The organism is Curtobacterium sp. MCBA15_004 (genome assembly GCF_001865055.2).
Taxonomy (GTDB): domain Bacteria; phylum Actinomycetota; class Actinomycetes; order Actinomycetales; family Microbacteriaceae; genus Curtobacterium.
Genome location: NZ_CP126266.1, coordinates 1482321 through 1597368, shown reverse-complemented (window position 1 = coordinate 1597368; position 115048 = coordinate 1482321). Strand labels below are relative to the sequence as shown.

The window sequence follows — 115048 nt, the reverse complement described above, 5'->3', positions numbered from 1 at the left end:
ACAGCGTGACGCGAGACGTCGCTCGGCCTCCGCGCGGGGCCGGAAAGCGCAGCCGGACCGGACCCGCGACACGCCGGACGGTGCGGCCCCGGCACCACGCATCCCCGGCCGGCCGCGAGGCGCAGCGGCACGCCGACCTCCCTCGTCCGGGTGCCCCCCGAACACGGACTGGCGCACCGGGGCCGGAGGGGACAAGATCCTCCAGCCCCCCACCCACACCCGCCGGAGCACCCGTCCGGTCCAGCACAGGGACCACCCCATGCCCCAGCACCACGACGCGCTCGACCGCCGTCGCTTCCTGACCCTCGGCCTCGCCGGCGGTGCCACCGCGGCCGTGGCCGGCTCCGCGTTCCTCGCGACCGACAGCGCGTCCGCCGCGACCCGTCGGACCACGAGCACGACGCCGACGGCCGGCACCACCACCGCGCTCCTCGCCGCCGACGAGTTCAACGGCCCCGCCGGGACCGCCCCGAACCCCGGCATCTGGCGCTTCGACACCGGCGCCGGCGGCTGGGGCAACGCGGAGCTCGAGACCTACACGGACTCCCGCCGGAACGCCGCCCTCGACGGCAACGGCAACCTCGTCATCACGGCGATCCGGGAGGCCGACGGGTCGTACACCTCCGCCCGGCTGAAGACCGAGAGCACCTTCACCGCCCAGTACGGCCGGGTCGAGGCCCGCATCCGCATCCCGCGCGGGCAGGGCATCTGGCCGGCGTTCTGGATGCTCGGCGCCGACATCGGCCAGGTCGGCTGGCCGGCCTGCGGTGAGATCGACGTGATGGAGAACGTCGGGTACGAGCCGACGGTCGTCCACGCGACCGTGCACGGCCCCGGCTACTCCGGCGCCTCCGGCCTGTCGGCCGCGTACACGAACCCGACCGGCGCGGCCTTCGCCGACGACTTCCACGTCTTCGGTGTCGACTGGCGCCCGGGTTCGATCACGTGGCTCGTGGACGGGGTCGCGCAGCGGACGGTCACCCGGGCCGACGTCGGCGCGAACCCGTGGGTGTTCGACAAGCCGTTCTTCGTGCTCCTCAACGTCGCCGTCGGCGGCACGTGGCCGGGGTCGCCCGACGCGACGACCCGGTTCCCGCAGCAGATGCTCGTCGACTGGGTGCGCGTCTCGCAGCTCGCCTAGCAGGACGGCCCGGCCCGGCACGGGACGGACGGGAGGCCCGTGGCGACGCCGCCACGGGCCTCCCGTCCGTCCCGCGGTCGCGTGGACCACACGACCGGACCCGCCCACAGGACGGCCGACGGCGGCTGACAGCCGCCGCTGCGGCGGGATCCGCGCGGCCGCCTCCGCGGCGGGACCCGGACGGCCACCTCAGCGGCGCGACCGCGCCAGCAGCCAGAGGTACGTCGCGTGCCCAACCAGGGCCAGGCCGAAGAACACCGCGGCGACGGCGTACACGCGGTCGAGCTTGCCCTGGCCGATCACGAGCATCACGACGCAGAAGACGACGGCCGCGGCGAGCACGCCGACCTGGATCGTCGACCAGACGCGACGGAAACGGGGCATGCCGGAGTCGTCCACGGGTCCATCCTGCCCGATCGCGGCCCGGGCACGGTGCCCGGCCCGGCCCGGCCCGGTCGGTCGGTCGTGCTCACTTCTCGGGTTCGTGGCCCCAGTTCATGAGCGAGTAGCGCCACTTCGAGTCGTGCGCGTCGCCCTTCGGCTCCTGCTTGCTGTGCCGGGCCACGTACCCGACGACCTTGCGCATGTGCGCGTAGTCGTCGTCGGTGTAGTCACCCTGCTGCTTCTCGAGGATCCGGACGATGTGGCGCCCGCTCTCGTGCCCGGTGGACTCGCCGCCGCTCGACGGCTTCTGCCCGACCTCCTTCGACTCGTCGGAGTCCAGCCACCGCTGCAGCTCCGACGCGGTCATGTTGACGGCGTCGGCGAAGTCGTCGCGGGTCTGCTGCTCGTCGTGCTGGTCGTCGCTCATGGCGGTCACGCTGCCCGTGCAGCCTGGGCGGCCGCGCAGGAGCCCGTGTCCCCCGGAACGGTGCGCACAACGGACGCCACTGCAGGTGCTTCCAGGGGTGGACGGGTTGTGTGTCCCCCGGAACACCCACCGTCGAAGGAGCCACACGAGCATGACCGAGCAGGACGGGCACGCGCCCGACGACCAGGCAGCACCCGTCGACCAGTTCGTGTTCGGCGACCCGCGGACCCGCTACCCGAACGTCTCCCCCGATCCGCAGACCCAGGACGAGCCTGGCCTGCAGTCGCAGATGACCCCGGTCCCCGACCTCGGCGAGGACTCCTACCGCGGCACCGGGCGCCTGCAGGGCCGACGTGCGGTCATCACCGGGGCTGACTCGGGCATCGGCGCGGCCGTCGCGATCGCCTTCGCCCGCGAGGGTGCCGACGTCGTCCTCGCGTACCTGCCCGAGGAGCAGTCCGACGCCGACCACGTGGTCGAGCAGGTCGAGGCCGCCGGTCGCCGCGCGGTGACCGTGCCGGGAGACCTGCGCGACAAGGCGTACGCGGGCGAGTTGATCGAGCGCGCCGTGGCGGAGCTCGGCGGGATCGACACGGTCGTGAGCGTCGCCGGCAAGCAGCGCTGGCAGCCCGACCTGCTCGACATCACCGACGACCAGTTCGAGGCGACGTTCGACGTCAACGTGTTCGGGCTGTTCCGGCTCGTGAAGGCCGCGCTCCCCCACCTCGAGCCCGGGTCGACCATCACGACGACCGCGTCGATGGAGGCGTACCAGCCGGCACCCGACCGGCTCGACTACGCCGCGTCGAAGGGCGCGATCAACAACTTCTCGAAGGGGCTGTCGCAGCTCCTCGTGGAGCGCGGGATCCGGGTGAACGTCGTCGCTCCGGGGCCCACCTGGACCGTCCTGCAGCCGAGCGGCGGTGTCGACCCCGAGTCGCTCCCCGAGTTCGGCAGCAGCGAGTCTCCGATGGGCCGCGCCGCGCAGCCCGCCGAGCTCGCGCCGGCCTACGTGTTCCTCGCCTCGCAGGAGTCGAGCTTCGTCGTCGGCGAGACCCTGAACGTCAACGGCGGCATGGTCACGCCGTGATCGGGAATGCCGGAGCCGCCCCCGGCGTCGAACCATCCACAGACCTGCGAAGGAGCACATCATGAGCCTGGACCTCCACGAGGGGCACGGCGCCGACACCGAGCGACGCTGGAACCCCACCACCACGACGCTGCGCGTGCTGCACGACGAACACGAGGCGACCTTCGGTCGCTGGCTCGGCCAGATCAACGGTCAGCACTGATCAACGGTCAGCACTGATCAACGGTCAGCACTGATCGACGGACGGCACTGATCGCGGATCGGCGCTGACCGTCGGTCAGATCCGGTCGGTGGTCAGCACCGATCGACGGACGGGAGGCGCGGTGCCGGCTGGCACCGCGCCTCCCGTCCGTCCGTGGTCCCGCGGACCGCGACCCGGCCCGCTCAGGCCGGGACGCCGCTGACGTTCACGAGCCAGGTGACCCCGAAGCGGTCGGTGAGCATGCCGAACGTGTCGCCCCACGGCGCCTTCGTCAGCGGCTCGATGACCGTCGCGCCGTCGGCGAGGCCCTCCCAGTAGCCGGTGAGCCGTGCCTCGTCGTCGCCGCTGAGGGACACCGAGATGTTGCTCTCGGTCGGCGTCGGCATGCTCGCCGGGGCGTCCGAGGCCATCAGCGTCAGGTCCTCGGCGACGATCTGGCCGTGCATGACCTTGTCGGCGTCGGCCGGGTCCTGGACCATGCCGCCCTCGGCGAAGGTCATCGTCTTGAGCTCCCCGCCGAAGACGCGGTGGTAGAAGTCGAGGGCCTCGCGGGCCTGGTCGCGGAAGCCGATGTACGGGTTGAGCGTGACGGACACGGCGGGGTCCCTTCGGGTCTGACGGACGTCGTCGTCCGGTGGGGACCATGCTGGCAGGTCGTCGCCGCCGGCGGAAGTCCGGCGGGTGCGCGGCGGGTGCCCGACGGACGCCCGGCGGGGCCCTGTGGACGCCCGGCGGGTGCTCGCTCGTGACCGGATCCACAGCGCCGAGCGGCCGGTCTCACGTGCTCCTCCCAGTCACGGAGCGAAGCGCGCCCTGGCCCCGCAGAAGGACTGGGCCGTCAATTGCCGGACCGTCCCCGTCGTCGAGGCCCTGCGTGGCGTGCAGGCGGACTTCGCCCGCACCTCCGGCGGCCGGCAGGTCTCGCTCGCCGACCTCGTCGTGCTCGCCGGGTGCGTCGGCGTCGAGCAGGCGGCACGGGCCGCCGGCACCGAGACCACCGTGCCGTTCACACCGGGTCGGGTCGACACCACGCAGGACCGCACCGACGTCGAGATGTTCGAGTGGCTCCGCCCGGTCGCCGACGGCTTCCGGAACTTCGTCTCCCCGCGGTACGACGACTTCGCGGCGGGCGTCGCGCCCGAGGCGGTCTTCCTCGACCGGGCGAACCTGCTCACGCTGACGGCACCCGAGTGGACCGTCCTGACCGGCGGACTGCGCGTGCTCGGCGCGAACTGGGACGGCTCGGACACGGGCGTGCTCACCGACCGGGTGGGCGTGCTCACGACGGACTTCTTCGTCGACCTGACCGACACGGCGCTGGTGTGGACGAAGGACGACGACGCGGCCACGACCTTCACCGGCCGGGACCAGGCGTCCGGCGAGGCACGGTGGACGGCCTCGCGCGCCGACCTGGTGTTCGGGTCGAACGCGCAGCTGCGGGCCGTCGCCGACGTCGACGCCGGCAGCGACGGCTAGGAGCGGTTCGTCCGCGACTTCGTCGCGGTCTGGCACAAGGTGATGATGCTCGACCGCTTCGACGTCCGCGGGCACCGCCGCTCCGGTCCGATGGCGGCCTGACCGGGCGACCGTCGGTCTGACCGTGGTCGGCTGACGGACGGGAGGCGCGGTGCCGGTCCGGTGCCGTGCCTCCCGTCCGTCACCGCTTGCGGTCGGCTCACCGGTCCAGGTCCGCGTCCGCGGACGCGGAGGCGGACGCGGCTCAGTCGTCGTAGCGGTAGAACCCCCGACCGGTCTTCACGCCGAGGTGTCCGGCGTCGACGTACTCGTGCAGCAGCCGACGCGGCCCCTCCGGCAGGTGCGGGTCCTCGGCGGCGTAGTGGTCCTCGATGTCGAGCACGACGTCGAGACCGACCTGGTCCATCATCCGGAACGGCCCGGCCGGGGCACCCGAGTTGATCCGGAACATGGCGTCGACGTCCTCGGGTGTCGAGACGCCGTCGGCCACGACCGCCAGCGACTCGCGCTTGATGGCCGCCCAGATCCGGTTGAAGATGAACCCGGTCGACTCCCGGCGCGCGACGAACGGGAAGACGCCGTAGCGGGGCAGGTGCTCCTGCAGGAACGTCATGATCCCCGGGTTGGTCTCACCGTCGCTCATCAGGTCGACGGCGTTCTGCTGGGGCGGCATGGAGAAGTGCACGTTGAGGACCCGCTCGCGGTGCTCGACCTCGTCGACCACGAGCCGCGACGGGTACGACGACGAGTTCGTGGCGAGGATCGTGTCGGCGGCGACGAGCCGGTCGAGCTGTCCGAACAGCGGCGTCTTCAGGTCGAGGCGCTCGGGGATCGCCTCGACGACGAGCCAGGCGCCCTCGACGGCCGAGGCGAGGTCGCCGTCACCGCGGACCGAACCGGCGACCGCGCCGTCCCGCGCCGCGACGACCTCGGGCAGCGTGGCCTCGACGTAGGCGACCGCGTCGTCCCGGACCTGCTCGGAGCGGTCGTGGACGCGGACCTCGGCACCCCCGCTCGCGAACATGAGCGCGATGCGGCGGCCGAGCGTGCCGCCTCCGATCACGGCGACGGGGCGGGACCGGTGGTCTGCGGGCAGCTGGTACGCCATCTGGGCTTCCTCTCGGGTGCGGGGTCCCTCGTGGGGACGGATGGGGCCCGGGACTTGTCACTCCGGACCTCTCGATACAGACTGTACTCGATACGATCTGTACTGCAATCGGAAGGACGACCCATGGATCCCCTCGACGCGCTGCGCCGGGGCACCACCCCGCTCACCGCCCCCGTGTACCCGATGCGCGCCACGCGCTTCCGGGACCGCGAGTACCTCAACGTCGTCTACCGCACCGACCCCGAGGCGCTCCGCGCGGTCGTGCCCGAGCCCCTGGTCGTCGAGGAGCCACTCGTCCGGTTCGAGGTCATGAAGATGGGGGAGGTCGACGGCTACGGCCCCTACGTCGAGTCCGGACAGGCGATCCAGGTCACCCACGACGGCGAGCACGGCGAGTACCTGCACGCCATGTACCTCGACAACTTCGCCGCCACGGTCTCCGGCCGCGAGCTCATCGCGTACCCGAAGGTGCTCGGCACCCCGCGGCTGCGCGTCGACGAGGGCGCCCTGGTCGGGACGCTCGACCGCGGCACCGAGCGTGTGGCGACCGCGACGATGGCGTACGAGTGGGAACCGCTCGACCTCGACGAGGCGCGGGCGCAGATCGCGGTGCCGACGTTCATGGTGAAGTTCGTGCCCGACGTCTTCACCCAGGGCCTGCGGGCCGCACACCTCGTGCGCACCGAGATCACCGACGTCACGGTCAAGGAGGCCTGGACCGGACCGGCGCGACTGCAGCTCTTCGAGCACGTCATGGCACCGATGGCCGACCTGCCCGTCCTCGAGGTCGTGAGCGCGTCGCACGTCCTGACCGACCTGACCCTGGCCCCGGTCCGGCCCGTCCACGACTACCTCGCCGCGGTGCCGCCGACGGCTCAGTAGCGTGGACGCATGAGCACTCCCCCTCCGGCAGCCGCGCGACCGGTCCGACGGCGCAGCAGCACCCGGGCGCAGCTCGTCGCGGCCGCCGAGGCGGTGTTCGACGAGACCGGCACCACGGCGGTGAGCGTCGAGGCGGTCGTCAGCCGCGCGGGGTTCACCCGCGGCGCGTTCTACTCGAACTTCAGCAGTGTCGACGAGCTCTTCTTCGCCGTGTACGAGCAGCAGGCGGCCCTGGTGTTCGAGCTGCTCAGCGGCGTGCTCGAGCGCGCCGAGACCGCCGACGACCCGACCATCGACGACGTCGTCCGCGGCGTCGTGTCGGGGCTCCCGCCGGAGGAGAAGTGGTACGCGATCCGCTCGGTGCTGATCACCCGCGCGCGGCACGACGAGGCGCTGAACCGGCTGCTGCGCGAGCACACCGACCACTTCCACGACACCCTGCAGCCGCTGCTCGTCGGCAGCCTCGCGCGGATCGGGCGACGACCGACCGTCGACCCGGCACTGTTCACCCGCGCCGTCGTCGCCGCGCACGTCGGCGCGGTCAGCCAGAGCGTCCTGCACGACGACACCGAGCGCGTCCGCATCGCGGCGGTGGAGGGCTGCATCCTCGGCCTCACGGAACCGGTCCCGCAGCGCTGACGGCGCCGCCTGCGCGCCGCCGCGATGACGGCTTCGGTCGGTGACCGGAGGACGGACGGGAGGCGCGGTGCGGGCCCGCACCGCGCCTCCCGTCCGTCCCGGCGTCCGTCCCGCTCACGGGTGTCGGCCCCGACGACCGGTCACCCGTCACCGGTCCGGCCCCGGCGTCGCCGGGTCAGCGTCCGGAGGACGCCAGTCCGACCATCGCGGCGCTCCGCTCCCAGAGTCCTGCGGCGAGGGCAGGGTCGGCTGCCTGCGGGTTGGTCCGCGCCACGACGCCCTTCTCGTAGTACTCGCCGGAGGTCCAGTCGACGCCGGGCTCCCCCTCGGCGAACTGCGAGATCGGCGCCGCGCCGGCCTCGGGGCCGATGAAGCCGAACACGCGGGCGAGCGGGGTGCGGTACACGAAGCGCATGAGGCTCGTCGTGTCGGCGGCGAAGTTGGTGCGGACCACCCCGGGGTGGAACGCGGCGGCGGACAGCCCGTCGGCGTGGAAGCGCCGGTGCAGTTCCTTGGTGAACAGGACGTTCGCCAGCTTCGCGTCGCCGTAGGCCTTGTTCGACGAGTACCGCCGCTCGTTGCCGAGGTCGTCGAGGTCGATCCGGCCGAACAGCCGTGCCGCGATGCTCGACGTGTTGACCACGGTCGCGTGGCTGTCGAGGAGGGTGTCGAGCAGCAGGTTCGTCAGCAGGAACGGGGCGAGGTGGTTGACCTGGAGCGTCTTCTCGAACCCGTCCGCGGTGCGGGCCCGGTCACCGAAGATCCCGCCGGCGTTGTTCACCAGCACGTCGATGCGGGCGTGCTCGGACCGGAGCGCCGCGGCGAGGGTGCGGACCTGCTCCAGCTCGGCGAAGTCGGCCAGGTGGAACGGCACGTGCAGTTCCTCCGCGAGAGCGCGCGTCTTGTCGGCTGAACGGCCGACGACCACGACGTCGTGCCCGTCCGCGACGAGCTGACGTGCGCCGGCGGCACCGATGCCGTCACTGGCCCCGGTGATGACGATGGTCTTGCGGGACATGGGTCTCCTCGTGCGTGACGACGTGCGGTGGCGGTCGGCTCCGGTCGGCGTCGACCACCCGGAGCCGCGCGCTCGACGGACAGGTCAACCCTGCCACGCGTCCCGGCTGCGGGCCGTCCTGGCGGCGCGGACGGCCGGCGGCTGGTCGGGTTCTCAGGGCTCGCGATGCAGGGTTCGCCATACGATCGTCTCGCGAGGCGGTGCGGCCTGCACTGCTCGTTCGGATCCGTTCCTGTCCGATCCGACCGTCCGCCCATCCGACCGTCCGTCCGTCCGTCCGTCCGTCCGGAGGAGAACCTGATGACGACCTCGACCTCGACCCCGTCCCTCTCGTCCCTGGGGGCGCTCGTGCCCCGGATCGGCCTCGTCGCCGCGGCGGTGGCCGTCGCGGCGACGGCCGCACTCGGCGGGCCCGCGACCCCGACGACCGCCCACGCCGAGTCGGCGCACGGGGGCTCGACCAACAACTCGATCGGGTGGCACGTGCACTGGTGACGCGTTGCACGTCGGCCGGGGCGGGGGGCGTGTCGCCGCCGCCCCGGCCGTCGCGCGTCGCGGGTCCTACCGCGCCGCGAGGTGGGACCTCCAGGACCCCGCGTCGGTGATGTCCGGTGCGTCGACGGTCGCGAGCGGTTCGCAGAGGAAGCCGAGGACCGTGTCGCCGGACCCGAGCTCGACGACGCCCACGGTCATCGGCGCGACGAGCTGCGTCAGGAAGGTGCCGACGCGTGCGGCGGGGATCGACCACCGCTCCCCCGTGATCGCGGCGCCGCCGTCGTGCACGCGGACCAGGCCGGGCTTCGGCGGCGTCGTCGGGAGGGCGTGGAGGCGGTAGCGCGGCGCGGTGACCGCGGGTCCGGCGTGGACGGCACCCAGGTCGGTGAGCTGCCGGTTCAGGGGTTGTCCGCTCATGTGGGCTCCGAACACGGCGATGTCGATCGTCGGCGGGCGCCACGGCGCAGATCGCCCCGTCTCGTGCAGGAGGAACCGGTCGGCCAGGTCGGCGAGGGCTGCGTCGGAGAAGGCCGGACCGATGAGCGTGACGCCGAAGGGTCGGCCGTCGGCCTCGGCTCCGGGGACCGCGATCGCCGCGAGGTCGAGCAGGTTGACGAAGTTGGTGAAGGTCCCGACCCACGAGTTCACGCCGATCGGGTCGGCCTGCACGTCGGCGATGCTCGGGTGGCCGGGCGCGGTGGGCAGCAGGAGCGCGTCGACCTCGCCGAGGAGTGTCCGAGCGGTCAGGGCCGCGCGCCGGAGGGTCTGCTGGTCGGCCACCAGGTCGACGGCACTCGGACCGTGCCCGCCCCGGATGATCGCGGTCACGCTCGGGTCCCCCGATCCGTGGTCGGGGTCGAGGTGGTGGCCGACGGCGTACGTGCGCTCGGCGACGAGCGCACCGTCGTAGAGCAGCTTCGCAGCGTCCAGCAGCGGGGTGATGTCCGTCTCGACCAGTTCCGCGCCGGCGGCGCGCAACACCTCGAGCGTCTGGTCGTAGCTGGCGCGCCACGCGGGGCTGAGCGGCGCGAGGTCCGGTTCCCGCGCGATCGCCAGCCGCGGCGTGGGCGGCGCGGCGGCGGGAGCAGCCGGGTCCCACGCACGGCTGGTGGGGTCGAGCGGATCGACCCCGGTGATGACGGCGGCGACGTGCTCGGCGACGGCGAGGGTGGGAGCGAACACCGTGACGGTGTCGTAGGACGGAGCCGCAGGGGCCATGCCGCGAGCGGGCACCAGTCCGAGGGTCGGCTTGATGCCGACGAGCCGGTTGTACGCGGCCGGGACTCGACCGGACCCTGCCGTGTCGGTGCCGAGGGCGGCGTCGACGATGCCGAGCGCGGTGGCGACCGCCGACCCGGAACTGGACCCGCCGGACACGAGTCCCGGGTCGAACGCGTTCCGGACGACGCCGTGGGGGCTGCGGGTACCGACGAGACCGGTGGCGAACTGGTCGAGGTTGGTCTTGCCGATCACGACCGCACCGGCGTCCTCGAGACGGGCGACGGCCGTCGCGCTCTCGTCGGGGACGAACCCGGTCCACGGTGCTGCGCACGTCGTGGGCAGTCCCGCGACGTCGATGTTGTCCTTGACGGCGATCACCGTGCCGGCCAGCGGGAGGCGTTCGGCACCGACCGTGTCCAGGCGTTCCTGCACGGTGCGTGCCCGGGCCAGCGCGTCGTCCCGGTCCCGGAGGGTGATCCAGACCTCCGGTCGGTCGACGGACGCGATCCGCTCGTAGGCCGCGGTGACGCGGGCGACCGGGTCCGGCGTGGGAGCGGCGGCCGTGGGACGGAAGGTGGGAGTGGTGGTGCTCATGGTGCGGGTCGTCTCCGTTTCGGGGCGCTGGCCGGTGGTCAGACGTCGGCGTGGACGTCGGCTGCGGTGACGACGGCGAGGGGCTGGCCCGCCGCCACGGTGTCCCCGGGGGCGACGAGCAGTTCCAGCACGGTGAGGTGGTGCGGCGCCCGGACCGGTGTCTCCATCTTCATCGCCTCGAGCACCAGCAGGTCCGCGCCGTCGTCGAGGACGTCGTCCGCGGCGGCGTCGACCCGCCAGACGGCCCCGGCCATCGGTGCCTCGACGACGGTCGCTCCGTCGGGCAGGCGGCTGTACACGTCGTCCGTGGTCGTCGCAGCGGCCGCTCCGTCGTCGCGCGGTGCGAACTCGCCGGCGGCTTCCCACGCGAGGCGCTCGGTCTCGAACGCGGCGGCCTGGCGGGCGCGGAACGCCTCGATGTCCGCGGCGTGTCGGGTGAGGAACTCCTGGTGCTGCCGGAGGGAGAACTCGCCGGGGCGGATGTCGAGCTGCAGCCGGTCCGCTGCCATCTCGGCGCGCAGGTCGGTGAGTTCGTCGGGGCTGACGAGGTGGAACCTGATGCGGTCGAAGAACCGCAGCAGCCAGGGGTGTCCGTCGGTGAAGGACGTCCGTCGCGCTCGGAGGCCGGCCCAGATGGGGACGGTGCGCCCGACGAGCTGGTAGCCGCCGGGGCTGTCCATGCCGTAGATGCACATGTACGTGCCGCCGATGCCGACGGTTCCCTCTGCCGTCCAGGTCCGGGCCGGGTTGTACTTGGTGGTCAGGAGTCGGTGCCGGGGGTCCAGCGGCGCGGCGGCGGGGGCGCCGAGGTACACGTCGCCGAGTCCGAGGACCATGTACTCGGCCTCGGTGACGATGCGTTGCACGTCGTCGGTGGTCTCCAGCCCGTTGGCGCGGCGGATGAACTCGATGTTCGAGGGGTTCCACGGGGCGTCGTCGCGGATGAGGGAGCCGTAGCGGGCGATCGCCTCGGCGACGGTCGGGTCGTCCCACGAGAGCGGCAGGTGCACTTCCCTGCTCGGGACGACGAGGTCGTCCGTGGCGGGCAGGTGCTGCTCGATCTCGACCAGCAGGTCGACGAGGCGTCGGATCGGCAGCACCGCGGGGTCGACGTGCAGGTGCAGTGACCGGACGCCGGGGGTCTGGTCGACGAGCCCGGCCGGCGCCGCCTCGCGGAGGCCCTGCATCAGGGCGTGGACCCGCATGCGCAGGCCGAGGTCCAACGTCATCGGCCCGTACTCGACGAGCACGTTGTCGTCGCCGCCGCGCCGGTACACCACCGCCGGGGTCGTCCCGGTGGCGGGCAGGGCGGCCAGGACGCCGTCGTCGTCGTCGCGACGGCTCAGGGTCGGCGTGAAGACGGTGTTCGTGCGGTTCGCCTCGGCGATCGCGGGCAGCTGGGTGCTGTCGACGGGGACGAACCGGAGGGTGTCGCCGGGGCGGAGCTGGCCGAGCTTCCAGCGGTCCGCGCTCACCACGGTGACCGGACACGCGAACCCGCCGAGACTCGGCCCGTCCGGGCCGAGGACGGAGGGGGTGTCGCCGGTGAAGTTGACGACGCCGACGGAGTACGCGTTGTCGTGCAGGTTCGAGGGGTGCAGGCCGGCCTCCCCACCGTCGCTGCGCGCCCACGTCGGTCTCGGGCCGATCAGGCGCACCCCCGTGCGGGCGGCGTGGAAGTGCACGGTCCACGTGGCGTCGTAGAGCTGCTGCACGTCCTCCCGGGTGAAGTACTCCGGGGCGGGCTGGGGGCCCTCGGTGACGTGCAGCTCCCAGCTGCTGCTCGTGCTGATCCGGGCGGCGGGATCGATGACGGTCGGCGTGGCCAGCGACGTGGTGGTGGTGGCACGGAGGACGTCCCCGGTGGCGATCGGGCGGCCGCCGTGCCCGCCGAAGCGGCCCTGCTCGAAGGTGGCTGCGCTGCCGAGGTAGCTGGGCACGTCGAGGCCGCCGCGGACGGCGAGGTAGGTGCGCACCCCGGTCCCGCGGACGGTGCCGACGTCGAGCGTGCCGCCCGCGGGGACGGTGATCGGCTCCCACTGCGGGACGGCGACCCCGTCGACCGTGACGGGTGCGGGTGCGCCGGTGACGGCGACGACGGTCTCCTCCGTGAACCGCAGCGCCGGTCCGGAGACGGTGCACTCCAGGGCCGGGGCGCCCTCCGGGTTGCCGACGGCGGTGTTCGCCGCCCGGAAGGAGCGGTCGTCCATGGGGCCGCCGGGGCTGATGCCGACCTGCCAGAGACCGATCCGGCCGGGCCAGTCCTGGATGGTCGTCGATGCGCCGCCCCGGAGCACGTCGATGCGTGGCCGGGGATCGGAGACGTCCTCGAGGAGGTTCGTGGTCACGGCCGCGTCGAGCACCGCGTCGGTGGTGCAGATCGCCCCCAGCAGGCCGAGGTTCGACTCGATGCCGGCGACCTCGGTGTCCGACAGGGCGCGCTGCAGGGCGGCGAAGGCGGTGCGACGGTCGTCGGCGGTGACGATCACCTTCGCGAGCATGGGGTCGTAGACCGGAGAGACCTCGTCGCCCGTCTCGACGCCCGTCTCGATCCGCACGTCGCCGCGCTCCGCACCGTCGGTGTCGGGGAACCGGACCCGGGTGAGCAGCCCCGTGGAGGGCTGGTAGTGCTTCACCGGGTCCTCGGCGTAGACACGCGCTTCGATCGCGTGACGACCGTTCGGGACGGGTGTGGTGCCGGCGAGGAAGCCGGACGGGCCGGTGTCGCCGAGTCCGACGCGGAGCATCCACTCGACGAGGTCGACGTCGAAGACCTGCTCGGTGACGGGGTGTTCGACCTGGAGGCGGGTGTTGAGCTCGAGGAAGTACACCTGTTGCGTGTCGGTGTCGTAGACGAACTCGACCGTCCCCGCGGACCGGTAGCCGACGTGCTCGGCCAGTGCGGTCGCGCTGGCGTGCATCAGCGTGCGGACGTGTCCGGGCAGGTCCGGGGCGGGGGCTTCCTCGACGACCTTCTGGTGTCGGCGCTGGAGGCTGCAGTCCCGGTCGCCGAGGATCCGGACGGTCCCGTCGCCGTCGCCGAAGACCTGCACCTCGAGGTGGCGCGCACGGGCGATGAACTTCTCGACGAAGACCCCCGGTGTGGCGAAGTTCGCAGCCGCCAGTCGGGTCACGGACCCGAACGCTGCCCGCAGGTCGGCCTCGTTCCAGCAGGTGGAGATCCCCACGCCGCCACCCCCGCCGGAGGCCTTGACCATCACCGGGTAGCCGATCCGCTCCGCGGCCGTCGCCGCCTCGTCGACGGTGTCGACCAGTCCTGACCCGGGCACGCAGGGCACACCGCACTCCGTCGCGATCGCGATGGCGGTGTGCTTCGGTCCGAACGCCTCGATCTGCTGCCACGTCGGGCCGATGAACACCAGCCCGGCGGCTTCGACCACTCGGGCGAACCCGGGGTTCTCGGACAGGAACCCGTAGCCCGGGTGGACGGCGCCGGCCCCGGACGCCCGTGCGGCGGCGAGGATGCGGTCGACGTCGAGGTAGCTCTGCTCCGGGGCGGCCGGGCCGAGGCGGTGCGCTTCGTCGGCCTCGCGCACGTGGGCGCTGGCACGGTCCGCGTCGGAGTACACCGCGATGGTGCGCAGGCCCATCCGCTTCGCGGTGCGGATGACGCGGCGGGCGATCTCCCCGCGGTTGGCGATCAGGACGCTCTCGAACGCAGGCTGCTGCTCAGGCATGGTGGGTGGTTGCCTTCCCGGGTGGTGGCGAGACGGAGGAGGGGCACCGCCCGCGCCGACCGACGGCGGCGCGGGCGGCGGTCGGGGTGGGGTCAGAGGACGCCGCGGGTGACCATGTTGGTGATCGCGCGCGTCGCGCGCGCCATCACCGTGTCCATGGACTCGCCGATGTGTTCCCCGAGCGCGGTCTTGGCCTGCTCGAGGTGTCCGGCGACCACCAGGTCACCGATCGCGAGGTGTTCGTCGATGGTGGCGGTGATGCGGTCTTCGGTCACGTAGTCGTACATGCGGACCGCGCGGATGCGGTGGTTGACGCTCTCCAGCGCCTCGACGAGGGCTTCGTTCCCGGCGGCGCGGCACAGCGTGACGTGGAAGCGTTCGTCGTCCATCACGAACTGGGGCGTGGGCGACGGGGGCGATCGGCGCAGCTCCCGCCACCGGTCCAGCTCCGCGCCGAGGAGCGCGAAGTCGTAGCCGGCGAGCTCCCGTTCGACGGTGCGCTGCACGCCGCGCATCTCGATCGTGACGCGGAGCTCGTACAGCTCGGCCAGGTGGTGCAGGTCCGGCAGCACCACCCGGTACCCGTACTCGTCGTTGTCGATCAGCCCGTCGGCACGGAGCATGAACAGCGCCGTCCGGACCGGCGTGCGGGACACCTGCAGTTCGTGCGCGATCGCGTCCTCGCGGAGTCGGCTGCGCGGCGCGTACCGGCCGTTCATCAGCTGTTCCCGGAGGTGCTCGTAGACGACGTCGGTGCGGGAACGCCCCCGCCGACCCGTCGCGGGGGCCCGGTCGTCCGCGGCGGTCATCGCTGCTCCGGCAGGACGTACCGGCCCGTCTTGTCCGTCGCCAACGCCAGGGACGAGATGTACTGCGCCGACCCGTCCGGAGCGCGTTCTGCCGAGAGCAGCATGTCCGGGCGTTCGAACTCGAGGCCCGTGACGTGGCAGCGCAGCAGCTCCCCGCTGGGGTTCCCGTCGGCGTCGAGCATCGGCAGGTCGATGCCGTCGTCGGTGCGGCGCAGGTAGAACCGCCCGCGGGTCAGCACCGCCGTCAGGGGCGTCACCACGATCGGGATCGCGACGGCGAAGATCGCCGAGAACGGAGCGACGCCGGGACCGAACGCACCGAAGAAGACCGCGATCGAGACGCCGGCGGCGAGCAGGAGCGACACCACCCCGACCGGGTTCCAGGCGTACAGCATGCCGCGGCGGAACTCCGGGTGCTTCGGCGACAAGCCCAGCAGGTACTTGTTGACGGCGATGTCCACGGCGACCGTCACGATCCAGGCCATCCCGCAGTTGGCGTAGAAGCCGAGGATGGTGTTGAGGAAGTCGAACATCTTCAGCTCCATCAGCGCCAACGCGATCGCGAGGTTGACGACGACGAACACGAGCCGGCCCGGGTACGTGCGGGTGACCCGGGTGAAGGCGTTCGTCCACGCCAGCGAGCCGGAGTAGGCGTTGGTGACGTTGATCTTGATCTGCGACAGCACCACCAGGACCACGGCGAGCGTCATGGCCAGCCACCCCGGCATCATCCGCTCGTACACGCCGAGGAACTGGTGCACCGGCTCGTTCGCCGTCGCCGACGCTGCCGGGTCGAGCGTCGCGATCAGGTAGACGGCGATGAAGAGGCCGATCGCCTGCTTCAACGCGCCGAACACCACCCAACCCGGGCCCGCGATGATCACCGCACGCCACCACGAGCGACGGTTCGCGTCGGTGCGGGGCGGCATGAACCGGAGGTAGTCGATCTGCTCGGCGATCTGCGCGATCAGCGACAGGCACACACCCGCAGCGAGCATGACCGATGCGGGACTGACCCCGGTCCCGGAGCCGTCCTTGCCCGCGTAGGCGAAGAAGGTCGACAGCGACGACGGGTCGGAGACGAGCAGGTAGGCCAGCGGCACCACCATGAGCACCAACCAGAACGGGGTGGTCCACACCTGCAGCTTCGAGAGCGCCTTCATCCCGTACACGACCAGCGGGATGACGATCAGCGTGGACACGGCGTACCCGAGCGGCCGCGGCACGTGCAGCCCGAGCTCCAGGCCCTGCGCCATGATCGACCCCTCGAGGGCGAAGAAGATGAACGTGAAGGTGGCGAAGACCACGTTCGTGATCACCGAGCCGTAGTACCCGAAACCCGACCCCCGGGTGATGAGGTCCAGGTCGATGTTGTACCGGGCGGCGTAGTACGCCAGCGGGATCCCCGTGACGAAGATGACCACCGCGGCGACGAGGATGCCCAGCAGCGCGTTCGTCGTCCCGTAGGCGATGCCGGCGTTCGCGCCGATCGAGAAGTCGGCGAGGTACGCGATCCCGCCCAGTGCGCTCGTCGCGACGACTCCTGCGCCCCACTTCCGGTAGGAGCGAGGAGCGAAGCGCAGCGTGTAGTCCTCCAGGCTCTCCCGCGTCGCAGCGCGGGTGTCGGACGATGCGGAGGAGCCAGGAACAGTGATGGTGCCGTCGTGAGGTGCCTCGACGTCAGTGGACACGGCGAACCCTTTCGATCGGTGGTGCACGGCTGAGGTGAAGACCCGGAACGACACACACCACGTCATCGGAGTGGACCGGGCGACGCCACCGGGACACGACCGGGGGCGTGGCAACGAGCCTGGCGACGGGATGTTTCCGGCATGTTCCCCGGAACGAACTTTCCTGTGTCGACAGCGCTGGACACACTGTTGTACACAACTTCGCGGGCCCGGTCGTGCGACGCTCGGTGCACCTCACCCGTCCAGGAACAGACCCGGAGGCCTACCGTGACCACGACCAGCACCACCACCACGCCGCACGTCCTCGGCGATCTCGTCGCCCGCGGAACCACTGCGAACGTCGCCACCGTCGTCGCCGGGACCGGTCTCTTCGCAGCGGCAGCGCAGCTGACCGTCCCGCTGTGGCCCGTACCGATCACCGGTCAGACGTTCGCGGTCCTCGTCCTCGGCGCCGCGCTCGGCACCCGCCGGGCAGCCGCCGCCACCAGCCTCTACCTCGTCGCCGGCACCGTCGGTCTGCCGGTCTTCACCGGCGGCGCCTCCGGCAACCCGTTCGCGATGCCCTCCGGCGGCTACCTCGTCGGTTTCGTCGTCGCCGCCGCCCTCGTCGGCTTCCTCGCCGAGCGAGGCTGGGACCGCACACCGCTGCGCTCCCTCGCCGCGTTCGGGCTCGGTTCCGCCGCGATGTACGCCGTCGCGCTGCCCTGGCTCGCGATCAGCCTCACGCACCTCGGCGCTCCGCACTCCCCCGCAGCCGTCCTCGGCGCAGGACTCGTGCCGTTCCTCGTCGGTGACGCGCTCAAGGCCCTGCTCGCCGCCGGACTCCTCCCGCTGACCTGGCGACTCGTCCCCCGCCGTCCGCGCCGGGCACACCAGGGTCGACGGACCAGCGGACCTTCCGCCTGAGTCCTTCCGCGGCGCCCGCGTCCGGTCCGGGCCCTGTCCGGGGCGTCAGCCGAACTTCCTGCCCACCGCGACCCGCGGCGACCGACCCTCCGGAGCACCGGTGGGCGGCGCACCGGAGCACGCCGCCCACGCTCGCGTCGGACCTCAGCCGCAGTGCGACTTCCAGACCTGCGGGAAGTCGAACCAGTACCCGCGACCGCATCCACCGCTCTTGATGAACTCCGCCGCACCGGCGACGAGGACCCCGAGGGCGGTGCACGAGGTCTTCGACAGGTCGAGGCTGATGCAGACGGCGGCGAGGTAGACGCCCGCACCGACGGTGACGATCGTGCGGACCACCTGGCCGGAGAGGAAGTACTCGTGGTTGCTCCACCAGTGCTTGCTCTCCCCGATCTCGGCGGCCGGGTCCCCGGCCGCGGTGCGCGGCGCGGCGACGGCACCACCGTCACCGGAGGTGCCGAGCAGCTGCTGCGGCGTCATCCGCGATGCCGTCGCACGCGCCTCCGCGTCCTCCTGCGTGGTCAGGTCGGTCCAGTGGCGCATCGTCTGTCCACCGACGCTGAAGCCAGTCGTCGCGACCTGGTCGAGCATCGTCGACGAGAGCGCCCCGGACCGGATGTCCACCAGGACGGTGCCGCGCTCGATCGAGCGGACCACTGCCGCTCGTGCATCCGACGGAGTGGTCGTCGACGCGGACGCCGGCCCGGGCGCGACGAGCACCGCGAGCAGGACCGCCAGGGTCGACACGGTGAGCGCGAGGAGCGTGGTGCGCCGGCGCTCGGTGGCACGAGTCGGAACGAGGGTTCCCATGACTGTTCTCCTTGCTGACGAGGGGTGACCATCACCCGTCGGGATCGTCGGTGCCGGAACCGACGTACGGCCGAAGGACGACCCCTCCGCCGACCAACTCGGGGTGACGGTCAGACGAACGTCTGGTGAGTGCGCGTTCAGCGGCGCGACCCGACGCGATCCTGGTCGTGCAGGTCAGCAGGCCGCACCGCCCGATGGCACGGCCGCCGCCGGCTCGCTGAACGACCTCTCCGTCTGCGCCGACAGCCCGCGTGCACGCTGGGAATCAGCAGCGGTGGCCCCATCGTTCGCCATACGATCGTCTGACGAAGACCGATGATCTGTCAGGGACGAGGCCGGGCCGATGACCACAGCAGTGCGATGGAGTGACGACGTGCAGGCAGCGGCAGCGCAGCGCCTCGTGGCCCCGGGTGGCATGATCGTCGCCCCCACCAAGGTCGGCTACATCGTGATGACGACCGATCGACGTGGCCTGGAGCGGAAGTTCGACGCCAAGCAGCGGCCCCTGTCGAAGCCCGGGGTGGTCCTCGTCAGCTCGCTCGAGATGGTGCATCGACTGGCCGAGACGACGCCGGAGATCGACGCACTCTACGAACGCTGCTGGAACGAGGACGTCCTGCTCGGCTGCATCCTCCCCTGGCGCCCGGACGGACTGCGACACATCCCCGACGACGGCTCCCGCGAACTCGTGATGGACAGCCGGGCGACGTCGTGCTTCGTCATCCGCTTCGGAGTGCCGGCCGAATCGATCGCGCGAGACCTCTGGGAGCAGCACGAACTGCTCTCGTTCGCGAGTTCGGCGAACCCGTCCGGGCAGGGGAACCGCGGTGTCCTCGCCGGGATCGGCGATCGGATCGCTGGCGCAGCGGACCTCCTCGTCGAGGCCGACGACTACGTCGCCTCCGTCCAGCCCGACCGCGACGCTGACACCCGCTGGGAACAGGGCGTCATGGTGTCGATGGTCGACCAGGGCGGGCACCTCGTGCCCGAGCAACACGGAGCCCGCTCGGTCGCTCCGGTTCCGACGCTCATCCGGAAGGGACTCGACCTCGACCGCATCATGCGGTTCCTGTCCGACCAGTTCCCGAGCTGGGACCACCGCCACGGGCAGTACCACTAGGCAGGCGTCCGACCGAGTGAGGACCGGGAGCACGCCGTCCGAACTCGTCGATCGCGTCGGGACGCGTCCGTCCGAAGTCCCCGATCGCGACCGCCCGCAGGAGCGGGTGCACCGACTGTCCTCACGAGCACGAGCACGAGCACGAGCACGAGCACGAGCACGAGTCGCGGGACGGGTTCCGCAGCGCGGGATCACCCGCGACCACCCAGCCACCCGTCGGATCAGGAGTCACCATGACGAACACACCGTCCCCATCCCGCCACGTCGAGACGTTCACCGGCATCGCGACCGGTGAGCAGATCCTCGTCTGGTGCGACTGCCCCGTGGGGCACGACCACCGCTCCGGACCAGGCGACACCACTGGCGCCCGGTAGTCGATCGGCACCGGACACCGGATCGGGCCCACGAGTCGGCGGGGAGCTCGGGCTGGCACGGGACGGCTCGGTCCTCGACCGTGCACGTGGAGTCGAGCGCGCCGCCCGATGTGGAGCGCCGTCGAACGGTCCCGAACGCCCTAGAGTTCGAATCGAGGACGCGCGGCGTCCCTGACGGAAGAGAGACGCATGCGGGTTGCGATCACGGGCGGGACCGGCTTCGTCGGACGGCACCTCGCGGAGCGGTACGACCCCGAGGACGTGGTGATCGTCTCCCGTCGGACCGGGATCGAGATCGACGACGTCGACGCGCTCACCGAGGCGTTCGCGGGCGTCGACACCGTGGCGCACTGCGCGGGCATCAACCGCGAGATCGGTGACCAGTCGTTCGAGCGGGTGCACATCCGCGGGACGGCCGCCGTGCTCGAAGCAGCGCACCGGGCAGGGGTGCAGCGAGTCGTCCTCCTGAGCTTCCTGCGGGCGCGACCGGGCACGGGGTCTCCGTACCACGAGACGAAGTGGGCAGCGGAGGAGATGGTCCGCGCCTCTGGGCTCGACTACACCGTGCTCAAGGCCGGCATGATCTACGGCCACGGTGACCACCTCGTCGACCATCTCAGCCACACCGTGCAGACCGTGCCGCTGTTCGCTTCCGTCGGTCTGCGCGAGAAGACGATCAGCCCGATCCCGGTCGCTGAACTCGTGGACGTGCTGGTCGGCGCACTGGAGGGACGACTGTCACGCAGGACCGTCGCGGTCCGCGGCGGCGAGGCGCTGCTGCTCAGCGAGGCCGTCCGCCGTGTCGCCGGCGTGGTCGGTCGGCCGGTGTGGGTGTTCCCGGCACCGGTCTGGGCGCACCGGGTGCTCGCGCAGGTCACCGAGTGGACGATGCGGGTGCCACTCGTCGCCAAGGCGCAGGTGCGGATGCTCGCCGAGGGTGTCACGGAGGCGACACAGCCCGCCGGGGATCTGCCCGACGACCTGGCACCGAAGGCCCGCTTCGACAGTGATCACATCCTGGCCGCACTCCCACCCCGAGGCGGCTTCACGTGGCGGGACCTCCGGCTGCCGGGACGTCCCTGACCCGTTCGGAGGGCCGCTCTCTCCTGAGCCGCTCCCGCGCTCGACGCTCAGTACGCTTGCTCGCGGGCGCCGGCCGTCGGCTGTCGGTCAGTGTGGAAGGGAATCATGTTGCCGCTGCCGTCGAATCCGGACGAGTGGGTCCTCCACCCCGCTCCGGCGTGGGGCGACAAGGTCGACTTCGTTGCGAACACGACGTTCGATGACAGCGGCCCAGGGTCGCTCCGGTTCGAACAGTTGCTCTTCGAGAAGCTCCGTGACCAGCGCTACCGGCTGTGCTGCATCCCGTTCTTCACCTACGGCTTCTGCCTCGGTGATGTCGTCGCGCTCGCGGACGACGCCGAGATCGGCCTGACCCCTGGGGACGTCCTGGAGCGGAGCGATCACTGGTCGCTTCGCGTCCTCCTCGCACCCGACGGAGACGTCGCCGCGTTGCGGGACCTGCTCACGACCCACTGCGCAGCGGTCGAGACGCGCGGGCGCCTCGTGGCTTGCTCCGTCGTCGGTCGTGGACGGCTGGAGTCCCTCCGTCGGGGCCTCGACGAACTGGAGCGCGGCGAGCACCTCTCGTACGAGACCGCTTGGATCTGACGGAGCCAGCACCATCGGGTCCCGGTGGCCGCTCGGGTCGCGATGTGACCAGCCGAGAGTGGTGGGCTCATCCTGCCCGCAGCGCCACGCGCGGAGGACGCCGGCTGCGGGACGACGGAGCGGCGACCCCGGGGATGCCGACGCTCTACACCGGTGTCACTCGGTGCGCCGACGCCGGCGACGCAGCACCAGCGTTGCGGTACCGGCGAGGAGGAGCAGCGTTGCGAGCGACGCCGGCCCGAGGGGCGACGGTGCTCCGGTCGCGGCCAGCGTGCCCGTCGCCGGGACCACCGGCGTGCCGGCGCCCTGAGCCGCTGATGTCGTGGTCACGGCCGGCATCGGGGAGGGCGACGAGGCGGGCGTCCCCGCCGGTCCCGGCGTGGCAGCAGCGATCAGCGGGCTCTCGGACATCGCCGCGCCGGTGAGGCAGCGCTTGAGCTCGGTTTCCTTGACCCAGTTCGACCCGGCGGCGACCGCACGGCACCCGGCGGCGAACGCGATCTCACGCTCGTTGTAGAGCATGCGCACCAGCGGCGTGTAGGCCGCGCCGGTGGCGGGGTCGATGCCCGTTCGCGCCACGACGTCCCACTGCACGTTCGCGGCCATGGGTGTCACCTGGGACCCTCGCCACGGGTTGGTGGCGGAGTCGTAGACGTCGGCATCCGACGCCGGAGCAGGATCGTCGGGTGCGGCGACCGTGGATCCCGGAAGACGCAGCAGCGCAGCGAACGGGATGATCGTCTCGGCGTGCGCGAAGCGGAAGGTCGCGACCACGTCGCCGCCGGCGACGCGGTCGTCGATGGTCGCGAAGAAGTCGTCGAGCAGGGGCTCGGCGATCGAGTACGTCTCGTCGTGCCCGGCGAGGCTCGGGCCCTTCTCGTAGAAGTCCTCGGCGTCGAGCAGGTACGCGAACCACTCGGCATCCGCCGATCGGCCTGCGAAGTACTGGGTGAAGTCGAACTCGTGCGGAGCGACGTCCTCGTCGTGCATGTCCGCCGCGATGATGTCCAGGTTGTACAACGCCATCGCCGCATCGACCGGGGTCTTGATCGACTTCTTCGGATCGCCGCAGGCGTCGGGGTCCGCCGTCCTGTCGGCGCCGGGCGCGCACGTCACCCCGCCGCCCTTGGTGCCGTCGGCGGTGTCGTACCAGACGTGCGCCGCGTCCGTGCCGATCGCAGCGATGAACCGGGGCGTGAAGATGCCGGAGAGCAGGTCGTCGGCCGCCGTGACCGAACGCGGCCGGCTCTCGATGTACTGCAGCGCCGCCGCGATCGTGCCGCCGGCACCGGTCTGTCGGGCGATGTAGTCCTCGTACGCCTGGGCACGCGCACGCTCGGGCGAGCCCACGGCCTTGTCGGTGCCGTCCGGGTTCTGGACCTCGTGGAAGTAGAGCAGATCCGGACGCGGCTCGAGCGCGACACCCGGCATCCCGAAGCCCGCCAGGAAGTTCTCGCCCGACTCGGTGGCGCGTGGCTCACCCGAGGTCTCGGCGACGACACGCCCACCCGTCTTCGCCGCGTCCGCGAACAGCTGCGCGTTGCGCTGTGCGGCCCGCGCGCCGATGCCACGGTGCTGGGCGGCGCCCTGACCGGTGAGCATGCCGTAGCCGTTCTCGACGTTCGCCGCCGTGATGGCGTCCAGGTTCGCGGAGAACTCCCTCCCGATCTCCGGCGTCAGGAACCCGTTCTCGGCCTGCGCCGTCGCGGCGACACGGTGCAGGAGCGCGTCGTACTTGTAGGAGGAGAGCCCCCGGGAGCCGTGTCGGGCGACCGACTCCGTGGCGACGGGTGCGTAGCCGTCCGGAGCGGGCGAGTAGGCACCGATGTCCGACGGGCTGGGGGCGACGTAGGGCTGCTTGCTGCTGAGGGAGGGGGTGTCGTCGGCGTGTGCCGGTACCGCGAGCGCCAGCGACGCGAGGGCGGTGACGGCGATGCAGGACAGTGCGGTGCGCGCGTTCATGGGTTCTCCGATGTCGGGAGCCTCGGACGAGGTTCCGACGAGCAGAGGTAGTGGCAGCCGGTGAACAGCGCTTGACCCGGAGGTGGCCGGTCGGTGCTCCCGGCACGGCCCGCGGCGTCCGTGCGCGGCGCCGTCCGGCTCCTGCTCGGGGGTTTCTCCAGTGGGCCCTGCCGGGATCGAACCGACGACATCCACGGTGTAAACGTGGCGCTCTACCAGCTGAGCTAAAGGCCCTCCCGGCCGATCCTACCGGCCGAAGCGCTCGACCAACTCGCGCTTGAGCACCTTGCCGCTCGGGCCGAGCGGGAGCGCGTCGACGACGTGGACCGTGCGCGGGTACTTGTACGCGGCGATCTCGTCGGCGACGAACCGGACGAGCTCCTCCGGGGTGACGGTCGCTCCACCGCGCAGGACGACGGCGGCGGCGACCTCCTGGCCGTGCACCTCGTGCGGCACGCCGAACACCGCGGCCATGGTCACGTCGGGGTGGGTCGCGAGGACCTCCTCGACCTGCCGCGGGTACACGTTGTAGCCGTTGCGGATGATCATGTCCTTCGTCCGGTCGACGATGGTGAGGTACCCGTCCTCGCTCTTCGTCCCGAGGTCTCCGGTGCGGAACCACCCCTCCACCATGACCGCGGCGGTGTCCTCCGGGCGGTTCAGGTACCCGTTCATGAGGTTGTGCCCGCGGATGACGAGCTCGCCGATCTCGCCACGGGGCAGGAAGTGCACGGCGTCCTGGACCTCGGGGTCGGCGATCTCGATGTCGACGCCCCAGACGGGCGTGCCGATGGTCCCGGGCCGCGGTGCGGTGCCGACGTGGTTGAACGACGCGACGGGCGAGGTCTCGGTCAGGCCGTAGCCCTCGTGGATCGGAGCGTCGTACACCTGCTGGAAGCGCTCGAGCACGGCGAGCGGCAGGGAGGCTCCCCCGGAGATGGCGTAGCGCAGGGCCGGGCGCGCGTCGCTCCGGCTCGCGGCGTCGAGGAGCGCCATGTACATCGTCGGCACCCCCATGAAGATCACGCACTCGTGCTCGACCATCGCCGCGAGGGCCGCGTCGCCGTCGAACCTCGGCAGCATGACGATGGTGGCGCCGGCGCGGAAGCCGGTGTTCATCGTGCAGGTCTGCCCGAACGTGTGGAAGAGCGGGAGCGCGCCGAGCAGGACGTCACCGCGGCGCATGTCGAACGTGCTCATCAGGTTCGTGTCGACCTGGGCGAGGAGCGCGAAGTGCGACCCCTCGGCACCCTTGGGCCGCCCCGTCGTGCCGCTCGTGTACAGGATCGTCGCGGTGTCGAAGGGATCGCGGGGCGTGTACGTGGTGAGGGGCGTGGCGGCGGCGGCCAGCGCCTCCAGGCCGTCGTGCCCCGTGTCGGCGTCGGCCGGCGCGAGCACGGTGACCACGTCGACACCGGCGAGGGCCGCACCCGCGGCCCCCTCGGCGAGCAGCGGCGCCGCGCAGACGAGGACGGCTGCGCCGCTGTCCTGCAGGACGTACTCGATCTCGCGGCGCTTGAGGAGTGCGTGCACGGGCACGACGACCGCGCCGAGCGCGAGGGTCGCGTAGTAGACGCGGGCGAAGTCCGCGACGTTCGGGACGAGCATGGCGACCCGGTCGCCCTCGCCGATGCCGCGCGCACGGAGCGCACCGGCGTACGCGAGCGTCTGCGCCCACAGCTCCGAATAGGTCGTGCGCTCGTCCCCCACGACGACGGCGACGTCGTCGGGCAACCGGGCGGCGGACTCCGCGAGGATCGCGGCGACCGACGCGGTCGCCTGGGTACGGCGGACGGGGGTCGCCGTGGTGTCGGGGGTGGGTGCGGTGCTGGTCATGCCGACCTTCCGTCTCGTGTGACGAGTGCTCACCCCGGAGCATACGGTCCGTGCCGCTCCGGCGGACGGGTGCCCCGCCGACGGGTGGGGCGCGCCTCGGCGACGGGTCAGGCGTGCCGCGCCGACGGGTGGGGCGCGCCGCGGCGACGGGTCAGGCGTGCCGCGCCGACGGGTCGGGGGTGTCCCGACGGTGGGACGACCGTGGATCTGTACCCCGACCTGCGAGCGGACCCCGGTACCGTCTGGGCCACTGCGGGAGGTGGTGCGGGGTGAGCGAGGACGACACGTACGGCGCGACGGGGTACTGGTACCCGGGCCGTCCCGGTCGGAGCGGTGTCGAGCTGCTGACGATGATGCGGCGCTACCGCGCCTCGGAGGTCGCGATGCGGGAACGCACGCGCCGGTCGATGGGCATGAACGCCACCGACATGGAGGCCGTGCGGTTCCTGCTCCGCGCCGGTGAACGCGGCCAGCAGGTGCGCCCGGGTGACCTGACGGCACACCTCGGGATCACCTCGGCGTCGACCACCGCGGTGCTCAAGCGACTCGTCGCCTCGGGGCACGTCGAGCGGCGCGCCGACCCGAACGACGGCCGCGGGGTGCTCCTGGTCGCGACCGGCCACACCGACGACGAGGTGCGGACCGAACTGACCGACGTGCACGCCCGGATGATCGCCGCGGCGGAGCGGCTGTCCCCGCAGACGATCGACGAGATGCGCGCGTTCTTCGCGGACGTGATCGATGCGATGGACGCCGACGGGTCGGAGGTGGGCGACCCGATGTCCCATATGCGTACGCATCCAAGTCGGTAGTTAGACAAACTAGGGAAACAGGCGCAGTCTGGTCCCAGCACCGCAGCAGCGGGTGCGACGACACAGGGAGGGCCCGGCCATGAGCACCATCGACGCGACACACTCGCAGTTCTCCGAGGTCCGGGAAGCGGCACACGGGCGCCTGCTCGCCGCGGTCGCGACCTCCGTCGGCATCGTGGCCGTGACGGTCACCGCCGCCGCCGTCAGCATCGTCACCCTGGGAGCGTGAGCCGCGTGGTCCACACCAGCGACCTCGGCGCCCTGCAGCGCGACCCGCACGAGTGGCACCGCCGCGGCATGCGGCACCCCGACGAGATCGAGGCGCTCGTGCACCACCGCACGCTCGGCGACGTGCCGCGCGACCCGTCCTACGGCGACTTCTTCCGGGCCGCCTGACCGACCCGTCCGTGCGGGCCGGCTGATCGGACCAGCGCGATCAGCCCGACACGGCTGCCGACGCCCCGGGCGAACGCCAGGTCAGTCCGAGCTCAGGACGAGGATCCGTCGACCCCGGACCCGTCCGCCCCAGCAGCGCCGTGCCGGCCGTCCGCGCGCCGACCCATCGCACGCAGCTCGGGGAACTGGTCGTCGCGCCACTCCCCCGTCACCGCCGTCCCCGACGCCGCGGCACGCTCCTCGCGCTCCCGCAGCTCGACGCGACGGATCTTGCCCGAGATGGTCTTCGGCAGCTCGCCGAACTCCACCCGACGCACCCGTGCGTAGGCGGGCAGCGCGGTCCGGGCGTGCTCGAGCACACGCCGAGCGGTCTCCTCGGAGGGTTCCCACCCCGCGGCGAGCGTCACGTAGGCCTTCACCACGTTGAGGCGCGCCGTGTCGGGTGCGGGCACGACCGCGCTCTCGGCCACGGCTGCGTGCTGGAGCAGGGCGCTCTCGACCTCGAAGGGCGACACCTTGTAGTCGGACGACTTGAACACGTCGTCGGTCCGGCCGATGAACGTCAGCTGGCCGTCGGCGTCCCGCGAGGCGACGTCGCCGGTGTGGAAGAACCCGTCGCGCATCGCGTCCGCGGTGCGGTCGGGGTCGCCGAGGTACCCGGCCATCAGGTTGGTCGGCCGCTCGGCCAGGTCGAGGCAGACCTCGCCCTCGTCGACGGGCGCACCGGTCAGCGGGTCGAGCAGGGTGACGGTGACGCCGGGCAGCGGTCGGCCCATCGCACCGGGTGTGACCGGTGCGCCGGGGGCGTTCGCGATGATCGCGGTCGTCTCGGTCTGGCCGTAGCCGTCGCGGATGGTCAGGCCCCAGGCGCCCTGCACGCGGGCGATGACCTCCGGGTTGAGCGGTTCGCCGGCCGAGACGACCTCGCGGAGCGCCCGCGGCCTCGGGCCGAGGTCGGCCTGCAGCAGCATGCGCCACGCGGTCGGCGGCGCGCAGAAGGTGTCGACGCCGGCCTGGTCGAGCTGGTCGAGGAGCCCGGCCGGGTCGAACCGCGGGGTGTCGTACACGAACACGGTCGCCTCGGCGATCCACGGCGCGAAGAAGCAGCTCCAGGCGTGCTTGCCCCAGCCGGGCGAGCTGATCGCCAGGTGCACGTCGCCGGGCCGGATGCCGAGCCAGTGCATCGTGCTGAGGTGGCCGATCGGGTACGAGGCCTGCGTGTGCACGACCATCTTCGGCTTCGACGTCGTGCCCGAGGTGAAGTACACCAGGCAGGGGTCGGTCGTCAGGGTCGTGACGACGGGGCGCGCGGCGGTGTCGGTCGGGGTGCCGAGGTCGTCGGGGTAGGTCGTCCAGCCGTCGGCCGCGCCGCCGATCACGATGCGCGACGGCGCTCCCGTGACACCGTCGAACTTCGGGGTCTCGCCGTGGTTCGTCACGACGTGTGCGACGCCACCGCGGTCGATGCGGTCCTGCAGGTCGGCGGTGTCGAGCATCGTGGAGGTCGGCAGGATCACGGCGCCGAGCTTCATCACGGCGAGCATCGTCTCCCACAGCTCGAGCTGGTTGCCGAGCATGACGAGCACGTGGTCACCCTTGCGGACCCCGAGGCGGTCGAGGTGCACCGCGAGGCGGTCCGAGCGTGCGGCCATCTCGGCGTAGGTCGTGCGCGACCCGCCCTCGCCGTCGACGATCCAGAGAGCGACGCGGTCGTTCCCCCGGGCGACGACGTCGAACCAGTCGGTCGCCCAGTTGAACGTCTCGCCGACGTCGGGCCACCGGAAGGCACGGCGCGCTGCTTCGGCACGGCCGGCGTCGTGCTCGTCGAGGACGGCGAGGAGCTCGTCGCGCGCCGCGCGGTAGGCCGTGGTCGGGTTCGAGGAGGGCACCGGTCGATCATGCCGCACCCCGGCCGTGCGCGCAGCGTCCCGCGCACCACGGCCCACCCACACCGCCCGCGCGCCCCGGCCGTGCGCGCAGCGTCCCTCCCGCCGAGCCGGGTACGGTCGTCCCCGTGGACGGTGTCGGAGTGCTCGACGAGGCCGGGCGGCTCCGCCTGCTCGGTACCGCGGTCGCGGGCGCGGCCTTCGGCGCGGTCCTGGTCGTCCTCGTCGCCTCGTCCTGGGCGGAACCCACCACGGGTCTCCTGGTCGCGGTCGGGGTCCCGGCCGGACTGCTCGGTGCCGCGCTCGGCGTCTGGACCCAGCTGCGCAGCTGGCGCTCCGGCGGTGGCTACGAGCAGTCGGTGCGCGCCCAGCGCTGGGTCGCCGACGGCGCGGTCCCGCCCGACGTCACCGCCGACGTCTGGATCCCCCTCCTGCAGGCACAGGCCGACCGCGAGGGCGCCGGCTGGAGCAAGATCGTCCTCTGCGTGCTGTGGACGGCGATGACCTGGTCGGCCCTCGACCAGCACGGACTGCTCCTCACGCTGCTGCTCAGCGGCCTGTGGGTCGGCATGGGCGTGTGGTCGGCCTGCTGGGTGATCCCCCGTGCCCGCGCTGCGCGCGCGGTGCTGCGCCGCGGGGTCACCACCGCGTCCTGACGGCGCAGCCGTCGGTCTGGAGGCCCGGCTCGGCTCCGACACGGCGGGTCCGGTCGTCCGCGACCGGCCGGGAGGCGCGACCCGCCTCCTCGGGGCCCCGCCACGACCGGTCCGCGGCGAGCGCGGCGCGCCCCACGGGGGGCCGCACGGGTCGTGCGAGCCTTCCGCAGGTGGGGTCGACACGCGGGACGGGACCGGATCGGGACGGAGTGGAACCGATCGGCACCGAGCGGACACTCCTGGGCATGGGGAACGAGCAGCCCGGCAGACCGGGCACGAGCACCGACGAGGACCGCGTCGACTGGGGCCGGGCCCTCGGTGGTGACGGCGAGGCGTTCGGCCGCGTGTTCGACCGGCACCGGCACCGTGTGCTGCGGCACGCGCAGCGACTGCTGCCCGTCGAGGCCGACGCCGCCGACGCGGTCGCGGTCGTGTTCCTCGAGGCGTGGCGGCTCCGGGCCCGTGTGCGGCTCGTCGACGGGTCCGTGCTCCCGTGGCTGCTCGTCACGGCGACGAACACGGCGCGGAACCAGGGCCGCGCGACCCGCCGGTACCGGGCGGCGCTCGACCGGCTGCCCCCACCGGAGCCGTCGCCGGACCACGCCGACCGCGAGACCGACGGGGAGGCCGTGCGTGCCCTCCGCACGCTTGCTCCCAGGGACCAGGAGGTCCTGACCCTCGTCGTCCTGGAGGGCTACGCCGAGCGGGAGGTCGCCGAGGCGCTCGGGATCCCGCAGGGCACCGTCAAGTCCCGACTCTCCCGTGCGCGTGCCCGGTTGGCGGCACGGGTCGCGCGGTCGTCGGATGCGGAGCCACACGACCACCAGCACCAGCACCAGCACCAGCCCGCACGCCGGACCCGACCGAACGGAGCACGCCCGTGACCCACCACGACCAGCCCCGAGCCGACGACCGCGGCGCTCCGGCAGGCGCCGTCGACGAGCGGACCCTGGCACTGCGGTCCCTGCTCGTCACGACCGTCGAGCAGACCGCCCGGCGACGGCGGTGGCGGTCCGCGAGCGTCGGCGGTGCGCTGCTCTGCGTGCTCGCCGGTGCGACCATGGGCGGGGCGATCACCGCCGCCGCGACGCCTGACGCCGACGCCACGGCCGCCCGTGCCGGAGCCCGGGCCGCGGTGCAGGGCACGACGATGCCGTACACCCCGATCGTCGGGGATCCCGAGGCCGTGCTCGGGTCGGGGGACGACGAGGTCTCGGTCGGTGCACCACCGCCCGGCGCCGAGCAGCTCGCCTGGTCACTCCGCTGCCTGTCCGACGCCGGGGCGACGCGGGTCGGCTTCGCGGCATCGGAGGCAGGCGGGTCCTCGGTGCCCTCGTGCGACCCGGGTCGGACCGTGACGGGCACGATCGCGGTCGGAGCGCTGCCGTCGCGCACCGTCGTCGTCCGCACCACGCCCGGTGCGCGCTGGACGCTGTCGACGGGGTGGCTCGGGGCTCCGCCGCTGCCCGGACCCAGCGCCGCGCAGCAGGAGGCGGTCCGGGACGGCGTCGTCACCCGGAGCGAGTACCTCGCGGCGTTCCACCGGTTCCAGGGGTGCATGACGGCCAGGGGCGAGTCCCTCGGCATCGTGCCGGAGTCCTCGCTGTTCGTGGTCTTCGGCGTCTCGGACCTGTCCGCGGGCGACTGGTGCGGCGCGTCCGAGTTCGACGACGTGAGCAGCACCTGGCAGTCGGAGCACCCGGCCCCACCCGGTGACGACGGGACCTGGGGCGACCAGCGGTACGACCCGTCGACGGACCCCCGCTCCGCGGACTGACGACGGGGACCGAGCGCGGCGCGACCCCGGTGATCGGCCGGGCTCCCCTGGCGTCCGGCGCACCCGCGAGCGTCAGTCGCCCGGCGGCGGACTCGGGCGCCGTGGAGCGGAACGGCGCAGCCGCACCCACCGCAGCGCGAGTCCGACCGCCAGCACCACGGTGCCCGCCACCACGGATGACGGTGGCAGGGCGGCGACGAGCACCACGCACCCGACCACCCCGGCGAGCGCCAGCGCCCGGGGCCAGCGGCGGTGCGCGCGGTCCTGCGTCCACGCCGCGGCGTTCGCGACCGCGTAGTAGAGCAGGACACCGAACGCCGAGGCGCCGATCGCCGCGCGCAGGTCGACGGTCGTCACGAGGACGCAGACGACGACGGCGAGGAGCGCCTCGGCGCGGTGGGGCACCCGGCGGCGGGGGTGCACGGCGGCGAGCGCCGCGGGCAGGTCGCCGCCGCGGGCCATGGCGAGGGCGGTCCGACCGATGCCGGCGACGATCGCGAGCAGCGCCCCGAGGGAGGCCGCGGCGGCCCCGACGCGGACGACGACCGGCCACGGCCCGCCGGGGAGCGCGGCGACGGCGGCGAGGGGTGTCGGCGTGCCCGCCGTGCCCGCCGGGCCGAGGGCGTGCAGCATGGCGAGCGCGACCGCGGCGTAGACGACGAGGGCGAGCCCGAGCGCGAGGACGACCGCGCGCGGGATCGTCCGGGCGGGGTCGACGACCTCCTCGCCAATGGTGGCGATGCGGGCGTACCCGGCGAACGCGAAGAACAGGAAGCCCGCGGCCTGCAGCACCCCGAGCGGTGACGGGCCCCCGGCTGGTCCGTCCGCGGCGGGGGCGGTGGTCGTCGCGCCGATCACGACGACGGTGACGAGCGCGACGAGGGCGACCGCGACGAGCACGCGGGTGAGCCGCGCGGTCCGGGTGATCCCGAGCAGGTTCACCCCGGTGGTCGCGAGCACCGCGAGGACGGCGACCGGTCTCGTCCAGGGCCCCGGGGCGACGTGGGACGCGAAGGTGAGCGCCATGGCCGCGGCACTCGCGGTCTTCCCGACGACGAAGCACCACCCGGCGGCGTACCCGGCCCACGGTCCCAGCCGCTCCCGTCCGTACACGTAGGTGCCGCCCGAGGTCGGGTACTGCGCCGCGAGCTGGGCGGACGAGGTGGCGTTGCAGAACGCGACGGCACCGGCGAGCGCCAGGGCGAGGAGCAGCCACGCGCCCGCGGCTGCGGCCGCGGGTGCGAACGCCGAGAACACGCCCGCCCCGATCATCGACCCGAGCCCGATGAGCACGGCGTCGGGCAGGGTCAGACGGCGGGCGAGCGACGGCTGGGGCGGTGCGGCGGCGGGACGGTCCACGTCGCCGATCCTGCCGCACGACGACGGTGCCCGGACCGGACGGTCCGGGCACCGCCCGCACCGGCCGTGACTACGCTCGACGGCATGCAGAGTCGCACCCTCGGCCGTACCGGCCGCTCCGTGTCCGTGGTCGGTCTCGGCACCTGGCAGTTCGGCGGTGACTGGGGTCCCGTCAGCGAGCAGGACGCCGCCGCCGTGATGGACGCCTCGGTCGAGTCCGGCGTCACCCTGTTCGACACCGCCGACGTGTACGGCGACGGCCGGAGCGAGCAGCTCATCGGAGCCTGGCGACGGGCCAACCCCGACGTCCCGCTCACCGTGACGACCAAGATGGGCCGTCGCGCCGACCAGGTGCCGGAGAACTACGTCGCCGCGAACTTCCGCGCGTGGGTGGACCGCTCGCGGCGGAACCTGCAGCAGGACACGCTCGACCTCGTCCAGCTGCACTGCCCGCCGACCGCGGTCTTCGAGGACGACCGTGTCTACGACGCCCTCGACGCCCTCGTCGCCGACGGGTCGGTCGCCGCGTACGGCGTGTCCGTCGAGACCGCGGACCAGGCACTGACGGCGATCGCCCGGCCGGGTGTCGCGAGCGTGCAGGTCATCCTCAACGCGTTCCGGTTGAAGCCCCTGGACCGCGTGCTGCCCGCCGCGCGTGAGGCGGGAGTGGGCATCCTCGCCCGGGTGCCGCTGGCCTCGGGGCTGCTGTCCGGCGGGTACACGACCGAGACGACGTTCCCGGAACAGGACCACCGCAACTACAACCGGCACGGCGAGGCGTTCGACCAGGGCGAGACCTTCAGCGGGGTCGACTTCGCGGACGGCGTGCAGGCGGCGCAGGCGTTCGCCGCCGCCCTGCCCGAGGGCGTCTCGGTCCCGCAGGCGGCGCTCGCGTGGATCGTCGCCCAGGACGGCGTGACGGCCGCGATCCCCGGTGCGCGCAACCCCGAGCAGGCCCGCTCGAACGCGGGCGCCGCGGACCTCGGCGAGGTGCCCGGCCTCGACGCCACGGTGCACGAGCTCTACGACCGGTGGTTCCGTGCCGCCGTGCACGACCGGTGGTGAGCACGACCGCGGCCGGGCCGCGTCGCCGAACGGGCGGTGCGGGCGCCCGCCCCGCGCCGCGCGCGGTGGTGGTCGTGGCGGCGGTCGCCGTCCTGCTGCTGGCCGTCTGCTCGACGCCGGCCGCGGGCACGACCCGGTCCGCGCCTCCGTGGCCGGCCCCGACCGACCTGCAGACGCGGGCCGACGCGGCGGGCCTGCGCAACGTGTGGGGTGAGCCGCTCGCGGAGCACGTGCACACCCACCTGACGATCCTGGACGGGGACGTGCCGGTCACGGTGCCCGGGAACGTCGGACACTCGTCGCGCGAGCGGTTCGCCGCGGAGCTGCACACGCACGACACGTCGGGCATCCTGCACGTCGAGTCGCCGGAGCGCCGCACGTTCACCCTCGGGCAGTTCTTCGACGAGTGGGGCGTCTCGCTCGGCGCCGGGCACGTCGGCGGGCTGCGGGGGGAACTGACCGTGTGGGTCGACGGCCACCGCTTCCTCGGCAACCCCCGGACCATCGCGCTCGAGGACCGTCGGCAGGTCGTCCTCGCGGTCACGACGATCGGCGAGGTCGCCCACCGGCCGGCGCCGTTCGACTGGCCGCCGCAGTACCGCTGACGTCCGGCACGTCGGTCGTCAGTGCAGGGCGCGACCGGGTCGCGCCCGGCGAGCCCGGCGGGTGCGGTCAGGCGAGCCCGAGCAATGCGGGTCAGCCGGATCCGAACGGTGCGGGTCAGGCGAGCCCGAGCAGCGCGGCGACGGCGTCCGGGTGCTCGACGTGCGCGAAGTGGCCGCAGTCCTCGAGCACCGCGGTCCGGACCCCGGGCAGCAGCGCCCGCAGGTCGTCCAGGTCGGTCGTCCGGGCGAACACGTCCTGCCTGCCGACGACCGCCGTCGCCGGGCTCGTCACCGCGCGCCAGCGTCCGACGTCGTACCCGGCCGCCGAGCGGGCCGCCGTGGAGAACAGCTCCGGCCGGAACTCGGCGACGAACGCGTCGAGCACGCTCGGGTCGAGTCGGCGGACGTGTGCGAAGACCGGTGCGGCGAGCAGCGGGAGCACCCCGACCCGGGCCAGCCCCCGCAGCAGCGACCGGGCGGTACGACCGGTGACCGCGAGCCCGGCGCGCAGGAGCGTGAACGCCGGCAGCGTGGCGAGGGCACGGACCGGGTGCCGTGCCGCCCGGACCGTCGCCGTGGTGGTGCCCGAGACGAGACCGAGCGAGCGCACGCGCGTCGGCGCCGCGACGGCGGTCTCGAGGCCCACGAACGCGCCCATCGAGTGCCCGACCACGTCCACGGGCCCGGTGCCGAGGGCGTCGAGCACCGTGACGACGGCCCGGACGACCGCGTCGAGGTCGGCTGGTCCGGCACCGACGGCCGTCGACGCACCCCACCCCGGCAGGTCGACGAGCACCAGCCCGCGGCCGGGCAGCCCGTCGACGGCGGTCAGGAGCGGCGTCCAGGTCGTCCACGAACCCGCGACGCCGTGCAGGAACAGCACCGGGCGCGGTCCGGGCCGGTGGTGCACGACCACGGGGCCGGCGTCCGTCGCGACGGTGGTGCGCACGAGCGACCACACCGCGGGGTCGGCAGTGACCGGGTGCGGCGCGTACGAGCCTGGCGACGGGGTGGCGGTGACCACCCGTGCACCGGCGGGGTCGTCGACGGCGTGCACCGCGCCTCCCGTCCGGTCACCGGGACGCGGTCGCGCCCCACCGGTCCTTCGGAGCGGCGGCGTCAGCCGACGGGGACGGGTGCCGTGCAGGCGGCGAGGCGGTCGAGCGCTGCGCGGTACTCCGCGACGTCGCGCTGCAGGCCGGGCTCGGTGATGATCGAGGCCTTGATGCGGCCCTGCACGTCGATCACGAAGGTGGCCCGCGTCGCGAACCCCTTCTTGTCGAGGAACACGCCGTACTCCTTGGACACCGCGCCGTGCGGCCAGAAGTCGGCGAGCAGCTCGAAGTCGTAGCCGTTCTGCTCGGCGAACGAGCGCAGCGTGGCCTTCGAGTCGACCGAGATGCCGATCAGCTCGACGCGCTGGTCCTGGAACATCGCGATGTTGTGTTGCAGGGTGCACAGCTCGTTCGTGCAGCCCGACGAGAACGCGAGCGGGAAGAAGACGAGCGCGACCGGGCGGACGCCCCGGAAGTCGCTGAGCCGGACGTGCTCACCGAACTGGTTCGGGAGCTCGAAGTCCGGCGCGAGGGAGCCGATCTCCAGTGCCATCGGTGCGCTGCTGCTTCCTGGGCGTGGGGTCTGCCCGTCGACGTCGTACGGGCACGGGTCGCGCACGCACGATCGGCAATCGTACGCCGACGACACGCAGATGCAAGCACCTGTCCACCCGCACGGCACCGTCAGCCGGACGGTCGGCGGTGGGGCCTAGAGTGGTGTGGGTCTCCCTGCTCGGTCGCGACCCGACCGTCCCGGGAGCCACCATGTCCACCACCACGAGAACGAACGAGGTCAACGGTGACGGTGAACGACCAGGACCCGCGCAGCACGGCAGCGACCGACCAGGACCCGGAGGAGACCGCCGAGTGGCGTGAGTCGCTCGACGGACTCGTCGCGACGCACGGCCACCAGCGGGCCCGCGAGATCATGCAGAGCCTGCTGAAGCGCTCGAACGAGCTGCACCTCGGCGTGCCCATGGTCCCGACGACCGACTACGTGAACACCATCGCGCCCGAGGACGAGCCCGAGTTCCCCGGTGACGAGGAACTCGAGCGTCGCTACCGCCGGTGGATCCGGTGGAACGCCGCGATCACCGTGCACCGCGCGCAGCGCCCCGGCATCGCCGTCGGCGGCCACATCTCGACGTACGCGTCGAGCGCCGCGATGTACGAGGTCGGCTACAACCACTTCTTCCGCGCGCAGGACCACCCGTCCGGCGGCGACCAGGTCTTCTTCCAGGGCCACGCCTCCCCCGGCATGTACGCCCGCGCCTACATGGAGGGCCGCCTCAGCGAGGACCAGCTCGACGGCTTCCGCCAGGAGCACTCGCACGCCGGCGGCGGGCTGTCGTCGTACCCGCACCCGCGCCTCATGCCGCACTTCTGGCAGTTCCCGACCGTGTCGATGGGCATCGGCCCGATCAACGCGATCTACCAGGCGCAGCAGGCCAAGTACCTGTCCAACCGCGGCATCAAGGACGCGTCCGACCAGCAGGTCTGGGCGTTCCTCGGCGACGGCGAGATGGACGAGGTCGAGTCGCGCGGTCAGCTGCAGGTCGCGGCGAACGACGGGCTCGACAACCTGAACTTCGTCATCAACTGCAACCTCCAGCGCCTCGACGGCCCGGTGCGCGGCAACGGCAAGATCATCCAGGAGCTCGAGGCGTTCTTCCGCGGTGCCGGCTGGAACGTCATCAAGGTCGTCTGGGGCCGCGAGTGGGACGACCTGCTCGCCCGTGACACCGACGGCGCGCTGCTGAACCTCATGAACGCCACGCCGGACGGCGACTACCAGACCTACAAGGCCGAGAACGGTGCCTACGTCCGCGAGAACTTCTTCGGGCGCGACCCGAAGGCGCTCCAGCTGGTCGAGGGCTACTCGGACGACCAGATCTGGAACCTCAAGCGCGGCGGGCACGACTACCGCAAGGTCTACGCTGCGTTCAAGGCCGCGACCGAGCACAAGGGCCAGCCGACCGTCATCCTGGCGAAGACGGTCAAGGGCTACGGCCTCGGCCCGAGCTTCGAGGGCCGCAACGCGACCCACCAGATGAAGAAGCTCACGCTCGACAACCTCAAGCAGTTCCGCGACGAGATGCGCATCCCGATCTCCGACGCGCAGCTCGAGGAGAACCCCTACACGCCGCCGTACTACCACCCGGGTCACGACGACGAGGCGATCCAGTACATGCACGAGCGTCGCCGCGAACTCGGCGGCTACGTGCCGGAGCGTCGGACGAAGTACACGCAGTTCACGCTGCCCGACGAGTCGAAGTACCAGGTCGTCAAGAAGGGCTCCGGCAAGCAGGAGGTCGCCACGACGATGGCGTTCGCCCGCCTGCTCAAGGACCTGCTGCGCTCCCCCGACTTCGGCAACCGCGTCGTCCCGATCATCCCGGACGAGGCACGCACGTTCGGCATGGACGCGTACTTCCCGACGGCGAAGATCTACAACCCGAACGGTCAGCACTACACCTCGGTCGACCGTGAGCTCCTCCTGGCCTACAAGGAGAGCCCGCAGGGCCAGATCATCCACGTCGGCATCAACGAGGCGGGCGCCCTCGCGGCCTTCACCGCGGTCGGTACCTCGTACTCCACGCAGGGCGAGCCGCTCATCCCGGTCTACGTCTTCTACTCGCAGTTCGGGTTCCAGCGCACCGGCGACGCGATCTGGGCAGCCGGCGACCAGATGGTCCGCGGGTTCATGATCGGCGCGACCGCCGGACGCACCACCCTGACCGGTGAGGGCCTGCAGCACGCCGACGGCCACTCGCCGCTCCTCGCCGCGACGAACCCCGCCGTCGTGTCCTACGACCCGGCCTACGGCTACGAGATCGGGCACATCGTCCGGTCCGGCCTCGAGCGGATGTACGGCACGAACGAGGACGGCTCGCCGAAGCACGCCGACCCGAACGTCATGTACTACCTCACGGTCTACAACGAGCCGCTCGTGCAGCCGGCCGAGCCCGAGGGCGTCGACGTCGAGGGCATCGTCAAGGGCATGTACCTGCTCAAGCCGAGCGAGCACGACGGCCCCAAGGCCCAGCTGCTCGCGTCCGGTGTCGCGGTGCCGTGGATCCTCGAGGCGCAGCAGCTCCTCGCCGAGGACTGGGGCGTGTCCGCCGACGTCTGGAGCGTCACGAGCTGGGGTGAGCTGTACCGCGACGGTCTCGACGCGGAGCAGCACGCGTTCCTCAACCCGAACGAGGCACCGCGCACCCCGTACGTGACCGAGCGCCTGCTCGGCACCGAGGGCCCGGTCGTCGCGGTGAGCGACTTCATGCACGCCGTGCAGGAGCAGATCCGCCCGTTCGTGCCGACCGACTACGCGACCCTCGGCGCCGACGGCTTCGGCTTCTCGGACACCCGTCCGGCCGCCCGCCGCTACTTCCACATCGACGGCCCCTCGGTCGTCGTGCGGACGCTGCAGCAGCTCGCCCGCCAGGGCAAGGTCGACCAGGCACTCGTCCAGCAGGCGATCGACAAGTACCGCCTGCACGACGTGACCGCCGGCACGACCGGCAGCGCGGGCGGCGAGAGCTGACCTGCGCGTGAGCACCCCCCGCACCGTCCCTGCCGTGGGCCAGCAGAGCGACCGCGACCGCGCGCTCTCCTGGCTCCGGCAGGTGTCGGGCGAACTCTCGACCGCGACCATCAAGCGGCTCGAGGACACCCTCCCCTGGTACAGCGAGATGCCCCCGGGTCGGCGGTCCGCCGTCGGCATGGTGGCGCAGGCCGGCATCACGTCGTTCATCTCGTGGCTCGAGGGCACCGCGTCGACCCCGTGGATCGCCGCGGCCGACGTCTTCGGCTCCGCGCCGCGCGAACTCCTCCGCTCGGTGAGCCTGCAGCAGACGCTGCAGCTCATCCGCGTGGTGGTCACCGTCGTCGAGGAGCGTGCGAAGGACGACGAGATGCTGCAGGAGGCGATCCTCAAGTACTCGCGGGACATCGCCTTCGCCGCGGCCGACGTCTACGCCCGCGCGGCCGAGGCCCGCGGGCTCTGGGACGCGCGGCTCGAGGCGCTCGTGGTCGACTCGATCCTGTCGGGTGAGTACGACGACGAACTCCCGTCGCGCATCGCGGCCCTCGGCTGGCACGGCCACGGCGAGGTCGCGGTCCTCGTCGGCAACGCCCCGAAGCAGCTCGAGGTCGACCAGGTCCGCCGCACCGCGCGGCACATGGACGCCGACGTGCTCATCGGTGTGCAGGGCTCCCGGCTCGTCGTGGTCATCGGCCGCGCCACCCCGCGCGACGACGTGCCCGAGGGCGAGGAACCCGTCTCGTTCACCGCGATCGCTCAGGCCCTCGAGCCGTCCTTCGGCGAGGGGCACCTCGTGCTCGGCAACGAGGTCCCCGGGGTCGTCGACGCGTCGACGAGCGCGAAGGGCGCCCTCGCCGGGTTCGCCGTCGCGCGGGCGTGGCGCGGCGCACCCCGTCCCGCACTGGCCGACGACCTCCTGCCGGAGCGGGCGCTGGCCGGCGACCCCCTCGCCCGGTCGGCCCTGGTCCAGCGCATCTACGTCCCGCTCAAGGACCAGTCCACCGAACTGCTCCAGACGCTCTGGTGCTACCTCGACACCGGGCGCTCGCTCGAGGCCACCGCACGGGAGCTCTTCGTGCACCCGAACACCGTCCGCTACCGCCTCCGCCGGGTCGCCGACGTGATCGGCTGGGACGCCACGCACGCCCGCGACGCCCTCATCGTGCAGTCGGCGCTCATCCTCGGCGCGATGTCCGAGTCGAGCACCGGACGCCGCCGGGTCCCGTCCCGGCGCTAGGGATCGCACAACGTCTGGGCGTGTTTCGTGTGGCAACCCCACACGAACAGCAGCGGGCGCTCCCGGGAGGATTGTCCGGTGATCGTCGTCGTCGCGCCCGGACAGGGCTCCCAGACCCCCGGCTTCCTCGCCCCCTGGCTCGAGGACGCCTCCGTCCGTGACCGCGTCGGGGCGTGGTCCGAGGCCATCGGCATCGACCTGGTCCGCCACGGCACCGAGTCCGACGCCGACACCATCAAGGACACCGCACTCGCGCAGCCGCTGATCGTGGCCGCCGGGCTCGTCACCGCGGACGCCCTGCTCGCCGAGGGCCGCCGCACCCTCGTCGGCGGCGTCGCGGGCCACTCTGTCGGCGAGTTCACCGCCGCCGCGGTCGCCGGGGTCCTCGAGCCGACCGACGCGCTCGCGCTCGTCGCCGAGCGTGGCCGGGCGATGGCCGACGCCGCCGCGCTCGAGCCGACCTCGATGGCCGCCGTCCTCGGCGGCGACCCGGACGCCGTCGCCGCCGCGCTCGCGCAGCACGGCCTCGTGCCCGCCAACCACAACGGCGGCGGCCAGACCGTGGTCGCGGGTCCCGCGGACGGCATCGCGGCCCTGGCCGCCGAACCCCCCGCGAAGGCGCGCGTGATCCCGCTCGCGGTCGCCGGCGCCTTCCACACCGCGTTCATGGCCCCCGCGGTCGCCCGTGTCGCACCGGTCGCAGCCGCCGCGACCGCGCAGGACCCCACGCTCCCGATCTGGACGAACGCCGACGGCTCGCGCGTCGACGACGGCCGCCGCTTCGTCGACCTCATGGTGCGGCAGATCGAGAACCCCGTGCACTGGGACGCCGTCATGGAGTCGTTCTCCGCCGCGGGTGTCACCGGCATCATCGAACTGGCCCCGGCCGGTGCCCTGGTCGGCCTCGCCAAGCGCGGACTCCGCGGCACCCCGACCGTGGCGATCAAGACCCCCGACGACCTGCCCGCGGCGATCGAGCTCCTCGAGCGCGACGCCGACCGCGACGGTTCCGCAGGCCAGGAAGCAGACGCACCCGCATGACCGACGCCACCACCCCGACCACCGCAGCCGACGAGACGGCGCCGACCAGCGCCTCCCGTCCGCTGCTGCAGCAGCGTCGCGGCCACGAGTTCACCCGCATCCTGGCGTTCGGCGCCGCCCGCGGTGAGCACGTCGTGCCGAACGACGACCTCGTCGGCCCGATCGACTCGTCCGACGAGTGGATCCGCCAGCGCACCGGGATCGTCACCCGCAAGCGCGCCGGTGCCGACGTCGAGGCCGTCGACCTCGCCGAGGCCGCCGCCCGCGAGGCGATCGCCAAGGCCGGCATCGAGCCGTCCCAGATCGGCGTCGTGCTCGTCAGCACCGTCACGCACACCGTCGCGACCCCGTCGATGGCGTCCCTGCTCGCCGAGCGCATCGGCGCCACGCCCGCGGCCGCCTACGACGTCAGCGCCGCGTGCGCCGGCTACGCGTACGGCATCGCCCAGGCCGACTCGTTCATCAAGTCGGGCCTGGCAGACCACGTGCTCGTGATCGGCGCCGAGAAGCTCAGCGACGTCGTCGACCCGACCGACCGGTCGATCTCGTTCCTGCTCGGCGACGGCGCGGGTGCCGCGGTCGTCGGCCCGAGCGACTTCCCCGGCATCGCCCCGACGATCTGGGGCTCGGACGGCTCGAAGTGGGACGCCATCGGCATGACGGCGACCTACAACGAGTGGGCCGCCGGCGCTCCCCGCCCCACCATGCGCCAGGCCGGGCAGACGGTCTTCCGCTGGGCCGTGTGGGAGATGGTCAAGGTCGCCCGTGAGGCGCTCGAGGTCGCCGGGGTCCGCCCCGAGGACCTCGCCGCGTTCGTGCCGCACCAGGCGAACATCCGGATCATCGACGAGTTCGCCAAGCAGCTCGGCCTGCCCGACACGGTGACGATCGCGCGCGACATCACCACGACCGGCAACACCTCCGCCGCGAGCATCCCGCTCGCCACGCACCGCCTGCTCGAGGAGCACCCGGACCTGTCGGGCGGCCTCGCCCTGCAGATCGGCTTCGGCGCCGGACTCGTGTTCGGCGCGCAGGTGGTCGTCCTCCCCTAGTCCCCCGCGCCTCCGCGCACGGAACACACCCGTGCCCTAGGCTGTCCCACGGTCAAACGACACCCCCCTCAAGGAGAACACCCATGGCCCTGTCCAACGAAGAAGTCCTCGCCGGCCTGGCCGAGCTGATCAACGACGAGACCGGCATCGCGACCGACACCGTCGCCGCCGACAAGTCGTTCACCGACGACCTCGACATCGACTCCATCTCGATGATGACGATCGTCGTGAACGCCGAGGAGAAGTTCGACGTGAAGATCCCGGACGAAGAGGTCAAGAACCTCAAGACCGTGGGCAACGCCGTCGACTACATCGTCAAGGCGCAGGCCTGACGCGAGCTTCCTGAGCGCCGCGGCCCCGGCGGACCAGCCGCGGGCCGCGGCGCTCACCTCGTCCACCCCCGGCTCCTGCGAGCCAGCTCGTCCACACGAAAGAACGCGTCGTTCCATGACCAACAAGACCGTCGTCGTCACCGGGATCGGTGCCATCACGCCCCTCGCCGCGACCGCCCCGGAGACGTGGGAGGCGCTGCTCGCCGGGAAGTCCGGCATCTCCCGCATCGAGGACGAGCGCTACGCCGACCTCGAGATCCCCGTCGAGTTCGCCGGCCAGGCGCGACGCTTCCTCACCGACCAGCTGACGCGCCCCGAGGCCAAGCGCCTCGACCCGTCGTCGCAGCTCTCCCTCGTCGCCGCGCGTGAGGCCTGGGCCGACGCCGGCATCGACGCCGAGTCCGTCGTGCCCGAGCGCCTCATCGTCGACTGGGCCACCGGCATCGGCGGCGTCAACACGCTGCTCGACGCCTGGGACACCCTCCGCGAGAAGGGCCCCCGCCGCGTCCTGCCGATGACCGTCCCGATGCTCATGGCGAACGGCCCCGCCGCCGCCATCGAGATGGAGTTCGGCGCCCGCGGCGGTGCCCGCACCTACCTGTCCGCGTGCGCGTCCTCGACCGAGTCGCTGGCCGAGGCGTACCGCCACGTCGCGAACGGCGAGGCCGACATCGTCATCGCCGGTGGCGCCGAGGCCGCGCTCCACCCGCTGCCCCTCGCCGCGTTCGCGTCGATGCAGGCGCTCTCGCGTCGCAACGACTCCCCCGAGACCGCGTCGCGTCCGTACGACGTCACGCGCGACGGCTTCGTCCTGGGTGACGGCGCCGCGGCGCTCATCCTCGAGTCGAAGGAGCACGCCGAGGCCCGCGGCGCGAAGATCTACGCCGAGGTCGCCGGCTCCGGCATCACCTCGGACGCGTTCCACATCACCGCGCCGGACCCCGAGGGCAGCGCCGCCGCCCGTGCCGTCATCACCGCGCTCGAGCACGCCGGTGCCGCCCGCGAGGACGTCGTGCACGTCAACGCGCACGCCACGTCGACCCCGGTCGGCGACGTCGCCGAGTACCACGCGATGCGCCGCGTCTTCGGTGACCACCTCGACTCGATCGTCGTCTCCGCCACGAAGGCGTCGACCGGGCACCTGCTCGGTGGCGCCGGCGCGATCGAGGCCGTCTTCACCGTCCTCGCCCTGCACGAGCGCGTCGCCCCGCCGACGATCAACCTCACGCAGCAGGACCCGGAGATCGTGATGGACGTCGCGACCGCCCCGCGCGAGCTCCCCACCGGCGGCCTGGTCGCGGTGAGCAACTCGTTCGGCTTCGGCGGACACAACGCCGTGGTCGCGTTCCGCACGGCCTGATCGCGTCCGGCGGGACCCCCGTCGGTCTGGAGGCCCGTCCTGCGTCCGCAGGGCGGGCCTCCTGCCGTCCGTGGCGGGTTCGGAGCGCGAGTGGGCAGGACGTGCCGCTCACGTCCCCGGCGCGTGCACGGGACGTCGGGTGGAGGCGCCGAGCGGGCCGGATGTGGCCCGCTCGAGGATGCTGCCCCGTGACGACGGACGCCGTCCGCTCCGGAGGGAGCGGACGGCGTCCGTGGTGGGGCGGAGGAACGGGAGGGGGTCAGCCGACGCGGTGCAGCCAGACGACGGGGTTGCCCTCGGCGGCGTGGCGGAACGGCTCGAGCTCGTCGTCCCAGGCCTGCCCGAGCGCGAGCCGGAGCTCCCGGTGCAGCTCGAGTGCGTTGCTGCCCGCGACCTCCATGGCGTAGCGGACACGGTCCTCGGGGACGACCATGTTGCCGGACACGTCGGTCTGCGCGAAGAACACCCCGAGGTCGGGCGTGTGCATCCACCGGCCGCCGTCGGAGTCGGTCGTCGGCTCCTCGGTCACCTCGTAGCGCAGGTGCTCCCACCCACGGAGGGCAGAGGCGATCGACGCGCCGGTGCCGACCGGGCCCGTCCAGGTGAACTCGGTCCGACGGGATCCGTCGAGCGCGGGCTGGTCGAGCCACGAGAAGTTCACGGCGCGGCTCATCGCGCGACCTGCCGCCCATTCGACGTGCGGGCAGAGCGCGCGTGGTGAGGAGTGCACGTAGAGCACCCCTGTCGTCGTTCCGTTCACGATTCCTCCGCTTCGTCAGGTGCGACTTCCCCATCGACCTGTGGTGCGGAGTCCCGGTTCCGGAACCATCGATATCCGATTGTGATGTCCTGTCGGACACGCCCATTATGCAGCGTCAGCGCTGGGAACGCCACACCCGGGTCACCGCACGGTCGTCGCCGAGCGGATCGGCGCCACCGTCGCCGAGCGGATCGGCGCGTCCGGCAGCGCCGGGAGCCCTCAGTGCAGGACCGCGCCCGACGCGTCGACCGGGTGCCGCTCCCCCGCCCGGATCGGCACGGTCAGGCGGTTCTGCTCGGGCGGGATCGGGCAGGCGTACTGGTACGAGAAGGCGCACGGCGGCAGCACGAGCCGGTCCCAGTCGAGCGCGACCTCGGCCTCGGTGCCGGGGTCGTCGAGGAACAGGAAGCGGCCCATCGAGTACGAGCTGCCCGGATCGTCCTCGGGCAGGGCACTCGTCGCGTCCTGCACGATGAGCTGGAGTCGGGGTGTCCCGCGGTGGACGGCGGCCTGCACCGCGAGCAGGTGCGCTGCGACGCCGCCGATGACGGCCGAGACGGTGCCGGCGACCAGCAGCGGGTCGCCGGCGGCGTCGCGGACGCTGCCCCGTGCCTCCAGACCGTCGACCGGCGTGTACCTGCCGGTCGTGACGTGGGTCGGGTCGGCGGGGAACCGGGCGATGTGGTCGAAGCGGGCGACCGCGTCGGAGGCGGGGTCCCACACCCGCAGGGTGGTCCCGTGCACCGAGCCGGCCAGCCCGCCGGGGAAGGCGACCAGGGACGGCACGACGGCGGTGTCCCCCGCGACCAGCTCCGTGCCGTCCACCGGGACGCCGTCCACGACGACCCCGTCGGTCGCCTCGGCCGTGACGGACAGGCCGCCGGGCGCGGGAGCCCAGCGCCCCGGCACCGGCCACACGGGCTGCGGCTGCTCGACCGCCTGCGCCGTGACGAGCGCGAGCGGGCCGCGCGGACCCCGCGCCCAGCGGTCGCGGTCGGCGACGTGCTCCTCGAGGGAGGTCACCGGCGCCCGCTCACGAGAGCTCCTGGCGGGGGTAGATGACCTTCTGCACGATGATGATCGCCGACGCGGCGAACGGTACCGCGACGAGGGCGCCGAGCACGCCGCCGATCGTGCCGCCCGCGACGGCAGCGATGACGACGAACGCCCCGGGCACCTGCACGGCACGCGACATGATGCGCGGCGAGATGATGTACGCCTCGACCTGCATGTACACGAGGTAGTAGATCGCTGCGGCGAGGGCCGTCGCGGGTGAGGCGAACAGGCACAGCAGCGAGATGACGACCGCGGCCGCCAGCGTGCCCACGAGCGGGATGAGCGACCCGAGGAACGCGAACGTCGCGAGCAGCACGGGCAGCGGTGCACCGATGATGAGCAGGAACACCAGGCTGAGGATGCCGTTGATGAGCGCCTGGCTGATCTGCCCGACGACGTAGCGGCCCACCGCCTGCGTGATCTGCTCGCTCACGTCGATGAAGTTCTGGCGACGGGACGCCGGCACGAAGCGGTACGCCATCGACTTCAGCCCACGCATCGAGGCGAGGAAGTACAGCATCAGGATGATGACGATGACCGCGCCGGTGAGCCCGGAGAGGATGCCGCTGCCGACCGCCAGGATGCCGCCGCCGAGGCTGAGCAGGTTGCCCGGGTCCTCGACGAAGGACTGCAGGGACTGCAGGGAGTGGCCGATGTCGAAGGACCCGGCGAACTGCTTCGAGAGGTCCTGCACCCACTCCTGCCGCGCGATGTCCTCGACGATCTCGGGGAAGTTCTGGATGAGGTTCGTGGCCTGCTGGATGAGGATCGGCACGACCGCGAAGACGACCCCGGCGAACCCGCCCAGGACCCCGACGACCACGATCGTGATCGCCGTCCACCGTGGGATGTACCGCTCGAGGAACGACACGAGCGGGTCGACGCCGAGGGCCAGGAACAGCGCGACCCCGATGTAGACGAGCACGGTGCTCAGCTCGCTGACCACGGCCCCGACGACGAGGGCGATCAGGACGCCGAGCGCCCCGGTGAAGCCGAGCCGGAAGGCGTTGATGCGGACTCCGGTGCCGCCACGGGTCGTCTCGAGGGTCACGTTCGGCGTGGGTCCGCGGTCGTCGGCCTCGTCGTGCTTGCGCTTGAACTGCATCGTGGAACGGGAACCTTCTCTGGGCCGATCGTCAGCCCGCAGGCCGTGTACCAGTGGGGCGGGCGGGACTTGAACCCGCGGATCGTTCGGTTATGAGCCGACTGCCTTGACCAGCTTGGCTACCGCCCCGCGGCGACCGTCAGGCCACCGGTTCCCCACGATACAGCGACTCGAACGTCGAGAGCGTGCGGTTGATGTCGTGCGCCTCGATCATCGCGAGGCTCCGGGCCCGCATCGCCGCGTAGTCCTCGTCGGACGCCGTCAGGACGCTCGTCAGCTTGGCCGCGAGGTCGTGGACGTCGCCGGGCGCGAACAGGTACCCGTTGCCGTCGATGAGGTGCGGCAGGGCCATCGAGTCGGCGGCCACGACCGGCAGGCCGGACGCCATCGCCTCGAGCGAGGAGATGCTCTGCAGCTCGGCGGTCGACGGCATCGCGAACACGGTGCCGTTCGTCAGGGCCTCGCGCTTCGCCTGGTCGGTCACGAACCCGGCGAACCGGACGCGGTCGCCGAGGCCCAGCTCCTGCACGAGCGCGGTCAGCTTCGGGATCATCTCGCCGCCACCGACGATCGTCAGGTGCGCGTCGAGCTCGGCCGGCAGCAGCGGCAGCGCCCGGACGAGGAGGTCGAGGTTCTTCTCCGGGGCGACGCGGCCGACGAACACGATGTCGTTCGTCGCCGGCCGACCGGGGCGGGCCACGTACCGGGTCGCGTCGATGCCGCACGAGATCGCCAGGACCTGCTGCCCGGCGATCGCCTTCCGCAGGTAGTCCGCGGCGAGGACCGTCGGGGTCGTGATGGCGTCGGCCAGCCGGTAGGTCTTCGCGGCGTCGTTCCACGCGATCTTCAGCGCGATCGGCAGGGTGCGTCGGCCGAACGGCACGTACTCGAGCAGGTTCTCGGGCATGAAGTGGTTCGTGCCGATCACCCGGATGCCGCGCTCGTGTGCCTCCTGCACGATGCCGCGGCCGATCACGAGGTGCGACTGGATGTGCACGACGTCGGGCTGCACGGCGTCGAGGATCGGGCCGGTCCACCTCCGGACGCTCCAGGGCCAGACGAAGCGGAGCCAGGCGTGCCACGGCCACTTGTACGACTTGAGCCGGTGCACCACGAGGGTGACGCCGCGGTGCTCCTCGTCGAAGGTGCCGTGGTGGGCGCTGGCCGCCGGGGCGACGACGTGCACCTCGTGGCCGCGCTCGGCGAGCCCGACGGCGAGCTGTTCGGCGAAGGTGGCCGCGCCGTTCACGTCCGGTGGGAACGTGTCCGCGGCGATCAGCACGCGCAGGGGTCGGGACCCGCCCGTCGCACCCGTCGTCGTGGCGGTGGCGGTGGTGGCGTCATCGGTCACGGCTGGCGTCGTCCTCTCGTGGGCGTTGCTGGTCGGGCCTCGACGGTACCGCACCGGTCCGGGCGGAGTCGTCCGCCTCGCGGTGGACCCGGGGACGCGTCGGCGCGGCCGCCGTGCGGTGGGCGCCAGGGCGCAGCGGCACGGCCGCCGTGCGGTGGGCGCCGGGGCGCGGCGGCACGGCCGCGTGCGGTGGGCGCCGGCCCCCGGAGGCAGGCCTGGGGACGTCCGCCGTCAGGACCGGCCCTGCGGGTGGTGCTTCGCGAGCAGGAAGACGCCGGTGATCGCGATCGCCGCCGCCACCAGGAACCCGAGCACCGCGAACCACGGCGCCCCGTCGGCCTCGCCGAGCACCACGACACCGATGCCGACGGCGATGATCGGGTCGATGACCGTGAGGCCGGCGATCACGAGGTCTGCGGACCCGCTCGAGTACGCGTTCTGCACGAAGTACCCGCCGAGCGCCGCCGCGACGAGCACCCCGACGATCGCGAGCACCGTGAGCCAGTCGAAGGTGCCGTTCACGAAACGGTTCAGCACGACCTTCGCGAGCGTCGCGACGAAGCCGTAGAGGACCCCCGCGCCGACGATGTAGTACAGCGCGTTCTGGTGCTTCGCCACGAACCGGAACGACGTCAGCACGATCGCGAGCACGACCGCCAGGATCACCAGCACCGTGACGAGCTGCGGCCGGTCGATCGCACTCTCGTGCCCGACGAACGCGGCGATGCCGACGAAGATCGCGACACCGATGATGCACGTCCAGACCGCCCGTCGGGCGCGGTCGCCGAGCGGCACCCCCGAGGACCGTGACGAGAACCACGTGGTGATCACGAGCGCGACGGCGCCGAGCGGCTGCACGACGATGAGCGGCGCGTACGTGATGCTCACGAGCTGCAGCACGACCGCGAGCCCGAGCATGAGGGTGCCGAGCACCCACCACCCGCTGCCGAGCAGCGCGAGCACGTGCCGCACGGACAGGCCCTTCGACTGTCGGCCGAGCTTCGCCTCGACGCGCTGCACGCCGCGGCTCTGGAACTGCGCCCCGAGCGACAGGAACACGGCCCCGACGAGGGCGACGGGGATCATCAGTGCCTGGAACGGTGTCAGGTTCACCGCGCCCGGGATCTGGAGGTCCGTCGTCACGCGATGAGGCTACCGGTCCCGTCCGGATAACCTGGGTGAATGGCCGTCCTCCCGATCCGCATCACCGGCGAACCCGTCCTGCACGAACGCGCAGCCGAGGTCACCGTCTTCGACGACGACCTGCGCGCACTGGTGGCGGACATGTTCGAGACCATGGACCTGGCACCCGGCGTCGGGCTCGCCGGTCCCCAGGTCGGGGTCGGGAAGCGGCTGTTCGTCTACGCATGGACCGATGATGACGACGTCCTGCACCGCGGTGTGGCGATCAACCCGGTCCTGTGGACGAGCCCGCTCGTCCCCGAGGCTGTGGAGGAGCTCGACGAGGACGACGAGGCCGAGGGCTGCCTGTCCATCCCGGGCGAGCGCTTCCCCCTCCGTCGGGCCGATGCCGCGCTGCTCCGTGCCGTCGACGCCGAGGGCACCCCGTTCGAGGTCGAGGCCCACGGCTGGCTCGCCCGGATCTTCCAGCACGAGTACGACCACCTGGACGGCTACCTGTACGCCGACCGCCTCGTGCACCCGTACGCCAAGCAGGCCGCGAAGGCCGTCCGCAAGAGCAGCTGGGGCGGCCCCGGCAAGTCCTGGCTGCCCGGCCGCGACCACCCCGAGGGCTGACGCAGCGACGACCCCGAGGGCTGACGCAGCGACGACCCCGAGCGCTGACGCCGCCACGACCCCGCCACGACCCCGCGGGCTGACGCCGCCACCGGCGACGGCCGGGAGGCGCGGCTCAGCCCCGGTAGGCGCGCAACGCGTCCTGCAGGCGGTCGCGTTCCGGGTGACCGGGGCAGTACTCCAGGAGGCCCGCGGCCAGGCCCGCCTCGGCCGGTGAGGAGACCGGCGCGGTCCACGGCGCCACACCGCGCTCCGCGCAGGTCGCGGCGAGCTCCTGGAGCGTCGCCCCCTCGTCCGCTGCGCTGACGGCGGCCTCCTGCTGCGCGGACGGCTCGGTGCCGGTGACCGGCTTCGCGCTGCAGTCGGTGCGCTCGGCCTCCCACGCCGCGGCGTAGGTCGAGTAGGTCTCGGTCGCGTCACCGTCGCCCGTGCCGCACACGAACGCGAACACGATCGGCGCGCTGCCCGACGCGGCCACTCCGGTCCGGGAGCCGGTGTCCGCGGAGTCGGCAGCCTCGGGCTCCCCCGACGGTGTGCACCCGGCGAGCCCGAGCGCACCGACGACGACGAGCATCGTCACGAGGGCACGGCGGGAGGAGAGCACCTGTGAACGCTAACAGCTTCAGACCGGACGCCGCCTGCGAACACGACGGCGCCGGAGCACGGCGACCCCGGGACGCGAGAAGGCCCCGGAACACGAGGACTCCGGACGCGAGAAGGCCCCCACCGCGAACGATGAGGGCCTGCCTGCTCCCCGAGTTGGACTCGAACCAACAACCTGCCGGTTAACAGCCGGCTGCTCTGCCAATTGAGCTATCGAGGATCACTGCCCGCCGAGGTGAACCCCCCGCGAACAACGGGTACCAGCATAGCAGGACCCGGAGCCCGGTCCGCGCATCCATCGCGCATCCCGGGCGCGCCGTGCTCCCGGAGGCGGATCAGTAGCCCGCGGCCGGGTCCACGACGCCGACGAACCCGGTCCCGTCCCCACCGAGGAACGCGGTCGTGTTCGCCCACACGCGCTCGGCGAGCAGCGGCGCCACCATGTCCGGCGTGTCCGCCTGGTGCGGCGTGACGACGACACCGGGGGTGGTCCACAGTGGGTGGCCGTCGGGCAGCGGCTCGGGGTCGGTGACGTCGAGTCCGGCGCCGGCGATCTCGCCGTCGCGGAGCGCGGCGACGAGGGCGTCGGTGTCGACGAGTCCCCCGCGGGCGATGTTGACGAGCCGCGCGGAGGGCTGCATCAGCGCGAACTGCTCGGCACCGAACAGCTTCGCCGTGCCGCTGGTCATCGCCGCGGCGACCACCACGACGTCGGCGTCGGGCAGCACCGCGTCGAGCTCGTCGGTCGTCACGGTGCGGTCGGCACCGTCGACGGGGTCGGAGGACCGTCGCACCACCGTGACCGAGGTCTCGAACGGCGCGATCAACCGGATGTACTCGAGCGCGATGCCCCCGGCACCGACGACGACGACGTTCCGGCCGTACAGCGACACGCCCTCGGGCTCGGTCGCCCACGAGGTCGCCCGCGCTCGCGCCGGCAGCACCCGCAGCGTCGCGAGCGTCAGGGCGAGGGCGTGCTCGGCGACGGGTTCCGCGTACGCGCCCTTCGCCGACGTGAACAGCACCCGGTCGCCGTGTTCCTCGATGAGGTGTGCGAACGCGTCGACACCGGCGAACGGGAGCTGGACCCAGCCGACGGCGGGTGCGTCGTCGAGTGCCGTGGCCAGACCGTCCGGGTCGCGTGCGTCGAGCCAGACGATCCCGCGGGTGTCGGCACCGAGGGGCGCGACCGTCCCGCCGGCGTCACGGACAGCGGCTTCGTGCAGGTCGGCGGCCTCGGGCAGGATCGCGACCGGACCCGGCGTCGGTGCCTCGACCGGCAGCGGTGCCCCGGCGTCGGTGACGACGGCGCGGTGTCCGCGGGCGCTCGACGTGGTCGGTGCGTCCCGGGTCATGCGTTCTCCTGCCGTCCGGCGCGGGGACCGGTCCCGGCGGCGGCGGGCTGTCGCGGCGCCGCAGACCGGCGTGCCACGGTGGGCGAGCTGCCCGCGGGACGACGTTTGACCGGCCGGGCCGCCGTCGCCGCGAGGGTCCGGACGTAGGGGTCGACGGGGTTGTCGAGGACCTCGTCGAAGGTGCCGAGACCGACGACGCGGCCCTCGGACATGATCGCGACACGGTCGGCCAGCGCCCGTGCCTCGCGCAGGTCGCTCGACACCACGATCGCCGAGAACTGACGGCCGCGCTGCAGGTTGGTGAGGGCCTCGAGGACCGACTGCCGGACGAGGACGTCGACGCCGCGTGCCGGTTCGTCGGCGACGAGCAGCTGCGGCTCGAGGACGAGCGCCCGGGCGAGCGCGACGCGCTGCCGCTGGCCGCTCGACAGCTCCCACGTGTTCAGGCGCATGACGCCGAGCGGCAGGTGCACCGCGTCGACCAGGCGGGCGACGATCAGGCCGGCCTCCTTGCGGTCGAAGCGGCGGTCGCGCATGTAGATGGGCTCGGCGATCGCCTCGCCGACGGTCAGGTCGGGGCTGAGCCGGTCCGCCCCGTCCTGGGGCAGGTAGCCGATGCGCCCGGTGAGCCGGGCGGCCTTCCGCGACGACGGCCGGAGCCCGCGCACGTGCTCGCCGAGGACCGTGAGCTCGCCGCCGGTGATGTGCCGACGGTGCGCCCCCTCGCCCTCGCCGGTGGCACCGAGCTGGCCGGCGACCGCGGCGGCGAAGGTGGACTTGCCCGAGCCCGATTCGCCGAGCACCGCGAGGATCTCGCCCTGCCGGACGGTCAGGCTGACGCCGTCCACCGCCCGGATCGGAGCCGAGCCACGTCCGCCCCGGTACTCGATCGAGACGTCGTCTGCGACGACCGCCGGGCCGTTCACCGCGATCATGGGTCCCCTTCCACGCCGCCCCTGGCGACGGTCCACACGCGGCCCGTGTCCCGGGCGCGGTGCGTGCCGTGACGGCGCGCGAACGCGGCCACGGCGGTGTGCCGCCTCGACGACGTGAGTTGTCGTCGGGACGGTTCGGTGCCCTGGAGGTGCCGGCCTGGAGGCGCGACCCGCGTCGTCGACGCGGGTCGCGCCTCCAGGCTGGTGGCGTCGGGTCAGGACCCGGCGCGCTCCAGTGCCTCCAGCGTACGCCGTCGCTCGGCCTGCTCCGCCGGGTCCGGGACCGGCAGCGACGCGAGGAGCCGCTGCGTGTACGGGTGCTGCGGCGCGCCGAGCACCTGCGCGGTCGTGCCGGTCTCCACCATGTCGCCCCGGTACAGGACCGCGATGCGGTCCGACAGGGCGCCGACGACCGCGAGGTCGTGGCTGATGAAGAGCGACGCGAACCCGAGGTCCTGCTGCAGGTCGAGGAACAGCTCGAGCACGCGCGCCTGCACGGACACGTCGAGCGCGCTCGTCGGCTCGTCGGCGATGAGCAGCTTCGGCCGGAGCGCGAGCGACCGGGCGAGCGAGGCGCGCTGGCGCTGCCCGCCGGACAGCTCGTGCGGGTAGCGGTCGCCGTACGCGGCGGGGAGCTGCACGGCCTCGAGCAGCTCGTCGACGCGCTTGCGGGCGGCGCGCGGGTTGCGCTCGGCGCCGTGCACGACGAGCGGCTCGGCGACGCACTCGGCGATCGTCAGGAGCGGGTTGAACGAGGTCGCCGGGTCCTGGAACACGAACCCGATGTCCTTGCGGTGCCGCTTGAAGTCGCGCTCGCGGTACCCGAGCATCTCGGTGCCGAGCACGTCGAGCGAGCCGCCCGTGATCCGGGTGAGTCCCGCGATCGCCCGGCCGATGGTGGTCTTGCCGGAGCCGGACTCCCCCACCAGGCCGAGGACCTCGCCGGGGCGGATGTCGAGGTCGACGCCCTTGACGGCCCGGAACACGGGCGACCCGAGCCGTCCGGGGTACTCGATCTCGAGCCCGCGGGCCGACACGAGCGGCGTCACGTCCTCGGCGATCGCGGCGCGGCGGGCGGTGCCGGTCGAGGCCTCGAGGCGGGGCACGGCGGCGAGCAGGCGCTTCGTGTAGTCGGCCTGGGGGGCGGCGAAGAGCTGCGCCGCCGGGGCCTCCTCGACGACCTCGCCCTGGTACATCACGGCCACGCGGTCGGCCAGGTCGGCGACGACGCCCATGTTGTGCGTGATGATGACGATCGCCGCGCCGAACTCGTCGCGGCACCGTCGGAGCAGGTCGAGGATCTCGGCCTGCACCGTGACGTCGAGCGCCGTGGTCGGCTCGTCGGCGATGATGACACTCGGCTCGAGCGCCAGCGCCGACGCGATGACGACGCGCTGCTTCTGACCGCCCGAGAACTGGTGCGGGTAGTGGTCGACGCGCTCCTCCGGGTCGGGGATGCCGACGCGGCGGAGGTAGTCGATCGCCGTGGCGCGCGCCTCCTTCTTCGAGACGCCGCCGTGCGCCCGGAGGCCCTCGGCGATCTGCCACCCGACCGTGAACACCGGGTTCAGCGCGGTCGACGGCTCCTGGAACACCATCGCCCCGGCGGTCCCCCGCAGTTCGCGGAGCTTCTGCGCGCCCACGCTGATGACGTCGGTGCCGTCGAGGTAGACCGCGCCGCCCAGGGTCGCCGTCTCCGGCATCAGGCGGAGCATGCTGCGCGCCGTGACCGACTTGCCGGAGCCGGACTCGCCGACGAGGGCGAGGACCTCGCCCGGGCGGACGTCGAGGCTGACGCCGCGGACCGCGTCGACGGCGCCGCCGTCGGTCGCGAAGGTGACGGTGAGGTCGTCGACGACGGCGACGGGTGCGCCGTCGGCGCTGCGTCGGCCGGTGCTGCTGCGGCTGGCGCGGTCGTCGCTGCTGCCGCCGGTGCCGTCGTCGCCGTCGGCCTGGAGGCGCTGGGTTGCGTCCGTCATGCGGCCGCCCCTTCCGTGCTGGTCGCCCCGCGGCGCGACACCAGCTGCTTCAGCCGGCGACGGGCACGCAGACGCGGGTCGGAGATGTCGTTGAGGCTCTCGCCGATGAAGGTCACGCCGAGCACGAGCACGACGATCGCGACGCCGGGGAAGACGCCGGTCCACCAGACGCCGGAGGCCACGTCGGACAGCGCACGGCTGAGGTCGTAGCCCCACTCGGCGCCCGCGGTCGGACCGATGCCGAACCCGAGGAAGCCGAGCCCGGCGAGCGTGAGGATCGCGTCGCTCGCGTTGAGGGTCAGGATGAGCGGCAGCGAGCGGGTCGAGTTCCGCAGCACGTGGCGGGTCATGATGCGCCACGGGTTCGTCCCGAGCACACGAGCCGACTCGACGAACGCCTCGTTGCGGAGGCGGACGGCCTCGGCACGGACGACGCGGAAGTACTGCGGCACGTAGACCACGGTGATCGAGATCGCCGCCGCGACGATGCCGCCCGAGTAGCTCGAGTTCCCGCCGGAGATCACGATCGAGACGACGATCGCGAGCAGCAGGGAGGGGAAGGCGTAGATCGCGTCGGCGACCACGACGAGGATCCGGTCGAGCCAGCCGCCGAGGTAGCCGGACACCATGCCGAGGATCACGCCGATGGTGATCGAGACCACCACGGCGACGACCACGACGAGGACCGCGGTGCGGGCGCCGAACACGACGCGGCTGAACACGTCGAACCCGCCGACCGTCGTGCCCCAGATGTGCTCGGGGCTCGGGGAGCCGGTGCGCGGGAAGCTCTGGCCGTCGGCGCCCTGCAGCTGGCCGAAGCCGTACGGGGCGATGAGCGGCGCCGCGAGCGCGACCACGAGGTACAGCGCGCAGATGACGACGCCGGTGACGAGCATGCCGCGCTGCCAGCCGGTGCTCTTGCGGAGCTGGACCACCACGGGGAGGCGCTTCCAGAGCGGCTCGTGGCGGTCGACGAGCGAGGTGTCGGCCATCGCTAGAACCTCACTCTCGGGTCGATGAAGGCCGCGACGACGTCGACGACGAAGTTCGTCACGGCGACGATCACGGCGAGCATCGCGACGATGCCCTGGACCGCGACGAAGTCACGGGCGGACAGGTACTGGTTGAGCTCGAAGCCGAGCCCCCGCCAGCCGAAGGTGGTCTCGGTGAGGACCGAGCCACCGAGCAGCATGGCGATCTGCAGGCCCATCACGGTGATGATCGGGACGAGCGCCGGACGGAACGCGTGGGTCCGGACCAGCCGGGACTCCCGGACGCCGCGCGAGCGGGCGGCGTCGACGTACTCGGAGCCGAGCGAGCCGATCATGTTCGCGCGCACCAGGCGCAGGAAGATGCCCGCCGTCAGCAGACCGAGCGTGAGCGCCGGCAGCACGGCGTGCAGGAGCACGTCGCCGATCACCTGCGCGTTGCCGGTCCGCAGCGCGTCGATGATGTAGATGCCCGTCGCGCCGGGGATGTTGTCGAGGATGAGCGACACCCGTGTCGACGCGCGGTCCCCGAGGGGCAGCCAGCCGAGCCAGACCGAGAACACGAGCTTGAGCAGCAGACCGCCGAAGAACACCGGCGTCGCGTAGGTCAGGATCGCGAGGGCGCGGAACAGCACGTCCGGCCACTTGTCGCGCACGTAGGCGGCGACCATGCCGAGCGGGATGCCGAGCAGCAGCGCGACGATGAGCGCGTAGAACACGAGCTCCGCGGTGGCGCCGCCGTACGTGACGATGATCTCGGTGATCGGCCGGTTGTCGGTCGAGGTCGTGCCGAAGTCGCCGCGCACGATGTTGCCGAGGTACTCGAGGTACTGCACGAACACGGGGCGGTCGTAGCCGGCCGCGTGCAGGCGTTCCTGCAGCTGCGACGGCGTCAGTCGACCGCCGACCGAGGCGGTGATCGGGTTCCCGATGACGCGCATCAGGAAGAACACGAGCGTCACCAGGATGAAGACGGTCGGGAAGATGAGCAGGAACCTGACGAGGACGTACCGGCCGAGCCCGCCGCCGCCCTTGGCACTGCGCTGTGCCTGCGGCTTCGTGGGCTCCGACTCGATCGCCTCGGGTGGGATGACGGTCACGGTTGGGGGTGCCTTTCGGGACGTGACCAGGGGGCGTTCCTCGTGGGAACGCCCCCTGGTGTCCGGTGGGTGTTACTTGCTGAGCGTTGCGTAGCGGAACTTGTACGAGGAGTCGAGGACCAGGCCCTTGACGTCCTTCGCGGCGACCGCGACCGACTTGCCCTGCAGGAGCGGCAGCGTCGAGATCTGGGTGGCCTCGCGCTCCTGTGCCTGCTCGATGAGCGTGGCGCGCTTGTCCTTGTCGGACTCCTGCTGCTCGTCGGCGATCAGCTTCTGGATCTCGGCGTCGTCGTAGTGGTTCTGCACGAAGTTGTCCTTCGAGAAGAACGGCGACAGGTAGTTGTCGGCGTCCGAGAAGTCCGGGAACCAACCGAGCTGGTACACCGGGTAGGCGTCCTTCACGCGCTCCTGCGAGTAGGTCGTCCACACGGTCGACTGCAGGTTGACGGTGAACAGGCCCGAGTTCTCGAGCTGGGTCTTGATCGCCGCGTACTCGTCGTCCGAGGTCGAGCCGTAGTGGTCGGGCGAGTACTGCAGGTCGATCTGCACCTTGCCGCTGACCCCGGCCTTCGACAGGGTCTCCTTCGCCTTGTCGACGTCGGGGCCACCGTCACCGTTGCCGTAGAGCTTCTCGAACGGCTTCGCGGCACCCGTCAGGCCGTCCGGCACCATCGAGTACAGCGGCGAGTAGGTGTCGTTGTAGACCTCCTTCGCGATCGACGCGCGGTCGACCACGTCGGCGACGGCCTGGCGCACCGCGAGGGCCTTGGCCTCGTCGGCGTCGGACTGGCTCGCACCGAACGGCTGCGTGTTGAGGTTGAAGACCATGTAGCGGATCTCGCCGCCGGGGCCGTCGGTGACCTCGAGCTTGTCGTCCTTGCGGAGGTCGGCGATGTCCGTCGGCGTCAGGGAGCGGTACGCCACGTCGACGTCGCCCTTCTGCACGGCGAGCTTGAGGTCGGTCTCCTTGGTGTAGTAGCTGGCGGTGACCGAGTCGGACTTGGCCTTGCCGAGGAGCCCGTCGTAGTTCGGGTTCGCCTTGTACTGGATCGTGTCGTTCTCCTTGTACGAGGTGATCTCGTACTGCCCGGCGAACGCCTTGCCCTTGACGATGTCCGCCGCGGGGGTGACCTTGTCCGCCGAGAACACCTGCTCGTCGACGATCGGACCGGCGGGGCTGGAGAGCACCTGCGGCCAGGTCTGGTCGGCGTGGTCCAGGTTGAACACCACGGTCGTGGCGTTCGGGGTGTCGATGCTCTTGAGGTTCGCCAGCAGCGACTGCGGGCCGTTCTCGTTGTTGATCTTCAGCTCACGGTCGAACGAGAACTTCACGTCGCTGGACGTGAGGTCGTGGCCGTTCGCGAACTTCAGGCCCTTCTTGAGGGTGACCTCGTACGTCGTGTCGTTCGTGAACTCCGCCTTCTCGGCGATGTCCGGCTTCACGTCGGGGCTGCCGACGGGGGTGTTCATCAGGAACGGGAAGACCTGGTTCTGCACGGCGAACGAGCCGTTGTCGTAGGAACCGGCGGGGTCGAGGGACGTGATCTTGTCCGTCGTGCCGATGCTCATGCCGTTCAGGTCGGTGTCGGAGACGCTGCTGCTCGCGCACCCGGTCAGCACCAGCGCCGTCGCTGCTGCCCCGGCGCCGAGCGCGATGCCGCGCTTGCCCCACTTGCTCACGGATGCCATGTCCGCTGCCTCTCTCGGTGGTGTTCGAAGGGGTCCCCGGACCGGAGGTGGATCGACTGTGTGCCCGGTCAGGGACGCTCATTGCTACCACCCTGACACGGAATTCCACGAGCTGAGGGAGATTTGTTTACACCCTTGTAATGCACGAGACCGCCGCATGGCGCATGATGCGCGCGTGCAGGCACGGCGTGTCACGCAGGAAAGTTGCGTCGTGCAACGGTCGGCTCCGAGGGGCGGGTGGGGTGGGCGCGCCCGGCCGCGGTCGGCGAACGAGCGGTCTCCGTCGGTCGCGGCGGTCGAGCGGCCCGGACACGGCTCCCGCGGCGAAGGGCGCACGGCGCGTCCTGCCCGCTCGCGCGACCGACCGGAAGGCGCGGGTCGACCCCGGCACGCGGGCGCGCCGACGCGCCCGGCCGCGATCGGCGAACGAGCGACGCCCGTCGGTCGCGGCGGCCGAGCGGCCCGGATACGGCTCCCACGGCGAAGGGCGCACGGCGTGTCCTGCCCGCTCGCGCGACGGCCGGGAGGCGCGGGTCGACCCCGGCACGGGGCGCCCCGACGCGCGTGCCCCGACCGGGAGGCGCGGGTCGACCCCGGCGCGCCGACGCGCCCGGCCGCGATCGGCGAACGAGCGACGCCCGTCGATCGCGGTGGCCGAGCGGCCCGGATACGGCTCCCGCGGCGAAGGGCCCACGGCGCGTCCTGCCCGCTCGCGGGACCGACCGGGAGGCGCGGATCGGCCCCGGCACACGGCACACGGCACACGGCACGCGGCACCGGCCTGCGAAGTCCGAGGACCGTACAGCGCCGGTCAGCGCTGCGCGTCGGCCTCGCCGTCGGCGCGGAGCCGCATCCGCTGCTGGTCGATGTCGACGAGCTGCCGCTGGATCTCGGCGCGTCGGTCACCCTGTTCGTGCGGGTCGGCACGCTGCAGCTGCCCGAGGAGCGACGCCTTGCGGGCGAGCAGGTCACGCTCCACCAGGGCGACGACGATGCTCCGCGCGTACAGCGCGAGGTCCTCGTCGGTCCTGGCCGGGATCGGCGCGAGCGCGAGCTCCTGCACGAGGCCCCGGAACGGCGTCGGGACGTCCTGCAGCAGACGGTCGAGCCAGTTCGGCGCACCGATCACGTCGACGTTGGCGACGACGGCGTCCCGCACGACCGAGAGCATCGGCGCCGAGAACGTGGCCTGTGCCGCGAGCCCGAGCAACGGCGCACCGACGTACCCCGGTTGCTGCACCATCGCCATCACGGCGTCGCGCTCCATCCGGGTGATCGGGTCGTTCGGCAGCAGGCGCAGCCCGGCCACGGGCTCCTCTGCCGGGGTGACCAGTTCGCCACCGGGACCCGCCTGCCCGACCGGCACCGGGCCTCCCGGCTGGTCAGCGCGGGACGCGCGCTGGCGAGCCGACTCGACGGCGCGGCGGACGTCCGGGATGTCCATCCCGAGCCATCCGGCGAGCTCGCGGACGTACCCCTGGGTGAGCGACCGGTCTCGGATACCGGCGAGGACGGGAGCCGCCGCACGGAGGGCGCTGACCCGGCCCTCGACGGTCTCGAGGTCGTGTCCGTCGAGGGTGCGCCGGATCATGAACTCGAACATCGGTCGCTTCGCGGAGACGAGCCGGCGGATCGCGTCGTCACCGCGCTGCAGGCGCAGGTCGCACGGGTCGAGCCCGCCCGGGGCGACCGCGACGAAGGTCTGCGCAGCGAAGCGCTGCTCCTCGGCGAAGGCGCGCGACGCGGCCCGCTGGCCGGCCTCGTCCGGGTCGAAGGTGAACACGACCTCGCCGTTGGCGTTCGGGTCGGCGCCGCTGACGTCGCCGAGCATCGGGCGGAGCACCTTGATGTGGTCGACGCCGAACGAGGTGCCGCAGGTCGCGACCGCGGTCGTGATCCCGGCGAGGTGGCACGCCATGACGTCGGTGTAGCCCTCGACGATGACGACCTGCTTGCCCTTCGAGATGTCGCGGCGGGCGAGGTCGAGCCCGTAGAGCACCTGGCTCTTGTGGTAGATCGGCGTCTCGGGGGTGTTCAGGTACTTCGGGCCCTTGTCCTCGTCGAGCAGCCGGCGCGCGCCGAAGCCGATCGTCGACCCGGTGACGTCACGGATCGGCCAGACGAGGCGCCCGCGGAACCGGTCGTACGGGGACCGGTCGCCCTGCCCGGCGAGCCCGGCGGCGAGGATCTCGTCCATCGTGAAGCCACGCCCGCGCAGGTGTTCCCGCGTCGCGTCGTACGACTGCGGCGCGAAGCCGACACCGAAGTGCTGCGCCGCCGCCGGGTCGAAGCCGCGCTCCCCGAGGAACCGGCGGGCCGGCTCGGCAGCGGGGGTCGTGAGCTGCGCCTGGTAGAAGGCGAGCGCCGCCTCGTTCGCGGCGATCAGCCGGGCGCGCTGGTTGTAGTCGGTGCGAGGGCCGTCGCCCTCCTCGTAGTGGAGGGTGAAGCCGATCTTCGCGGCCATCCGCTCGACGGCTTCCTGGAACGTCGTGTGGTCCATCTTGATGATGAACTCGAAGACGTCGCCGTCCTCACCACACCCGAAGCAGTGGTACCGGCCCACCTGGGGGCGCACGTGGAAGGACGGGGACCGCTCGTCGTGGAAGGGGCAGAGGCCCTTGAGCGATCCGACGCCCGCCGACTTCAGCGTGACGTGGTCACCGACGACGTCCGCGATGTTGACACGCGAGCGGACCTCGTCGATGTCGTTCCTCGCGATCCGGCCTGCCACCCCTCGATCCTAGTTCGTGCCGACGACGCCGACCGACCGGAGGGGCTGCCCTGTGGACGGACGCCGGCGCCGGGTCAGACCGGGATGTGCGTCGTCTCGCGCTCCCCGACGACCAGCCGCTTGTGCCAGGCCAGTGCACCCTGGTCGGTCAGGCTCGCGACCTGGTCGACCACGGCCCGGAGCCGCCCGGCGTCGTCGGGGGCGTCGCGCCAGTCGGCGGCGAACCCCGGGTCGAGGTCGGCGCTGCCCGAGGCCGCCAGGGCGTCGAGGAGCTCGGTGAGCACCCGCCGCTGGTCCTCGTACACGGGCTGCCGGTCGCCCTGGGTCATCACGAACGCCGCGACGATGCCCTTGAGGACCGCGATCTCGCCGATGATCTCGGGCGGCGTGACGACCGAGGCGGCGAACCGCACGAGCGAGCCGGACGCGTAGGCCTCCCGCGTCGCCGCGGTGGCCGTGCGGGCGAAGCGACCGATGAGCTGCGAGGTCAGGTTCTTCAGGCGCGCGAGGTCGCGCCGGGAGCCGTCGTACGACGTCATCCAGAGCGGCAGTGAGCGGAGCCGGTCGAACGCCTCGAGCAGTTCGTCGCGGCTGAGGTCCGAGCCCACCCACGCGTGCATCGCACTCACGATGTCGTTCTCGCCCACGCGGTCGCCGAGCGCGGCCACGTCGATGAAGCCCGCGACGACGGCGTCCTCGAAGTCGTGCACCGAGTACGCGATGTCGTCGGACAGGTCCATGACCTGCGCCTCGATGCAGCGCTGGCGCCGGGGTGCACCCGCGCGCAGCCACTCGAAGGCGTCGTGGTCGTCGTCGTAGAAGCCGAACTTCGTGCGACCGGAGGACGCCTCGGCGACCCCCTGCGCGGCGGGCCACGGGTACTTGCAGCTGGCGTCGAGGGACGCGCGCGTCAGGTTGAGCCCGTACGGCCGGTCGTCGTCACCGGTGCCGTAGACCTTGGGCTCGAGCCGAGTGAGGAGCCGGAGCGTCTGCGCGTTGCCCTCGAACCCGCCGATGCCGGCGGCCCACGCGTTCACCGCGGTCTCGCCGTTGTGACCGAAGGGCGGGTGTCCGATGTCGTGCGCGAGGCAGGCGGTGTCGACGACGTCGGGGTCGAGCCCGAGGGAGTCGGCGAGCTCCCGGCCGACCTGCGCGACCTCGAGCGAGTGCGTCAGGCGGTTGCGGGCGAAGTCGAGCCCGGTGGTCGGGCTGAGCACCTGCGTCTTCGCCGCGAGCCGGCGCAGGGCGCTCGAGTGCAGCAGCCGGGCGCGGTCGCGGGCGAAGTCGGAGCGGCGGTTGCCGTGGGTCTCGGGCAGCCAGCGCTCGGCGTCGGCGGGCCCGTAGGAGGCGGTGGCGCTCATCCGCCGCTGTGGTGCAGCTCGGCGGCGGCGAGCACCTTGCGGAACTCGGCGTCGACGTCGCGGGACTCGAGCCAGCGGTCGGGCAGCGCGGTGCGCTTCGGGTGCCCAGAACGGCCACGCGGGCCCTCGACGTCGGCGCCCGGGTACGGGGCCGACCAGTCGAGCTTGCCGAGCAGGTCGTCGATCTCCTGCAGGCTCGACGCCATCGCGAGCGCGCTGCGGACCTCGCTGCCGATCGGGTACCCCTTGAAGTACCACGCCACGTGCTTGCGGACGTCGCGGCAGCCGTGGTCCTCGGAGCCGAAGAACTCGACGAGCAGTTCGGCGTGCCGGCGGAAGGCCACGGCCACGTCGCCCATCGACGGCATCGCACGGACGTCCTCGCCGCGGAACGCCGCCGCGAGGTCCCCGAACAGCCAGGGACGCCCGAGGCACCCGCGGCCGACGACGACCCCGTCGCAGCCGGTCTCGTCGACCATGCGCAGCGCGTCGGCCGCCGACCAGATGTCCCCGTTGCCGAGGACCGGGATGTCGGTGATCGTCTCCTTGAGGGTCGCGATCGCGCTCCAGTCGGCGTGCCCGGAGTAGTGCTCGTTCGCGGTGCGGGCGTGCAGCGACACCGCGGCGACGCCGGCGTCCCGCGCGATGCGCGCCGCGTCGAGGTAGGTGAGGTGGTCGGCGTCGATGCCCTTGCGCATCTTCACCGTGACCGGGACGTCACCGGCGGCGCGGACGGTCTTCTCGACGAGGTCCTTGAACAGGTCGAGCTTCCAGGGCAGCGCCGCTCCCCCGCCCTTGCGCGTGACCTTCGGCACCGGGCACCCGAAGTTGAGGTCGATGTGGTCGGCACGGTCCTCGGCCACCAGGATCGTCGCGGCCTCGGCCACGGTGTTCGGCTCGACGCCGTACAGCTGGATCGACCGCGGGGTCTCGGACTCGTGGTGCTGGATGAGCTGCATCGACACCGGGGTCCGCTCGACCAACGCGCGTGACGTGATCATCTCGCACACGTAGAGCCCGGCGCCGTACTCGCGGCAGAGCCGCCGGTAGGCCATGTTCGTGATGCCCGCCATCGGCGCCAGCACGACCGGCGCCTCGACCTCGATCGGGCCGATGCGCAGGGGCTTCGCCGGGCGGGTGCCCGTGCGGGGTGCGTCAGTGATCGTCATACCTCGTCCATCCTCCCATGCCCGTTCCCCGCCGGTAGCGTTCTCCACATGTCCGACACCGCCATCGCCCGCTTCGACGCCGACGCAGCAGCCCGCGGGCTCGACGTCGAGGTCGTCGAACGCCCCGCTGCCGACTCGCTCGAGCAGGCCGCAGCCCTGCTCGGGATCACGCCGGGCGACATCGTCAAGACGCTCGTCGTGAAGCGCCACGACGGCGGGTTCCTGCTCGCGCTCGTCCCCGGCGGCCGCAGCATCGCCTGGAAGAAGCTCCGCACGGTCGTCGGCGTGAACAAGCTCTCGATGCCCGACGCCGCCACCGCGCTCGAGGCGTCCGGCTACGAACGGGGCACCATCACGCCGATCGGTGCGACCGGGGACCTGCCGGTGTACGCCGACGAACGCGTGCTCGGCCGCCGGGTCGCGCTCGGCGCCGGTCGGCACGGCGCGAGCGCCTTCGTCGACGCCGACGCCCTGGTCGCGGCCTACGGTGCGACGGTCGCCGACATCACCGACGAGGAGCCGGTCCGCCAGGGCTGAGCGCGCCCGGCCGACCCGGCAGCACGACCGACCGCGGCCGTCGCTCGGACGGCCGGGCCGGACGCGGTGTCAGTCCGGGACCTCGGCCCAGTCGCCCTCGGCGCCGGGCACGAAGCAGCTGTCGCCCTCGCACACCGGCGCACCGCCGGACGGTACGAGCGTGAGCAGCGCGGGTCGCGCCTCCGCCCCGTCGCCGGCCTGGAGGCGCGCCCCGGCCCCGCCGGCCGCCGTCACGGCCGTCACCGGGTCACCGCCGCGTCCGCTGCCGCGTCGTCCGCGGCACGCTGCTGCTGCTCGGCGATCTCCTCGGGCGTGGTCTCGCGGAGTGCCACGACCTGCCGGAGCACCTGCTCGAACGCCTGCGGGTCCTGCGCCCCGGAGACGCCGTACTTGCCGTCGACGACGAAGAACGGCACCCCGTTGATGCCGTAGGCGCGGGCCTGTTCCTGGTCCGCGCGCACCGCGGCGAGCTGGGCGTCGTCGCGCAGGGTCGCCAGGACCTCGTCGCGGTCCAACCCGATCGACGCGCCGAGGTCGGCCAGCGACTCGTCCTGCCCGACGTGCTCGCCGCGCTCGAAGTAGGCGGTGAACAGGCGCTCGACCATCTCGAGCTGCTTGCCGTGCTGCTTCGCGAGGTGGATGACCTGGTGCGCCTTCACGGTGTTCGTGTGGTGCATCCGCTCGAAGTCGTACGACAGCCCGACCGAAGCGGCGATGCCGGCGACGTGGTCGAGCATCTGCTGGGCCTGCTCGACGGGCATGCCCTTGTGGCCGGACAGGAACTCGGCCTCGGTGCCCTCGAAGTCGACGGGGGTGTCCGGGCTCAGCTCGAAGGAGTGGTACTCGACCTCGACCGCGGGGGTGTCGTCGGACGCATCGAACGCGGCGACGCCGGCCTCGAACTTCCGCTTGCCGATGTAGCACCAGGGGCAGGCGATGTCAGACCAGACGTCCACCTTCACAGGAGTGTTCACGCCGACGACAACGCGGCCGCGCCCCGGGCATTCCCGGGGGCACGGCCGCGTGTGTCGGTCGGTGCTGGGCGCCGAGCGGACGCTCCGGTTCGGTGCTGGGCGCCGAGCGGACGCTCCGGTTCGGTGCTACGCGCCGAGCAGACGCTGCGCCAGGTAGCCCTGCAGCTGGTCGAGCGCCACGCGCTCCTGCGCCATGGTGTCTCGCTCGCGCACGGTCACGGCCTTGTCGTCGAGCGTGTCGAAGTCGACCGTGATGCAGAACGGCGTGCCGATCTCGTCGTGGCGACGGTAGCGACGACCGATCGCACCGGCGTCGTCGAAGTCGACGTTCCAGTGCTTGCGGAGGTCGTCGGCCAGGCCGCGCGCGACCGGGGAGAGCTGCTCGTTGCGGGACAGCGGCAGGACCGCGGCCTTGACCGGCGCGAGGCGCGGGTCAAGGCGCAGGACGGTGCGCTTGTCGACGCCGCCCTTCGCGTTCGGGGCCTCGTCCTCGTGGTAGGCGTCGAGCAGGAACGCCATGAGCGCTCGCGTCAGGCCGAACGACGGCTCGATGACGTACGGCACGTACTTCTCGTTCGCGGCCTGGTCGAAGAACCGCAGGTCCTTGCCGGAGGCCTCGATGTGGTTGTTCAGGTCGAAGTCGGTGCGGTTCGCGACGCCCATGAGCTCGCCCCACTCGGAGCCGGCGAACCCGAAGCGGTACTCGATGTCGGCGGTCGCGTCGGAGTAGTGCGCCCGCTCGCCGTCCGGGACGTCGAAGCGTCGCAGGTTCTCCGGGTCGATGCCGAGGTCGGTGAAGAACGCGACCGAGTCGGCGATCCACTGCTCGTAGTGCTCCCCGACCGAGGCCGGCGGGACGAAGTACTCGATCTCCATCTGCTCGAACTCACGCGTGCGGAAGATGAAGTTGCCGGGCGTGATCTCGTTGCGGAACGCCTTGCCGACCTGGCCGATGCCGAACGGGGGCTTCATGCGGCTGGTCGTCACGACCTGCGCGAAGTCCACGAAGATGCCCTGCGCGGTCTCCGGGCGGAGGAAGTTCAGGCCCTCCTCGGACTCGACCGGGCCGAGGTAGGTCTTGAGCATCCCGGAGAACTCACGGGGCTCGGTCCACTCGCCGCGGGTGCCGCAGTTCGGGCAGGCGATCTCGGCCATGCCTCCCTCGGGCTGGCGGTCCTTCTTCGCGACGAAGGCCTCGACGAGGTGGTCCTCGCGGAAGCGGTGGTGGCAGTGCAGGCACTCGACGAGCGGGTCGGTGAAGGTCGCGACGTGGCCGGAGGCCTCCCACACCTTGCGGGGCAGGATCACGGCGGAGTCGAGGCCGACCATGTCACCACGGCCGCGGACGAACCGCTGCCACCACTGGCGCTTGATGTTCTCCTTGAGCTCGACACCGAGGGGCCCGTAGTCCCACGCGGAGCGGGATCCACCGTAGATCTCCCCCGACTGGAACACGAAGCCGCGGCCCTTGGCCAGGGCGATGACGCTGTCGAGACGGGAGGACGGTGCCAAGAGGGACTCCTGTGGTCGCCGGACTGGGTGCCCGGTGCGGGAACGGTACCGGGCAAGCGTAGCGGCCCCGCAGGGCGGCGCGGTCGCCGGCACCGCCGGTCGGGACGGGAGGCGCGGCGCGGCTCCGGCATCCACCGCACGGTGACCACGGGGCGGACGGGAGGCGCGGCGCGGGCCCGGCACGCACCGCACGGTGACCACGGGGCGGACGGGAGGCGCGGTGCGGGGCCGCCACGGGCCTCCCGTCCGGTGTCAGCCCGCCGGTCGGACGGCCGCGATCACCTCGGCCACCTCGTCGGCGTCGCGCTCGTCGTTCCAGTGGTGGAACGCGAGCCGGACGCGGCCGGCGCGGCCGGACGCCGTGATGCCGGCGGCACCGAGGGCCGCGAGCTGCGCACCGTCGGCGTCGGGGAACGTCGCGATCGCCCGGCCCTGGCGGGGAGCACCGAGGGCGTCGCAGAGCCGGTCCGTCAGGGACGTCGCGTGCCGCCAGGCCGCGACCGGGTCGAGCGAGGCGACGTGCCGGAGCGCGGCGACCGCGCCGGGCCAGGCCTGCCAGGCCGGCGAGACGTCGAAGCGACGGGCGTCCTCGGCGAGGCGCATGGTCGGGCCGTAGCAGGACGACCACACGTCGGCGCCGGCGTACCAGCCGGCCTGCACCGGTCGGAGCTCGTCGAGCGCGCGGTCCGAGACGGTCATGAAGGCCACGCCCCGCGGCGCGCAGAGCCACTTGTAGGCGTGCGTCACGGTGACGTCGTACGGCGAGGCGTCGACCGGCAGGACACCCGCGGCCTGGGTGAGGTCGCAGAGCGTGCGGGCGCCGACCGCGCGGGCGGCCTCGACGATCGCCGCCGAGGGGGCGAGCGCACCGGTGGCGGACTGCACGTGCGACCACGCGACGAGCGCCGTGCGCTCGTCGACCGCCTCGGGCAGGGTGTCGAGCGGGACGCTGCGGACCCGGACGCCCCGGTGCTCCTGCTGCAGGAAGGGGAAGACGATCGAGCTGAAGTCGCCGTCGGGGACGAGCACCTCGGCGCCGTCGGGCACCGAGGCCGCGACCACGGCGGTCATCGCCGAGGCCTGGGAGCCCGTCGCGACCCGGTCGGCCCCGACGCCGACGAGTCCGGCGAAGAGCGCGCGCCCCTCCTCGACGAGGTCGCCGTACGCCGCGGGACCGGTCTCGGCCCGGGACCATGCGTCGAGGTCGGCGCGCATCGCCCGGAGCGTCCCGTGGGTCGGGAGGCCGGCCGTGCAGGCGGCGAGGTACCGGCGACCGTCGACGAAGGAGTCCATGCTCCGAGGATCGGTCCGCCGACGTCATCACACCAGACCAGGTTCCTTGTCGGTCCCATACGATGACGTGATGACCGTCGACCCTCATCTGCTCCGCGTCCTGCACGCCGTCGGTCGCACCGGGTCGATCACCGGGGCCGCGGCCGAACTCGGGTACAGCCAACCGGCGCTCAGCCAGCTGCTCGGCCGTGCGGAGCGGCGGCTCGGGCAGACCCTCGTGCTGCGCGCCGGCGGACGCGCAGCCGTGCTCACCGAGGCCGGGCGGATCCTCGCCGCGCACGCCCTGCACGTCGACGCCGCCCTCGCCGCGGCGCAGGAGGACCTCGACGCCGTGGACGGACTCGCACGCGGACGGGTTCGGCTCGCGGGCTTCCCGAGCGCCTCGTCCACGCTCGTGCCGGCCGTGCTCGCGCGGATGGCCGCAGAGACCCCGGGGATCGCCACCTCGTACGTCGAAGCGGAGCCGCCCGAGGCACTCGACCTGCTGCGGGCGGGGCACGTCGACGTGGCGCTGACCTTCACGCACGACGGGGACGCCGTCGTGCCGGACCCCGCGCTGCAGGTGCACGGGCTCGGGCAGGACCCGCTCGTGCTCGTGCGCTACCGGGCCGCCGGGGACGGGGACGGGGACGGGGACGGGGACGGGGACGGTGCCGGTGCCGGTGCCGGTGCCGGTGACGGTGACAGTGCCGCCGGTGCCGGTGCCGGTGCCGGTGACGGTGCCGCCGGTGCCGGTGCCGGTGCCGGCCTCGTCGACCTGGCGGGTCTGCGCGAGGAACGCTGGATCGGCGGCTGCCCACGCTGCCGCGGGCACCTGCTCGCCTCGTGCGCCGCCGCGGGGTTCTCGCCGGACATCGTCCTCGAGACCGACAACGCCGCGGCCGTCGTCGGCATGGTCGCCGCCGGGCTGGGCGTCGCGCTCCTGCCCCGGCTCGCCCTCGCGACGACCGTCGTCCCCGCGACCGTCGAGGTCCGCGCGGTCGACCCGGACCTGGCCCGGCGGGTCGAGGTCGTCGTCGCCCGCGGTGCGGAGCGGGTGCCGAGCACCGCGGTCGCGATCGCCGCTGCCCGGGCCGCCGCCGGCGTGCTCGGCTGACGCGGGGGACGTCCGGGTCCCCGGACGGTCAGGCGGTCGGGGTGTCCACCGCGCCGCCGTAGCGCCGGTCGCGGCTCGCGTACTCCTCGATCGCTCCCCACAGGTCGGTGCGCCGGAAGTCCGGCCAGAGCCGGTCGAGGAACACCATCTCGGCGTACGCCGACTGCCACAGCATGAAGTTCGACGTCCGCTGCTCCCCCGAGCTCCGGAGGAACAGGTCCACGTCGGGCAGCTCGGGCACGTAGAGCCGCTTCGCCAGGGTCTTCTCGGTCACCTGGTTCGGCTTCAGCCGACCGGCGGCGACGTCCTCGGCCATGCCCCGGACCGCGTCGACGATCTCGTTCCGACCGCCGTAGTTGACGCACATCGTCAGGGTGCACACGTCGTTGTCGGCGGTCAACCGCTCGGCGGTCTGCAGTTCGTCGATGACCGACCGCCACAGCCGGGGCCGTCGGCCGGCCCACCGCACGCGGACGCCCCACGCGTGCAGCTGGTCGCGGCGACGGTGGATCACGTCGCGGTTGAAGCCCATCAGGAAGCGGACCTCCTCGGGTGAGCGCTTCCAGTTCTCGGTCGAGAAGGCGTAGGCCGACACGTGCTTGACACCGATCTGGATCGCCCCGGCGACGACGTCGAGCAGCGACGCCTCGCCCGCCTTGTGCCCCTCGACGCGTGTGAGTCCGCGCTGGTTCGCCCACCGGCCGTTACCGTCCATCACGATCGCGACGTGCTCGGGCACGAACTGTGCCGGGATCGCGGGCGGCTGCTCCCCCGTCCAGTCGACGGGCTTCATCACCACGGGCTCGGCGGACCGGCGAGGGCTCATGCAGGGGCTCCTTCGGGATCGGACTGGAGGGGCACGGCGGGCGCCGGGGTCGCGGCCACCGCTGCCGGGACACCTCCGGGCGTCGGGGCGAGCGGCGCGGGGTGCTCCGTCCGGTCGACGTGCGGCAACGACCGCAGCGATCGTTCCAGGTGCCACTGGGCGTACGCCGCCACCACGCCGGAGGCACGGGAGCGCGTCCGCTCGTCCGAGGCGTCCACCGTCGCCCAGTCCCCCGCGAGCAGGGCGCCGAGCAGGCCGAGCGTGTCGGTGTCGAGCCGCGGGGTCCCGGGCGGTGCCGCACGGTCGGCGACGACCCCGCCGAGCTGTACGACGAACGCCGTGTGCGGACCGGGCTCGCCCGTGACCGCGCAGTCCCCGAAGGACGGTGCCCAGCCCGCGATGCTCATCGCGCGGAGCAGGTAGGAGTCGAGGGTGGCGCTCGTCACGTGCTCCCGACGGGACAGCGAGCGCAGCGCACCGACGAGCAGGAGGTACTGCTGCAGCCCGGCGTCCGCCTCGCTCAACCGGTCGGCGGTCTCGACCATGGCGCTCGCGGCCGTGTACGCGCCGTAGTCCGCGACGATCTGCGCGCCGTACGACCCGAGCGACTCCGCCTGCGTGACGATGTCGAGCGACCGTCCCTCGTAGAACTGCGCGTCGACGACCATGAAGGGTTCGAGGCGGGAGCCGAACTTCGAGGCGGTCCGGCGGACGCCCTTCGCCACGGCACGGATCTTGCCGTGCTGGCGGGACAGCATCGTCACGATGCGGTCGGCCTCGCCGAGCTTGTGGGTGCGCAGCACGACGCACTCGTCCCGGTACAGCGGCATCGCACCAGTATCCCCCGGGCCGCCGACACCGCCGACTGCCGCAGGGTCGTCAGTGCCGGTGCCGGTGCCGGTGCCGATGGGCGGTGCCGGTGCCGGTGGGCGGTGCCGGTGCCGGCGCCGGCGCCAGTGCCAGTGCCAGTGCCAGTGCCAGTGCCAGTGCCAGTGCTGGGATCCGCGCCGACGGTCCGAGCCGAGCGGGCAGGACACGCCGTGCGCGTCCCACCCAACGAGCGGAACACGTCGCCGGAAGGCACCGAACGTGCCACATCTCGCCCGCTCGACGCCGATCCGCGCCCGGCGCCGTCGGTCCGCTCCCCGCGCCGTCCGCCGGCCCGAGCGGGCAGGACTCGCCGTACGCGGCCCACCCAACGTGCGGAACACGTCGCCGGAAGACACCGAACGTGACACATCTCGCCCACTCGACACCGATCCGCGCCCGGCGCCGTCGGTCCGCTCCCCGCGCCGTCGGCCGGCCCGAGCGGGCAGGACACGCCGTACGCGTCCCACCCCACGAGCGGAACACGTCGCCGGAAGGCACCGAACGTGCCACATCTCGGCCGCTCGACGCCGATCCGTGCCCGGCGCCCGGCGGCGGGCCGGGCGGGCAGGACACGCCGTACGCGGCCCACCCAACGTGCGGAACGCGTCGCCGGAAGGCACCGAACGTGCCACATCTCGCCCGCTCGACCGCGATCCGGGCCGGTGCCGAGCCGCCACCGAACTCGGCGGGGAAGCGGGACAGACGGGAGGCGCGGTGCGGGACGGACCCGCACCGCGCCTCCCGTCCGGTGGTCGCGACCGCGACTAGGCGGAGACGAGCTCCGGAGTGGGCGAGCCGGTCGCCGCCCCCGCGCGCACCGCGCGGTTCACCGCGGACACGATCGCCTTGAGCGACGCCGTCGCGATGTCGGCGTCGATCCCGACACCCCAGAGCCGCGTGCCGTCGACGTCGAGCTCGACGTAGGCCGCGGCCTTCGCGTCGCCCGAGGCGCTCATCGTGTGCTCCGAGTAGTCGTAGAGGGTCACGTCGACGCCCTGGCCGCGCATCACCGTCAGGAACGCGTCGACCGGACCGGTGCCGACGGCGTCCGACGTCACGGAGCCCTCGTCGACGCGCATCGCGACCGAGAGCTTCGTCGTGCCGTCGAAGTCGCTCGACGTGGCGGTCTTCGTGATCTCGTAGCGACCCCACTTGTCCGACTCGTCGTCGGCGGGCAGGTACTCGTCGCGGAACAGGTCCCAGATGCGCTCGGACGAGAACTCGCCACCCTCGGTGTCGGTGCGCTGCTGCACGACGCCCGAGAACTCGATCTGCAGCTTGCGGGGCAGGTCGATCGCGTGGTCGGTCTTGAGCAGGTACGCGACGCCACCCTTGCCGGACTGCGAGTTGACGCGGATGACGGCCTCGTACGACCGCCCGATGTCCTTCGGGTCGACCGGCAGGTACGGGACCGCCCAGGCGATCTCGTCGACGGTCGTGCCGGCAGCCGCGGCCTTCGCCTGCATCGCGTCGAAGCCCTTCTTGATGGCGTCCTGGTGCGAGCCGCTGAACGCCGTGTAGACCAGGTCGCCGGCCCAGGGCTGGCGCTCGGGGACGGGCAGCTGGTTGCAGTACTCGACCGTGCGCTTGACCTGGTCGATGTCGCTGAAGTCGACCTCGGGGTCGATGCCCTGGGTGAACAGGTTCATGCCGAGGGCGACGAGGTCGACGTTGCCGGTCCGCTCCCCGTTGCCGAACAGGCAGCCCTCGATGCGGTCGGCACCGGCCATGTAGCCGAGCTCCGCTGCGGCCACCGCGGTGCCACGGTCGTTGTGCGGGTGCAGCGAGAGGATGACGTCCTCGCGGTGCGCCAGGTTCCGGGACATCCACTCGATCGAGTCGGCGTAGACGTTCGGCGTCGCCATCTCGACCGTGGCGGGCAGGTTGATGATGACCTTGCGCTCCGGGGTCGGCTCGAACACCTCGAGCACGGCGTTGCAGATCTGCACGGCGACCTCGAGTTCGGTGCCCGTGTAGGACTCCGGCGAGTACTCGTAGTAGATCGTGGTGTCGTGCTGCAACCGCGCCTCGGCCGCCTTGCACATGTGCGCCCCGGCCACCGCGATGTCCACCACACCCTGGACGTCGGTGCGGAAGACGACCTCGCGCTGCACGACCGAGGTCGAGTTGTACAGGTGCACGATGGCCTGCTTCGCGCCGTCGATCGCCTCGTACGTGCGGTCGATGAGGTGCTCACGCGCCTGGGTCAGGACCTGGATCGTCACGTCGTCCGGGATGGCGCCGTCGTCGATCAGGCTGCGGACGAAGTCGAAGTCGGTCTGCGAGGCACTCGGGAACCCGACCTCGATCTCCTTGTAGCCCATGCGGACGAGCAGGTCGAACATCGCCCGCTTGCGCTCGGCGTCCATCGGGTCGATCAGGGCCTGGTTGCCGTCGCGCAGGTCGACCGCGCACCACCGAGGTGCCCGGTCGATGCGCTTCGTCGGCCAGGTGCGGTCGGGCAGGTCGACACGGATCTGATCGTGGAACGGGACGTACTTGTGGATCGGCATCCCGGAGGGGCGCTGCGTGTTCTGCATCGTCTGGTCGCTTTCGTCGTCACGCCACGGTGGGCGCTGCACCTGGTCGGTGCTGGTGGGTGGCCACGACGGACTCCGCGACGAGGTGGGCCGAGTGTCAGGCCTCGTCGCGGCAGCGAAGGAGGAGGAGCGCCGAGTACATCGCTGCCACCGTAGCACTGGTACACCAGCACGGTGCAAGTGCGTGACGGTGAGCGGCGGACGCCGCCCGCCCAGCCCTCCGGTGTCCGTCGGGACCGGCGGCGGTCCGCGAGCGGCGTCCGGCGCGACGGCGCGGGTCAGTCGACGGCGAGCGCCTGCGTCGGCGACACGCGGACGGCACGCCGCACCGGCGCCACGGTCGCGACGACCGCGAGGACCAGTGCACCGAGGACGACCGCCCCGACGGTACCGAGCGGCAGGACCGGGGTGACGACGCGACCGATCGACCCGAGCATCGTCTGCCCGCCGACCCATCCGTAGCAGGTGCCGAGCACGAGGCCCGTGACCACCGCAGCCGTGACCATCTGCACGGCCTCGGTCACGATCATCCGGCGGACCTGGGCACCCGTCAGACCGAGCACCCGCAGCAGTCCGAGCTCTCGTCGCCGCTGCATCACGCTCAACGCCAGGGCGTTCACGACACCGACGGCTGCGATCACCGCGGAGAACCCGACGACCACGTCGACCACGGCGTTCACCTGGGCGAAGAAGCCCCGCTGCGCGTCGAGCATCGCGGGCGTCATCGATCCGTCGTCCATCGCGACGAGCTGCTGGGTCAGCACCTGCTCCATGATCCCGAACGCGACGGCGAACGTCACCAGCAGCGTGACGCCGATGACGAGGCCGATCGTGGCGCGCGACGACCGTGCGGGCGCACGCATCGCGTTCCGTCCGGCGAGGAGCACGACCGGGTCCGACGACCCGATCCGACCGATGAGCTGCAGGACGGGCGGCATCACGACGGCAGCGCCGACGCTGATGCCGGCGAAGGACACGAACCCACCGAGCGCCGCCGGGAGGACGGCGGACGGCGACACCGGGCTGAACGCCAAGCCGACCAGCATGAGCAGGACCCCGGCGGCGACCAGCACGATCGCCCACACGGTGCGGGCCTTGCCGGAGCGGACGTCCTCATGGGTGGGTTCGACGTCCTCCGACAGCGCCTGCAGCGGGGTCACGCGGAGCACCCGGCGGGAGCCGGCAGCGAAGGCGCCCCAGGTCGCGAGCACGACGGCGACCGCCGGCAGGACGAGCTCGACCGGGACGAGCGTGTACGTCGTGTCCGGCAGGAAGCCGTTCCCCCGCAGGGCGACGACGAAGAGCGCGGAGAGGCCGGTCCCCACGACGACACCGATCGCCGCGCCGACGACACCGACGAGCAACCCGGTCCGGGTGATCCGTGCCCGGAGCGACGCGCCGGTCGCACCGATGAGCCGTTGCAGCGCCAGGATCCGGGTCTGCCCGGCGATGATCGTGGCGCAGGTGTTGGCCGTGACGACGGCGCCGACGTACAGCGCGATCGCGAGGAACAGCCACCCGAGGACGGACAGGATCGCGCGGATCGCCCCGAGGTCGCCGAACCCGGTCGTGGCGAGCGCCTCGGTGACGATGCCCGGGGCGATCACGAGCGCCGACCCGAAGGTCGTGCCGAGGGCGGCGACGAGGATCGTCGGCGCGAAGGAGCGGAGCCCGCTCACGCTGCGGCCTCCATCCCGAGCATCGTGGCGGAGATCTCGGTGGCCGTCATCGCAGGACGGTCGTCGACGATCCGGCCGTCGGCCAGGAAGAGGATCCGGTCGGCGTTGGCCGCAGCGGTCGGGTCGTGCGTCACCATGACGACGCTCTGCCCCCACTCCTGCACCGCTCCACGCAGGATCGCGAGCACGTCGCGACCGGTGCGCGAGTCGAGTGCGCCCGTCGGTTCGTCGGCGACGACCACCGCGGGACGCGAGGCGAGCGCGCGCGCGATCGCCACGCGCTGCTGCTGTCCGCCGGAGAGCTGGTGGGGGCGGTGCGTCAGCCGGTCGCTCAGTCCCAGCCTGTCGACGAGCCGGTCGATCCAGGCGCGTTCGTCGGCACTGGGAGCCCCGCCGCCGAGCAGGAACGGGAGCCGGATGTTCTCGCCGACGTCGAGCGTCGGCACGAGGTTGAAGGACTGGAACACGAAACCGAGTCGTCGACGCCGGAGTTCGGTGAGCTCGCGGTCGGCGAGCCCGGTGATCTCGACACCGTCGATCTGGATGCGTCCCGACGACACCGCGTCGAGGCCCGCGGCGACGTGCATGAGGGTCGACTTGCCCGAACCGGACGGCCCCATGACCGCCGTGAACTCACCGGCCCCGATGTCCACGCTGACGTCGTCGAGCGCCGTCACGCGCCGGGACGTGTCCCCGTAGTGCTTCGAGACGTGGTCCAGTCTGATGATCGGTTTCTGCGTCGTGGTCATGCACCCAGGATCGCGACCGGGAGGCCCGTCCCGCGTCGGCCCGACGGCTCCTGTGGATGGTCCGCTCGGCTCGGTCTGGTGTGCAGGAGTCATCCGATCGGAGGACCGACCGTCCGTCAGCCGGGCAGCCGGGCAGCCGGGCAGCCGGGCAGCCGGGCAGCCGGCAGCCGGCAGCCGATCTGCGCGGGGACACCTCGGACCGTCGGCCCGCCGTCCGTCCGGCCCGTCGCCCGGTCAGTCGGCCTTCGGCACCAGACCGTGCTCGTGGGCGAACACGACGAGCCGGACGCGGTCCCGCAGGTCGAGCTTCGTGAGCACCCGCGAGATGTGCGTCTTGACCGTCGCCTCGCTCACGTACTCGTGCTGGGCGATCTCGCTGTTGCTGAACCCCCGTGCCGCGAGGTCGAAGATCTCCCGCTCGCGCGGCGTCAGCTCCGCGAAGGCAGCCGGGACCGGGACCGCGTGGGCGGTGGGGTCCTCGTACCGTCGCAGGAGCTCCCGGGTCGCCGACGCGGCGAACACCGCGGTACCGGCGTGCACGGTCCGGACGGCCGCGAGGAGGAACTCCGGGTCCGCGTCCTTGAGCACGAAGCCACTCGCGCCGGCCCGGATCGCCTTCGCGGCCGCCTCGTCGAAGTCGAAGGTGGTGAGCACGAGCACCTTGGTCGCGTCGGCGCCGCCCTGTTCGACGATCTGCGCGGTCGCGGTGATGCCGTCCATGACCGGCATGCGCACGTCCATGAGCACGACGTCCGCGCGGGAGCGCCGGACGAGTTCGACACCCTCCGCGCCGTCACCGGCCTCGCCGACGAACTGCAGGTCGGGCTGCGAGTCGATGAGCATGCGGATCCCGGTGCGGAACAACGCCTGGTCGTCGACGAGTGCGACCCGGATGCGGGCGGTCGGCGGGGTGGAGGTCATCGGCGGGTGTGCTCCTGCTCGGTCGGGGTGATGCGTCCGCGCGGCACCTGGCCGCTCGCGGGGACCGTCGGCATCCGGACGGCCACGGTGAAGTCGTCGCCACGGGGGCCGGCGGTCATCGAGCCGCCGGTCATCACGGCGCGCTCGCGCATGCCGACGAGTCCGTGCCCGGTGCCCGGGCCGCTCGCGCCGTCCTGCGCGCGGCGGTTGACGACGGTGATCTCGACGGTGTCCGGACGGTAGGTCAGGGCGGCGTGCACGGGCGCGCCCGGCTCGCCGTGCTTCCACGCGTTCGTCAGGCTCTCCTGGATGATCCGGTACACCGCGAGCTGGGTCGTGGTGGGCAACCCGGCCGGGTCACCCTCACGGTCGACGCGCACGTCGAGTCCGACGTCGCGCATGCTCGTGACCAGCTGGTCGAGGTCGTCGATCGCCGGCATCGGCGCGGTCCCCTGCTCGTGCCGCAGGGCGCCGAGCAGCTCGCGGACGTCGCCCAGTGCACTCCGTGCGGTGCTCGAGATCGTGCTGAGGGCCTGGTCGGCGATCGCGGGGTCGGCCTTCAGGGCGTACCGGGCACCGTCTGCCTGGGCGATGACGACCGCGAGCGAGTGGGCCACGATGTCGTGCATGTCGCGGGCGATGCGGACGCGTTCCTGCTCGACGGCGACGGCACGGTCGGCGCGAGCGGCATCGCGCTCGGCGAGGAGGAGCGCCTCGCGGCTCATGCTGGCTGCCTGTCGCGCGCGCCGGACGAGCCCCGCGAGCCACGGCAGGAGCAGCACGAGCAGGACCGCCGCGAACACGCCGAGGACCAGCTGGAGCTCCTGCCCGGGGAGCCGCGCGTCGCGACCCGAGTCCTCCAACGTCCGCAGGTCCTGGAGCGCGGTGTAGCCCGCTGCGATGAACGAACCGCTGATCGCCGAGACCAGGCCCGCGAGGCGGACACGTCGGCTCCCGTAGGCGCTCGTCGTGTACGTGACGCCCCCGATCAGGGCGTTGAGCGGGTCGGGCGGTTGCCAGGTCACGAGTTGCAGGACCGCGACCGCCCAGGCGACGGCCAGCGCGAGGCCCGGCGCGAGTCGCCGGAGCGCCAGGGCACTGCTCAGCCCGACGATGACCAGGGTCGAGACGGCGTCGGGCCACCCGTCGCTCCTGGTCACCAGGAAGAACGCACCGATGACCGCCGCCACCACCACGTCGGTGGCGATCTGCGCGCGGAGCATGGGGCGGAACACCACCCCACGGTACGTCCCGGACGGTCGCGACGCGTCCATCCCGCGGATGACCCGTCGCGGTCGACCGGCACCGTCACGACCGCCGGCCGGTGCGCCCTCCGGTGTCGAGCCGACGGTGGTCGACCCGCGGGCCGTCAGAACCCGAGGCGACCGAGCTGCTTCGGGTCGCGCTGCCACTCCTTGGCGACCTTGACCCGGATGTTCAGGTACACGTGGCGGCCGCCGAGCAGCGCCTCGATCTCGGTCCGGGCACGCGACCCGACGTCCTTCAGCCGCTCGCCGCCACGACCGATGACGATCGCCTTCTGGCTGTCGCGCTCGACGAACAGGTTGGCGAAGATGCGGAGCGGTCCGTCCGGGTCGTCGTCCTCGTCCGGTTCGACGACGTCCTCGATGACGACCGCGAGCGAGTGCGGGAGTTCGTCGCGGACGCCCTCGAGCGCGGCCTCGCGGATCAGCTCGCCGATGCGTTCCTCGTCGGTCTCCTCGGTCACCGTGGTCGAGTCGTACAGCTGGGGCGACTCCGGCAGCAGTGACGTGATCTCGCCGAGCAGGGCCTCGAGCTGCAGGCCCTCGGTACCCGACGTCGGCACGATGGCGTCCCACTCGCGCAGCCGGGACACCGCGAGCAGCTGTTCGCCGACGCGGTCCTTCGGGGTGCGGTCGATCTTCGTGACGATCGCGACCTTCTTCGCGCGCGGGTACTGGTCGAGCGACTCGTTGATCCAGCGGTCCCCGGGGCCGATCGGCTCGTTCGCGGGGACGCAGAACCCGATGACGTCGACGTCGCCGAGGGTCGACTGCACGAGGTCGTTCAGCCGTTCGCCGAGCAGCGTCCGGGGACGGTGCACACCCGGGGTGTCGACGATGATGACCTGGCCGTCGGGCCGGTGCACGATGCCGCGGATCGCGCGGCGGGTCGTCTGCGGCTTCGAGGACGTGATGGCGACCTTCTCGCCGACCAGGGCGTTCGTCAGCGTGGACTTGCCCACGTTCGGTCGGCCGACGAAGGACACGAACCCGGCGCGGTACGGCCGCTCGGGTGCGTTCGGTTCGGTGTCGGTCATGCGTTCGTTCCCGTCGTGGTCGGAGTCGTGACGTCGAGAGCGTCCTCGGCGTCGTGCAGTGCGGCGGTGCGTTCGGCGAGGACCGTGAGCAGGTGTCGCCGTTTGCCCTCGACCCGGTCGGCGGTCAGCACGATGCCGGACACGGTGACCTGTTCGCCGCGCACCGGGAGCCGACCGAGTTCCTTGGTGAGCAGTCCACCGGCGGTGTCGACGTCGTCGTCGTCGAGCTCGACGCCGAACAGGTCGCCGAGTTCGTCGATCGGGAGTCGGGCCGAGACCCGCCAGGTGCCGGGGGTGAGCTCGGTGCGGTCGACCACGGCGCGGTCGTACTCGTCCGAGATGTCCCCGACGAGCTCCTCGATGAGGTCCTCCATCGTGACCAGGCCCGCGACGCCGCCGTACTCGTCGACCACGAGCACCAGGTGGTTCTTGGCGACCTGCATGTGGCGCAACGTGTCGTCGGCGTGCTTCGAGTCGGGCACGAACTCGGCCGGCCGCAGGAGACCGGTCACCGGCTCCTGACCGGCACCCGGACGCTCGTAGAGGGCACGGGACACGTCGCGCAGGTAGAGCACGCCGAGCACGTCGTCGCTGTCCTTGCCCGTGACGGGCATGCGGGAGACCCCCGCGACCAGGAACTGCTCCATGCCCGCGGCGAGCGTGTCGTCGCCGTCCACGGTGAGCATGTCGGTACGGGGCACCATGACCTCGCGCACCAGGGTGTCGCTGAACTCGAACACCGAGTGGATGAGCTCGCGGTCGTCCTGTTCGAGGACGTTGCTCTCGGTGGCCTCGTCGACGAGCGAGAGCAGCTGCTCCTCGCTCGAGACCGTCGAGGCGCTGTCGCCACGGCCCGGCGTCACCCGGTCGCCGATCGCGACCAGGAGCCCGGCGAGCGGGCCGAGCACGATGCGGACCGCCCGGACGAACCCGCCGGTGGTGCCGATGAGCCGTTCGGCGTGCGCCCGACCGACGCTCCGCGGGCTCGAGCCGACGAGCACGAACGACACGGCGGTCATGATCGCCGCGGAGACGACGAGGGCGACCCACCAGGTGTCGAACACGGTGACGAGCGCGATCGTGACGAGCACCGCGGCGGCGGTCTCGGCCAGGACCCGGACGAAGTTGAGTGCGTTGACGTGCGCGCCCACGTCGTCGGCGACGGCCTCGATCGCGCGACGGTGCTTGCTGTCACGCGCGATCTCGTCGAGGTCCGCGCGCGACAGCACGGACAGCGCCGCGTCGGACGCGGCGAGGAGCCCCCCGACCACGACGAGCACGAACGCCACCACGAGCAGGGCGACGACGAGCACCATCAGGTCACCGCCCGCGACGCTGGGCCGCGAAGCCGGACAGGATCTCGCCCTGCAGTCCGAACATCTCGGCCTTCTCGTCGGGCTCGGCGTGGTCGAACCCGAGCAGGTGCAGGATGCCGTGGCACGTGAGCAGGAGCATCTCGTCCGTGGTCGTGTGCCCGGCGGTCTTCGCCTGCTCGGCGGCGACCTGCGGGCAGACCACGATGTCGCCGAGCAGACCGGCCGGCGTCGGGTCGTCCTCGGTGCCCGGGCGGAGCTCGTCCATCGGGAAGCTCAGCACGTCGGTCGGACCGGGTTCGTCCATCCACCGCACGTGCAGCTGCTCCATGGCGCCCTCGTCGACCAGGACGATCGCGAGCTCCGCGTCCGCGTGGACGTGCAGCGCGTCGAGTGCGAAGGCGGCGAGGCGCTGGATGGCTGCCTCGTCGACCTCGACACCGGACTCGTTGTTGAGCTCGATGCTCACCGGGTGCCTCCTCTGGCGTTCTGGTGGCCGGCCTGTTCGGCGAGCCGCTCTTCGTCGTAGACCGTGTACGCGTCGACGATCCGGCCGACGAGCGTGTGGCGGACCACGTCCTCGCTGCCGAGCCGGGCGAAGTGGATGTCGTCGACGTCGCCGAGGATCCGGGTCACGAGTCGGAGTCCGGACAGGTTGCCGGGCAGGTCGACCTGCGTGATGTCGCCCGTGACGACCATCTTCGAGCCGAAGCCGAGGCGGGTCAGGAACATCTTCATCTGCTCGGGCGTGGTGTTCTGCGCCTCGTCGAGGATGACGAACGAGTCGTTCAGCGTCCGACCACGCATGTACGCCAGCGGCGCGACCTCGACGGTGCCGGCGGCGAGGAGCTTCGGGACGAGCTCCGGGTCCATCATCTCGTTCAGCGCGTCGTAGAGCGGGCGCAGGTACGGGTCGATCTTGTCGGTCAGCGTGCCCGGCAGGAAGCCGAGACGCTCGCCGGCCTCGACCGCGGGACGCGTCAGGATGATGCGGTTCACCTCGCGCCGCTGGAGCGCCTGCACGGCCTTGGCCATCGCGAGGTAGGTCTTGCCGGTACCGGCCGGGCCGATGCCGAACGTGATGGTGTGCTGGTCGATCGCGTCGACGTAGGCGCGCTGGCCGTCCGTCTTCGGCCGCACCGACTTGCCGCGGCTCGCGACGATCGGCGTGCCGAACGTGTCGGACGGTTTGCGGTCCTCGTCCAGGATCCGAGCCGAGGTCGGGATGTCGGCCTGGCCGATGTCCTGCCCACGCCGGACCATCCCGACGAGTTCGTCGACGAGCGCGTGCGCCCGGGCGACGTCCCGCTCGGGCCCGGACAGCGTGACCTCGTTGCCCCGGACGAGCACACGGACCGCCGGGTACTGCCGCTCGACGGTCTTCAGCAGGCGGTCCTGCGGTCCGAGGAGCTGGACCATGGCGATCCCGTCCACGTGGATGTCGTCGGTGACGTCCGTGGGGTCGGGCTCGGGGTGGGCGGTCGCGTCAACCGGCAAGGAGATTCCCTTCGTGCAGTTCACCTGCGAGGACGTGCGCGTGCACGTGGAACACGGTCTGGCCGGCGGCTTCGCCGGTGTTGAAGACGAGTCGGAACTGGCCGTCGGCCCGCTCGTCCGCGATGCGCTGCGCGGTGGCGACGACGTGGGCGAGGAGGTCCGGGTCGGCCGCTGCCAGGGCGGCGACGTCGCGGTACTCGGTCTTCGGGATCACGAGCACGTGCACCGGGGCCTGCGGCGCGATGTCCTCGATGGCGATCACGCGGTCGTCCTCGGCGACGACGGTCGCCGGGATCTCGCGCGCGATGATCTTCGAGAAGACGCTCGGGGTGCTGCTCATGTCACCATCGTAGAACCCGCGACCGACGCCGGGCCTTCCCCGAGGGGCTCACCAGCGTCCGAGGCGCGTCTGCAGGACGGCGAGCGCGGCCGGACCGGCCGTGGAGGTCCGCAGCACGGTGTCCCCGAGCCGCACGCGGACCGCGCCCGCGCCCTCGAGCCGGTCGAACTCCGACCCGTCGATGCCGCCCTCGGGTCCGACGACCAGGACGATCTCGTCGACGTCCGCCGGCGGCGCCCAGGCGGACAGTCGCTCGGCGCCGACGGGATCGAGCACGAGCACCACGGTCCGGGTGCCGTCGCCCCCGGCCGGTGCCCCGGCGGCGACGAGTCCGGCCAGCTGCGCGGTCGTCACGGGCGCGTCGACGGCGGGGACACGTGCACGCACGGCCTGCTTCGCCGCCTCGTGTGCGATGGCGGCCCACCGTGCCCGGCCCTTCTCGACCTTCGTGCCCTCCCACCGGGAGACGCTGCGCGCGGCCGACCAGGGCACGATGCGGTCGACGCCGATCTCGGTGGCCGCCTGCACCGCCATCTCGTCGCGGCCACCCTTCGCCAGCGCCTGCACGAGCACGAGCGCCGGACGCGGAGCGGGTTCCTCGGTCCGGGACGCGACGACGACGGTCACGGTGTCACGGCCGACCGCCGACACCGCGCCCGTCACGACGGTGCCGGCACCGTCCGCGATCCGCAGGGTCTCCCCCACCCGGACCCGCGCGACGGTCGCCGCGTGCCGACCCTCGGCGCCGTCGAGCAGCACCTCGGCACCGACCGCGACGTCGTCGAGCGTCCCCGCGTCGACCGTGTAGAGCGAGGCCATCAGAAGTGCAGGAAGCGGTCGCGCAGCTTGCCGAACATGCCCTGCTGGAACCGCGCGAGCTGCGGGCCGCCGGCCTTGCGCGACTTCGCGAGCTGCTCGACGAGCTGGCGTTCCTTGTGCGACAGCTTGGTCGGGGTCACGACCTGCACGCCGACGCGCAGGTCACCGCGGCCGTTGCCCCGGAGCTTGGTGACGCCGCGGTCCTTCACGACGAGCACGTCGGCGCTCTGCACGCCGGGGCGCAGCTCGAGCTCGACCGGGCCGTCGAGGCCGTCGATGGTCGTCGTCGTGCCGAGGATCGCGTCGGTCATCTGGACCTCGAGCGTCGCGAGCAGGTCGTCGCCGTCGCGGCTGAACACGTCGTGGTGCCGGACCTTGACCTCGAGGTACAGGTCACCGGCGGGACCGCCGGCCTGCCCGACCTCGCCCTGGCCCGGCATCTGCAGGCGCAGCCCGGTCTCGACCCCGGCGGGCACGTCGACGGGGATGGTGCGGCGGGCACGGACGCGTCCCTGGCCCTGACACGTCGGGCAGGGGCTCGGGATGACGGTGCCGTACCCGCGGCACGTACCGCAGGGTGCGCTCGTGACGACGTTGCCGAGCAGCGAGCGGACCTGGCGCTGGATGTGCCCGGAGCCGCCGCAGATGTCGCACGTGCGCGGGCTCGTGCCCGGGGCGCAGCACGACCCGTTGCAGGTCTCGCAGAGCACGGCGGTGTCGACCTCGACGTCCTTGTGGGTGCCGAAGACGACCTCGTCGAGGTCGACCTCGATGCGGAGCAGGGCGTCCTGGCCGCGCTCGGCACGACTGCGCGGGCCGTTGCCGCGTCCGCCACCACCGCCGCCACCGAAGAAGGCGTCGAAGATGTCGCTGAACCCGCCGGCTCCCCCGCCGAACGGGCTGTCGGCCTGAGGGCCGGCGTCGTAGCGCCGGCGCTGCTCGGGGTCGCTCAGCACGTCGTACGCGTGCGTGACGTCCTTGAAGCGCTCGGCCGCGTCGGGACTCGGGTTCACGTCCGGGTGGAGCTCACGCGCCAGGCGGCGGTAGGCCTTCTTGATGTCGGCATCGGAGGCGTCCTGCTGGACGCCGAGGACGTCGTAGTGGTCTGCCACGTATCCCTCAGTCGGTCGGAGTCGGTCGGTTCGGTCTGGTGGGCGCCGCCGGGACGGCGGCACCGGCTCGGTGCGGCTGGCGCCGCGCCGGTGGTCGGTCTGGAGGCGCGGTGCCCGTCAGCGGGGCACCGCGCCCGGGTGGGGCGCGGCGGGGCTCAATGTTCGCCCAGCAGCTTGGACAGGTACCGTGCGACGGCGCGCACGGCGGCCATGTTCGTGCCGTAGTCCATCCGGGTCGGGCCGAGCACGCCGAGGCGCGCGACCTCGCCCCCGGCGAGGTACCCGCCGGCGACGACGCTCGTCGCGTCGAGCCCGTACTCGGCGTTCTCGACGCCGATGCTCGCGGCGACGGCGACGTCGTCCACCTGCATCTCGCCGAACAACCGCAGCAGGGTCACCTGTTCCTCGATCGCCTCGAGCACGGGGAACAGGCCACCGGAGAAGTCCCGTTCGCTCTTGGCGAGGTTGGCCGCGCCGGCCATCACGAGGCGGTCCTGCCGGTTCGCCGCGACCTGCTCGATGAGCGTCGCGACGACGACGCCGCCGAGCGCCTGGACGTCCGGCCGGAGCTGCTGCGGCACCTCGCGCAGCGCGCGGGCCACGTCCTGCAGGAGCAGGCCGACGGAGGCACCGTTCAGGACGGAGCGGAGCTCGCCGAGCGCGGCTTCGTCGAGCGGGACGTCGGTCTCGACGACGCGCTGCTCGACCCGCGCGGTGTCCGTGATGAGCACGACCATGAGCCGGGTGTCGCCCAGTCGGACCAGCTCGACGTGCTGCACGCGTGCGCGGACCATCGACGGGTACTGGACGAGGGCGACCTGGTTCGTGAGCTGGCTGAGCAGGCGGACGGTCCGCCCGAGGACCTCGTCGAGGTCGTTCGGGGTGCCGAGGAAGGTCTCGATCGCGTGGCGCTGGGCCGAGGACAACGGTCGGGCCGCGGCGAGGTGGTCGACGAAGACCCGGTACCCCTTGTCGGTCGGCACCCGACCGGACGAGGTGTGCGGGGCCGCGATGAGCTGCTCGTCCTCGAGCAGGGCCATGTCGTTGCGGATCGTGGCGGCACTGACCCCGAACGCGTGGCGGTCCACGATCGACTTCGAGCCGACGGGTTCGCGCGACGCGACGTAGTCCCGCACGATCGCCTTGAGGACCTCGAGGGAGCGTTCGCTGACCATCCGGACCCCTTCCGTTCGATGCTGGCACTCGGACGTCTCGACTGCTGATCCTACGCCCGACCGCCGACGGACCGGGACCGGGAGCGTCCCTCCCGCTACGCTCTGGCCATGAGCTACGGACAGCAGCCCGGCGGCCCCCAGTCCCCCGGAGGACCGCAGTACCCCGGCGGGTACACCCCGCCGCAGCAGATGTCGCCGGAGGACCAGCGCCTTTGGGCGACCCTCACGCACATCGGCGGCGTCTTCTTCTCGTTCGTCGTGCCGCTCGTCGCGTACCTCGTGCTGCGCGACCGTGGCGCGTTCGTCCGCGAGCACACCCGCGTCGCGCTGAACTTCCACATCACGATGGCGATCGTCTACGTCGCCGGGTCGATCCTGTCGATCGTGCTCGTGGGCTTCCTGCTCATCGCCGCCGCCGGCATCGTCACGATCGTCTTCGCGATCCTGGCGGCCGTCGCGGCGAACCGCGGCGAGATGTACAAGTACCCGCTCTCGATCGAGTTCATCAAGCAGTAGTCGCGGCGCGGGCCGGGACGGCCGCGACGAGCGGCCGCCCCGGCCCGCGGCCGTCCCGCCGCGGTGCCGGACCGACGTGCCGACGTGCCGACGTGCGCTCAGTCGAGCAGTTCCCGCACGACGGCGTCGGCGAGCAGGCGACCCTGCAGGGTCAACTCGAGCCGTCCCCGCACCGCGGCCGAGCCGTCCACGAGACCACGCGCGATGAGGCCGGCGACGCGGCCACGGGCCTCCCGGCCGAGCTCTGCCGTCGTCAGTTCGCCGCGCACCCGCGCGGCGAGCAGGACCCGCTCGACGTACCGGGTGTCGTCGGCGAGTGTCTCGCGACCGGCGGCCGGCGACTCCCCCTGCAGCACTCGGGCGGCGTACGCCGCCGGGTGCTTCACGTTCCACCAGCGGGTGCCGGCCACGGCCGAGTGCGCACCCGGGCCGATGCCCCACCAGTCGTGCCCCTTCCAGTAGGACAGGTTGTGCTGGCTCGCGTGCCGGTCCGTCCCGCCGTCCGCGTCGAGCCGGGCCCAGTTCGAGACCTCGTACCAGCCGTACCCGGCATCCGCGAGGACCCGGTCGGCGAGCTCGTACATGTCGGCCGCGAGGTCGTCGTCGGGCGCCGGGAGCTCGCCCCGCGACACCGCGCGACCCATCGCCGTGCCGTCCTCGACGATGAGCGAGTAGGCGGACACGTGGTCCGGCTCGCAGGCGAGCGCGGCGTCGAGCGACGTGCGCCAGTCGTCGAGGGACTCGCCGGGCGTCGAGTAGATGAGGTCGAGGCTCACGTCGAGCCCCTGCTGCTTCGCCAGGTCGACGACGACCGGCACGCGCTCGGGGTCGTGCGTCCGGTCGAGGGTCGCGAGCACCTGCGGCACCGCCGACTGCATGCCGTAGCTCATGCGCGTGAAGCCCGCGCGCTGCAGGGTCGCGATCGCGTCGGCGTCCACCGAGTCCGGGTTCGCCTCGGTCGTGACCTCGGCGCCGGGCAGGATCCCCCAGGTGTCGTCGATCGCGCGCAGGATCATCGCGAGGTCGGACGCGGGCAGCATCGTCGGGGTCCCGCCACCGAAGAACACCGTCGACACCGGGCGCCGCGGGACGCCGGACCGGTCGAGCACCTCGGCCGCCCACCGGACCTCGCGCACGGCGTGGCCGGCGTAGTCGTCACGCCGCACCCCGCGCAGCTCGGACGCCGTGTACGTGTTGAAGTCGCAGTACCCGCAGCGCACCCGGCAGAACGGGACGTGCACGTACACACCGAAGGGGACGTCCCCGGCACCGGCGCCGGGGGTGAGCAGCCCGTCCGCCGGGGCGGGGTCGGCGATCGGGAGAGCACTCGGCATGGGCTCCATTCTCGGCCATGATGGAGGACATGGAGCACCACACCGTCCCCACCACGGTGCTGTGGGACATCGACGGCACCCTCGTCCTGAACGCCGCGTCGCCGGGCAACCTGTACCACCTGGCCCTCGAACGCGCGGTCGGGAGGGACCTCGCCCTGCGCGTCGGGCACCAGCACGGTCGGACCGACGCCGGGCTCATCGCCGAGCACGTCCGGGCCCACGACCTCGACGACGCGCTCATCCCGACCGTCAGCGGCCACCTGCGCGACCTCACCGACGAGCGGTACGGACGGGGCGAACGCCGTTCCCCCGCCCCCGGCGCGATCGCGCTGGTCGCCCGGTTCGCCGAGCTCGGGTGGCGCAACGGCCTGCTGACGGGCAACTCCGAGCACCGCGCCCGGGTCAAGCTCCAGGGCGCCGGGTTCGACCTCGGCGCGTTCGACTGGGAGCACTCGTACTTCGGCGACACCGAGGTCGAGCGCACCGGGGTCACCGCGGTCGCGGCCGCCGCGCTCAGCGGGACGCGGGCGGCGATCGTCGGCGACACCCCGCGTGACGGCGAGGCAGCCGACGCCGTCGGCATCCCGTTCGTCGCGGTGGCGACGGGCGTCTACGACGTCGATGCCCTCCGGCGCACGGACGCCGTGGCGGTGGCCCGGGACTGCGTGCAGGACGCCGACCTGCTCGAGGAGGCGATCGCGGCGCTGCCGCCGCTGCGCTGACACGGTCGCCGCGTCATCGGTCGCCGCGTCGTCGGTCGTCGGTCGTCGGTCGTCGGTCGCCGCGTCGTCGGTCGCCGCGTCGTCGGTCGCCGCGTCGTCAGTCGCCGCGTCGTCAGTCGCCGCGTCGTCAGTCGCCGCGGAGTGCGACGAGGTACTTCGCCGCCATCGTCCGCTGCTGCCGACGGACGAGCGGTGCCACGAACTGCCACCTCCGGCTGGAGGGCTGCGAGAACTGCCGGATCTGCAGCCACACCGAGCCGTCCGGGGTGCGCTCGACGACGAACGACTCCTCGCCCGAGAGCGGGTGCCCCTCGAGGGTGCCGTAGGCGAAGCCCTTCCGGTCGGGCTCGTCGATGATCGACACGACCCGCACCGGCGCGTGCACCGTCTGGCCGAACGCGTGCATCTCGAGCGTCGCGGTGGTGCCCGCCGTCATAAGCGGCGTGCCGTCGGCGGCGAACTTCTCGACCCGGGGCGTGCCGATCGAGGCCGGCGCGACCGGCACCCCGTGCTCGTCGAACGTCACCGGGTTGTAGCGGACCTCGTCGTCGTCGGGCTGGTCCTCGACGCGGACGCGGATGCCGCTGCGCTCCTGGATCTGCCACGTCAGGGCCTGCGTGACCGCGGTCTCGAAGCGCTGGTCGCCGTGCCCGATCCGGCCGCGGGACTCCGCCGGGGTGAACCCCTCGGGCGGGTAGGTCATGAGGTCCGCCGCCTGCGTCGCGCCGACGGCGCCGTACGTCAGGGAGGTCCGGTAGCTGCCGCGGGAACTCATGCGGCAAGCCTACCCGGGCTCGTCGGCGGGGCCGGTCCGCTGGTCGGTGACCGCGTTCGCGCGGCCGGTCGCGTCGCTGGGCCCGGTGCCCATGTCGGTCGCCGCGCTCGGCGCAGCCGGTTGCGCTCGGCCGCGGGCCCCGGACTGGAGGCACGACACGCGTCCGCAGGGTCGCTACCGTGTGCGCGTGCTCGGTGTCGTCCGGCACGCGGTGCTGCCCGCGACCCCGTGGGTGCTCGGCGCCGCCGCCGTGGCGCTCGGGCTCGGAGCCGCACTCGTCGGTGCGATGCTCGCCGGGACGACGGACTTCGGCACCGCGACGGGATTCGTCCTGCTGCGCACCACGCTCGGCGGCCTGGCGGTCGCGGCGCTCCCGGCCCTGGTGGTCGCCGTCGTCAGGACCGGGCGGACCCGGTCCTGACCCGTCGGGACCAGGGGTACCTGGTCCTGGCCCGTCGGGACCAGGGGCACCCGGTCCTGACCCGTCGGGACCAGGGGTACCCGGTCCCGACCCAGCGGCCGGACCGCCCTACTTCTTCTTCTCTTCGACGTCCCCGGAGAGCGCAGCGATGAAGGCTTCCTGCGGGACCTCGACGCGGCCCACCATCTTCATGCGCTTCTTGCCTTCCTTCTGCTTCTCGAGGAGCTTGCGCTTGCGGGTGATGTCACCGCCGTAGCACTTCGCGAGGACGTCCTTGCGCATCGCGCGGATGCTCTCGCGGGCGATGATGCGTGCGCCGATGGCAGCCTGGATCGGCACCTCGAACTGCTGGCGCGGGATGAGCTTGCGCAGCCGCTCGGTCATCAGGGTGCCGTACGCGTAGGCCTTGTCGCGGTGCACGATCGCGCTGAACGCGTCGACCTGTTCGCCCTGCAGCAGGATGTCGACCTTGACGAGGTCGGCCGCCTGGTCGCCGGTCGGTTCGTAGTCGAGCGACGCGTAGCCCTGCGTCTTGCTCTTCAGCTGGTCGAAGAAGTCGAACACGATCTCGCCGAGGGGGATCTCGTAGCGGATCTCGACGCGGTCCTCGCCCAGGTACTCCATGCCGAGCAGGGAGCCGCGGCGCGACTGGCACAGCTCCATGATCGCGCCGACGTAGTCCTTCGGGGCGAGGATGGCCGCGCGGACCATCGGCTCGCGGACCTCGAGGATGCGGCCGCCCGGGAACTCGGACGGGTTCGTGACCTCGACCACCGTGTTGTCCTCGTTCGTGACCTCGTAGATCACGCTCGGGGCGGTGGTGATGAGGTCGAGCCCGAACTCGCGGGACAGGCGCTCGGTGATTATCTCGAGGTGCAGCAGGCCGAGGAAGCCACAGCGGAACCCGAAGCCGAGCGCGACCGAGGTCTCCGGCTCGTACACGAGGGCCGCGTCCGACAGCTTGAGCTTGTCGAGGGCTTCGCGCAGGTCCGGGTAGTCGGAGCCGTCGATCGGGTACAGGCCCGAGAAGACCATCGGCTTCGGGTCGGTGTAGCCGGCGAGCGCTTCGGTCGCGGGCTTCTGCGCCGTCGTGACGGTGTCGCCGACCTTCGACTGGCGGACGTCCTTCACGCCGGTGATCAGGTAGCCGACCTCGCCGACGCTGAGCCCCTTGGTCGGGGTCGGCTCCGGCGAGGAGACACCGATCTCGAGGATCTCGTGCGTCGACTTCGTCGACATCATCTGGACCTTCTCGCGCGGGTGGATCGTGCCGTCCACCATCCGCACGTAGGTCACGACGCCGCGGTAGCTGTCGTAGACCGAGTCGAAGATCATCGCGCGCGGCGCCGCGTCGACGTTGCCGACGGGCTGCGGCACGGTGCGGACCACGCGGTCGAGGAGCTCCGGGACGCCGACGCCGGTCTTGCCCGAGACGCGGAGGACGTCCTCGGGCTTGCCGCCGATGAGCTGCGCGAGCTCGGCCGCGTACTTGTCCGGGTCGGCCGCCGGCAGGTCGATCTTGTTGAGGACCGGGATGATCTCGAGGTCGTTCTCGAGCGCCAGGTACAGGTTCGCGAGCGTCTGCGCCTCGATCCCCTGGGCGGCGTCGACGAGCAGGATCGCTCCCTCGCACGCGGCGAGGGAGCGGGAGACCTCGTACGAGAAGTCGACGTGCCCCGGGGTGTCGATCATGTTCAGCGCGAAGGTCTCGCCGTCGAGCTCCCACGGCATGCGGACCGCCTGCGACTTGATCGTGATGCCGCGCTCGCGCTCGATGTCCATGCGGTCGAGGTACTGCGCGCGCATCGCCCGGTCCTCGACGATGCCGGTGATCTGCAGCATGCGGTCGGCCAGCGTGGACTTGCCGTGGTCGATGTGCGCGATGATGCAGAAGTTGCGGATCGCCTCGGCCGGGGTCGCGGCGGGCTCGAGCGGCGCGGATGCTTGTGGGCTCACGGTTCCTCAGGGGTCGGGGCGGTCGAACGATTGTCCCACGCCTGCGCGCGGACAGCGCGCAGCGCTGCCGTCCCTGTGGAGACCGGCCGGCGCATCGGTCGCTGTGGAGGACGGACGGGAGGCACGTGGCGGCGCCGCCACGGGCCTCCCGTCCGTCAGACGGTCACCGGGGCGGGGGCGGGCAGCGCGCCCAGGCCACGGCGGAGGTCGTCGGCGGTCGCCGCGAGGCAGACGCGGATCCAGCCCTCGCCCGACCGACCGAACGCGCTCCCGGGCGCGACGGCGACGTGCTCGCGGTGCAGCAGGGCGAGCGCCCAGGCGGCGACGTCGCCCTCGGCGGCGTGGGAGACGTCGACCCACAGGTAGAAGGCGCCGCGCGGGTCGAGGTACCGGATGCCGGCGTCGTCGAGGACCTCCTTCGCCACGACCAGGTTGGCGCGGTAGTGCTCTCGGGCGTCCTGCACGGCCTGGTGGTCCCCGACGATCGCCGCGAGCGCTGCCCACTGGTCGGGCTCGGCGACGCAGCTGATCATCGACTCCTGCACGGTCCGCATGGTCGCGCCGAGGCCCTTCGGGGTCACGAGGTACCCGACACGGACGCCCGTCATGGCGTACGTCTTGCTGAGCGAGAACGCCGTGAAGACGCGGTCGTCCTCGTCGAGGGCGGCCAGGCTGACGTGCCGGGTGCCGTAGGTGAAGTACTCGTAGACCTCGTCGCTGATCACCCAGAGGTCGTGTCGCTTCGCCAGGGCCAGCAACCCGCGGAGCGTGTCCTCGCTGAAGACCGAGCCGAGGGGGTTCGACGGCGAGTTCACCACGAGGGCCCGGGTGCGCTCGGTGATGCTCGCCTCGAGCGCCTCGAGGTCCGGCTCGAACCCGTGCTGCGGCTCGAGCCGGTACGGCACCGGTGTCGCGCCGAGGATGTGCGCGTTCATCGTGAACGTCGTGTAGCCGGGGTCCGGGACGAGCACCTCGTCGCCCGGGCTGAGCACGAGCGTCATCGCCTGGAACAGCGCCTGGCTGGCACCGATCGTCATCCAGACCTGCTCGAGGTCGACCTCGATGCGGTTCTCGCGCAGGAGCTTCTGCCGGACGGCCTCGCGCAGCGGTGCGATGCCGCCGTTCGGCGTGTAGTCCGTGCGGTCCTCCGACCACGCCCGACGGGCTGCCTCGCCGATGTGCGCCGCGACCGGGACGTCGGGCTCGCCGATCACGAGCATCGCGACGTCCGTGCCGTCGGCCTGGAGGAGCGCGGCCTGCTCGTACACGCGGCGGATGCCGGAGGCGGGGACGGAGTCGATCCGGGGCGCGAGGGAGGGCATCCCGTCACGGTAGCGGCTGCGTGTTGCGGCCCGGTTTCCGCGACCCCGGGCCCCGGCGCGGCTCGTCGGGCACCGACCCGCGGTGCTTTGTCGCGGCTCGTCGTGCTGGTAGTGTTGCTTGCTGGCTTCCGCGTTCCCCGCCCACGGGTGGAACGCGATGCGACCAAGGGCCCCTCTACCCAGCGGTCGCGACCACCCGTAGAGACGACGAAGGAGCAACACGCATGGCGAACATCAAGTCGCAGATCAAGCGCATCAAGACCAACCTCAAGGCCCAGGAGCGCAACAAGGCCTACCGTTCGGAGCTCAAGACGGTCATCCGTCACACGAACGAGGCCGTCGCCGCCGGTGACAAGGACAAGGCCGTCGCAGCACTCGCCCTCGCGGGCAAGAAGCTCGACAAGGCCGTGAGCAAGGGCGTCATCCACAAGAACCAGGCTGCGAACCGCAAGTCGGCCATCGCCAAGAAGGTCGCTTCGCTCTGATCTCCTGAGCGCTGCACGAAGGCCCCGTACCGGAAGGTGCGGGGCCTTCGTCGTGTGCGGGGGTGGCGGGGTGCCGGGTGGCGGGGTGCCGGGTGGCGGGGTGCCGGGCTGGTGCGTCGCACAAGAGGAAGCACGTCGCGCCACGAACTTCCGTGGTGCGACGTGCTTCCGGTTGTGCAGGAGCAACGCGCACCAGCGAGCGGCGGGCAGCGGCGAGCGGCGGGCAGCGGCGGGCAGCGCGACCGTGCCAGGCCGCGACGGCCGCAACGCGAGAGGTCAGCGGGCCTCGCCGCGCCGGGCGATCACCCGGACCATGACCTCGAGCGCGTAGTGCGCGTCGCGCGAGCCACCCTTCACCGCGGTGTCGGCCTCGGCGACGCTCGTGATCGCGTTCGCAAGCCCGGCTTCGCTCCACCCGGCGACGTCCCGTTGCGCACGCTGCACCTGCCACGGCGCCATGCCGAGCGCCGACGCCGCCTGACCGCTCGACCCGCGGAACGAGCTGACCTTCGCCATCGTGCGCATCTTGCTCGCGAAGGCGGCGACGATCGGGACGGGGGCCTCACCCGTCGCCAGCGCGTGCCGGAGCTCCACGATCGCGAGCGCCGAGCGCCCGGCGAGTGCGAGGTCGGCCACCTTGAACGCGTTCGTCTCGACGCGGCCGCCGTAGTACTTGTCGACGACCCGGTCGGTGATCTCCTGCGCCTCGTCGGCCAGCAGCTGGCGGCAGGCCGCAGCGAGCTCGGCGAGGTCGTCCGCGAAGGCGGCGACGAGGGTGCGCACCGCCGAGGGTGCGATCTTGCGACGGGCGGCCCGGAACTCGGCGTTGACGAAGTCGATCTTGTCGGTCTCGCGCTTGAGTTCGTCGCACTGCACCTCGATGCCGCCACCGACCCCGCTGCGGATGGTGTCGAGGAGCTTCTTGCCGCGGACACCGCCACCGTGCCGGAGCACGAGCGTGACGTCGTCGGCGGGCGCCTGCAGGTAGCTGATCGTCTCGGTGATGAAGGCGTCGGTGCACTTCTCGACGTTCGTCACCCGCACGAGTCGGGGCTCGCCGAAGAGCGACGGGCTCGCGAGGGTCGACAGGAGACCGGGCGCGTACTGGTCTGCCTCGAGGTCGTGGACCTCGAGCGCCGGGTCCTCGCCGACCAGCAGGTCGCGGAGGACGCTGCTCGCGCGCTCGGCGAGGAAGGACTCGGGGCCGGTGACGAGCACGACCGGCGCGGGTCGGATGCCCGACCACGGGACCTGGTCGATCGCTGCGGCGGCGCGCGAGGGCTTCTTGGCGGGCATGCGGTCCTTCCGTCGCGGGCGCGAGCGTCCTCGGCCCGCGACGATCCTACGGCCCGCCGCCGACCCTGCCGGCGCTCCCGCCGGCCACTGCCCCGGCTCCCGGTCGGGCAGCCGCGCGGACGAGACCGGAGCAGCCGGCAGCACCGACGTCGTCGTCGAGGGTGATGCCGACGGCCGCTCCTCGGCCCTGCGCTCCGTCCACACCCGCAGTGCTCCCCCGGGCGCTCGCGACACCACGACCGTGCCCTGGGTGTCGGTGCGGAACGCCTCGGTCCCGGCCGCGCGCAGGTCGTCGAGTGCCGCGCGCGTCGGGTGCCCGTACGTGTTGTCGGCGCCGACGCCGATGAGCCCGACAGCGGCCGCGAGCTGCCGGTACAGGCCCGGGTCCTGGTCGGAGGAACCGTGGTGCGCCACCTTGACCACGTCGGGGTGTCCGGGCACGTGCGGACGGAGCCGACGCTGCGCGTCCTCGCCGAGGTCGCCGAGGAAGACCCCGGGGACACAGGTGGCGCAGTCGCTCCCGGCCCCCGTCTGCAGGACCACGCTCGCGTCGTTGCCCGCGGTGGTCGAACCCGCTGTCGGCCACCGGACCGACCACCGCAGCCGCCCGAGCTCCCCGGCCGTCGTGTCGTCCGCGGCGCGCACGTCGACCCCGGCGTCCCGGAGGTCGTCGACCACGCGCTCGTCCGCCGCACGACCGGTCGGGCCGACGAGTGCACGGTCGCTGCGGTGCGCGACCGCGGACACGGCGCCCACGTGGTCGCGGTCGAAGTGGGTCAGCACGAGCAGGTCGATCCGTCGCACCCCGAGCAGGTCGAGGCAGGTGCGCAGGCGCTCCTCGTCGTCACCGGTGTCGACGAGGGCGACGGGGTCACCCGGACGTCCGTCGCGCACGAGCACGGCGTCGCCCTGCCCGACGTCGCACGCGGCCACCGCCCAGTCCCCGGGCACGCTCCCCCGCACGACCCACCGTGGGACCACGACCGCACCGATCCCGACCAGGAACACGACCGCTCCTGCGACGAGCACCCGGGACCGGACGGCCGGTCGGGTGAGGACCGCGACGGCCACGGCCGCACTGACGACCGCGGCCGCGGCGACCCCGACGATGCCGGACGGCCAAGCGAGGGACGATCCCGGCAGCGAGGACGCACCGTGCGCGATCGCACCGATCGCCGCGGCAGGCGCCCACGCGACGACCGCCAGCGCGCCGGCACCGGCGGGCCACACCGGTGCGACGAGGCAGGCCGCGAGCCCGAGGACCGTCACGAGCGGCGCGAGCGGCTCGGTGAGCAGGTTCGCCGGGACCGCGTAGGTCGGGAAGGTCGGCGCGAGCACGACCGTGACGGGCCAGCACGCGGCCTGGGCGGCGACGGGCACGGCCACGGCCGCCGCGACCGGTCCCCACAGGCGCCTGCCGAGGAGCACGGTCAGGGGCGGCGCGAGGACGACGATCCCGGCGGTCGCGAGCACCGAGAGCACGAACGCGACGGACCGCGCGTACCAGGGGTCGACCACGAGCATCCCGCCCGCGGCCAGCGCGATGAGCGGGACGCCCCGCACCGGGCGCCCGGCGAGGCGGACGACCAGGACGACGACGGCCATCACGGTCGCTCGGAGGATCGACGGGTCGGGCCGGACCAGGACGACGAACCCGACGAGCAGCACCACCGCCGACACGGCACGCACGACGCGCGGCACCCCGAGTGCACGACCGACGACGACCACGAGCCCGACCACGACGGCGCTGTTCGATCCGGACACCGCCGTGAGGTGCGTCAGTGCCGACGTCTCCATCGCCGCCTCGGTCTCCGCGTCGAGCCCGCTGCGGTCCCCGATCGCCAGACCGCGGAGGAGCGCGGCGCCCGGCTCGGGCCGGTCCTCGGTCACGGCGACGAAGGCCCGGCGCGCCCGGTCGGTCGCCGCGAGGAGCCCGGACGGTGGCTCGACCTCGGGGCGTCCGCGGAGGAAGACGACGGCGGCCGTCGGTGAGCCGGGCTCGTCGCGTTCGACGGTCCCCCGCCCGACGAGCCGGGTCCCGGCGGCTGCGACGGTCCGGTCCGCGGGCACGACCCGGACCGGGACGTCGAGCGTCGACCGTGTCCCACCCGCAGAGGCCGAGCGGGCGTCGGTGGCGCGCCGCAGGGTCGCGGAGACGGAGCGGTCCCCGGGTCCGAGGTCACGGGTGAGCACGAGGTCGACGGTCACGGTCCTGCCGACCGTCCGGACGAGCTCCTCCGGCGACCGGCGGTGCTCCCCCGTCACGACCGCGAGCGACACGAGGGAACAGCACCCCGCCGTGGTGAGCAGCACCGCGGCGACCACACGGACGGCAGCCGCTCGGGACACGGTCGGCACCGCTCCTGGTGACGGGCGCACGAGCACCACCAGCGCGAGCAGCAGGCCCACGGCGGACGCGACCGCGGTGGTCGTCGCTGCCCCGGGCGCACCCACGAGCAGCGCGGCCAGCACCCAGGCGACGGCGACCGGCCCGGCGGACCGCAGATCGGCCAGAGCCGGCCGCAGGTCGACGCCCGCAGCGGCTCGTGGGTCCACTCCGGCGGCGCTCACACCCGCACCCGGTCGCGCAGCTCCGCGAACCGTCCGTCGCCGATCCCGCTGACGTCCAGGAGGTCCTCGACCGACGAGAACCGGCCGTGCTCGGTCCGCCAGGCGATGATCCGTGCGGCGAGGGACGGGCCGATCCCGGGCAGGGTCTCGAGTGCGGCCTGGTCGGCGGTGTTGAGGTCGACGACCGCGTCCGGCCCCGAGGTGCCAGCAGCCCCGCCACCAACAGCACCCGCGCCGGCACCACCCGTCCCGCTGCCGCCCCCACCGCCCGTGTCCGGCGCCAGGGCCTCGGGCACGACGTCCTCGCCGACCCGTGGGACGTACAACCGTTCGCCGTCGACGGCGAGCCGCGCGAGGTTGAGCCGGGTCAGGTCGGCGTCGGCTGCGGGTCCCCCGGCGCGCTCGAGCACCACCTCGATGCGGGAGCCCGCGGGCACCTGCACGACGCCGGCGTGCCCGACCGCACCGAGCACGTACACGGCGACGCTCGACGGCGCGCCCGAAGGCGGCGACGTCGACGGCGGCGACGATCGGCCTGCCCCGGGCTCCCCGTCGGCAGCAGCGGGTCGGCCGGCTGGCGCTCCGCCGCCCGCACCGGACAGGGCCGTCCCCGCCCCGGTGACGGTCACGTCCTCGCTCGACGGGCCACCGATCGCGCCCACGCCGACGACGACGAGCGCCACCGCGACGACCACCGCGCCGGTGAGCACGGCGGCGCGGGGCGAGAGCGTCCACCGGTGCCACCAGGAAGCGCTCGGCGTCGGGTCGTCCGGTGTCGGCGTGCTCATGCCGGCACGCTACGAACTCCGGAGGTCCTCGACGGGCCCAGCCGGCCCACCTGTGGACGAGCGACGCACAACCGCCCCTGTGCAGGAACGACGCGAGCGACTCGCACGACACACCCGACAGAAACGACACGAGCGACACGCACGACACGCGCCACACGAAGGACACGCGTGACAAGAACGACACGAGGGCCCGGGCACACGCCCGGACCCTCGCGACGACCAGCCAGACGGGACGGTCAGCCCCGGCCGATCAGCCCTTGATCGCGATGTTCACGAGCTTCGGCGCCCGCACGATGACCTTCACGATCTCCCGGTCACCGATGTACCGCTGCACGTTTGCCGACGACCGCGCGAGCAGCTCGAGCTCGTCCGGCTCGATCGACTTCGACACCTCGAACGAGTCGCGCACCTTGCCGTTCACCTGGACCACCGCGGTCAGGGTGTCCTGCACGAGCAGCGTCGGGTCGGCCTTCCGCCAGCCGTACGTGGCGACGGTGGCCTCGTAGCCCAGCTTCTCCCACATCTCCTCGCCCGTGTACGGGGCGAAGACGGCGAGTGCCAGCGCGACCGTCTCGACGGCCTCGCGCACGGCGGGGTCGCCGGCACCGGGGCCGCTGTCGATGGCCTTGCGGGTGACGTTCACCAGGTCCATCAGACGGGCGATCACGACGTTGAACTTGAACGCCTCCATCATGCCGGGGGCGTCGGCGAGGAAGCGGTGCGTCACCTGGCGCAGGGCGCGGTCCCCGTCCGCCCACACGGCGTCGGGCGACGAGGTCACGTCGAGCGCCAGACGGTACGCGCGCGCCAGGAAGCGCGCGGACGCCGACGGCGACACGTCCTCCCAGTTGATGTCGTCCTCGGGCGGTCCGGCGAATCCCATGACGAGGCGGATCGCGTCGACACCGTTCGCGTCGAGCTCGTCGCCGAGCGACACACCGCCCTTCGACTTCGACATCTTCGAGCCGCCGGACAACACCATGCCCTGGTTGAGCAGCGCCGAGAACGGCTCGGTGAAGTCGAGGTACCCGAGGTCGAACAGGACCTTCGTGACGAAACGCGCGTACAGCAGGTGCAGGATCGCGTGCTCGATGCCGCCGATGTACTGGTCGACCGGGGCCCAGCGGCGTGCCGCCTCCGGGTCGAACGCCTGGGTGTCGTCGTTCGCCGACAGGAAGCGCAGGAAGTACCACGACGAGTCGACGAACGTGTCCATCGTGTCGGTGTCGCGCGTCGCGGGCGTGCCGTCGACGGGGTTCGGGACGTTCACCCAGTCGGTGGCCCCACCGAGCGGCGAGGTGCCCTTCGGCTTGAGGTCGAGCCCCTCGGTGGACGGCAGACGCACGGGCAGCTGGTCGAGCGGCACCGGGTGCTCGCTGCCGTCCGCACCGTGGATGATCGGGATCGGGGTGCCCCAGAAACGCTGGCGCGAGATGAGCCAGTCGCGCAGGCGGTAGGTCTTCGCGGCGCGACCGGTGCCGCGCTCCTCGAGGAGCGCGATCGCCGCGGTGATCGCGTGCTGCTTCGACATGCCGTCGAGCGGCCCGGAGTTGATCATCCGGCCCTGACCGGTCAGCGCCTCGCCGGTGGACGCCGGGTCGAGGGCGGGCAGGTCCTCGAGCGTCGCACCCTCGGGGATGACCGGGATCGCACCCGTCACCGCGGCGTTGGTGTCGACGACGACGCGGACGGGCAGGTCGAACGCCCGCGCGAAGTCGAGGTCGCGCTGGTCGTGCGCCGGGACGGCCATGACCGCGCCGTGGCCGTAGTCGGCCAGCACGTAGTCGGCGGCCCAGATCGGCAGGCGCTCCCCCGTCAGCGGGTGGATCGCGGAGCGGCCGAGCGGCACGCCGGTCTTCGGGCGGTCGGCGTTCTGCCGGTCGATCTCGGAGGTCTTCTGCGTCGCCGTCAGGTAGTCGTCGAACGCGGCCCGGACGTCGTCGGGCGCGGACGCGACGAGCGACGCCGCGAGGTCGGAGTCCGGCGCGACGACCAGGAAGGTCACGCCGTGGATGGTGTCCGGACGCGTCGTGAACACCGTGACGGGCTCGTCGCGGCCCTCGATCACGAAGTCGACGTCGGCGCCGACGGACCGGCCGATCCAGTTGCGCTGCTGCGCGATGACCTTCGCCGGCCAGCGGCCCTCGAGCTGGTTGAGGTCGTCGAGCAGGCGATCGGCGTACTTCGTGATGGCGAAGTACCACTGCGTCAGCTTCTTCTTGACGACGACGGCACCGGACCGGTCGGAGGTCCCGTCCGGCAGCACCTGCTCGTTCGCGAGCACGGTCTGGTCCACCGGGTCCCAGTTGACCCAGCTGTCCTTCCGGTACGCCAGGCCCTTCTCGTACATCTTGAGGAACAGCCACTGGTTCCACTTGTAGTACTCGGGGTCCGAGGTGTGGATCTCGGTCGTCCAGTCGAAGGACGGCGCGTACCGCTTGAACGACGCCTTCTGCTGCTCGATGTTCGCGTAGGTCCACTCCGCCGGGTCGACACCGCGCTTGATCGCGGCGTTCTCGGCGGGCAGGCCGAAGGAGTCCCACCCGATCGGGTGCAGGACGTTGAAGCCCTGCTGCCGCCAGTAGCGCGCCACGAAGTCGCCGAGCGCCCAGTTCTCGGCGTGCCCCATGTGCAGGTCGCCGGACGGGTACGGGAACATCTCGAGGATGTACTTGCGGGGTCGCGTGTCGTCGAGGTCGGTCGTGAAGAGCCCGAGCTCCTCCCACCGGGGCTGCCACTTCTCCTGGATTCGGCGGAAGTCGTAGGCGTCCGGGTCGACGGCTGCGGGCTCGGTGGGGTGCTCGGTGGTCACGGTCACCCAGCGTACAAGGCCTGGAGGCCCGGTCCGGCCCCGTCGGACCGCCTGCGTCCGGCAGGTGGCCCGGTCACGCTCGGCGGGTCGCTCCGGTGACCCGCCGCCCGGTCACGCGGGGCCTGGAGGCCCGGTCCGGCCCCGTCGGCCCGCCCGCGTCCGGCAGGCGGCCCGGTCACCACCGCGCACGCGCGGGCCGGACGATCAGGCCGACGCGGGGCGACCGGTCACACCGACACGAACCGCCCGGCCCGCATCCGGAGCGTCCGGTCGACGAGGTCGGCCGCGACCGGCACGTGCGACACCACGAGCACGGAGCGCCCGGCGGCACGGGCGACCCCGACGAGGTCGCGCAGGACCGCGTCGCCGAGGTCCGGGTCGACGTCGGCCGTCGGCTCGTCGAGCACGAGCACGGGGAACGCGTGCAGCAGCGCCCGCGCGAGGGCGAGCCGGTGCGCCTGTCCGCCGGACACGAGCCCACCGCGCTCCCCCACGGGCGCGTCCAGACCACCACGACGCGCGGCCCACGCCCCGAGTCCCACCCGGTCGAGCACCGCGAGCAGCTCGGCGTCGCTCGCGGTGTCCCGAGCGAACAGGAGGTTCTGCCGGACGGTCTGGTCGAAGACGAACGGGTCCTGCTCGATCAGCCCGACCCGGGCCCGGACCGCGTCGGGGTGCATCGTCCGCGTCTCGACGCCGTCGAGCGTGTATGAGCCCTCGTGGTCGACGAACCGGACGAGCGCGTCGACGAGGGTCGACTTGCCCGCGCCGCTCGGCCCCTCGAGCACGACGACCTCGCCGGGGAGCAGGTCGAACGACACCCCGTCGACCGCGGGCGCGGACGTTCCGGGCCAGCGCACGGTGAGGTCGCGCACCCGGACCGTGACGGGCCCGTCGACGACGAGGTCCCGGGCGTCTGCGGGCTCGTCCGGCTCGGGCACGATGCCGGCTGGCAGCTCGGCGGGCACGACCTGCTCGACGCGCTCGGCCGCGGCCCGGACCCGGCGGTACGTGAGGACCGCGAGCGGGACACCCCCGACGACCTCGAACAGGGCGAGCGGGACGAACACGGCGAGGGCCCAGAGCGGGCCGTCGAGGGCACCGGACACGACGGCCGGGGCACCGACCGCGATGATCCCCACCACCGCACCGCCGCCGACCAGGCCGACGAGCGCCCCGACCAGGGACTCGACGGCGGCACGGCGTCGGACCGCACGGGTGACCCGGGCGTCGAGCGCGGCCACGTGTGCGAGGCGGTCGTCGAGGGTGCCGTAGGCGGTGAAGACGTCGAGGGTGCGGACGGTGTCGAGCACGAGGTCGGCGACGTGCCCGCGCTCCGCGGCGGTCTCCCGGTCCGACCGGCGGGCGACCGCGAGCGTCACGACCGACCCGACCAGGGCCGCGACGACGATCGCGGTGACGAGCACGAGCGCGGCGGGCACCGAGACGAGCGCGACCGCGACGACCGAGGCGAGCGCCACGACGCCCGCGGACACCAGCGGGCCGACCACCCGGATGGGCAGGTCCTGCAGCCGGTCGGTGTCGGTGACGAGCCGTGTGGTCAGGTCACCGCGTCCGGTCTGCCCGAGACCGGCCGGTGCCACGGACGCGAGCCGGCGGTAGGTCTCGGTCCGGACGACCGCGAGCTGGCGGAACGACGCGTCGTGCCCGGCGAGCCGGTCGACGTACCGCAGCGCGGCGCGACCGAGGGCGAACGCGCGGACGCCGACCATGACGAGCGTCAGGTACAGGATCGGCGGGTGCTCCGCCGCCCGGGTGATGAGGTACCCGCTCGCCGCGAGCAGGGCGACCGCGCACAGCGCGCTGAGGGTCCCGGCGACCAGCGCGCGCGTCCAACCCGCCCCGCGTGGCAGGGCGAGCCGCAGGACGGAGGTGGGTCGCGCCTCCCGGCCGGTCCGCCGTGTCGTGGCGGTCATGCGCCGACCTGCGCGAGCCGGGTGACCGCCGTCGAGCCGTCGGGTCGCACGTCGACGCGGACGTCGGCCGCGGCGAGCAGGGCTGGGCGGTGGCTGGCCACGACGACGACCGCGCCGCCGTCGGCGAGCGCGCGCACGGCGCGCACGACCTGCTGCTCCGCCTCGGCGTCGAGCGCCGAGGTCGGCTCGTCGAGCAGGACGAGCGGGGTGTGCGTGCGGTCCGCGCGGTACAGGGCGCGGGCGACCGCGACGCGCTGCGCCTGCCCGCCGGACAGGCCGGTGCCGCCGGAACCGACCGGGAGGCGCGGGTCGAGTCCCAGCCCCACGGCGGCCAGGGCGCGGCGCACGTCCGCGTCGACGGGCTCGGTGTGCAGGGCGACGTTCTCGCCGACGGACCCGCGCACGAGACGCGGGCGCTGGTCGGCCCAGGTGGTCCGCGCGGCGCGCGGCGTGCCGCCGGGTCCGGGGACCTGCACGGTGCCCTCGTGCGGCAGGACGCCGCGGATCGCGGCGAGGAGGGTGGACTTGCCCGCGCCGCTCGGGCCGGCGAGGGCGACGACCGTGCCGGATGCGGCACGCAGGTGCAGCGGGCCGACCACGACGTCGGGACGGCGGACGGTGAGGCCGTCGAGCACCAGGTCGGTGCCGACGGGGTCGGTCGTGCCCGTGGCGGTGACCGCGTGAGTGTCGGTGTCGGTGTCGGTGGTCGTGGTGGACGGGGCGCGGTCGTCGAGCACGTCGAGGACGGCGCCGGACGCCTCGACGCCGTCCTGGGCGGCGTGGAAGTCCGCGCCGACCTGTCGGATCGGGGCGAACGCCTCCGGGGCGAGGACGAGGACGAACATCGCGGCGCCGAGCCCGAGCGACCCGTCGACCAGGCGCACGCCGATCGAGACGGCGACGAGGGCGATCGACAGGCTGGCGGCGAGCTCGAGGGCGAAGCCGCTGACGAAGGAGAGCCGCAGGACGCCCATCGTGCCCCGGCGGTACTCGTCCGTCACGGTGCCGATGCGGCCGACCTGGCGTCGCGCCCGCCCGAAGACCTTGAGGGTCGCGAGTCCCTCGACGGCCTCGGTGTACGTCGCACCGAGCCGCGCGAGCGCGTCCGACTGCCGACGCTGCAACGCCTGGGTCGCCAGGCCGATGAGGACCATGAACACCGGGATGACCGGCATCGCGAGGAGGATCACGAGGCCGCTCGTCAGGTCGGCGGCCCCGATCGCGAGGAGCAGCACGGGCGTCGCGACCGCCGTGAGCGCGAGCTGGGGCAGGTACCGGCCGAAGTACGCGTCGAGCGCGTCGAGCCCCGGTCCGAGCGTGGTGGCGAAGCCCGCCGTCGAGCGCCCGGCGAGCCACGCCGGTCCGCGCGCCGCCGCCCGTTCGAGCACCGTGGTGCGGAGTTCGCTCTTCACCCGGGCGCCGGCGCGTGCCGCGAGGTCGTCGGTCGCCCACGCCGCTGCGGCCCGCACGACGAAGGCCGCACCGAGCAGCGCGAGCGTCGGGGTCAGTGCCGCGGGGACCACGCCGGCACGGACGGCGTCGACCCCGAGGGTGACCGCGGCGGCGATCCCCCATGCGATGCCGATCGTCGCCGCCGTGCGGACGAGCCCGGTCGCGGCCGACGCGACGAGGAAGCCGCGCGCCGTGCGGGACAGCCGGAGGAGCCGCGGGTCGAGGGGCTTCATCGTCGTGTCCGTCCTAGTGCGCGGCCTGCGCGACGTGTGCGCGGGAGACCCGCTTGCGGAACACCCAGTACGTCCACGCCTGGTAGGCGAGCACGAGCGGCAGGAAGACGAGTGCGACCCAGCTCATCACCGTGAGCGTGTAGGTCCCGCTGCTGGCGTTCGCGACCGTGAGGCTGTTCGCGGGGTCGTTCGACGCGGGCATCACGTCGGGGAAGACCGCCGTGAACATCGCCAGGACGACGGCCGCGATCGTGAGGGCCATGAGCGCGAACGCACGTCCTTCCTTGCCCCACGCGGAGCAGAGCACCGCGAGGACGAGTGCGACGGCGGCGACGACGGACAGGACGAGGCTGGCCGGGGTCGCGCGGACGAAGGCCATCGCGACCAGGAACGCCGCCGCGACGAGGATCGTGACGATGCCCGCACGCGTCGCCAGGCGCTTCGCCCGCTCCCGGATCTCGCCCTCGGTCTTCAGCGTGACGAACACGACGCCGTGGGTGAAGAACACCGTCAGCGTCGCCAGGCCGGCGAGGAGCGCGAAGGGGTTCAGCAGGTCGAACAGCGTCCCGGTGTAGTTGTGCCCGGCATCCATCGGGATGCCGCGGACGACGTTGCCGAAGGCGACGCCCCACAGGAACGCCGGCACCGCACTGCCGACCACGATCATGAGGTCGAAGCGGCGCTTCCAGGCGAGGTGCTTCTCCTGGTGGCGGTACTCGAACGAGACGCCGCGGGCGATGAGCGCCGCGAGGATGAGCAGCAGCGCCAGGTAGAACCCCGAGAACATCGTGGCGTACCACTCCGGGAAGGCTGCGAAGAGGCAGGCCCCGGCGACGATGACCCATGTCTCGTTGAGGTCCCACACCGGGCCGATGGTGTTGATGAGGACGCGGCGGTCGGTGTCGTCGCGGCCGAGGAACGGCAGGGACATCCCGACGCCGAAGTCGAACCCGTCGAGGACGAAGTACCCGACGAAGAACACGCCGACGATCGCGAACCAGAGCACTGGCAGGTCCATGGCTACACGGTTCCCATCACTAGTAGACCGTCACTTCGTGCTTGACCTCGCCGGTCTCCTCGTCGACCTCCGCCGGGGCGGCTGGGCCCTCCTGCGCGACCTTCTTGATCAGTCGGAACTCGACGACCGCGAGCGCGCCGTAGATGAGCGTGAAGACCACGAGCGAGATGAGGACCTCGAGCCCGGTGACGTTCGGCGAGACGCCGTCCGCCGTCCGGAGCAGCCCGAAGACCAGCCACGGCTGCCGGCCCATCTCGGTGAAGACCCAGCCCATGATCATCGCGGCCATGGGCAGCGGGACCGACCAGGTCGCCACGCGCCAGATCCAGCGCTTGACGGGCAGCCGACCGCCGCGGGTCAGCCAGAGCCCGACGACCGACACCAGCACCGCACCGACCCCCAGGGCGATCATCCAGCGGAAGGACCAGTAGGTCACCCAGATGATCGGCTTGTAGTCGCCCGGGCCGTAGACCGTGGAGTACTGCGCCTGCAGGTCGTTGATGCCCTCGACGGTCCCCGTGAAGGTGTGCGTCGACAGGAACGACAGCAGGTACGGGATGCGGATCGAGAAGAGCTCGTGCACCCCGTCCGGCGTCCCGAGCGTGAAGATCGAGAACGACGCGTCCTTGCCGGTCGAGGTGTTGTAGAGCGCCTCGGCCGCGGCCATCTTCATCGGCTGCGTGTCGACCATCGTCAGGCCGAGCTGGTCGCCGGACAGGACGGTGAGCGCCCCGGACGCGAGCATGGTCCACATGCCGAACTTCAGGGCCGGCAGCATCGTCTCGAGGTGCTGGTTCCGCGCCAGGTGGTAGGCAGCGACCGCCACGATGACCGACGCGGCCACCATGAACGCGCCGAAGAGCGTGTGCGGGAAGGCCGCGAGGGCGACCTTGTTGGTCAGCACGGCCCAGATGTCGGTGAGCTCGGCCCGGCCCTTGGCGTGGTTGATCGCGAAGCCGACCGGGTGCTGCATGAACGCGTTCGCCGCGAGGATGAAGTACGCCGACAGCATCGTGCCCACGCTGACGCACCAGATGCTCGCCAGGTGCAGCGCCTTCGGCAGGCGGTCCCAGCCGAAGATCCACACCCCGATGAAGGCCGCCTCGAAGAAGAAGGCGAGGATGCCCTCGAGCGCGAGCGGGGCGCCGAACACGTCGCCCACGAAGCGGGAGTAGTTCGACCAGTTCATGCCGAACTGGAACTCCTGCACGATGCCGGTCACCACCCCCATCGCGAAGTTGATGAGGAAGATCCGTCCGAAGAACCGCGTCAGCTGCAGGTAGTGCGGCCGGCCGGTGCGGACCCACGCGGACTGGAACACGGCCACGACGAGGGCCATGCCGATCGTCAGCGGGACGAAGAGGAAGTGGTAGATGGTCGTGAGACCGAACTGCCACCGCGACAGGACGAGGGGATCGAGGAGGTCGTTCATGCGGCGTGTCCTTGCCGGGCCGCCGCGCGCTGTTCGTGCACGTCAGTTGCTTCCTGTGGAAGGGGGAACTTCTGCTGTCACACTCCGTTGGGACACCTCCACGCTACTGCTCGGACACCTGCTTCGACAAGTTGTAGAGAGGCGCTCTGCACGAACGTGCAGGGGCCGTGATCGGCACAAGCGTGCGGAACGAGCGTGCATTCTCCGGGTGCTGGGACGACGACAGGCGCCGGGCTCGAAGCCCGACGCCTGTCGTTCTTTCCGTACCGGGTCGTTACAGCAGGCCCTTGTCCTGCAGGAACGCCTTCGCGACCGACGACGCCGACTTCTGATCGACCGAGTTCTGTCGGTTCAGCTCGATCAGCACGTCGGTGGTGAGCAGCTTGTTCACCTTCTCGATCGCGTCGGCGGCCTTCGAGTCGAGGTCCTTCGACACGATGGGCGTGACGTTGTTCGCGGGAACGAGGTGCTTCGGGTCCTCGAGGGTCACGAGCTTCTCGGTCTTGATCGAGGCGCTCGCGGAGTAGATGTCGGCGACCTGGGCGTCGCCGTCCTGGATCGCCTTGATCGTGAGCGGGCCGCCCGAGTCGTTCTGCTGGTTCACCGTGCCGTCGATGCCGTACTTCTCCTTCAGTCCCTTCGGGCCGTAGGCGGCCGTCGCGAACTCGGGGTTGGCGGCGATCGAGATCGTCCCGCCGATCTTCGACAGGTCGGCGATCGACTTCAGGCCGTACTTGTCCGCCGTCTCCTGCGTCACGGTGTACGTGTCGGCGTCCGACGCGTCCGCGGACGGCAGCGCCTTGACCCCGGAGGGCAGCGCCGACGAGAGGGCCGAGTTGATGCCGTCGGTCGTCGTCTCGGTGGTGGTCGACTTGCCGTCCTCCTGCAGCAGGAAGTTCAGCAGGTTGCCGTTGTACTCGGGGAACACCGAGATGCTCCCCTTCTCGATCTCGGGCCAGTACGCCTTGCGCTGACCGATGTTGAGCTTCTTGGTGACGGTGAAGCCCTCGTGCTCGAGCTCCTGCGCGTACAGCTCGGCGATGATCTCGTTCGAGGGGTACGCCTGCGAGCCGACGACGATCGTCTTCGAGTCCCCCGAGCCCGAGCCGGACGACAGCGGGTCGCTCGAGGAGCAGCCCGCGAGGGTGAGGGCGACGGCGGAGGCGACGGCGACGGCCGCGGCGAGCCGCTTGGTGGGTGCTGTGATCACGGGTGGGTTCCTTCCACAGGGGTTGCTGCTCGTGGTGCCGAGCGACGGGTGTTCCGACGCGCCCGGCCCGCGGACCCGGCAGAGACACCCGCGGGGACGGCGAGCCGCTGGAGCGCGGCGAAGAGGACCTCGAAGGCGATCGCGAGCGCGATCACGATGATCGAGCCGCCGAGCACCTCCGCGTAGTCCGAGTTGGCGATGCCGGAGAAGGCGTAGCCGCCCAGCCCTCCGGCGTTGATGTAGGCCACGAGGGTCGCGGTCGCGACGACCTGCAGCACGGCGGCGCGGATGCCCCCGACGATCAGCGGGAGCGCGAGCGGGACCTCGACACGGACGAGCAGCTGCCAGGCGGTCATGCCCTGGGCGCGTGCGGCGTCGATCGTGACCCGGTCGATGGCCTCCACGCCGGAGTAGGCGCCGGCGAGGACGGACGGGATCGCCAGGACGACGAGGGCGATGAGCGGAGCCTGGACGCCGAGCCCGATCCAGAGCGCGAGCAGCGTGAGCAGCCCGAGCGTCGGGAGTGCCCGGATGCCGCCGGAGACACCGACCGCGATCGAGCGGCCCTTGCCGGTGTGGCCGATGAGCAGACCGATCGGGACCGCGATCACGACGGCGATGCCGACCGCGAGCAGCGTGATCCAGACGTGCTCCCAGAGCCGGACACCGATGGCGTCCGGTCCGACGTGGTTCGCGGGGTCGAAGATCCAGGCGATGCCCTGGGCGAAGAGGTTCACGCTGCCACCTCGCTCCGGCGGACGCCGTCGGTGCCGGCACGACGGGCGGAACGCGCCACGCGTCCGTTGCCCCGTGTCCAGGGCATGAGCAACCGGCCGAGCGCCACCAGCAGGACGTCGAAGACCAGGGCCAGGACGATCGTGAGCACGATGCCGGTCAGGATCTCCACGCTGATGGCGCGCTTCAGGCCGTCCGTCAGCAGGAAGCCGAGGTTCGGGATGCCGATGAGCGCACCGACCGTCACGAGGCTGATCGTCGAGACGGACACGACGCGGATGCCCGCGAGCAGGACCGGCCCGGCGAGCGGCAGCTCCACCTTGAAGAACCGCTGCGACGCGGAGTACCCGAGCGCCTCGGCGGCTCCGACGACGTCCGCGTCGACCGCGTCGACGGCATCGGCCGCGGACCGGGCCATCAGCGCGACGCCGAAGATCGTCATCGCGATGACCACGTTCACCGGGTCGAGGTAGCTCGTGCCGATGATCGCCGGGAGCACCAGGAACAGCGGCAGCGCCGGGATCGTGTAGAGCAGGCTCGTGACGACGACGAAGGCCGATCCGGTCGCCCGCGCGGCCCGGTTCGGGCGGCGACGGAGCCGACTGATGAGCAGCCCGATCGGGACCGACAACAGGAAGCTCAGGACGATCGGCGGGACCGACAACCAGATGTGGGCGACCAGGTTCGACGTGATGGTGTCGAGGTTCCCCGTGACCCAGTTCACCGGTCGCTCCCACCCTGCGCCGGAGCACCCGCGGCGGTGTCACGCGCCCCGGCCTCTGCTGCGTGCGGCACCGATGCCGCAGCGTCCACCACCTGCACGGGGCCGGTCAGCACGCCCGCGGCGCGCCCGTCCCCGTCGACGACGATCGGCCCGGTGGGCGTCTGCTCGACCCGCAGGGCCCGTCGGCCGCGTCCGGCGCCGATGAAGTTCGCCACGAAGTCGTCGGCCGGCTCCGACAGGATCTCGGCCGGCGTGCCGAGCTGCGCGATCTCGCCGCCCTTCTTGAGGATGACGACCTGGTCGCCGAGCTTGAACGCCTCGTCGATGTCGTGCGTGACGAAGACCACGGTCTTGCCGAGCTCGCGCTGCAGTCGGATGAGCTCGTCCTGCAGGTCGTTGCGCACCAGCGGGTCCACGGCGCCGAACGGCTCGTCCATGAGCAGGACGTTGGGGTCCACCGCGAGGCCCCGTGCCACGCCGACGCGCTGCTGCTGCCCACCCGAGAGCTGCGAGGGGTACCGGTCGGCGAACGCCCGGTCGAGCCCGACGGTGTCCATCAGCTCGAGGGCACGCGCACGCGCCTCGGCCTTGGACACGCCCGTGAGCAGGGGCACGGTCGCGATGTTGTCGACGACCTTCCGGTGCGGCAGCAGACCGGCGCTCTGCATCACGTAGCCGATGCGGCGGCGGAGCTGCACGGGGTCGACGCCCGCGACGTCCTCGCCGTCGATCTCCACGGTGCCCGACGAGGGGTCGACCATGCGGTTGATCATGCGGAGCAGGGTGGTCTTGCCGCAGCCGCTCGACCCGACGAAGACGGTCGTGGTGCGGGACGGGATGACGAGGCTGAAGTCGTCGACCGCGGTGGTGCCGTCCGGGTACGTCTTGCGCACGGAGCGGAACTCGATCATGGTGGGTGCCCTTCGGTTCGGAGGTAGCCCGACTCCGAGTGACCCTACCCGTGTGCCCCGGGCGGTGTTCCGTGGTGACGATCCATGACGGCATGCGGACAACGGACGATCTGGACGCGCACCCAGCGACCGTCGGGCACCGGACCGGGCGGCGGACGGCGCCGGACGGCCGCGGACGGCCGCGGACGGCCGCGGACAGCCGCGGACGGCCGCGGACAGCCGCGGACGGCCGCGGACGGCCGCGGACGCGACGATGCCCGCACTCCGTGGGAGTACGGGCATCGTCGACCCGGGCGGGTCGTGGCCGTCAGGCGGCGGCGACCACCGCTTCGAGGTGTGCGCGGCTCATCGTGCGGTACTCGTCGATGAGGGCGGTGTCGGGATTGCTGCGGTCCGCGGTCGCACGGGCGATGACGGCGTGCGCGGACTCGGCGAGCACGACCCAGGTGCGCTCGACCCGTTCACCGGTCGGGAAGCCGAACCGGTCGTGCAGGACCTGTGCGACGGCCGCCCCCAGCGCGCCCATGCGGTCCTCGGGGTCTCCGGTGCCGGTGTCCGCGGCGTCGCCGAAGCGGATCGCGCGGAAGCCCGGCTCGGTGCGGTACATCGCGACGGTGGCGTCGATCAGCGCGTCGCAGGCGTCCTGCCAGGTCTCGGCGTCGCTCTCGTCGAGCGCCGTCAGGAAGCGTTCGGCCAGCCGCTGCGTGCTGCGGATCGCGAGCGCCTCGACCACGGCGATGCGGTCCGGGAAGTAGCGGTAGACCGTGCCGATGGACGCACCGGCACGTTCGGCGACCATCGCGGTGGTCAGGCGCTCGAAGCCGATCTCGTCGATCACCGCCGCAGCAGCGTCGAGGAGGCCCGCGAGGCGCGCCGAACTGCGGGCTTGGACCGGCTCGTTCCTGAGCAGTGATGATCCCCCCGGCAGTGCGTTCGATACCTCGGTGACGAGCACGTGTTCTCCTCTTGCACCACGTGGGCGCGATCAGGTGGGCGTCCTTCCGGACGCTGTCGTCTTGCGTGACGGGGCAATGCTCGCAGAGCACGGCTGGAACGTCGCTGCGACTCACCACAGGAGAGCCGGGTCGCGCGGCCCTCCCGAGCGTGGTCCGACGCCGCACGGCCCGGCGTGGGATAGTGGGCAGATGCCCGACCCGAAGCCCCACGAGCTGTCGCTGGCCGAGCCGATCCTGCACCGTGCGGCCCGCATCGAGGATGCCGTCCAGGAGTTCCGGGAGCACCGCGCGCGACGCCGGGGCCTCGTCCCGACCGTCGTGCCGTACACCGGCTACGGCGCTCCGGGGTGGATCCGGGTGCTCTGCCGCGTGCTGCTCACCCGCCGCGGCCTGGCCTCCGACGCCTCGTTCTACGGCGTGCGCGGGTGGAAGAGCTTCACGAGCGTCGCGGTCGACGACGCCGAGGTCACGGTCACCGCGGGCGGGACGACCCACGTGGTGCAGTCCGACCGCGGCGGTGTCGTGGACGTCAAGGTGCCGATCACCCTCGAACCGGGGTGGCAGACCGTGCGCCTTTCGGCCGGTGGGATGCGTGACGTCGAGGCGGACGTCTTCATCGTCGACCCGGACACCCGCTTCGGGCTGCTGTCCGACATCGACGACACCGTGATGGTGACCTCGCTCCCCCGCCCGATGCTGGCGGCGTGGAACTCCTTCGTCCTCACCGAGCACGCCCGCCGCCCCGTCCCGGGCATGTCCGTGCTGTACGAGCGCGTGCTCGCCCAGCACCCGGGCGCCCCGACGGTCTACCTGTCCACGGGGGCGTGGAACGTCGCACCGACCCTCCAGCGCTTCCTGACGCGCAACATGTACCCGACCGGCACCCTGCTGCTGACCGACTGGGGCCCCACCCACGACCGGTTCTTCCGGAGCGGCCAGCTGCACAAGCAGGAGAACCTGCGGCGCCTCGCGGCGGACTTCCCCGACGTGCAGTGGCTGCTCGTCGGCGACGACGGGCAGCACGACGAGGCCCTGTACGGCGAGTTCGCGCGGGAGCACCCGGAGAACGTCGCCGGGGTCGCGATCCGGCAGCTCTCCACCAGCGAGGCCGTCCTCGCCGGTGGTCGGTCGCGGGGCCAGGAGCGCACGCGTGACTCCTCGTCGCCGTGGGTGTACGCCCCCGACGGCGCCGGCCTCTGGTCGGAGCTCTCCCGCGTCGGCATCACCGAGGCGGACTCCTCCGCACCGCTCTGACCAGCACGGCTCCGAGCGGGACCGCTCCGAGCCACACCGTGCCGAGCCGCCGCGCGGCTCCGGAGCCGGGCCGCCCGGCCCTGGCCCGTCCCCGCTCCGAACCGCTCCCACGGCGCTGAGCACACCCTCAGTCCCCCGACCGTCGTCCACGGCCACCGGTGGTTGGATCGCCACCATGAGCCACGCGACGCCGCCGCCGAACCGCATCGAGGACCACGCCCTGATCGGCGACACGGGCACGGCCGCGCTGGTCGGCCGCGACGGCACGATCGACTGGGCGTGCCTGCCGCGGTTCGACAGCCCGTCGACCTTCGCGTCGCTCCTCGGCGACGAGGACCACGGCCACTGGACGCTCCGCCCGGCCGCCCCCGGCGCCACCGCCGTCCGACGGCACCTGCCGGACACGCTCGTCCTGTCGACGGTGTGGACGACCGACACCGGCGTCGTCGAGGTCACCGACTTCATGCCGGTCGGCGCGCACCGGGCGGCGATCGTCCGACGGGTCCGGGGCCTGCAGGGGTCCGTCGAAGTCCAGCAGACCCTGCGCATCCGGTTCGACTACGCCCGTGCGCTCCCCTGGGTCCGGCAGATCGGCGACGACGACGACCCGTCGCTGCTCGCCACCGCCGGTCCGGGATCGGTCGTCGTCCGCGGCGTGCGCTTCCACGCGGAGGACCACCGCCACACCGCGACGACGACCGTCCACGACGGGGACGTCGTCGACACCGTGCTCACCTGGTACCCGTCGCACCGCGAGCCGCCGGAGCCGCTCGACGTGGACGCGGCCCTCGCGCACACCACCCGGTGGTGGCGGGACTGGTCGGCGACCGCGCACACCGAGGGCCCGTACGCGGAGGCGTCGCGCCGGTCGCTCCTCCTGCTGCGCGCGATGACCCACGGCGAGACGGGCGGGGTCGTCGCCGCGGCGACCACGAGCCTGCCGGAGGACCCCGGCGGCGAACGCAACTGGGACTACCGCTACGTCTGGCTCCGCGACGCCTCGCTCGCTCTCGCGTCCCTCATCGCGCACGGCTACCGCGACGAAGCGACGCACTGGCGCGGCTGGCTGCTCCGCGCGATCGCCGGCGACCCCGCCGACGTGCAGATCATGTACGGGGTGGCCGGGGAGCGCGAACTGCCGGAGCGGACGCTCGACGAGCTGCCCGGCTACCTCGGCTCCACGCCGGTCCGGGTCGGCAACGGCGCGTCGACGCAGTACCAGGGGGACGTCTTCGGCGAGGTGCTCGCAGCGCTCCACGACGCCCGCGAGCTCGGCGTCGAGGAGAACGCCGACTCCTGGGCCCTCCAGCGCGCGCTGCTCGGCTACGTCGAGGACCACTGGCAGGAACCGGACAACGGCATCTGGGAGATGCGCGGACCCCGCCGGCACTTCACCCACTCGCGCGCGATGATCTGGGCCGCGTTCGACCGGGGCGTCGCCGCCGTCGAGGAGTTCGGGCTCGAGGGCCCCGTCGACCGCTGGCGCACCCTGCGCGACCAGGTCCGCGCCGAGATCGAGGAGCACGGCTGGAACGCGGAGCGCGGCGCCTACCGCCAGCACTACGACACCGACGAGGTCGACGCGAGCCTGCTCGTCCTCCCGCAGGTCGGGTACTGCCGGGCCGACGACCCCCGCATGACCGGCACCGTGGCGGCGATCGAACAGGACCTCCGCGTCGGCGACGACGGACTCGTGCTGCGCTACCGCACGAGCGCCGGCTTCGACGGGCTGTCCGGCAGCGAGCACCCCTTCCTGGCGTGCTCGTTCTGGCTCGTGGAGCAGTACGCCGCATCGGGTCGCGTCGACGACGCCGAACGCCTCATGGACGTGCTCGTCGGCTACGCGAACGACGTCGGCATGCTGTCCGAGGAGGTCGACGTCGCCACCGGACACCAGATCGGCAACACCCCGCAGGTGCTGTCGCACCTGACCCTCGTGTCCGCGGCCGACGCGATCGCCCGCGCACGCGGCGAGGCCTCCGGCCACCGCACGCGCCTCGCCGTCCACGACGGCGGCACGCGGTCCTGGACCGGCGAGGGGACGCGCGCCGGCTCACCGTCCTGACCCCGTGACGGACGGGAGGCGCGGTGCCAGCCGGCACCGCGCCTCCCGTCCGTCAGGGGGTGACGTCCGTCAGGACGACGAGACCCACTCGGCCGGACCGCGCGAACCGGCGCGGTACTCCTCGAGCGGGACGTCGCCGGCCTTCCAGGCGGCGACGACGGGCTCGACGATCTCCCAGCAGCGCTCGGCCACGTCGCCGCGGATCGAGAGCAGCGGGTCGTCGTGGAAGATGCCGTTGAGGACCTCGCCGTAGGGCGTCAGCTCACCGTCGTCGAACGAGGACGACAGGGTGACCTGGCCCATCTCGAACGGGTTGCCGCCGCCGTTGGCCGACACCGACAGCTCGATCTCGTCCGGGTTGAGGACGATGCGGAGCGTGTCGGCCTTCGGGCGACCGGACAGGCCCGAGGGCAGACGCGGCACCGGCTTGAAGGTGATGAGGACCTCCTTGCGGCTGGCGCCGAGCGCCTTGCCGGAACGGAGGGTGAACGGCACGCCCTTCCAGCGCGCGGTGTCCACCTCGACCTCGATCTCGGCCAGGGTCTCGGTCTCGCGCGACTTGTCGACGCCGTCCTCGTCCTGGTACGACGGCAGTTCCTTGCCGTCGATCGTGCCGGCCGTGTAGACGGCACGACGGGACGCGATCGTCGCGTCGTCACCCTTGAGGCGCGTCGAGCGCAGCACGCGGGCGAGCGAGGAGCGGAACTCGACCGAGTCGATGGCCGCGGGGGCGTCCATCGTCACGAGCCCGAGGATCTGCAGCAGGTGCGACTGGATCATGTCGACCATCGCACCGGCCTCGTCGTAGTACTGCGCGCGGTTCTCGAGGCCGAGGGTCTCGTCGTAGAAGACGTCGACCTTCTCGATGTTGTCCGCGTTCCAGATCGGCTCGAACA

The 115048-nt window shown here is 72.4% G+C and carries 102 protein-coding genes, 3 tRNA genes and 2 pseudogenes (1 of these 107 running past the window's edge); 35 read left to right on the top strand and 72 right to left on the bottom strand.

Annotated elements, in window-relative coordinates; genetic code table 11:
* Positions 1 to 259: 259 nt before the first annotated feature.
* On the top strand, positions 260 to 1141 hold the full coding sequence (locus QOL16_RS07540) for a family 16 glycosylhydrolase (RefSeq protein WP_083393948.1): 882 nt from the start codon (positions 260 to 262) through the stop codon (positions 1139 to 1141).
* Between the two features lie 189 nt (positions 1142 to 1330).
* On the opposite strand, the gene QOL16_RS07535 is transcribed toward QOL16_RS07540, so the two are convergent.
* Together QOL16_RS07535 and QOL16_RS07530 are read right to left on the bottom strand one after the other, a co-directional pair.
* Complete coding sequence (locus tag QOL16_RS07535) at positions 1331 to 1540, bottom strand: hypothetical protein (RefSeq protein ID WP_071285666.1); 210 nt, start codon at positions 1538 to 1540, stop codon at positions 1331 to 1333.
* A gap of 70 nt (positions 1541 to 1610) precedes the next feature.
* A complete protein-coding gene (locus QOL16_RS07530; protein WP_071285668.1) occupies positions 1611 to 1952 on the bottom strand; it encodes a DUF3140 domain-containing protein in 342 nt (113 codons plus the stop codon).
* Positions 1953 to 2103: 151 nt separating this feature from the next.
* On the opposite strand from QOL16_RS07530, the gene QOL16_RS07525 reads away from it, so the two are divergent.
* Both QOL16_RS07525 and QOL16_RS07520 read left to right on the top strand, forming a co-directional pair.
* Positions 2104 to 3042 carry an SDR family oxidoreductase gene (locus QOL16_RS07525; RefSeq protein WP_071285670.1) on the top strand — a complete coding sequence of 313 codons (939 nt, stop codon included), beginning with the start codon at positions 2104 to 2106 and terminating at the stop codon, positions 3040 to 3042.
* Between the two features lie 61 nt (positions 3043 to 3103).
* Entirely contained in the window at positions 3104 to 3244 is a 141-nt protein-coding gene (locus tag QOL16_RS07520) for a hypothetical protein (protein WP_175473156.1), read from the top strand.
* 182 nt (positions 3245 to 3426) lie between these two features.
* On the opposite strand, the gene QOL16_RS07515 is transcribed toward QOL16_RS07520, so the two are convergent.
* Positions 3427 to 3840, bottom strand: a complete 414-nt coding sequence (locus QOL16_RS07515) for a VOC family protein (protein WP_065959429.1) — start codon at positions 3838 to 3840, stop codon at positions 3427 to 3429.
* 139 nt (positions 3841 to 3979) lie between these two features.
* Between QOL16_RS07515 and QOL16_RS07510 the strand changes: the two genes are divergently transcribed.
* Positions 3980 to 4720: a peroxidase family protein gene (locus QOL16_RS07510; RefSeq protein WP_217637637.1), complete on the top strand. Its 741-nt coding sequence runs from the start codon at positions 3980 to 3982 to the stop codon at positions 4718 to 4720.
* Positions 4721 to 4964: 244 nt separating this feature from the next.
* Here the strand turns inward: QOL16_RS07510 and QOL16_RS07505 are convergent, their stop codons facing one another.
* Positions 4965 to 5828 carry a 3-hydroxyacyl-CoA dehydrogenase family protein gene (locus QOL16_RS07505; RefSeq protein WP_065959432.1) on the bottom strand — a complete coding sequence of 288 codons (864 nt, stop codon included), beginning with the start codon at positions 5826 to 5828 and terminating at the stop codon, positions 4965 to 4967.
* A 123-nt stretch (positions 5829 to 5951) separates the two neighbouring features.
* On the opposite strand from QOL16_RS07505, the gene QOL16_RS07500 reads away from it, so the two are divergent.
* The gene (locus QOL16_RS07500) at positions 5952 to 6710 is read left to right on the top strand and encodes an acetoacetate decarboxylase (protein ID WP_071284885.1); all 759 of its coding nucleotides are present in this window, start codon (positions 5952 to 5954) and stop codon (positions 6708 to 6710) included.
* Between the two features lie 9 nt (positions 6711 to 6719).
* Positions 6720 to 7349, top strand: a complete 630-nt coding sequence (locus tag QOL16_RS07495) for a TetR/AcrR family transcriptional regulator (protein WP_065959436.1) — start codon at positions 6720 to 6722, stop codon at positions 7347 to 7349.
* A 175-nt stretch (positions 7350 to 7524) separates the two neighbouring features.
* On the opposite strand, the gene QOL16_RS07490 is transcribed toward QOL16_RS07495, so the two are convergent.
* Positions 7525 to 8367, bottom strand: a complete 843-nt coding sequence (locus QOL16_RS07490; protein ID WP_071246797.1) for an SDR family NAD(P)-dependent oxidoreductase — start codon at positions 8365 to 8367, stop codon at positions 7525 to 7527.
* Positions 8368 to 8667: 300 nt separating this feature from the next.
* Between QOL16_RS07490 and QOL16_RS07485 the strand changes: the two genes are divergently transcribed.
* The gene (locus tag QOL16_RS07485; RefSeq protein ID WP_065959440.1) at positions 8668 to 8862 is read left to right on the top strand and encodes a hypothetical protein; all 195 of its coding nucleotides are present in this window, start codon (positions 8668 to 8670) and stop codon (positions 8860 to 8862) included.
* 66 nt (positions 8863 to 8928) lie between these two features.
* Here QOL16_RS07485 and atzF read toward each other — a convergent pair whose 3' ends face one another.
* The 4 genes from atzF to QOL16_RS07465 all read right to left on the bottom strand — a co-directional run bounded on the left by atzF (position 8929) and on the right by QOL16_RS07465 (position 16839).
* Complete coding sequence (atzF, locus tag QOL16_RS07480) at positions 8929 to 10677, bottom strand: allophanate hydrolase (protein ID WP_071284886.1); 1749 nt, start codon at positions 10675 to 10677, stop codon at positions 8929 to 8931.
* Between the two features lie 38 nt (positions 10678 to 10715).
* The gene (gene uca, locus QOL16_RS07475; protein ID WP_071284887.1) at positions 10716 to 14375 is read right to left on the bottom strand and encodes an urea carboxylase; all 3660 of its coding nucleotides are present in this window, start codon (positions 14373 to 14375) and stop codon (positions 10716 to 10718) included.
* 92 nt (positions 14376 to 14467) lie between these two features.
* Positions 14468 to 15184, bottom strand: coding sequence for a GntR family transcriptional regulator (locus tag QOL16_RS07470; RefSeq protein ID WP_065959447.1), 717 nt, complete (start codon positions 15182 to 15184; stop codon positions 14468 to 14470).
* Positions 15181 to 16839: a hypothetical protein gene (locus QOL16_RS07465; protein ID WP_139266450.1), complete on the bottom strand. Its 1659-nt coding sequence runs from the start codon at positions 16837 to 16839 to the stop codon at positions 15181 to 15183. Before QOL16_RS07465 ends, QOL16_RS07470 begins: the two co-directional genes overlap by 4 nt.
* Positions 16840 to 17142: 303 nt before the next feature.
* On the opposite strand from QOL16_RS07465, the gene QOL16_RS07460 reads away from it, so the two are divergent.
* Positions 17143 to 17781 (top strand): biotin transporter BioY, encoded by a 639-nt coding sequence (locus QOL16_RS07460; protein WP_071284888.1) that lies wholly within the window; start codon positions 17143 to 17145, stop codon positions 17779 to 17781.
* A gap of 144 nt (positions 17782 to 17925) precedes the next feature.
* Here the strand turns inward: QOL16_RS07460 and QOL16_RS07455 are convergent, their stop codons facing one another.
* Entirely contained in the window at positions 17926 to 18591 is a 666-nt protein-coding gene (locus QOL16_RS07455; protein ID WP_071246791.1) for a hypothetical protein, read from the bottom strand.
* A 343-nt stretch (positions 18592 to 18934) separates the two neighbouring features.
* Between QOL16_RS07455 and QOL16_RS07450 the strand changes: the two genes are divergently transcribed.
* The 4 genes from QOL16_RS07450 (at position 18935) to QOL16_RS07435 (ending at position 21756) form a co-directional block, all read left to right on the top strand.
* On the top strand, positions 18935 to 19711 hold the full coding sequence (locus tag QOL16_RS07450; RefSeq protein WP_071246789.1) for an L-threonylcarbamoyladenylate synthase: 777 nt from the start codon (positions 18935 to 18937) through the stop codon (positions 19709 to 19711).
* A 233-nt stretch (positions 19712 to 19944) separates the two neighbouring features.
* Positions 19945 to 20085, top strand: coding sequence for a hypothetical protein (locus QOL16_RS07445; RefSeq protein ID WP_175473105.1), 141 nt, complete (start codon positions 19945 to 19947; stop codon positions 20083 to 20085).
* Positions 20086 to 20274: 189 nt separating this feature from the next.
* On the top strand, positions 20275 to 21168 hold the full coding sequence (locus QOL16_RS07440; RefSeq protein ID WP_071284889.1) for an NAD-dependent epimerase/dehydratase family protein: 894 nt from the start codon (positions 20275 to 20277) through the stop codon (positions 21166 to 21168).
* Positions 21169 to 21273: 105 nt separating this feature from the next.
* On the top strand, positions 21274 to 21756 hold the full coding sequence (locus QOL16_RS07435) for a DUF4265 domain-containing protein (RefSeq protein ID WP_071284890.1): 483 nt from the start codon (positions 21274 to 21276) through the stop codon (positions 21754 to 21756).
* A 156-nt stretch (positions 21757 to 21912) separates the two neighbouring features.
* Here the strand turns inward: QOL16_RS07435 and QOL16_RS07430 are convergent, their stop codons facing one another.
* From QOL16_RS07430 to QOL16_RS07420, 3 genes are all read right to left on the bottom strand, one after another.
* Positions 21913 to 23718, bottom strand: a complete 1806-nt coding sequence (locus QOL16_RS07430) for a histidine-type phosphatase (protein ID WP_083395063.1) — start codon at positions 23716 to 23718, stop codon at positions 21913 to 21915.
* A gap of 161 nt (positions 23719 to 23879) precedes the next feature.
* A tRNA-Val gene (locus QOL16_RS07425) sits at positions 23880 to 23952 on the bottom strand.
* A 12-nt stretch (positions 23953 to 23964) separates the two neighbouring features.
* Complete coding sequence (locus QOL16_RS07420; protein ID WP_065959460.1) at positions 23965 to 25554, bottom strand: long-chain fatty acid--CoA ligase; 1590 nt, start codon at positions 25552 to 25554, stop codon at positions 23965 to 23967.
* Between the two features lie 269 nt (positions 25555 to 25823).
* On the opposite strand from QOL16_RS07420, the gene QOL16_RS07415 reads away from it, so the two are divergent.
* From QOL16_RS07415 to QOL16_RS07405, 3 genes are all read left to right on the top strand, one after another.
* On the top strand, positions 25824 to 26366 hold the full coding sequence (locus QOL16_RS07415) for a MarR family winged helix-turn-helix transcriptional regulator (RefSeq protein ID WP_065959462.1): 543 nt from the start codon (positions 25824 to 25826) through the stop codon (positions 26364 to 26366).
* A gap of 79 nt (positions 26367 to 26445) precedes the next feature.
* Positions 26446 to 26595, top strand: coding sequence for a hypothetical protein (locus tag QOL16_RS07410; RefSeq protein WP_171898689.1), 150 nt, complete (start codon positions 26446 to 26448; stop codon positions 26593 to 26595).
* Positions 26592 to 26762, top strand: coding sequence for a hypothetical protein (locus QOL16_RS07405; RefSeq protein ID WP_175473106.1), 171 nt, complete (start codon positions 26592 to 26594; stop codon positions 26760 to 26762). The genes QOL16_RS07410 and QOL16_RS07405 overlap by 4 nt, the downstream gene beginning before the upstream one ends.
* A gap of 92 nt (positions 26763 to 26854) precedes the next feature.
* Here the strand turns inward: QOL16_RS07405 and QOL16_RS07400 are convergent, their stop codons facing one another.
* On the bottom strand, positions 26855 to 28651 hold the full coding sequence (locus QOL16_RS07400) for an AMP-binding protein (protein WP_083395064.1): 1797 nt from the start codon (positions 28649 to 28651) through the stop codon (positions 26855 to 26857).
* A gap of 125 nt (positions 28652 to 28776) precedes the next feature.
* Between QOL16_RS07400 and QOL16_RS07395 the strand changes: the two genes are divergently transcribed.
* From QOL16_RS07395 to QOL16_RS07385, 3 genes are all read left to right on the top strand, one after another.
* Positions 28777 to 29304, top strand: a complete 528-nt coding sequence (locus QOL16_RS07395) for a hypothetical protein (RefSeq protein ID WP_071284891.1) — start codon at positions 28777 to 28779, stop codon at positions 29302 to 29304.
* A gap of 245 nt (positions 29305 to 29549) precedes the next feature.
* Complete coding sequence (locus QOL16_RS07390) at positions 29550 to 30188, top strand: RNA polymerase sigma factor (RefSeq protein ID WP_083395077.1); 639 nt, start codon at positions 29550 to 29552, stop codon at positions 30186 to 30188.
* Positions 30185 to 31081, top strand: a complete 897-nt coding sequence (locus tag QOL16_RS07385) for a hypothetical protein (RefSeq protein WP_071284893.1) — start codon at positions 30185 to 30187, stop codon at positions 31079 to 31081. The genes QOL16_RS07390 and QOL16_RS07385 overlap by 4 nt, the downstream gene beginning before the upstream one ends.
* Before the next feature lie 72 nt (positions 31082 to 31153).
* Here the strand turns inward: QOL16_RS07385 and QOL16_RS07380 are convergent, their stop codons facing one another.
* A complete protein-coding gene (locus QOL16_RS07380) occupies positions 31154 to 32440 on the bottom strand; it encodes an APC family permease (protein WP_071284894.1) in 1287 nt (428 codons plus the stop codon).
* 84 nt (positions 32441 to 32524) lie between these two features.
* Between QOL16_RS07380 and QOL16_RS07375 the strand changes: the two genes are divergently transcribed.
* Entirely contained in the window at positions 32525 to 33505 is a 981-nt protein-coding gene (locus QOL16_RS07375) for an aldo/keto reductase (RefSeq protein ID WP_071284895.1), read from the top strand.
* A complete protein-coding gene (locus QOL16_RS07370) occupies positions 33502 to 34110 on the top strand; it encodes a hypothetical protein (RefSeq protein ID WP_139197430.1) in 609 nt (202 codons plus the stop codon). The genes QOL16_RS07375 and QOL16_RS07370 overlap by 4 nt, the downstream gene beginning before the upstream one ends.
* Before the next feature lie 115 nt (positions 34111 to 34225).
* Here the strand turns inward: QOL16_RS07370 and QOL16_RS07365 are convergent, their stop codons facing one another.
* Together QOL16_RS07365 and QOL16_RS07360 are read right to left on the bottom strand one after the other, a co-directional pair.
* Complete coding sequence (locus QOL16_RS07365; protein WP_175473107.1) at positions 34226 to 35167, bottom strand: alpha/beta fold hydrolase; 942 nt, start codon at positions 35165 to 35167, stop codon at positions 34226 to 34228.
* Positions 35168 to 35229: 62 nt separating this feature from the next.
* On the bottom strand, positions 35230 to 35718 hold the full coding sequence (locus tag QOL16_RS07360; RefSeq protein ID WP_071284896.1) for a peroxiredoxin: 489 nt from the start codon (positions 35716 to 35718) through the stop codon (positions 35230 to 35232).
* Between the two features lie 246 nt (positions 35719 to 35964).
* On the opposite strand from QOL16_RS07360, the gene aceE reads away from it, so the two are divergent.
* From aceE to fabF, 6 genes are all read left to right on the top strand, one after another.
* Positions 35965 to 38709 carry a pyruvate dehydrogenase (acetyl-transferring), homodimeric type gene (gene aceE, locus QOL16_RS07355; protein WP_071246771.1) on the top strand — a complete coding sequence of 915 codons (2745 nt, stop codon included), beginning with the start codon at positions 35965 to 35967 and terminating at the stop codon, positions 38707 to 38709.
* A gap of 34 nt (positions 38710 to 38743) precedes the next feature.
* Entirely contained in the window at positions 38744 to 39946 is a 1203-nt protein-coding gene (locus tag QOL16_RS07350) for a CdaR family transcriptional regulator (protein ID WP_171898692.1), read from the top strand.
* 78 nt (positions 39947 to 40024) lie between these two features.
* Positions 40025 to 40987, top strand: a complete 963-nt coding sequence (locus QOL16_RS07345; RefSeq protein WP_071284897.1) for an ACP S-malonyltransferase — start codon at positions 40025 to 40027, stop codon at positions 40985 to 40987.
* A complete protein-coding gene (locus QOL16_RS07340) occupies positions 40984 to 42039 on the top strand; it encodes a beta-ketoacyl-ACP synthase III (RefSeq protein ID WP_071284898.1) in 1056 nt (351 codons plus the stop codon). Before QOL16_RS07345 ends, QOL16_RS07340 begins: the two co-directional genes overlap by 4 nt.
* Positions 42040 to 42122: 83 nt before the next feature.
* Entirely contained in the window at positions 42123 to 42371 is a 249-nt protein-coding gene (locus QOL16_RS07335) for an acyl carrier protein (protein WP_017886710.1), read from the top strand.
* Positions 42372 to 42486: 115 nt separating this feature from the next.
* Entirely contained in the window at positions 42487 to 43731 is a 1245-nt protein-coding gene (gene fabF / locus QOL16_RS07330; protein WP_071284899.1) for a beta-ketoacyl-ACP synthase II, read from the top strand.
* 259 nt (positions 43732 to 43990) lie between these two features.
* On the opposite strand, the gene QOL16_RS07325 is transcribed toward fabF, so the two are convergent.
* The 6 genes from QOL16_RS07325 to QOL16_RS07300 form a co-directional block, all read right to left on the bottom strand.
* Positions 43991 to 44470 (bottom strand): DUF3145 domain-containing protein, encoded by a 480-nt coding sequence (locus tag QOL16_RS07325; RefSeq protein ID WP_083229970.1) that lies wholly within the window; start codon positions 44468 to 44470, stop codon positions 43991 to 43993.
* Between the two features lie 240 nt (positions 44471 to 44710).
* Positions 44711 to 45514, bottom strand: coding sequence for a DUF1684 domain-containing protein (locus QOL16_RS07320; protein ID WP_071284900.1), 804 nt, complete (start codon positions 45512 to 45514; stop codon positions 44711 to 44713).
* Positions 45515 to 45524: 10 nt separating this feature from the next.
* Complete coding sequence (locus tag QOL16_RS07315) at positions 45525 to 46652, bottom strand: AI-2E family transporter (RefSeq protein WP_083229971.1); 1128 nt, start codon at positions 46650 to 46652, stop codon at positions 45525 to 45527.
* 54 nt (positions 46653 to 46706) lie between these two features.
* Positions 46707 to 46781: transfer RNA gene (locus QOL16_RS07310), tRNA-Ile, on the bottom strand.
* A gap of 10 nt (positions 46782 to 46791) precedes the next feature.
* The gene (locus QOL16_RS07305; RefSeq protein WP_065959495.1) at positions 46792 to 48003 is read right to left on the bottom strand and encodes a glycosyltransferase; all 1212 of its coding nucleotides are present in this window, start codon (positions 48001 to 48003) and stop codon (positions 46792 to 46794) included.
* Positions 48004 to 48234: 231 nt separating this feature from the next.
* Positions 48235 to 49146 carry a multidrug DMT transporter permease gene (locus QOL16_RS07300; protein WP_065959496.1) on the bottom strand — a complete coding sequence of 304 codons (912 nt, stop codon included), beginning with the start codon at positions 49144 to 49146 and terminating at the stop codon, positions 48235 to 48237.
* 39 nt (positions 49147 to 49185) lie between these two features.
* Between QOL16_RS07300 and def the strand changes: the two genes are divergently transcribed.
* The gene (gene def, locus QOL16_RS07295; protein WP_071246763.1) at positions 49186 to 49761 is read left to right on the top strand and encodes a peptide deformylase; all 576 of its coding nucleotides are present in this window, start codon (positions 49186 to 49188) and stop codon (positions 49759 to 49761) included.
* 115 nt (positions 49762 to 49876) lie between these two features.
* Here def and QOL16_RS07290 read toward each other — a convergent pair whose 3' ends face one another.
* The 12 genes and pseudogenes from QOL16_RS07290 to dusB all read right to left on the bottom strand — a co-directional run bounded on the left by QOL16_RS07290 (position 49877) and on the right by dusB (position 63672).
* Complete coding sequence (locus QOL16_RS07290; protein ID WP_065959500.1) at positions 49877 to 50365, bottom strand: hypothetical protein; 489 nt, start codon at positions 50363 to 50365, stop codon at positions 49877 to 49879.
* Between the two features lie 146 nt (positions 50366 to 50511).
* Positions 50512 to 50584 (bottom strand) — tRNA-Asn (locus QOL16_RS07285).
* A 115-nt stretch (positions 50585 to 50699) separates the two neighbouring features.
* Complete coding sequence (locus tag QOL16_RS07280) at positions 50700 to 51719, bottom strand: D-isomer specific 2-hydroxyacid dehydrogenase family protein (protein ID WP_139266445.1); 1020 nt, start codon at positions 51717 to 51719, stop codon at positions 50700 to 50702.
* Positions 51716 to 52654, bottom strand: a complete 939-nt coding sequence (locus QOL16_RS07275) for an ATP-binding cassette domain-containing protein (RefSeq protein WP_065959502.1) — start codon at positions 52652 to 52654, stop codon at positions 51716 to 51718. Before QOL16_RS07275 ends, QOL16_RS07280 begins: the two co-directional genes overlap by 4 nt.
* A gap of 215 nt (positions 52655 to 52869) precedes the next feature.
* Entirely contained in the window at positions 52870 to 54633 is a 1764-nt protein-coding gene (locus tag QOL16_RS07270) for an ABC transporter ATP-binding protein (RefSeq protein WP_083395066.1), read from the bottom strand.
* The gene (locus QOL16_RS07265) at positions 54630 to 55625 is read right to left on the bottom strand and encodes an ABC transporter permease (protein WP_065959504.1); all 996 of its coding nucleotides are present in this window, start codon (positions 55623 to 55625) and stop codon (positions 54630 to 54632) included. The genes QOL16_RS07270 and QOL16_RS07265 overlap by 4 nt, the downstream gene beginning before the upstream one ends.
* Positions 55626 to 55627: 2 nt before the next feature.
* Positions 55628 to 56293 carry an ABC transporter permease gene (locus QOL16_RS17260; RefSeq protein ID WP_370692482.1) on the bottom strand — a complete coding sequence of 222 codons (666 nt, stop codon included), beginning with the start codon at positions 56291 to 56293 and terminating at the stop codon, positions 55628 to 55630.
* 183 nt (positions 56294 to 56476) lie between these two features.
* Positions 56477 to 56575 (bottom strand): annotated as a pseudogene (locus QOL16_RS17255) (hypothetical protein); the annotation flags it as partial.
* Between the two features lie 219 nt (positions 56576 to 56794).
* Entirely contained in the window at positions 56795 to 58411 is a 1617-nt protein-coding gene (locus QOL16_RS07255; protein ID WP_065959510.1) for an ABC transporter substrate-binding protein, read from the bottom strand.
* An 811-nt stretch (positions 58412 to 59222) separates the two neighbouring features.
* Positions 59223 to 61142 (bottom strand): DNA primase, encoded by a 1920-nt coding sequence (gene dnaG / locus QOL16_RS07250; protein ID WP_071249258.1) that lies wholly within the window; start codon positions 61140 to 61142, stop codon positions 59223 to 59225.
* Positions 61143 to 61216: 74 nt separating this feature from the next.
* Positions 61217 to 62503, bottom strand: a complete 1287-nt coding sequence (locus tag QOL16_RS07245; protein ID WP_065959514.1) for a deoxyguanosinetriphosphate triphosphohydrolase — start codon at positions 62501 to 62503, stop codon at positions 61217 to 61219.
* Positions 62500 to 63672, bottom strand: coding sequence for a tRNA dihydrouridine synthase DusB (gene dusB, locus QOL16_RS07240; protein WP_071249260.1), 1173 nt, complete (start codon positions 63670 to 63672; stop codon positions 62500 to 62502). The genes QOL16_RS07245 and dusB overlap by 4 nt, the downstream gene beginning before the upstream one ends.
* Positions 63673 to 63720: 48 nt before the next feature.
* Between dusB and QOL16_RS07235 the strand changes: the two genes are divergently transcribed.
* On the top strand, positions 63721 to 64209 hold the full coding sequence (locus tag QOL16_RS07235) for an aminoacyl-tRNA deacylase (protein ID WP_071249262.1): 489 nt from the start codon (positions 63721 to 63723) through the stop codon (positions 64207 to 64209).
* A gap of 69 nt (positions 64210 to 64278) precedes the next feature.
* Here QOL16_RS07235 and QOL16_RS07230 read toward each other — a convergent pair whose 3' ends face one another.
* The 4 genes from QOL16_RS07230 to QOL16_RS07215 all read right to left on the bottom strand — a co-directional run bounded on the left by QOL16_RS07230 (position 64279) and on the right by QOL16_RS07215 (position 67988).
* Complete coding sequence (locus tag QOL16_RS07230; protein WP_175473108.1) at positions 64279 to 64452, bottom strand: hypothetical protein; 174 nt, start codon at positions 64450 to 64452, stop codon at positions 64279 to 64281.
* Entirely contained in the window at positions 64449 to 65183 is a 735-nt protein-coding gene (locus QOL16_RS07225) for a DsbA family protein (protein WP_065959522.1), read from the bottom strand. The genes QOL16_RS07230 and QOL16_RS07225 overlap by 4 nt, the downstream gene beginning before the upstream one ends.
* A gap of 126 nt (positions 65184 to 65309) precedes the next feature.
* Positions 65310 to 66695: a glycine--tRNA ligase gene (locus QOL16_RS07220; RefSeq protein ID WP_065959529.1), complete on the bottom strand. Its 1386-nt coding sequence runs from the start codon at positions 66693 to 66695 to the stop codon at positions 65310 to 65312.
* 252 nt (positions 66696 to 66947) lie between these two features.
* The gene (locus QOL16_RS07215) at positions 66948 to 67988 is read right to left on the bottom strand and encodes an aminotransferase class V-fold PLP-dependent enzyme (protein ID WP_065959532.1); all 1041 of its coding nucleotides are present in this window, start codon (positions 67986 to 67988) and stop codon (positions 66948 to 66950) included.
* Positions 67989 to 68058: 70 nt separating this feature from the next.
* On the opposite strand from QOL16_RS07215, the gene QOL16_RS07210 reads away from it, so the two are divergent.
* Complete coding sequence (locus QOL16_RS07210) at positions 68059 to 69084, top strand: LysR substrate-binding domain-containing protein (protein ID WP_071284901.1); 1026 nt, start codon at positions 68059 to 68061, stop codon at positions 69082 to 69084.
* 28 nt (positions 69085 to 69112) lie between these two features.
* Here the strand turns inward: QOL16_RS07210 and QOL16_RS07205 are convergent, their stop codons facing one another.
* The 15 genes from QOL16_RS07205 to hrcA all read right to left on the bottom strand — a co-directional run bounded on the left by QOL16_RS07205 (position 69113) and on the right by hrcA (position 85227).
* Positions 69113 to 69910: an isoprenyl transferase gene (locus tag QOL16_RS07205; protein WP_065959536.1), complete on the bottom strand. Its 798-nt coding sequence runs from the start codon at positions 69908 to 69910 to the stop codon at positions 69113 to 69115.
* Positions 69907 to 70740, bottom strand: a complete 834-nt coding sequence (gene recO / locus QOL16_RS07200; RefSeq protein ID WP_065959537.1) for a DNA repair protein RecO — start codon at positions 70738 to 70740, stop codon at positions 69907 to 69909. The genes QOL16_RS07205 and recO overlap by 4 nt, the downstream gene beginning before the upstream one ends.
* A gap of 804 nt (positions 70741 to 71544) precedes the next feature.
* Entirely contained in the window at positions 71545 to 73320 is a 1776-nt protein-coding gene (leuA, locus tag QOL16_RS07195) for a 2-isopropylmalate synthase (protein WP_071284902.1), read from the bottom strand.
* Positions 73321 to 73598: 278 nt separating this feature from the next.
* On the bottom strand, positions 73599 to 74999 hold the full coding sequence (locus QOL16_RS07190; protein ID WP_065959542.1) for an ABC transporter permease: 1401 nt from the start codon (positions 74997 to 74999) through the stop codon (positions 73599 to 73601).
* Positions 74996 to 75748, bottom strand: coding sequence for an ABC transporter ATP-binding protein (locus tag QOL16_RS07185; RefSeq protein ID WP_065959543.1), 753 nt, complete (start codon positions 75746 to 75748; stop codon positions 74996 to 74998). The genes QOL16_RS07190 and QOL16_RS07185 overlap by 4 nt, the downstream gene beginning before the upstream one ends.
* Before the next feature lie 234 nt (positions 75749 to 75982).
* Positions 75983 to 76669: a response regulator transcription factor gene (locus QOL16_RS07180; RefSeq protein ID WP_065959545.1), complete on the bottom strand. Its 687-nt coding sequence runs from the start codon at positions 76667 to 76669 to the stop codon at positions 75983 to 75985.
* On the bottom strand, positions 76666 to 77904 hold the full coding sequence (locus tag QOL16_RS07175; RefSeq protein ID WP_254780287.1) for a sensor histidine kinase: 1239 nt from the start codon (positions 77902 to 77904) through the stop codon (positions 76666 to 76668). The genes QOL16_RS07180 and QOL16_RS07175 overlap by 4 nt, the downstream gene beginning before the upstream one ends.
* A gap of 134 nt (positions 77905 to 78038) precedes the next feature.
* Complete coding sequence (gene era, locus QOL16_RS07170; RefSeq protein ID WP_065959549.1) at positions 78039 to 78971, bottom strand: GTPase Era; 933 nt, start codon at positions 78969 to 78971, stop codon at positions 78039 to 78041.
* Positions 78968 to 80287 carry a hemolysin family protein gene (locus QOL16_RS07165; protein ID WP_071247354.1) on the bottom strand — a complete coding sequence of 440 codons (1320 nt, stop codon included), beginning with the start codon at positions 80285 to 80287 and terminating at the stop codon, positions 78968 to 78970. The genes era and QOL16_RS07165 overlap by 4 nt, the downstream gene beginning before the upstream one ends.
* A gap of 4 nt (positions 80288 to 80291) precedes the next feature.
* Entirely contained in the window at positions 80292 to 80753 is a 462-nt protein-coding gene (gene ybeY / locus QOL16_RS07160) for an rRNA maturation RNase YbeY (protein WP_065959553.1), read from the bottom strand.
* Complete coding sequence (locus QOL16_RS07155) at positions 80750 to 81703, bottom strand: PhoH family protein (protein WP_254780291.1); 954 nt, start codon at positions 81701 to 81703, stop codon at positions 80750 to 80752. The genes ybeY and QOL16_RS07155 overlap by 4 nt, the downstream gene beginning before the upstream one ends.
* A 67-nt stretch (positions 81704 to 81770) precedes the next feature.
* Positions 81771 to 82121 carry an HIT domain-containing protein gene (locus tag QOL16_RS07150; RefSeq protein WP_065959558.1) on the bottom strand — a complete coding sequence of 117 codons (351 nt, stop codon included), beginning with the start codon at positions 82119 to 82121 and terminating at the stop codon, positions 81771 to 81773.
* A gap of 48 nt (positions 82122 to 82169) precedes the next feature.
* The gene (locus tag QOL16_RS07145) at positions 82170 to 82940 is read right to left on the bottom strand and encodes a 16S rRNA (uracil(1498)-N(3))-methyltransferase (protein WP_071284904.1); all 771 of its coding nucleotides are present in this window, start codon (positions 82938 to 82940) and stop codon (positions 82170 to 82172) included.
* Positions 82940 to 84052 carry a molecular chaperone DnaJ gene (dnaJ, locus tag QOL16_RS07140; RefSeq protein ID WP_065959562.1) on the bottom strand — a complete coding sequence of 371 codons (1113 nt, stop codon included), beginning with the start codon at positions 84050 to 84052 and terminating at the stop codon, positions 82940 to 82942. The genes QOL16_RS07145 and dnaJ overlap by 1 nt, the downstream gene beginning before the upstream one ends.
* A gap of 155 nt (positions 84053 to 84207) precedes the next feature.
* Positions 84208 to 85227, bottom strand: a complete 1020-nt coding sequence (gene hrcA, locus QOL16_RS07135) for a heat-inducible transcriptional repressor HrcA (protein ID WP_065959565.1) — start codon at positions 85225 to 85227, stop codon at positions 84208 to 84210.
* A gap of 108 nt (positions 85228 to 85335) precedes the next feature.
* On the opposite strand from hrcA, the gene QOL16_RS07130 reads away from it, so the two are divergent.
* Positions 85336 to 85743 carry a DUF4870 domain-containing protein gene (locus tag QOL16_RS07130; RefSeq protein ID WP_065959566.1) on the top strand — a complete coding sequence of 136 codons (408 nt, stop codon included), beginning with the start codon at positions 85336 to 85338 and terminating at the stop codon, positions 85741 to 85743.
* Positions 85744 to 85841: 98 nt separating this feature from the next.
* On the opposite strand, the gene hemW is transcribed toward QOL16_RS07130, so the two are convergent.
* Positions 85842 to 87077: a radical SAM family heme chaperone HemW gene (gene hemW, locus QOL16_RS07125; protein ID WP_071284924.1), complete on the bottom strand. Its 1236-nt coding sequence runs from the start codon at positions 87075 to 87077 to the stop codon at positions 85842 to 85844.
* A gap of 29 nt (positions 87078 to 87106) precedes the next feature.
* On the opposite strand from hemW, the gene QOL16_RS07120 reads away from it, so the two are divergent.
* On the top strand, positions 87107 to 87799 hold the full coding sequence (locus QOL16_RS07120; RefSeq protein WP_083395069.1) for an HAD family hydrolase: 693 nt from the start codon (positions 87107 to 87109) through the stop codon (positions 87797 to 87799).
* A gap of 127 nt (positions 87800 to 87926) precedes the next feature.
* On the opposite strand, the gene QOL16_RS07115 is transcribed toward QOL16_RS07120, so the two are convergent.
* A complete protein-coding gene (locus tag QOL16_RS07115; protein ID WP_071284905.1) occupies positions 87927 to 88574 on the bottom strand; it encodes a DUF1990 family protein in 648 nt (215 codons plus the stop codon).
* 187 nt (positions 88575 to 88761) lie between these two features.
* On the opposite strand from QOL16_RS07115, the gene QOL16_RS07110 reads away from it, so the two are divergent.
* Positions 88762 to 88995 (top strand): hypothetical protein, encoded by a 234-nt coding sequence (locus QOL16_RS07110; protein ID WP_139266446.1) that lies wholly within the window; start codon positions 88762 to 88764, stop codon positions 88993 to 88995.
* 108 nt (positions 88996 to 89103) lie between these two features.
* Here QOL16_RS07110 and lepA read toward each other — a convergent pair whose 3' ends face one another.
* The gene (gene lepA / locus QOL16_RS07105) at positions 89104 to 90951 is read right to left on the bottom strand and encodes a translation elongation factor 4 (RefSeq protein WP_065959570.1); all 1848 of its coding nucleotides are present in this window, start codon (positions 90949 to 90951) and stop codon (positions 89104 to 89106) included.
* Between the two features lie 155 nt (positions 90952 to 91106).
* Complete coding sequence (locus QOL16_RS07100) at positions 91107 to 92273, bottom strand: pyridoxal phosphate-dependent aminotransferase (protein WP_071284907.1); 1167 nt, start codon at positions 92271 to 92273, stop codon at positions 91107 to 91109.
* A 224-nt stretch (positions 92274 to 92497) separates the two neighbouring features.
* On the opposite strand from QOL16_RS07100, the gene rpsT reads away from it, so the two are divergent.
* Entirely contained in the window at positions 92498 to 92758 is a 261-nt protein-coding gene (rpsT, locus tag QOL16_RS07095; RefSeq protein ID WP_065959574.1) for a 30S ribosomal protein S20, read from the top strand.
* A gap of 276 nt (positions 92759 to 93034) precedes the next feature.
* Here rpsT and holA read toward each other — a convergent pair whose 3' ends face one another.
* The 13 genes and pseudogenes from holA to QOL16_RS07030 all read right to left on the bottom strand — a co-directional run bounded on the left by holA (position 93035) and on the right by QOL16_RS07030 (position 110832).
* Complete coding sequence (gene holA / locus QOL16_RS07090; RefSeq protein ID WP_071247473.1) at positions 93035 to 94054, bottom strand: DNA polymerase III subunit delta; 1020 nt, start codon at positions 94052 to 94054, stop codon at positions 93035 to 93037.
* Between the two features lie 732 nt (positions 94055 to 94786).
* Positions 94787 to 95944, bottom strand: a pseudogene (locus tag QOL16_RS07085) (ComEC/Rec2 family competence protein); the annotation flags it as partial.
* A gap of 677 nt (positions 95945 to 96621) precedes the next feature.
* Positions 96622 to 97413 carry a ComEA family DNA-binding protein gene (locus tag QOL16_RS07080; RefSeq protein ID WP_071284908.1) on the bottom strand — a complete coding sequence of 264 codons (792 nt, stop codon included), beginning with the start codon at positions 97411 to 97413 and terminating at the stop codon, positions 96622 to 96624.
* Positions 97414 to 97663: 250 nt separating this feature from the next.
* Positions 97664 to 100225 (bottom strand): leucine--tRNA ligase, encoded by a 2562-nt coding sequence (leuS, locus tag QOL16_RS07075; RefSeq protein ID WP_071284925.1) that lies wholly within the window; start codon positions 100223 to 100225, stop codon positions 97664 to 97666.
* Between the two features lie 227 nt (positions 100226 to 100452).
* The gene (gene cydC, locus QOL16_RS07070) at positions 100453 to 102162 is read right to left on the bottom strand and encodes a thiol reductant ABC exporter subunit CydC (RefSeq protein ID WP_071284909.1); all 1710 of its coding nucleotides are present in this window, start codon (positions 102160 to 102162) and stop codon (positions 100453 to 100455) included.
* Positions 102159 to 103847, bottom strand: a complete 1689-nt coding sequence (gene cydD / locus QOL16_RS07065) for a thiol reductant ABC exporter subunit CydD (protein WP_071284910.1) — start codon at positions 103845 to 103847, stop codon at positions 102159 to 102161. The genes cydC and cydD overlap by 4 nt, the downstream gene beginning before the upstream one ends.
* Positions 103848 to 103860: 13 nt before the next feature.
* Positions 103861 to 104865, bottom strand: a complete 1005-nt coding sequence (gene cydB, locus QOL16_RS07060) for a cytochrome d ubiquinol oxidase subunit II (RefSeq protein ID WP_071284911.1) — start codon at positions 104863 to 104865, stop codon at positions 103861 to 103863.
* 19 nt (positions 104866 to 104884) lie between these two features.
* Positions 104885 to 106297, bottom strand: coding sequence for a cytochrome ubiquinol oxidase subunit I (locus QOL16_RS07055; RefSeq protein WP_071247368.1), 1413 nt, complete (start codon positions 106295 to 106297; stop codon positions 104885 to 104887).
* A 274-nt stretch (positions 106298 to 106571) separates the two neighbouring features.
* On the bottom strand, positions 106572 to 107507 hold the full coding sequence (locus QOL16_RS07050) for an ABC transporter substrate-binding protein (protein ID WP_065960922.1): 936 nt from the start codon (positions 107505 to 107507) through the stop codon (positions 106572 to 106574).
* Positions 107504 to 108244 carry an ABC transporter permease gene (locus tag QOL16_RS07045; protein ID WP_065960921.1) on the bottom strand — a complete coding sequence of 247 codons (741 nt, stop codon included), beginning with the start codon at positions 108242 to 108244 and terminating at the stop codon, positions 107504 to 107506. Before QOL16_RS07045 ends, QOL16_RS07050 begins: the two co-directional genes overlap by 4 nt.
* Entirely contained in the window at positions 108241 to 108966 is a 726-nt protein-coding gene (locus QOL16_RS07040) for an ABC transporter permease (RefSeq protein WP_065960919.1), read from the bottom strand. The genes QOL16_RS07045 and QOL16_RS07040 overlap by 4 nt, the downstream gene beginning before the upstream one ends.
* Entirely contained in the window at positions 108963 to 109877 is a 915-nt protein-coding gene (locus tag QOL16_RS07035) for an ABC transporter ATP-binding protein (protein WP_065960916.1), read from the bottom strand. The genes QOL16_RS07040 and QOL16_RS07035 overlap by 4 nt, the downstream gene beginning before the upstream one ends.
* Positions 109878 to 110184: 307 nt before the next feature.
* Positions 110185 to 110832, bottom strand: a complete 648-nt coding sequence (locus tag QOL16_RS07030; protein WP_065960913.1) for a TetR/AcrR family transcriptional regulator — start codon at positions 110830 to 110832, stop codon at positions 110185 to 110187.
* Between the two features lie 190 nt (positions 110833 to 111022).
* Between QOL16_RS07030 and QOL16_RS07025 the strand changes: the two genes are divergently transcribed.
* Complete coding sequence (locus tag QOL16_RS07025) at positions 111023 to 112087, top strand: App1 family protein (protein ID WP_065960911.1); 1065 nt, start codon at positions 111023 to 111025, stop codon at positions 112085 to 112087.
* A 175-nt stretch (positions 112088 to 112262) separates the two neighbouring features.
* Positions 112263 to 114152, top strand: a complete 1890-nt coding sequence (locus tag QOL16_RS07020) for a glycoside hydrolase family 15 protein (RefSeq protein ID WP_083395071.1) — start codon at positions 112263 to 112265, stop codon at positions 114150 to 114152.
* A 69-nt stretch (positions 114153 to 114221) separates the two neighbouring features.
* Here the strand turns inward: QOL16_RS07020 and QOL16_RS07015 are convergent, their stop codons facing one another.
* Positions 114222 to 115048: the 3' portion of a glucose-6-phosphate dehydrogenase gene (locus QOL16_RS07015; RefSeq protein ID WP_071284912.1), read on the bottom strand. It continues 547 nt past the right edge of the window; the window shows 827 of its 1374 coding nt (coding positions 548-1374); its start codon lies beyond the right edge, outside the window; the stop codon is at positions 114222 to 114224.

Bases quoted from the DNA above. Each gene is read 5' to 3' on its own strand.
- QOL16_RS07525 (WP_071285670.1), top strand. From the start codon at position 2,104: ATGACCGAGCAGGACGGGCACGCGCCCGACGACCAGGCAGCACCCGTC.
- QOL16_RS07155 (WP_254780291.1), bottom strand. From the start codon at position 81,703: ATGGTCCAGCTCCTCGGACCGCAGGACCGCCTGCTGAAGACCGTCGAG.
- QOL16_RS07280 (WP_139266445.1), bottom strand. From the start codon at position 51,719: ATGACCCGGGACGCACCGACCACGTCGAGCGCCCGCGGACACCGCGCC.
- QOL16_RS07315 (WP_083229971.1), bottom strand. From the start codon at position 46,652: ATGCAGTTCAAGCGCAAGCACGACGAGGCCGACGACCGCGGACCCACG.
- QOL16_RS07180 (WP_065959545.1), bottom strand. From the start codon at position 76,669: ATGACCTCCACCCCGCCGACCGCCCGCATCCGGGTCGCACTCGTCGAC.
- QOL16_RS07150 (WP_065959558.1), bottom strand. From the start codon at position 82,121: ATGAGCAGCACCCCGAGCGTCTTCTCGAAGATCATCGCGCGCGAGATC.
- QOL16_RS07495 (WP_065959436.1), top strand. From the start codon at position 6,720: ATGAGCACTCCCCCTCCGGCAGCCGCGCGACCGGTCCGACGGCGCAGC.
- uca (WP_071284887.1), bottom strand. From the start codon at position 14,375: ATGCCTGAGCAGCAGCCTGCGTTCGAGAGCGTCCTGATCGCCAACCGC.
- QOL16_RS07490 (WP_071246797.1), bottom strand. From the start codon at position 8,367: ATGTCCCGCAAGACCATCGTCATCACCGGGGCCAGTGACGGCATCGGT.
- QOL16_RS07080 (WP_071284908.1), bottom strand. From the start codon at position 97,413: ATGAGCACGCCGACACCGGACGACCCGACGCCGAGCGCTTCCTGGTGG.
- QOL16_RS07270 (WP_083395066.1), bottom strand. From the start codon at position 54,633: ATGACGGACGCAACCCAGCGCCTCCAGGCCGACGGCGACGACGGCACC.
- QOL16_RS07235 (WP_071249262.1), top strand. From the start codon at position 63,721: ATGTCCGACACCGCCATCGCCCGCTTCGACGCCGACGCAGCAGCCCGC.
- QOL16_RS07100 (WP_071284907.1), bottom strand. From the start codon at position 92,273: ATGCCCTCCCTCGCGCCCCGGATCGACTCCGTCCCCGCCTCCGGCATC.
- QOL16_RS07130 (WP_065959566.1), top strand. From the start codon at position 85,336: ATGAGCTACGGACAGCAGCCCGGCGGCCCCCAGTCCCCCGGAGGACCG.
- QOL16_RS07215 (WP_065959532.1), bottom strand. From the start codon at position 67,988: ATGGACTCCTTCGTCGACGGTCGCCGGTACCTCGCCGCCTGCACGGCC.
- QOL16_RS07035 (WP_065960916.1), bottom strand. From the start codon at position 109,877: ATGATCGAGTTCCGCTCCGTGCGCAAGACGTACCCGGACGGCACCACC.
- QOL16_RS07255 (WP_065959510.1), bottom strand. From the start codon at position 58,411: ATGGCATCCGTGAGCAAGTGGGGCAAGCGCGGCATCGCGCTCGGCGCC.
- cydD (WP_071284910.1), bottom strand. From the start codon at position 103,847: ATGAAGCCCCTCGACCCGCGGCTCCTCCGGCTGTCCCGCACGGCGCGC.
- cydC (WP_071284909.1), bottom strand. From the start codon at position 102,162: ATGACCGCCACGACACGGCGGACCGGCCGGGAGGCGCGACCCACCTCC.
- QOL16_RS07420 (WP_065959460.1), bottom strand. From the start codon at position 25,554: ATGACCAGCACCGCACCCACCCCCGACACCACGGCGACCCCCGTCCGC.
- QOL16_RS07335 (WP_017886710.1), top strand. From the start codon at position 42,123: ATGGCCCTGTCCAACGAAGAAGTCCTCGCCGGCCTGGCCGAGCTGATC.
- QOL16_RS07020 (WP_083395071.1), top strand. From the start codon at position 112,263: ATGAGCCACGCGACGCCGCCGCCGAACCGCATCGAGGACCACGCCCTG.
- QOL16_RS07505 (WP_065959432.1), bottom strand. From the start codon at position 5,828: ATGGCGTACCAGCTGCCCGCAGACCACCGGTCCCGCCCCGTCGCCGTG.
- QOL16_RS07440 (WP_071284889.1), top strand. From the start codon at position 20,275: ATGCGGGTTGCGATCACGGGCGGGACCGGCTTCGTCGGACGGCACCTC.
- hrcA (WP_065959565.1), bottom strand. From the start codon at position 85,227: ATGGTCAGCGAACGCTCCCTCGAGGTCCTCAAGGCGATCGTGCGGGAC.
- leuA (WP_071284902.1), bottom strand. From the start codon at position 73,320: ATGCAGAACACGCAGCGCCCCTCCGGGATGCCGATCCACAAGTACGTC.
- QOL16_RS07165 (WP_071247354.1), bottom strand. From the start codon at position 80,287: ATGGTGCTCGTCGTCGCCCTGCTCGTGGTGGCGTTCGTGCTCGTCGTG.
- rpsT (WP_065959574.1), top strand. From the start codon at position 92,498: ATGGCGAACATCAAGTCGCAGATCAAGCGCATCAAGACCAACCTCAAG.
- QOL16_RS07450 (WP_071246789.1), top strand. From the start codon at position 18,935: ATGACCACAGCAGTGCGATGGAGTGACGACGTGCAGGCAGCGGCAGCG.
- QOL16_RS07500 (WP_071284885.1), top strand. From the start codon at position 5,952: ATGGATCCCCTCGACGCGCTGCGCCGGGGCACCACCCCGCTCACCGCC.
- QOL16_RS07115 (WP_071284905.1), bottom strand. From the start codon at position 88,574: ATGAGTTCCCGCGGCAGCTACCGGACCTCCCTGACGTACGGCGCCGTC.
- fabF (WP_071284899.1), top strand. From the start codon at position 42,487: ATGACCAACAAGACCGTCGTCGTCACCGGGATCGGTGCCATCACGCCC.
- QOL16_RS07530 (WP_071285668.1), bottom strand. From the start codon at position 1,952: ATGAGCGACGACCAGCACGACGAGCAGCAGACCCGCGACGACTTCGCC.
- def (WP_071246763.1), top strand. From the start codon at position 49,186: ATGGCCGTCCTCCCGATCCGCATCACCGGCGAACCCGTCCTGCACGAA.
- QOL16_RS07470 (WP_065959447.1), bottom strand. From the start codon at position 15,184: ATGACCGCCGCGGACGACCGGGCCCCCGCGACGGGTCGGCGGGGGCGT.
- QOL16_RS07185 (WP_065959543.1), bottom strand. From the start codon at position 75,748: ATGACCACGACGCAGAAACCGATCATCAGACTGGACCACGTCTCGAAG.
- QOL16_RS17260 (WP_370692482.1), bottom strand. From the start codon at position 56,293: ATGGTCGCCGCCTACGTGCGCGACAAGTGGCCGGACGTGCTGTTCCGC.
- cydB (WP_071284911.1), bottom strand. From the start codon at position 104,865: ATGGACCTGCCAGTGCTCTGGTTCGCGATCGTCGGCGTGTTCTTCGTC.
- QOL16_RS07210 (WP_071284901.1), top strand. From the start codon at position 68,059: ATGACCGTCGACCCTCATCTGCTCCGCGTCCTGCACGCCGTCGGTCGC.
- QOL16_RS07455 (WP_071246791.1), bottom strand. From the start codon at position 18,591: ATGGGAACCCTCGTTCCGACTCGTGCCACCGAGCGCCGGCGCACCACG.
- QOL16_RS07340 (WP_071284898.1), top strand. From the start codon at position 40,984: ATGACCGACGCCACCACCCCGACCACCGCAGCCGACGAGACGGCGCCG.
- QOL16_RS07055 (WP_071247368.1), bottom strand. From the start codon at position 106,297: ATGAACGACCTCCTCGATCCCCTCGTCCTGTCGCGGTGGCAGTTCGGT.
- hemW (WP_071284924.1), bottom strand. From the start codon at position 87,077: ATGCCGAGTGCTCTCCCGATCGCCGACCCCGCCCCGGCGGACGGGCTG.
- QOL16_RS07275 (WP_065959502.1), bottom strand. From the start codon at position 52,654: ATGATCGCGGTGAACGGCCCGGCGGTCGTCGCAGACGACGTCTCGATC.
- dusB (WP_071249260.1), bottom strand. From the start codon at position 63,672: ATGACGATCACTGACGCACCCCGCACGGGCACCCGCCCGGCGAAGCCC.
- QOL16_RS07120 (WP_083395069.1), top strand. From the start codon at position 87,107: ATGGAGCACCACACCGTCCCCACCACGGTGCTGTGGGACATCGACGGC.
- QOL16_RS07360 (WP_071284896.1), bottom strand. From the start codon at position 35,718: ATGGCACTGGAGATCGGCTCCCTCGCGCCGGACTTCGAGCTCCCGAAC.
- QOL16_RS07410 (WP_171898689.1), top strand. From the start codon at position 26,446: ATGAGCACCATCGACGCGACACACTCGCAGTTCTCCGAGGTCCGGGAA.
- holA (WP_071247473.1), bottom strand. From the start codon at position 94,054: ATGCCCGCCAAGAAGCCCTCGCGCGCCGCCGCAGCGATCGACCAGGTC.
- QOL16_RS07485 (WP_065959440.1), top strand. From the start codon at position 8,668: ATGACGACCTCGACCTCGACCCCGTCCCTCTCGTCCCTGGGGGCGCTC.
- QOL16_RS07205 (WP_065959536.1), bottom strand. From the start codon at position 69,910: ATGAGCCCTCGCCGGTCCGCCGAGCCCGTGGTGATGAAGCCCGTCGAC.
- QOL16_RS07520 (WP_175473156.1), top strand. From the start codon at position 3,104: ATGAGCCTGGACCTCCACGAGGGGCACGGCGCCGACACCGAGCGACGC.
- QOL16_RS07265 (WP_065959504.1), bottom strand. From the start codon at position 55,625: ATGGCCGACACCTCGCTCGTCGACCGCCACGAGCCGCTCTGGAAGCGC.
- QOL16_RS07390 (WP_083395077.1), top strand. From the start codon at position 29,550: ATGGGGAACGAGCAGCCCGGCAGACCGGGCACGAGCACCGACGAGGAC.
- QOL16_RS07540 (WP_083393948.1), top strand. From the start codon at position 260: ATGCCCCAGCACCACGACGCGCTCGACCGCCGTCGCTTCCTGACCCTC.
- era (WP_065959549.1), bottom strand. From the start codon at position 78,971: ATGACCGACACCGAACCGAACGCACCCGAGCGGCCGTACCGCGCCGGG.
- QOL16_RS07025 (WP_065960911.1), top strand. From the start codon at position 111,023: ATGCCCGACCCGAAGCCCCACGAGCTGTCGCTGGCCGAGCCGATCCTG.
- QOL16_RS07445 (WP_175473105.1), top strand. From the start codon at position 19,945: ATGACGAACACACCGTCCCCATCCCGCCACGTCGAGACGTTCACCGGC.
- recO (WP_065959537.1), bottom strand. From the start codon at position 70,740: ATGCCGCTGTACCGGGACGAGTGCGTCGTGCTGCGCACCCACAAGCTC.
- QOL16_RS07430 (WP_083395063.1), bottom strand. From the start codon at position 23,718: ATGAACGCGCGCACCGCACTGTCCTGCATCGCCGTCACCGCCCTCGCG.
- atzF (WP_071284886.1), bottom strand. From the start codon at position 10,677: ATGAGCACCACCACTCCCACCTTCCGTCCCACGGCCGCCGCTCCCACG.
- QOL16_RS07145 (WP_071284904.1), bottom strand. From the start codon at position 82,940: ATGGCCTCGCTCTACACGGTCGACGCGGGGACGCTCGACGACGTCGCG.
- QOL16_RS07245 (WP_065959514.1), bottom strand. From the start codon at position 62,503: ATGAGCGCCACCGCCTCCTACGGGCCCGCCGACGCCGAGCGCTGGCTG.
- QOL16_RS07435 (WP_071284890.1), top strand. From the start codon at position 21,274: ATGTTGCCGCTGCCGTCGAATCCGGACGAGTGGGTCCTCCACCCCGCT.
- QOL16_RS07375 (WP_071284895.1), top strand. From the start codon at position 32,525: ATGCAGAGTCGCACCCTCGGCCGTACCGGCCGCTCCGTGTCCGTGGTC.